The sequence below is a fragment of the Rhodococcus sp. NPDC056516 genome (assembly GCF_042794655.1).
GTDB lineage: Bacteria > Actinomycetota > Actinomycetes > Mycobacteriales > Mycobacteriaceae > Rhodococcus_F.
On sequence record NZ_JBHTTG010000009.1, the window covers coordinates 279,857 to 393,252 of the forward strand.

General features: G+C 61.4%; 107 protein-coding genes and 1 pseudogene (2 of these 108 running past the window's edge). 45 read left to right on the plus strand and 63 right to left on the minus strand.

The window, feature by feature from the left end:
* Together ACFQ6Y_RS26785 and ACFQ6Y_RS26790 are read left to right on the plus strand one after the other, a co-directional pair.
* Window positions 1-812, plus strand: partial view of an ABC transporter ATP-binding protein gene (locus ACFQ6Y_RS26785; RefSeq protein WP_378448240.1) — the 3' portion only. It extends 34 nt beyond the left edge of the window; only the last 812 of its 846 coding nucleotides appear in the window; its start codon lies beyond the left edge, outside the window; its stop codon occupies window positions 810-812.
* On the plus strand, window positions 809-2,116 hold the full coding sequence (locus tag ACFQ6Y_RS26790; RefSeq protein WP_378639277.1) for an FtsX-like permease family protein: 1,308 nt from the start codon (window positions 809-811) through the stop codon (window positions 2,114-2,116). The genes ACFQ6Y_RS26785 and ACFQ6Y_RS26790 overlap by 4 nt, the downstream gene beginning before the upstream one ends.
* An 18-nt stretch (window positions 2,117-2,134) precedes the next feature.
* Here ACFQ6Y_RS26790 and ACFQ6Y_RS26795 read toward each other — a convergent pair whose 3' ends face one another.
* From ACFQ6Y_RS26795 to kstD, 7 genes are all read right to left on the minus strand, one after another.
* Entirely contained in the window at window positions 2,135-2,983 is an 849-nt protein-coding gene (locus ACFQ6Y_RS26795; RefSeq protein WP_378639281.1) for a sterol desaturase family protein, read from the minus strand.
* 55 nt (window positions 2,984-3,038) lie between these two features.
* Window positions 3,039-3,827 (minus strand): PE-PPE domain-containing protein, encoded by a 789-nt coding sequence (locus ACFQ6Y_RS26800; RefSeq protein WP_378639286.1) that lies wholly within the window; start codon window positions 3,825-3,827, stop codon window positions 3,039-3,041.
* Between the two features lie 236 nt (window positions 3,828-4,063).
* A complete protein-coding gene (locus ACFQ6Y_RS26805; protein WP_378639290.1) occupies window positions 4,064-5,251 on the minus strand; it encodes a serine hydrolase domain-containing protein in 1,188 nt (395 codons plus the stop codon).
* A 133-nt stretch (window positions 5,252-5,384) separates the two neighbouring features.
* Entirely contained in the window at window positions 5,385-5,702 is a 318-nt protein-coding gene (locus tag ACFQ6Y_RS26810; RefSeq protein ID WP_378639294.1) for a MerR family transcriptional regulator, read from the minus strand.
* 825 nt (window positions 5,703-6,527) lie between these two features.
* The gene (locus ACFQ6Y_RS26815) at window positions 6,528-8,291 is read right to left on the minus strand and encodes a cholesterol oxidase substrate-binding domain-containing protein (RefSeq protein WP_378448248.1); all 1,764 of its coding nucleotides are present in this window, start codon (window positions 8,289-8,291) and stop codon (window positions 6,528-6,530) included.
* 69 nt (window positions 8,292-8,360) lie between these two features.
* Window positions 8,361-9,218, minus strand: a complete 858-nt coding sequence (locus ACFQ6Y_RS26820; RefSeq protein WP_378639305.1) for a MaoC/PaaZ C-terminal domain-containing protein — start codon at window positions 9,216-9,218, stop codon at window positions 8,361-8,363.
* Window positions 9,208-10,932, minus strand: a complete 1,725-nt coding sequence (gene kstD / locus ACFQ6Y_RS26825) for a 3-oxosteroid 1-dehydrogenase (RefSeq protein WP_378639310.1) — start codon at window positions 10,930-10,932, stop codon at window positions 9,208-9,210. Before kstD ends, ACFQ6Y_RS26820 begins: the two co-directional genes overlap by 11 nt.
* 115 nt (window positions 10,933-11,047) lie before the next feature.
* On the opposite strand from kstD, the gene ACFQ6Y_RS26830 reads away from it, so the two are divergent.
* The 6 genes from ACFQ6Y_RS26830 to ACFQ6Y_RS26855 are packed head-to-tail and all read left to right on the plus strand — an operon-like array spanning window position 11,048 to window position 16,626.
* A complete protein-coding gene (locus ACFQ6Y_RS26830) occupies window positions 11,048-12,646 on the plus strand; it encodes an FAD-binding protein (protein WP_378639315.1) in 1,599 nt (532 codons plus the stop codon).
* Between the two features lie 3 nt (window positions 12,647-12,649).
* Window positions 12,650-13,435: a 2-keto-4-pentenoate hydratase gene (locus ACFQ6Y_RS26835; RefSeq protein WP_378535056.1), complete on the plus strand. Its 786-nt coding sequence runs from the start codon at window positions 12,650-12,652 to the stop codon at window positions 13,433-13,435.
* Between the two features lie 8 nt (window positions 13,436-13,443).
* Entirely contained in the window at window positions 13,444-14,346 is a 903-nt protein-coding gene (locus ACFQ6Y_RS26840) for an acetaldehyde dehydrogenase (acetylating) (protein WP_007734082.1), read from the plus strand.
* Between the two features lie 5 nt (window positions 14,347-14,351).
* The gene (gene dmpG / locus ACFQ6Y_RS26845) at window positions 14,352-15,386 is read left to right on the plus strand and encodes a 4-hydroxy-2-oxovalerate aldolase (RefSeq protein WP_378639600.1); all 1,035 of its coding nucleotides are present in this window, start codon (window positions 14,352-14,354) and stop codon (window positions 15,384-15,386) included.
* Window positions 15,387-15,389: 3 nt separating this feature from the next.
* Window positions 15,390-16,142: an SDR family NAD(P)-dependent oxidoreductase gene (locus ACFQ6Y_RS26850; protein WP_378639319.1), complete on the plus strand. Its 753-nt coding sequence runs from the start codon at window positions 15,390-15,392 to the stop codon at window positions 16,140-16,142.
* A 4-nt stretch (window positions 16,143-16,146) separates the two neighbouring features.
* Window positions 16,147-16,626 (plus strand): VOC family protein, encoded by a 480-nt coding sequence (locus ACFQ6Y_RS26855; RefSeq protein ID WP_378639324.1) that lies wholly within the window; start codon window positions 16,147-16,149, stop codon window positions 16,624-16,626.
* Here ACFQ6Y_RS26855 and ACFQ6Y_RS26860 read toward each other — a convergent pair.
* Window positions 16,613-18,220: an FAD-dependent monooxygenase gene (locus ACFQ6Y_RS26860; protein ID WP_378639603.1), complete on the minus strand. Its 1,608-nt coding sequence runs from the start codon at window positions 18,218-18,220 to the stop codon at window positions 16,613-16,615. The genes ACFQ6Y_RS26855 and ACFQ6Y_RS26860 overlap by 14 nt on opposite strands.
* A 139-nt stretch (window positions 18,221-18,359) precedes the next feature.
* Window positions 18,360-18,812 (minus strand): HIT family protein, encoded by a 453-nt coding sequence (locus tag ACFQ6Y_RS26865; protein ID WP_214886866.1) that lies wholly within the window; start codon window positions 18,810-18,812, stop codon window positions 18,360-18,362.
* Between the two features lie 221 nt (window positions 18,813-19,033).
* On the opposite strand from ACFQ6Y_RS26865, the gene ACFQ6Y_RS26870 reads away from it, so the two are divergent.
* From ACFQ6Y_RS26870 to ACFQ6Y_RS26895, 6 genes are all read left to right on the plus strand, one after another.
* Window positions 19,034-20,209, plus strand: coding sequence for an alkane 1-monooxygenase (locus tag ACFQ6Y_RS26870; RefSeq protein WP_003945652.1), 1,176 nt, complete (start codon window positions 19,034-19,036; stop codon window positions 20,207-20,209).
* Window positions 20,206-20,376, plus strand: a complete 171-nt coding sequence (locus ACFQ6Y_RS26875) for a rubredoxin (protein ID WP_007734092.1) — start codon at window positions 20,206-20,208, stop codon at window positions 20,374-20,376. The genes ACFQ6Y_RS26870 and ACFQ6Y_RS26875 overlap by 4 nt, the downstream gene beginning before the upstream one ends.
* Window positions 20,377-20,406: 30 nt before the next feature.
* Window positions 20,407-20,598 (plus strand): rubredoxin, encoded by a 192-nt coding sequence (locus ACFQ6Y_RS26880; protein ID WP_050655879.1) that lies wholly within the window; start codon window positions 20,407-20,409, stop codon window positions 20,596-20,598.
* Complete coding sequence (locus ACFQ6Y_RS26885; protein WP_378639330.1) at window positions 20,598-21,854, plus strand: NAD(P)/FAD-dependent oxidoreductase; 1,257 nt, start codon at window positions 20,598-20,600, stop codon at window positions 21,852-21,854. Before ACFQ6Y_RS26880 ends, ACFQ6Y_RS26885 begins: the two co-directional genes overlap by 1 nt.
* A gap of 74 nt (window positions 21,855-21,928) precedes the next feature.
* Window positions 21,929-22,555 carry a TetR/AcrR family transcriptional regulator gene (locus tag ACFQ6Y_RS26890; RefSeq protein ID WP_095970934.1) on the plus strand — a complete coding sequence of 209 codons (627 nt, stop codon included), beginning with the start codon at window positions 21,929-21,931 and terminating at the stop codon, window positions 22,553-22,555.
* A gap of 196 nt (window positions 22,556-22,751) precedes the next feature.
* Window positions 22,752-23,585 carry a hypothetical protein gene (locus tag ACFQ6Y_RS26895; protein WP_378639336.1) on the plus strand — a complete coding sequence of 278 codons (834 nt, stop codon included), beginning with the start codon at window positions 22,752-22,754 and terminating at the stop codon, window positions 23,583-23,585.
* A 73-nt stretch (window positions 23,586-23,658) separates the two neighbouring features.
* Here the strand turns inward: ACFQ6Y_RS26895 and ACFQ6Y_RS26900 are convergent, their stop codons facing one another.
* Both ACFQ6Y_RS26900 and ACFQ6Y_RS26905 read right to left on the minus strand, forming a co-directional pair.
* Complete coding sequence (locus ACFQ6Y_RS26900) at window positions 23,659-24,030, minus strand: hypothetical protein (protein WP_007734099.1); 372 nt, start codon at window positions 24,028-24,030, stop codon at window positions 23,659-23,661.
* Between the two features lie 2 nt (window positions 24,031-24,032).
* Entirely contained in the window at window positions 24,033-25,193 is a 1,161-nt protein-coding gene (locus ACFQ6Y_RS26905; RefSeq protein ID WP_003945847.1) for a Rieske 2Fe-2S domain-containing protein, read from the minus strand.
* A 195-nt stretch (window positions 25,194-25,388) separates the two neighbouring features.
* On the opposite strand from ACFQ6Y_RS26905, the gene hsaA reads away from it, so the two are divergent.
* From hsaA to hsaB, 4 genes are read left to right on the plus strand one after another with little or no spacing between them, the layout of a single operon-like run.
* Window positions 25,389-26,564 (plus strand): 3-hydroxy-9,10-secoandrosta-1,3,5(10)-triene-9,17-dione monooxygenase oxygenase subunit, encoded by a 1,176-nt coding sequence (gene hsaA / locus ACFQ6Y_RS26910; protein ID WP_039973406.1) that lies wholly within the window; start codon window positions 25,389-25,391, stop codon window positions 26,562-26,564.
* Window positions 26,565-26,574: 10 nt separating this feature from the next.
* A complete protein-coding gene (gene hsaD / locus ACFQ6Y_RS26915) occupies window positions 26,575-27,453 on the plus strand; it encodes a 4,5:9,10-diseco-3-hydroxy-5,9,17-trioxoandrosta-1(10),2-diene-4-oate hydrolase (protein ID WP_378448260.1) in 879 nt (292 codons plus the stop codon).
* A complete protein-coding gene (gene hsaC, locus ACFQ6Y_RS26920; RefSeq protein ID WP_003945585.1) occupies window positions 27,453-28,355 on the plus strand; it encodes an iron-dependent extradiol dioxygenase HsaC in 903 nt (300 codons plus the stop codon). The genes hsaD and hsaC overlap by 1 nt, the downstream gene beginning before the upstream one ends.
* Window positions 28,352-28,936: a 3-hydroxy-9,10-secoandrosta-1,3,5(10)-triene-9,17-dione monooxygenase reductase subunit gene (gene hsaB / locus ACFQ6Y_RS26925; protein WP_003945677.1), complete on the plus strand. Its 585-nt coding sequence runs from the start codon at window positions 28,352-28,354 to the stop codon at window positions 28,934-28,936. The genes hsaC and hsaB overlap by 4 nt, the downstream gene beginning before the upstream one ends.
* A gap of 66 nt (window positions 28,937-29,002) precedes the next feature.
* On the opposite strand, the gene ACFQ6Y_RS26930 is transcribed toward hsaB, so the two are convergent.
* Both ACFQ6Y_RS26930 and ACFQ6Y_RS26935 read right to left on the minus strand, forming a co-directional pair.
* Complete coding sequence (locus tag ACFQ6Y_RS26930; RefSeq protein ID WP_378535071.1) at window positions 29,003-29,827, minus strand: Abi-alpha family protein; 825 nt, start codon at window positions 29,825-29,827, stop codon at window positions 29,003-29,005.
* A gap of 2 nt (window positions 29,828-29,829) precedes the next feature.
* The gene (locus tag ACFQ6Y_RS26935) at window positions 29,830-31,104 is read right to left on the minus strand and encodes a DUF445 domain-containing protein (protein WP_007734105.1); all 1,275 of its coding nucleotides are present in this window, start codon (window positions 31,102-31,104) and stop codon (window positions 29,830-29,832) included.
* A 330-nt stretch (window positions 31,105-31,434) separates the two neighbouring features.
* On the opposite strand from ACFQ6Y_RS26935, the gene thrS reads away from it, so the two are divergent.
* On the plus strand, window positions 31,435-32,652 hold the full coding sequence (gene thrS / locus ACFQ6Y_RS26940) for a threonine--tRNA ligase (protein ID WP_378639339.1): 1,218 nt from the start codon (window positions 31,435-31,437) through the stop codon (window positions 32,650-32,652).
* On the opposite strand, the gene ACFQ6Y_RS26945 is transcribed toward thrS, so the two are convergent.
* Window positions 32,649-33,095 (minus strand): MarR family winged helix-turn-helix transcriptional regulator, encoded by a 447-nt coding sequence (locus ACFQ6Y_RS26945; protein ID WP_003945852.1) that lies wholly within the window; start codon window positions 33,093-33,095, stop codon window positions 32,649-32,651. The genes thrS and ACFQ6Y_RS26945 overlap by 4 nt on opposite strands.
* A gap of 143 nt (window positions 33,096-33,238) precedes the next feature.
* Here ACFQ6Y_RS26945 and ACFQ6Y_RS26950 point away from each other — a divergent pair, with 143 nt between their 5' ends.
* The gene (locus tag ACFQ6Y_RS26950) at window positions 33,239-34,435 is read left to right on the plus strand and encodes an MFS transporter (RefSeq protein WP_378546489.1); all 1,197 of its coding nucleotides are present in this window, start codon (window positions 33,239-33,241) and stop codon (window positions 34,433-34,435) included.
* 81 nt (window positions 34,436-34,516) lie between these two features.
* Here ACFQ6Y_RS26950 and ACFQ6Y_RS26955 read toward each other — a convergent pair whose 3' ends face one another.
* From ACFQ6Y_RS26955 to ACFQ6Y_RS26965, 3 genes are all read right to left on the minus strand, one after another.
* The gene (locus tag ACFQ6Y_RS26955; RefSeq protein ID WP_378639342.1) at window positions 34,517-36,574 is read right to left on the minus strand and encodes a neutral/alkaline ceramidase; all 2,058 of its coding nucleotides are present in this window, start codon (window positions 36,572-36,574) and stop codon (window positions 34,517-34,519) included.
* A gap of 95 nt (window positions 36,575-36,669) precedes the next feature.
* Window positions 36,670-37,398: an acetoacetate decarboxylase family protein gene (locus ACFQ6Y_RS26960; RefSeq protein ID WP_378535077.1), complete on the minus strand. Its 729-nt coding sequence runs from the start codon at window positions 37,396-37,398 to the stop codon at window positions 36,670-36,672.
* A complete protein-coding gene (locus ACFQ6Y_RS26965; RefSeq protein WP_378535079.1) occupies window positions 37,395-38,255 on the minus strand; it encodes an SDR family oxidoreductase in 861 nt (286 codons plus the stop codon). The genes ACFQ6Y_RS26960 and ACFQ6Y_RS26965 overlap by 4 nt, the downstream gene beginning before the upstream one ends.
* A 139-nt stretch (window positions 38,256-38,394) precedes the next feature.
* On the opposite strand from ACFQ6Y_RS26965, the gene ACFQ6Y_RS26970 reads away from it, so the two are divergent.
* Complete coding sequence (locus ACFQ6Y_RS26970; protein ID WP_378639345.1) at window positions 38,395-39,600, plus strand: cytochrome P450; 1,206 nt, start codon at window positions 38,395-38,397, stop codon at window positions 39,598-39,600.
* Here ACFQ6Y_RS26970 and ACFQ6Y_RS26975 read toward each other — a convergent pair.
* Complete coding sequence (locus tag ACFQ6Y_RS26975; protein WP_230814803.1) at window positions 39,589-40,023, minus strand: cupin; 435 nt, start codon at window positions 40,021-40,023, stop codon at window positions 39,589-39,591. The genes ACFQ6Y_RS26970 and ACFQ6Y_RS26975 overlap by 12 nt on opposite strands.
* Window positions 40,024-40,148: 125 nt before the next feature.
* On the opposite strand from ACFQ6Y_RS26975, the gene ACFQ6Y_RS26980 reads away from it, so the two are divergent.
* Window positions 40,149-40,505 (plus strand): hypothetical protein, encoded by a 357-nt coding sequence (locus ACFQ6Y_RS26980; protein WP_378639348.1) that lies wholly within the window; start codon window positions 40,149-40,151, stop codon window positions 40,503-40,505.
* Between the two features lie 16 nt (window positions 40,506-40,521).
* On the opposite strand, the gene ACFQ6Y_RS26985 is transcribed toward ACFQ6Y_RS26980, so the two are convergent.
* A complete protein-coding gene (locus ACFQ6Y_RS26985; RefSeq protein WP_378639351.1) occupies window positions 40,522-41,466 on the minus strand; it encodes an alpha/beta hydrolase family protein in 945 nt (314 codons plus the stop codon).
* A 118-nt stretch (window positions 41,467-41,584) separates the two neighbouring features.
* Between ACFQ6Y_RS26985 and ACFQ6Y_RS26990 the strand changes: the two genes are divergently transcribed.
* Entirely contained in the window at window positions 41,585-42,184 is a 600-nt protein-coding gene (locus ACFQ6Y_RS26990; protein WP_378639354.1) for a TetR/AcrR family transcriptional regulator, read from the plus strand.
* A gap of 12 nt (window positions 42,185-42,196) precedes the next feature.
* On the opposite strand, the gene ACFQ6Y_RS26995 is transcribed toward ACFQ6Y_RS26990, so the two are convergent.
* The 4 genes from ACFQ6Y_RS26995 to ACFQ6Y_RS27010 form a co-directional block, all read right to left on the minus strand.
* A complete protein-coding gene (locus ACFQ6Y_RS26995) occupies window positions 42,197-43,279 on the minus strand; it encodes an ABC transporter substrate-binding protein (protein ID WP_378639357.1) in 1,083 nt (360 codons plus the stop codon).
* 78 nt (window positions 43,280-43,357) lie between these two features.
* Window positions 43,358-44,155 carry an ABC transporter permease gene (locus tag ACFQ6Y_RS27000; RefSeq protein ID WP_378639360.1) on the minus strand — a complete coding sequence of 266 codons (798 nt, stop codon included), beginning with the start codon at window positions 44,153-44,155 and terminating at the stop codon, window positions 43,358-43,360.
* Window positions 44,152-44,982 carry an ABC transporter permease gene (locus ACFQ6Y_RS27005; RefSeq protein WP_378448887.1) on the minus strand — a complete coding sequence of 277 codons (831 nt, stop codon included), beginning with the start codon at window positions 44,980-44,982 and terminating at the stop codon, window positions 44,152-44,154. Before ACFQ6Y_RS27005 ends, ACFQ6Y_RS27000 begins: the two co-directional genes overlap by 4 nt.
* Window positions 44,979-45,812 carry an ABC transporter ATP-binding protein gene (locus ACFQ6Y_RS27010; protein WP_378639363.1) on the minus strand — a complete coding sequence of 278 codons (834 nt, stop codon included), beginning with the start codon at window positions 45,810-45,812 and terminating at the stop codon, window positions 44,979-44,981. The genes ACFQ6Y_RS27005 and ACFQ6Y_RS27010 overlap by 4 nt, the downstream gene beginning before the upstream one ends.
* Window positions 45,813-45,909: 97 nt before the next feature.
* Here ACFQ6Y_RS27010 and recC point away from each other — a divergent pair, with 97 nt between their 5' ends.
* From recC to recD, 3 genes are read left to right on the plus strand one after another with little or no spacing between them, the layout of a single operon-like run.
* Window positions 45,910-49,191 carry an exodeoxyribonuclease V subunit gamma gene (recC, locus tag ACFQ6Y_RS27015; protein WP_378639366.1) on the plus strand — a complete coding sequence of 1,094 codons (3,282 nt, stop codon included), beginning with the start codon at window positions 45,910-45,912 and terminating at the stop codon, window positions 49,189-49,191.
* Window positions 49,192-49,194: 3 nt separating this feature from the next.
* The gene (locus ACFQ6Y_RS27020) at window positions 49,195-52,512 is read left to right on the plus strand and encodes a UvrD-helicase domain-containing protein (protein WP_378639370.1); all 3,318 of its coding nucleotides are present in this window, start codon (window positions 49,195-49,197) and stop codon (window positions 52,510-52,512) included.
* Window positions 52,509-54,377, plus strand: a complete 1,869-nt coding sequence (gene recD, locus ACFQ6Y_RS27025) for an exodeoxyribonuclease V subunit alpha (RefSeq protein ID WP_378639376.1) — start codon at window positions 52,509-52,511, stop codon at window positions 54,375-54,377. The genes ACFQ6Y_RS27020 and recD overlap by 4 nt, the downstream gene beginning before the upstream one ends.
* A 26-nt stretch (window positions 54,378-54,403) precedes the next feature.
* Here recD and ACFQ6Y_RS27030 read toward each other — a convergent pair whose 3' ends face one another.
* The gene (locus tag ACFQ6Y_RS27030) at window positions 54,404-54,772 is read right to left on the minus strand and encodes a cupin domain-containing protein (RefSeq protein ID WP_378535098.1); all 369 of its coding nucleotides are present in this window, start codon (window positions 54,770-54,772) and stop codon (window positions 54,404-54,406) included.
* Between the two features lie 250 nt (window positions 54,773-55,022).
* Window positions 55,023-55,586, minus strand: a complete 564-nt coding sequence (locus tag ACFQ6Y_RS27035) for a TetR/AcrR family transcriptional regulator (RefSeq protein WP_378448893.1) — start codon at window positions 55,584-55,586, stop codon at window positions 55,023-55,025.
* A 98-nt stretch (window positions 55,587-55,684) separates the two neighbouring features.
* On the opposite strand from ACFQ6Y_RS27035, the gene ACFQ6Y_RS27040 reads away from it, so the two are divergent.
* Window positions 55,685-56,911, plus strand: coding sequence for an amidohydrolase family protein (locus ACFQ6Y_RS27040; RefSeq protein ID WP_378639381.1), 1,227 nt, complete (start codon window positions 55,685-55,687; stop codon window positions 56,909-56,911).
* Window positions 56,908-57,780: an alpha/beta hydrolase gene (locus tag ACFQ6Y_RS27045; protein ID WP_378639385.1), complete on the plus strand. Its 873-nt coding sequence runs from the start codon at window positions 56,908-56,910 to the stop codon at window positions 57,778-57,780. The genes ACFQ6Y_RS27040 and ACFQ6Y_RS27045 overlap by 4 nt, the downstream gene beginning before the upstream one ends.
* Window positions 57,781-57,944: 164 nt before the next feature.
* Here ACFQ6Y_RS27045 and ACFQ6Y_RS27050 read toward each other — a convergent pair whose 3' ends face one another.
* Window positions 57,945-59,255, minus strand: a complete 1,311-nt coding sequence (locus tag ACFQ6Y_RS27050; protein ID WP_378639389.1) for an NAD(P)/FAD-dependent oxidoreductase — start codon at window positions 59,253-59,255, stop codon at window positions 57,945-57,947.
* Window positions 59,256-59,507: 252 nt separating this feature from the next.
* Window positions 59,508-60,848, minus strand: coding sequence for an MFS transporter (locus ACFQ6Y_RS27055; protein ID WP_378639394.1), 1,341 nt, complete (start codon window positions 60,846-60,848; stop codon window positions 59,508-59,510).
* 418 nt (window positions 60,849-61,266) lie between these two features.
* Between ACFQ6Y_RS27055 and ACFQ6Y_RS27060 the strand changes: the two genes are divergently transcribed.
* Complete coding sequence (locus ACFQ6Y_RS27060) at window positions 61,267-62,484, plus strand: PucR family transcriptional regulator (protein ID WP_378639399.1); 1,218 nt, start codon at window positions 61,267-61,269, stop codon at window positions 62,482-62,484.
* Window positions 62,485-62,550: 66 nt separating this feature from the next.
* Here the strand turns inward: ACFQ6Y_RS27060 and ACFQ6Y_RS27065 are convergent, their stop codons facing one another.
* The 4 genes from ACFQ6Y_RS27065 to ACFQ6Y_RS27080 form a co-directional block, all read right to left on the minus strand.
* The gene (locus ACFQ6Y_RS27065; RefSeq protein WP_378639402.1) at window positions 62,551-62,868 is read right to left on the minus strand and encodes a hypothetical protein; all 318 of its coding nucleotides are present in this window, start codon (window positions 62,866-62,868) and stop codon (window positions 62,551-62,553) included.
* 258 nt (window positions 62,869-63,126) lie between these two features.
* The gene (locus ACFQ6Y_RS27070) at window positions 63,127-64,551 is read right to left on the minus strand and encodes a PQQ-binding-like beta-propeller repeat protein (RefSeq protein ID WP_378639406.1); all 1,425 of its coding nucleotides are present in this window, start codon (window positions 64,549-64,551) and stop codon (window positions 63,127-63,129) included.
* Between the two features lie 142 nt (window positions 64,552-64,693).
* Complete coding sequence (locus tag ACFQ6Y_RS27075; protein WP_003945451.1) at window positions 64,694-65,995, minus strand: TrpB-like pyridoxal phosphate-dependent enzyme; 1,302 nt, start codon at window positions 65,993-65,995, stop codon at window positions 64,694-64,696.
* A gap of 227 nt (window positions 65,996-66,222) precedes the next feature.
* On the minus strand, window positions 66,223-66,681 hold the full coding sequence (locus tag ACFQ6Y_RS27080) for a PaaI family thioesterase (protein WP_378448905.1): 459 nt from the start codon (window positions 66,679-66,681) through the stop codon (window positions 66,223-66,225).
* A gap of 85 nt (window positions 66,682-66,766) precedes the next feature.
* Here ACFQ6Y_RS27080 and ACFQ6Y_RS27085 point away from each other — a divergent pair, with 85 nt between their 5' ends.
* The 3 genes from ACFQ6Y_RS27085 to ACFQ6Y_RS27095 all read left to right on the plus strand — a co-directional run bounded on the left by ACFQ6Y_RS27085 (window position 66,767) and on the right by ACFQ6Y_RS27095 (window position 69,200).
* Complete coding sequence (locus ACFQ6Y_RS27085) at window positions 66,767-67,336, plus strand: TetR/AcrR family transcriptional regulator (protein ID WP_378639410.1); 570 nt, start codon at window positions 66,767-66,769, stop codon at window positions 67,334-67,336.
* A 78-nt stretch (window positions 67,337-67,414) separates the two neighbouring features.
* The gene (locus ACFQ6Y_RS27090; RefSeq protein ID WP_378639413.1) at window positions 67,415-67,918 is read left to right on the plus strand and encodes an SRPBCC family protein; all 504 of its coding nucleotides are present in this window, start codon (window positions 67,415-67,417) and stop codon (window positions 67,916-67,918) included.
* Window positions 67,919-67,949: 31 nt separating this feature from the next.
* Entirely contained in the window at window positions 67,950-69,200 is a 1,251-nt protein-coding gene (locus ACFQ6Y_RS27095; RefSeq protein WP_378639417.1) for an NADH:flavin oxidoreductase/NADH oxidase family protein, read from the plus strand.
* Here the strand turns inward: ACFQ6Y_RS27095 and ACFQ6Y_RS27100 are convergent, their stop codons facing one another.
* Entirely contained in the window at window positions 69,201-70,076 is an 876-nt protein-coding gene (locus tag ACFQ6Y_RS27100; protein WP_378639421.1) for an aldo/keto reductase, read from the minus strand. It lies immediately after the preceding gene.
* A 38-nt stretch (window positions 70,077-70,114) separates the two neighbouring features.
* On the minus strand, window positions 70,115-71,215 hold the full coding sequence (gene ald, locus ACFQ6Y_RS27105; protein ID WP_378639425.1) for an alanine dehydrogenase: 1,101 nt from the start codon (window positions 71,213-71,215) through the stop codon (window positions 70,115-70,117).
* Window positions 71,216-71,324: 109 nt separating this feature from the next.
* Between ald and ACFQ6Y_RS27110 the strand changes: the two genes are divergently transcribed.
* The gene (locus ACFQ6Y_RS27110; RefSeq protein ID WP_378448911.1) at window positions 71,325-71,846 is read left to right on the plus strand and encodes an Lrp/AsnC family transcriptional regulator; all 522 of its coding nucleotides are present in this window, start codon (window positions 71,325-71,327) and stop codon (window positions 71,844-71,846) included.
* Between the two features lie 19 nt (window positions 71,847-71,865).
* Here the strand turns inward: ACFQ6Y_RS27110 and ACFQ6Y_RS27115 are convergent, their stop codons facing one another.
* Genes ACFQ6Y_RS27115 through ACFQ6Y_RS27125 form a run of 3 tightly spaced genes read right to left on the minus strand, consistent with a single transcriptional unit; the run spans window position 71,866 to window position 74,273 of the window.
* A complete protein-coding gene (locus ACFQ6Y_RS27115; RefSeq protein WP_378639455.1) occupies window positions 71,866-72,930 on the minus strand; it encodes a maleylacetate reductase in 1,065 nt (354 codons plus the stop codon).
* 1 nt (window position 72,931) lies between these two features.
* Window positions 72,932-73,720, minus strand: coding sequence for a pirin family protein (locus ACFQ6Y_RS27120; RefSeq protein ID WP_378639460.1), 789 nt, complete (start codon window positions 73,718-73,720; stop codon window positions 72,932-72,934).
* Window positions 73,721-73,757: 37 nt separating this feature from the next.
* Window positions 73,758-74,273 carry a VOC family protein gene (locus ACFQ6Y_RS27125; protein ID WP_378639465.1) on the minus strand — a complete coding sequence of 172 codons (516 nt, stop codon included), beginning with the start codon at window positions 74,271-74,273 and terminating at the stop codon, window positions 73,758-73,760.
* Between the two features lie 111 nt (window positions 74,274-74,384).
* Here ACFQ6Y_RS27125 and ACFQ6Y_RS27130 point away from each other — a divergent pair, with 111 nt between their 5' ends.
* Window positions 74,385-74,855, plus strand: coding sequence for a MarR family winged helix-turn-helix transcriptional regulator (locus ACFQ6Y_RS27130; protein WP_378639468.1), 471 nt, complete (start codon window positions 74,385-74,387; stop codon window positions 74,853-74,855).
* A 62-nt stretch (window positions 74,856-74,917) separates the two neighbouring features.
* A complete protein-coding gene (locus tag ACFQ6Y_RS27135) occupies window positions 74,918-75,736 on the plus strand; it encodes an HAD family hydrolase (protein WP_378639472.1) in 819 nt (272 codons plus the stop codon).
* 1 nt (window position 75,737) lies between these two features.
* Here ACFQ6Y_RS27135 and ACFQ6Y_RS27140 read toward each other — a convergent pair whose 3' ends face one another.
* The 10 genes from ACFQ6Y_RS27140 to ACFQ6Y_RS27185 all read right to left on the minus strand — a co-directional run bounded on the left by ACFQ6Y_RS27140 (window position 75,738) and on the right by ACFQ6Y_RS27185 (window position 86,567).
* On the minus strand, window positions 75,738-76,625 hold the full coding sequence (locus tag ACFQ6Y_RS27140; RefSeq protein ID WP_378639476.1) for an alpha/beta fold hydrolase: 888 nt from the start codon (window positions 76,623-76,625) through the stop codon (window positions 75,738-75,740).
* Between the two features lie 225 nt (window positions 76,626-76,850).
* Entirely contained in the window at window positions 76,851-77,516 is a 666-nt protein-coding gene (locus ACFQ6Y_RS27145) for a hypothetical protein (protein ID WP_378639480.1), read from the minus strand.
* 121 nt (window positions 77,517-77,637) lie between these two features.
* Window positions 77,638-78,402, minus strand: a complete 765-nt coding sequence (locus tag ACFQ6Y_RS27150) for an SDR family NAD(P)-dependent oxidoreductase (RefSeq protein WP_003945543.1) — start codon at window positions 78,400-78,402, stop codon at window positions 77,638-77,640.
* Window positions 78,403-78,714: 312 nt separating this feature from the next.
* Window positions 78,715-79,692 (minus strand): hypothetical protein, encoded by a 978-nt coding sequence (locus tag ACFQ6Y_RS27155; RefSeq protein WP_378639484.1) that lies wholly within the window; start codon window positions 79,690-79,692, stop codon window positions 78,715-78,717.
* A gap of 4 nt (window positions 79,693-79,696) precedes the next feature.
* Complete coding sequence (locus ACFQ6Y_RS27160) at window positions 79,697-80,722, minus strand: DUF262 domain-containing protein (protein WP_378639488.1); 1,026 nt, start codon at window positions 80,720-80,722, stop codon at window positions 79,697-79,699.
* A gap of 263 nt (window positions 80,723-80,985) precedes the next feature.
* Window positions 80,986-82,038 (minus strand): acyl-CoA dehydrogenase family protein, encoded by a 1,053-nt coding sequence (locus ACFQ6Y_RS27165; RefSeq protein ID WP_378639493.1) that lies wholly within the window; start codon window positions 82,036-82,038, stop codon window positions 80,986-80,988.
* Window positions 82,035-83,000, minus strand: coding sequence for an acyl-CoA dehydrogenase family protein (locus ACFQ6Y_RS27170; RefSeq protein ID WP_378639496.1), 966 nt, complete (start codon window positions 82,998-83,000; stop codon window positions 82,035-82,037). Before ACFQ6Y_RS27170 ends, ACFQ6Y_RS27165 begins: the two co-directional genes overlap by 4 nt.
* Complete coding sequence (locus ACFQ6Y_RS27175) at window positions 82,997-84,157, minus strand: acyl-CoA dehydrogenase family protein (RefSeq protein ID WP_378639499.1); 1,161 nt, start codon at window positions 84,155-84,157, stop codon at window positions 82,997-82,999. The genes ACFQ6Y_RS27170 and ACFQ6Y_RS27175 overlap by 4 nt, the downstream gene beginning before the upstream one ends.
* Complete coding sequence (locus tag ACFQ6Y_RS27180) at window positions 84,157-85,029, minus strand: enoyl-CoA hydratase (RefSeq protein ID WP_230814834.1); 873 nt, start codon at window positions 85,027-85,029, stop codon at window positions 84,157-84,159. Before ACFQ6Y_RS27180 ends, ACFQ6Y_RS27175 begins: the two co-directional genes overlap by 1 nt.
* A complete protein-coding gene (locus ACFQ6Y_RS27185) occupies window positions 85,026-86,567 on the minus strand; it encodes a FadD3 family acyl-CoA ligase (protein ID WP_378639501.1) in 1,542 nt (513 codons plus the stop codon). The genes ACFQ6Y_RS27180 and ACFQ6Y_RS27185 overlap by 4 nt, the downstream gene beginning before the upstream one ends.
* A gap of 55 nt (window positions 86,568-86,622) precedes the next feature.
* On the opposite strand from ACFQ6Y_RS27185, the gene ACFQ6Y_RS27190 reads away from it, so the two are divergent.
* The 4 genes from ACFQ6Y_RS27190 (at window position 86,623) to ACFQ6Y_RS27205 (ending at window position 90,572) form a co-directional block, all read left to right on the plus strand.
* Window positions 86,623-87,852 carry an acyl-CoA dehydrogenase family protein gene (locus tag ACFQ6Y_RS27190; RefSeq protein ID WP_378639504.1) on the plus strand — a complete coding sequence of 410 codons (1,230 nt, stop codon included), beginning with the start codon at window positions 86,623-86,625 and terminating at the stop codon, window positions 87,850-87,852.
* Window positions 87,852-88,664 carry an SDR family oxidoreductase gene (locus ACFQ6Y_RS27195; RefSeq protein WP_003945582.1) on the plus strand — a complete coding sequence of 271 codons (813 nt, stop codon included), beginning with the start codon at window positions 87,852-87,854 and terminating at the stop codon, window positions 88,662-88,664. Before ACFQ6Y_RS27190 ends, ACFQ6Y_RS27195 begins: the two co-directional genes overlap by 1 nt.
* 76 nt (window positions 88,665-88,740) lie before the next feature.
* Complete coding sequence (locus ACFQ6Y_RS27200; protein WP_378639507.1) at window positions 88,741-89,412, plus strand: TetR/AcrR family transcriptional regulator; 672 nt, start codon at window positions 88,741-88,743, stop codon at window positions 89,410-89,412.
* An 11-nt stretch (window positions 89,413-89,423) separates the two neighbouring features.
* Window positions 89,424-90,572: an acetyl-CoA C-acetyltransferase gene (locus ACFQ6Y_RS27205; protein ID WP_378535149.1), complete on the plus strand. Its 1,149-nt coding sequence runs from the start codon at window positions 89,424-89,426 to the stop codon at window positions 90,570-90,572.
* 53 nt (window positions 90,573-90,625) lie between these two features.
* Here ACFQ6Y_RS27205 and ACFQ6Y_RS27210 read toward each other — a convergent pair whose 3' ends face one another.
* Both ACFQ6Y_RS27210 and ACFQ6Y_RS27215 read right to left on the minus strand, forming a co-directional pair.
* Window positions 90,626-90,943: a DUF4333 domain-containing protein gene (locus ACFQ6Y_RS27210; RefSeq protein ID WP_283307079.1), complete on the minus strand. Its 318-nt coding sequence runs from the start codon at window positions 90,941-90,943 to the stop codon at window positions 90,626-90,628.
* A gap of 96 nt (window positions 90,944-91,039) precedes the next feature.
* On the minus strand, window positions 91,040-92,440 hold the full coding sequence (locus ACFQ6Y_RS27215) for a cytochrome P450 (RefSeq protein ID WP_378639510.1): 1,401 nt from the start codon (window positions 92,438-92,440) through the stop codon (window positions 91,040-91,042).
* Between the two features lie 95 nt (window positions 92,441-92,535).
* Here ACFQ6Y_RS27215 and ACFQ6Y_RS27220 point away from each other — a divergent pair, with 95 nt between their 5' ends.
* On the plus strand, window positions 92,536-93,123 hold the full coding sequence (locus tag ACFQ6Y_RS27220; RefSeq protein WP_378546605.1) for a TetR/AcrR family transcriptional regulator: 588 nt from the start codon (window positions 92,536-92,538) through the stop codon (window positions 93,121-93,123).
* Between the two features lie 48 nt (window positions 93,124-93,171).
* Here ACFQ6Y_RS27220 and ACFQ6Y_RS27225 read toward each other — a convergent pair whose 3' ends face one another.
* Window positions 93,172-94,161, minus strand: coding sequence for an ABC transporter substrate-binding protein (locus ACFQ6Y_RS27225; protein WP_378546608.1), 990 nt, complete (start codon window positions 94,159-94,161; stop codon window positions 93,172-93,174).
* A gap of 103 nt (window positions 94,162-94,264) precedes the next feature.
* Window positions 94,265-95,143 (minus strand): bile acid:sodium symporter family protein, encoded by an 879-nt coding sequence (locus ACFQ6Y_RS27230; protein WP_378448928.1) that lies wholly within the window; start codon window positions 95,141-95,143, stop codon window positions 94,265-94,267.
* A gap of 132 nt (window positions 95,144-95,275) precedes the next feature.
* On the opposite strand from ACFQ6Y_RS27230, the gene ACFQ6Y_RS27235 reads away from it, so the two are divergent.
* The 3 genes from ACFQ6Y_RS27235 to ACFQ6Y_RS27245 are packed head-to-tail and all read left to right on the plus strand — an operon-like array spanning window position 95,276 to window position 97,490.
* A complete protein-coding gene (locus ACFQ6Y_RS27235) occupies window positions 95,276-95,548 on the plus strand; it encodes a DUF2277 domain-containing protein (RefSeq protein WP_378546610.1) in 273 nt (90 codons plus the stop codon).
* Window positions 95,549-95,553: 5 nt separating this feature from the next.
* The gene (locus tag ACFQ6Y_RS27240; protein ID WP_378546613.1) at window positions 95,554-96,975 is read left to right on the plus strand and encodes an alpha/beta hydrolase; all 1,422 of its coding nucleotides are present in this window, start codon (window positions 95,554-95,556) and stop codon (window positions 96,973-96,975) included.
* A 23-nt stretch (window positions 96,976-96,998) separates the two neighbouring features.
* Window positions 96,999-97,490, plus strand: a complete 492-nt coding sequence (locus tag ACFQ6Y_RS27245) for an NUDIX domain-containing protein (protein ID WP_378546616.1) — start codon at window positions 96,999-97,001, stop codon at window positions 97,488-97,490.
* A gap of 366 nt (window positions 97,491-97,856) precedes the next feature.
* On the opposite strand, the pseudogene ACFQ6Y_RS27250 reads toward ACFQ6Y_RS27245, so the two are convergent.
* The 11 genes and pseudogenes from ACFQ6Y_RS27250 to ACFQ6Y_RS27300 all read right to left on the minus strand — a co-directional run.
* Window positions 97,857-98,183 (minus strand): annotated as a pseudogene (locus tag ACFQ6Y_RS27250) (transglycosylase family protein); the annotation flags it as partial.
* Window positions 98,184-98,672: 489 nt separating this feature from the next.
* Window positions 98,673-99,578 carry an oxygenase MpaB family protein gene (locus ACFQ6Y_RS27255; protein WP_378546619.1) on the minus strand — a complete coding sequence of 302 codons (906 nt, stop codon included), beginning with the start codon at window positions 99,576-99,578 and terminating at the stop codon, window positions 98,673-98,675.
* 24 nt (window positions 99,579-99,602) lie between these two features.
* The gene (locus tag ACFQ6Y_RS27260; RefSeq protein ID WP_378535162.1) at window positions 99,603-100,160 is read right to left on the minus strand and encodes a mce associated protein mas1a; all 558 of its coding nucleotides are present in this window, start codon (window positions 100,158-100,160) and stop codon (window positions 99,603-99,605) included.
* A complete protein-coding gene (locus ACFQ6Y_RS27265; RefSeq protein ID WP_378546622.1) occupies window positions 100,147-101,367 on the minus strand; it encodes an MlaD family protein in 1,221 nt (406 codons plus the stop codon). The genes ACFQ6Y_RS27260 and ACFQ6Y_RS27265 overlap by 14 nt, the downstream gene beginning before the upstream one ends.
* Window positions 101,364-102,428, minus strand: coding sequence for an MCE family protein (locus ACFQ6Y_RS27270; RefSeq protein WP_378546625.1), 1,065 nt, complete (start codon window positions 102,426-102,428; stop codon window positions 101,364-101,366). The genes ACFQ6Y_RS27265 and ACFQ6Y_RS27270 overlap by 4 nt, the downstream gene beginning before the upstream one ends.
* A complete protein-coding gene (locus ACFQ6Y_RS27275; RefSeq protein ID WP_378639513.1) occupies window positions 102,425-103,522 on the minus strand; it encodes an MCE family protein in 1,098 nt (365 codons plus the stop codon). Before ACFQ6Y_RS27275 ends, ACFQ6Y_RS27270 begins: the two co-directional genes overlap by 4 nt.
* On the minus strand, window positions 103,519-104,574 hold the full coding sequence (locus tag ACFQ6Y_RS27280) for an MCE family protein (protein WP_378639606.1): 1,056 nt from the start codon (window positions 104,572-104,574) through the stop codon (window positions 103,519-103,521). The genes ACFQ6Y_RS27275 and ACFQ6Y_RS27280 overlap by 4 nt, the downstream gene beginning before the upstream one ends.
* Complete coding sequence (locus tag ACFQ6Y_RS27285) at window positions 104,574-105,605, minus strand: MCE family protein (protein ID WP_378639516.1); 1,032 nt, start codon at window positions 105,603-105,605, stop codon at window positions 104,574-104,576. Before ACFQ6Y_RS27285 ends, ACFQ6Y_RS27280 begins: the two co-directional genes overlap by 1 nt.
* Entirely contained in the window at window positions 105,602-106,825 is a 1,224-nt protein-coding gene (locus tag ACFQ6Y_RS27290) for an MCE family protein (protein ID WP_378639519.1), read from the minus strand. The genes ACFQ6Y_RS27285 and ACFQ6Y_RS27290 overlap by 4 nt, the downstream gene beginning before the upstream one ends.
* Before the next feature lie 3 nt (window positions 106,826-106,828).
* Entirely contained in the window at window positions 106,829-107,686 is an 858-nt protein-coding gene (locus ACFQ6Y_RS27295; protein WP_378639521.1) for an ABC transporter permease, read from the minus strand.
* Window positions 107,686-108,495, minus strand: coding sequence for an ABC transporter permease (locus ACFQ6Y_RS27300; RefSeq protein ID WP_230814857.1), 810 nt, complete (start codon window positions 108,493-108,495; stop codon window positions 107,686-107,688). Before ACFQ6Y_RS27300 ends, ACFQ6Y_RS27295 begins: the two co-directional genes overlap by 1 nt.
* Window positions 108,496-109,031: 536 nt before the next feature.
* Here ACFQ6Y_RS27300 and ACFQ6Y_RS27305 point away from each other — a divergent pair.
* Window positions 109,032-110,294, plus strand: coding sequence for a TetR/AcrR family transcriptional regulator (locus ACFQ6Y_RS27305; protein WP_378639524.1), 1,263 nt, complete (start codon window positions 109,032-109,034; stop codon window positions 110,292-110,294).
* Window positions 110,295-110,328: 34 nt separating this feature from the next.
* Window positions 110,329-111,534 (plus strand): winged helix-turn-helix domain-containing protein, encoded by a 1,206-nt coding sequence (locus tag ACFQ6Y_RS27310; protein ID WP_378639527.1) that lies wholly within the window; start codon window positions 110,329-110,331, stop codon window positions 111,532-111,534.
* Between the two features lie 246 nt (window positions 111,535-111,780).
* On the opposite strand, the gene ACFQ6Y_RS27315 is transcribed toward ACFQ6Y_RS27310, so the two are convergent.
* Complete coding sequence (locus ACFQ6Y_RS27315) at window positions 111,781-112,935, minus strand: Rieske 2Fe-2S domain-containing protein (RefSeq protein WP_378535182.1); 1,155 nt, start codon at window positions 112,933-112,935, stop codon at window positions 111,781-111,783.
* 83 nt (window positions 112,936-113,018) lie between these two features.
* On the minus strand, window positions 113,019-113,396 hold the final stretch of the coding sequence (locus tag ACFQ6Y_RS27320; protein ID WP_378546648.1) for an SDR family NAD(P)-dependent oxidoreductase. The gene runs 387 nt beyond the window's last position; the window shows 378 of its 765 coding nt (coding positions 388-765); its start codon lies beyond the right edge, outside the window; the stop codon is at window positions 113,019-113,021.

A 113,396-nucleotide genomic window follows, 5' to 3' on the forward strand; every position in this document is an offset into this window, starting at 1 on the left:
TGATAGTGACGACCCTGACAGAGCTCGGGGTCCGGTCATCCTCCGGTAGGACCGAGGTGAGTTCGAAGATCGTGCGCTGGGCCGATGTGTATGCGAGGGGTACGCGAGAGGCTGTACTCATGAACAACGCACAATCACCCGCAGTCCTGTCGGTCCACTCGCTGGGCAAGTCGTACGGCGACGTTCCAGTGCTCCGCGGTGTGTCGCTGGAAGTCCGTGCGGGCACGGCCACGGCGATCATGGGTCCGTCAGGATCGGGGAAGTCGACTCTGCTGCACTGCATGTCGGGAATCGTGAAGCCTGATTCGGGCGCGATCCTGTTGAGCGGTAGGCATATCGAGAACCTCGGGGAGAACGATCGGAGTCGACTTCGGCGAGAATCCTACGGTTTCGTCTTTCAATCGGGTCAGCTGCTGCCCGAGCTTCCGGCGATCGAGAACGTCGCTTTGCCCTTGGTGCTCAACGGGTTGTCCATCGCGGAAGCCAAGCGGACGGCGCACGGTTTCTTCGCGCCTTTGGGCCTGGACGGACTGCAGGACCGTCGCCCGGGTCAGATGTCGGGTGGGCAATCCCAACGTGTCGCGATTGCCCGAGCGTTGGTGACCAAACCCGCAGTCCTGTTTGCAGACGAGCCGACCGGTGCGCTCGACGCACAGACAAGCTGGGAAGTGATGAGGGTGTTGCGTGATTCGGCTCAACAGATCGGTTCGGCGTTGGTCGTCGTCACTCACGACGCCGAAGTTGCTCGCTGGTGTGATCGTACGATGATGATGCAGGCCGGCTCGCTCGTCGGGACACAGGTGGCGGCATGAAAGCCACCGCGCGTGTCGCCCTGCTGACGGTGCGAGGTGAAGGCAGAAAGGCGTTGAGTACCTTCGCGCTCCCGGTATCGGCCTTCGCTGCGTCAACCACCCTGTTGCTCACGGTTCTCGGTGGCTACGGTGCCTTTGCGGGCCGATCGAGCGAACCCGAGTCAGAGGCATATCTCGCGCTCGCCGGGGTTGCCTCCGTGTTGATGATCGTCCCGGCAATCACGCTCGGTCTGGCGGCGGCCCGCTTGGGCGCCCGTCGTCGAGACGAACGCCTGGCGGCGCTGCGACTCATCGGATCCACGCCCCGTCAGATTGTCGCGCTGTGCGCTGCGGAATCGGGTATCCAGGGTTTTGCCGGCGCGTTGATCGGCGTGTTGGGGTATTTCCTCGCGCTGCCACTCGTAGCCCTCTTGCGATTTCAAGGCCGGACCTTCGAGTGGAGTGAGCTTTGGGTAGGCGCACTTCCGCTGGTGGGCATCGTATTCGGAATGACCATCCTGGCTGCTTTGACGTCGATGCTCGGGATGCGCCAGGTGTTCGTGAGCCCGTTGGGCGTCACGGCGGGCAATCCCAGCGCCGCACCGAAGATGATCTTTGCTCTTGCGGGCGTCGGGGTTCTGTTGGGATGGAGTGCATTCGGGGGCTCCGCGGCAAGCATCGCGGCAATCCTGGTGGGCCTTGGTGTCTGTTTCGGCGTTGTTGCGTTGGTCGGTCCGTTCGTCATTTCGCTGCTTGGGCGGATCATGCTCAAATGTGCCAAAGACGGTGCTTCGCTGATTGCAGCGCGTCGGGTCTTGGATAATCCGAAGGCTGTGTGGCGCACGGTCAGCGGTGTGACGATGGCCAGCTTCGTTGCCGCCGGAACCTCTTTGCTCGCCGCGATAGGCAACGGGGAGGGACAGGATTTGCAGCCAGGGCAGGAGTTCCTGTTCGCGGACATGAGAACCGGGGTGTTGTTCACTCTCGGAGCAACATTCACGTTGGCGGCCATCTCGTCTGCTCTCACCCAGGTATCCGGGATCCTCGACAACCGTGAGCTGTATCGGAGTCTGACTTTGGCCGGCACACCTGTCGAGGTGATGGACAGCGCCCGCATGAGGCACGTTCGCACTCCCGTGGTGGTGATGGCACTGGCCGGTGCCGGCGCTGCACTGCTGTTCCTCTTCCCACTGGCAGGGGCAGCCGTATTGACCACTCCGATGGCGCTGGTTCAGTTGGGCGTCACCCTGGCGGTGGGGATCGCGTTGGTGTTGGCCAGTGCATTCGCAGCCAAGCCCGTCATGCGACGGGTGCTAGCCGGCTGAATCCCCACCGGTCGGCCGTCAGTTCTGTCTCCGGAACGGTTCGGCCAACTGGCCGAGATAGTCGTCCGGGTAGTCGGGCTTGGCCGCCATTCCGAGATCGTCACTGCTGAATCGCTTTTCCGGATCGAAAGAGTAGGTACGGAACAGGTGATCCCAGATGAAAGTGAACAAACCGAAGTTGACGTCGCCGATTCCAGCCCACTTCAGGTGATGGAATCGGTGGCCGGCGTTGAGGGCGAGTATCGGACGCAGGGGGCCGATGCGGTAGTCGGCATTCGAATGCTGAAGCAGGAGTTGGACAGCGACACACACCGCGAGTGCCGACGCAACCGGGACGGGCATCCCGAGAAGGATCAGCGGCAGGACGCCACCGGCGGTTTCGAAAGTCTGATGCACGGGATGTTTCATGAGTCCGTTCATGCCGTAGAACCGTTCGAGGCTGTGATGGACCGCGTGAAAACGCCACAACCATCCAACCTTGTGGCTGATCAGATGTGCGACGGTGATACCGAAATCAGCAACCAGTACTGCGAACACAACCTGAACGACAAACGGAAGACCGTTCGGCCACAACCCGTCGAACGGAATCACCGCGGCCATCAACGGGATAACCGCGACGCTGACCAAGATGAGAGATTCGTTGACAAACGCATGGACCGTGTCGCGAAACCTGTCCGGTCCCGGGGCATTCCACGAAGATTCGTAGGGAAGCGCCCGTTCGGCCGCGAAAGAGCAGACCACGGCGAAGAGAATCAACGCCACCAGCGACCATTTCGGCGCACCGGATGCCGCGAGCGCAATTGCCGCTCCGTTGATTCCCAAGAGCATGAACGGGACGTACCCGTATCTGACGATGAACGTGAGCATGTTTTCGATCGTGCACGGCTCGGGTGGCCCCCGACTTGTACGAATCGGTCGACTTTCAGTCAGTCGAACAAGCTGTATCTCGTGACATCGTCAGCACGGTGGCGAGTGCAGCGCTCAGATACGGAGTGATGTTCTCGACGACTCGCGTCACGATCGCAGTGGCAACGTCAGCGGGTTGCAGGGGTACCGAAGGCGTCTGCGGCAATGCCGGGGGAGCCGGCGGAGCGGACTCGGACATCATCGGCGTATAAGTGTTGTGCTTCGTGAAATATCCGAATACCGAGTCGACGAACACCTCGGGGGCATCACGGGGCTTGGGCATGTTGCAGATGCCGTCACCCTCGATGCAGACTTCCTGCACTGCGATGTCACCGAATCCGCCGCGTGCTCCGGACATCGTCGCTCCTGGAACGACATTGGGCACTACGGTTTCGATGCCGCCGGCCGAGTTGCGGGGGTCGGCGTAGAGCACACCTTCGACTTGCGACTGCGGAATGGATCCGTCGCGCGCGATGTCACCGAGCACGTCGCCGGCAATCCGAGCACCCTGTGAGTACCCGGTGACGACGATCTCGCTGCCGGGGCACTGAGCGTGAAAAGCGTTGACCTCGCTGCGCAGCGTCTGGGCGCCCGCGGCAACACTCTGGTCATACGTCTGATCGCCGAGCGGCCAGAAGCTCGCCGGGTAGGTCACCGGTTTGGAGGCGTACCCCTGGGCTACGTAACGGTCGGTGACGGGTTGCGTAGTTTGTCCCGTCGGGTCCCACGTCCCGCCAACTGCGAATACCGCACCGGCCGGGCACGACCCGCCGTCATTCGGAGCCGCTCCGGCAGGTACCGACATCACTAGAGTCACCCCCGCTGTGACTGCAACCGTGCATGCCACTGACATCGCGTATTTCCTCATCGGGCCTGTCCCCATCTATCTACGTTCTCGTTCACTGGCGAGACAACCCGCGGTCCGACGCGATTCGTTCGGTACTGAAGAGAATGGTGATGGGGCGATAAGTCCTGGAGGTAATCCGTGCGTAAACAGGAAGTTGCAGGCCGACGCTGTTTCCTACCAGCGTGTGGGGCGCATCACGGCGTCGGGACCTGCGGCGGGTGATCCGGCTCGAGGAGGGTTCCGATCGCCTTGCCCATCGGCACGGCGTTGTTGAGATCCGCGTTGGTTGTCGGCCCGAGAGTCGCGTAGACGACAATCGTGGTCTTCGAGTCGGGGTAGTAGAGCGCAAGGCCGTTGTAACCGCCGTACGACGGGTTCATCACCAGCCAACCGTCGAGGTGCCCGGTCCCGAAGGAAAAGAACTTGTCCGTCGTCATACTTCCCAGGCCCGCAGTCGTCGGCGCCATCTGTTGATCGAAAGCCTTGTCGGAGAGTAACTCTCCCGTTCCTAGCGCGCGCACCCACTTTCCGATGTCGGAGACGGGCGCGTTCATGTTTCCGCTGTGCAGGAAAGCCGTCGGATTCCAGAAGGTGGAGTCTTCGAATACTCCGCGTTCATTGGTGTAGCCGTGCAGGATCGGCTCGTCCATCTGCGACGTGAGCACGACGCTGCTGTCATCCATCCCGAGCGGATCGAAGACGCGTTGCTGAAGTAGTTCGCCCAGCGGCTTTCCGGTCGCCTTCTCCATGACGTCGCCGAGCAGCGTCAGGTCGCTGTGCGCGTACGCCCAACTGGTGCCGGGTTCGAACAGCGGTGGGCGGGAGTTGGCAAGATCCAGGATGTCCTGAGCAGTCCAGCCCTTCATCGGGTTGTCCGTGAAGAGTTTGAGGAACTGTGGATCGGTCACATAGTCGGAGATTCCCGACGTGCTGTTGGCCAGCATTCGCGGAGTGATCGTGTCTGCGCGCGGAAAGTTCGGTTCCCACTTCGCGATCGGTTGATCGAGTGGCAGCGTTCCCTCTTCGTCGAGTTGCAGGAGGACGGTCGAGAGCATCGGTTCCATCGGTTGGCCGACGCGCAACTGCATCTCGGTTGTCGCCGGAACTCCGAGAGGGGACTCTCCGACGGCGCCCAGAGCAACTTCGTCGTCGCCCCGCCACACACCGAACACAGCGGCACTGAGGCCCAAGTCGGCCACCTGACGGCGGACGATATCCGTGATCTGGGTGGATTCCTGACTGCTCGAGGTGCTGGGAGAGGCGCTGCCCGTGCTTGTTGCGGAGCCCTCGTCGGAACTGCACGCAGCGGTTGCAACGGCAATGGTCAAGGCGATCGAGAGAGCAGCTAGCCGCACCCGAGGGCGGTGGTGGGAGGAAGTCATGCCTGCGATCCCTTCGATGCGGAAATCGAGCAACCGACGCCGAGCAATGTCCCAATTGACCGAATTTACCGCAGTTGAAAGGAGGGGGGATCAGATCGGCCGTATAGGGGAAACTGCTATTTCCAGTGCGTCCTCATTCGGGTGCCGCGTCCGGTTCCTCTCGCAGGTCCTGCGCTTGCTGAAGCTCTGCGTTGATGCGACGGGCTTCGGTGAGTTGGTCTTCGAGGATGATGATGCGGCAAGCCGCGTCGAGAGCCGTGCCGTTGGCTACAAGGTCGTGCGCGCGGGCTGCGATGCGAAGCTGGTAGCGGGAGTAGCGGCGGTGCCCGCCCTCGGAGCGTTGCGGGGTGAGCAGTTTCGCGGCGTCGAGGCTGCGAAGGAAAGCTTGTCTGACGCCGAGGATCTCGGCGGCGTGTCCCATGCTGTATGCCGGGTAGTTTTCGTCGTCCAATCTGCCGGACGGGTCACCCGGGGGTGTATCTGCCGAAATGGCTCGCTTCTTTCGCTTAACGGACGGGGCCCCCGGCGCGAGGTGCGCCGGGGGCCGGATGGGGTTTGAACTTACTTACATAACTGCATTCTTTCGAACTTCCGGACTCGCACAAGACATCCGGTAGCCGCTTTGAAGGGGGGTGCCGGGTCCGACTACACACTCACACACGAATTCGGCCCCGGCACGTCCCTGCCCTGCGGTACTGCTTGCGGGTAGTTCATCTCTCCCGCATCTCTCGATTCGTTCCTTGCTACGAGAAAAAAGATACAACACCCTCGTGAGAATGTCTACCCTGGCGACTGTAGATATTTTATTGCGAACTTTCCAGGTATTGCTGTTCGGAAACGACCTGGTTATTGGGGGTGAGAGCGCGCGGTGTGAGTCGTACGAGGTGGATCTGGGACAATGTTCCGATGCGAAATACCCCGAAGTCGGAGTCGTTGTTGCGTGCCCGCGCGGAGAGGGAAGAGCAAAGCAGCACCTCCGAGCACCCCGCAGGTGTTACCTCGAACCACGGGGAGGACTCGGCGTCGTCCGAGCCGGGGGCACGCAGCAGTAGTGGCTCGATTCGGTCCGCTCGGTCAGAGCTCTCGACCCACGCGCGGGCGGTGGAAAGCATGCACGAGGCGATGCATCCAGATCGCGATTGAGTCGGATGCTCAGTCGGGATGCGGGGTACTCCTTCATCCCGCTCGCCGCAACGCACGACGGCCGCCGCACTCCCGAAACAGAGGAGTGGCGACGACCGTCGAATTGTCAGAGTGTGCGCTCAGTACGTGAACCTCAAGGCAGCAACTGGTCCAGGAAGGTGTTGCTGAAGACCTTGTGTGGATCCAACGCGTTGTAGGCGGCGTTGGCGGTGTCCCAGTTGTCGCTCGAGGGAACGCCCTCGCGGTAGGTCTGGGGGAGGCCCTGGGTGATGATCGGGGTGTCGGTGTACGGCTTGTCGGGGCCGAACGCCCAGCCCTTGGACCACTCGGGGCGGAAGGTGGCGTCGTTGTTGTTGTAGTGATTGCGCATCCACTGTTCCATTTCGCGGTAGAACGCGAACATGCCGGGGGTTCCGGGGACGCCGAGGACGTTGAGCCAGATGGCGGTGTCCCATTCCGGATGGTCGGGGCGGGGGCGCATGGCCGAGATGGTGGGGGCGCCTGCCGAGTCGACCTCGACCTCGGATGGTTGATCGAGCCCGCAGCAGCGGATTTCGACGGGGCCGTTGAGGGGGAACTGTCCGATGGAGCGGTAGTACTCCATGCGGCCGTTGAACCACTGGGTAAAGTCGTGGATGACCTGGCCGATGTTGGCGCGAGAGGTGATGACGGCTCCGCCGCCCTCGGTCAGGCGCAGGGTAGTGGCCCGGATGTAGAACTGGACGTCCTTGGACCATCCCCACAGGTCGTTGGAGAAGGTCGCGGCGAGTCCGGCAACGGTGGTGGCGTACATGATCTGCCCGAATGCCGGTGCAATGCCCGGGTTTCCGGCGTTGATCTGGCCGATCATGTCGGTGACAGGTTCGGGAAGGTTGTCGGAGAAGATGTAGTTGTACGGCCCGGTCACCTCACGCGCGAACGGCGGTTTGGTGGGGGCAAGTGACCACACCTTCATCCAGGGACGTTCCGTGAAGGGGTACCAGATTGCTTCTGCGCGACCGTTTTCGCGGACGAACTTCTCGAAGGTACGTCCGGAAGCGCCGCGGGCACCGAAGAGTTCCTGCCAACCGATGTCGGTGTGGCTGACACAGCGCATGCGGTAGTTGGGGGCGGCCTGCAAGGTGACGGAGGTGAGGAAGGTGCGTCCGAGGTGAGTCAGCAGCGGCTTGATCGCCGCGTCGCTACGTGCATACGTCTTCAGCGCGTACTCGCTGCCGTTCCAGACCACTGCGGTCAGGGACGTGACGAGGTTGGAGAGTGAGCCGAAAGTCTGTCCGGGAACATGGGCTTCGCCTTCGGCGGGAAGTGCTGCGCCGTGAGCGTCGACGGCGAGGCAACCGGCGATGGTCAACACACCAGGTGCCGGCAGGTTCGCGAACCCGAGTCCCTGCGCCTGCAGCGCCGTGGTGATGGCGTCGAGGGTCGCGCCGGGTCCTGCGGTGACGGTAGCCGGGCTACCGCCCGCGTTGACGGAGACGCCGGTGAGATGGACCGTGGTGTCGGCGAGAATGACCTTGTCGATCGGCGCACCGTTGACGATGGTCAGCGGCGTCCAACCGTGCATGGCACCGCGGGGGCGGATGGTGTAGCCGTTGGCATGGCCCCAGTTGGCGAGGCGGACTACGTCTTCGGGCGTCTTGGGCGAACAGGTCCAGATCGCGTCGAGCATGATCTCTTTGGACCAGTTCTGATACGCCTGCTGGTAGAGGGCGATGCCCTCGGGGAAGGCAGGCGGCGGGGTGAGGGTGGAGACGGGGCCACCCGCGGAGCCGGAAGAGCCGGCGGGGACGGCATAGGCCGGCGTCCAGCCGGCGAATGCGGTCGCTGCCACGGCACCGGCTCCTGCGGCCATGAAACCTCGTCGGGACAGTCGGAACTTTTCGTCTTGTGCCGTCATCTTCGGGCTACTCCATCGGGTTCGAGAACTACGGTGAGTTCTAACAGGTGGGTATCAGACAGGGTGGTATCAGACAAGAGTGAGAACTACGTCAGCCAGGGCAGGAGCTTCACGCTCCAGTACAGAAGCTGAGATCAGGAGTCGCCCATTGTCTTTCCAGATCTGGATACTCAAGTTCTCGCCGGGAAACACGACCCCGGCAAAGCGGGCCCGAAATCCGGCTACCCGACTGCTGTCGCCGTCGAGCATGGTATCCACTGCGGTCTTGCAGACCATTCCGTAAGTACACAGTCCATGCAGGATAGGCGCTGGAAAGCCTGCCGCGGAGGCGAATTGCGGATCCGAGTGCAACGGATTCCGATCACCGCACATCCGATACAGCAATGCCTGCTGTGGAAGCACAGGCGTCACCACTGTCTCATCTGCTTCCCGATCCGGAAGCGAAATCGACTCCGACGGACCACGTTCACCCCCGAAACCACCCTCTCCGCGGGCGAAAATCGACGAGCGGGCAGTCCAGAGCGGGTTACCGTCGGCGTCGACCGTGACGGATTCCTGCACGATCACCGCGGCCTTGCCCTTGTCCCAGATCTCGGCGATCCGCGTGGTGGTGCGCCCACTACCGCTTGCCGGGATCGGCTGATGGACAGTGACTTCCTGGCTTCCGTGTACTACCTTCGCCAGATCGATTTCGACGCCGGGGAACGAGACCTTCGGCGCTTCGGTGGCGTGAAAATTGGCGGCGACGGTGGCGAAGGTGGGTAGTACCTGAGGCTTTTCGTCGTCGAGGTAGCGCAGTTCGTTCGGATCGAGCGGACGCGCACCTGCTCCCAGTGCCAAATGGTAGTGCTGCACGTCCGACGGGGTCCACGAGAACTCTTGTGGCGCAAGCTCGGCGCCGAGTGCGATCTTCGGATCAATTGGCATGGTCGACCGCCGTCTTTTCAGCTGCAGGTGCTTCGGTTGTCTCGGCATTCTTCGCACGCTCGACGATGTCGAGTACGGCCAGGTAGCCGAAAGTCATTGCGGGACCGATGGTCGCGCCTGGTCCGGCGTAGGTGTGGCCCATGACCGGAGCGCTCGCGTTGCCCGCGGCGTAGAGGCCGTCGATGACGCTTCCGTCTTCGCGTAGTGCTCGGCCGTTGACGTCGGTGCAGATTCCACCCTTGGTGCCGAGGTCGCCCGGAACCATCTTAATGGCGTAGAACGGGGCCTTGCTGATCTCGGCGAGGCTGGGGTTCTTCAGTCGGGGATCGCCGTAGTACGCGTCGTATCCACTGTCGCCGCGTCCGAAGTCCTCGTCCTTGCCGTTGCGCGCGAAGCCGTTGAACCGCTCCACGGTTTCGGTCAGCGATGCGACGGGAAGCCCTGTCTTCTCGGCCAATTCGGCAATGGTTCCCGCCTTGACCACGATGCCGGCCTTGAGCCAGCGGCCGGGGAACGGGGAGCGGGGAGTGATACCGGCAAACGTGTAGCGGTTGCGGTAGCGCTGATCGAGAATCATCCACGTCGGGATGTTCTCGCCGGGGCCCTCGCCCTGACCGTACTCACCGCCGTACATCGCATGGGTTGCCTCGACGTACGGAGCCGCCTCGTTGCCGAAGCGCTTGCCCGACATGTTGACCATCATGCAGCCCGGGAGGGTGCGCTCGGAGAGAGCGAACCACGGTCCGCCGGTCAGCGGAATGGACGGGCCCCACCAGGCGTCGTCCATGAAATCGACTGCAGCGCCCACTTCTTGGCCTGCGCGGATACCGTCACCGGTGTTTGCCTTCGCGCCGACGGTCCATTCGGTGCCGATAGGTGCGCGCTGGTACTTCTCACGCATTTCCTTGTTGTGCTCGAATCCGCCGGATCCCAACACGACTCCGTGGCGAGCGCGGATGACCTGCTCCTCGCCGTCGACGATGACGTTGACGCCGCGAACTGCGCCGTCTTCGGTGTACAGGGAGGTCAGCGGGGTGTTCAGCAGGATGGGTACTCCGGCGGACTGAAGTCCGAGTCGAATACCGGCGACCAGTGCCTGGCCGCGAACCAGCAGATCCTTCTTGGTGGCCTTCGCTGCGAGGAATCGCATGCCGACCTTCATGGCGCGCAGGGGTCCGCGAGGATTGCGCATCAGCAGGTTGAGCCACTTGTAGTCGGCCTGGGTGATGACGAAGTTCTTGGGGGCCTTGACGTAGTCGGGCTCGAGGTTCTTGCGGTCGGCGCCCAACTTGTTGCCGTCGAACGGGGTGGGCTCGACACTGCGGCCACCGAGGCGTCCGCCGGGTGCTTCCGGGTAGTAGTCGGAGTAGCCGGGAACCCACTGCAGCTCGAGCGGGCTGTTCTTCAACACGAACGAGAGCATCTCGGGACCGCGCTCGAGATAGGTGTCGATGCGTTCGGGAGCGACAACGTCGCCGATGATGCTGTGCAGGTAGGAACGTGCGGCCTCCGGTGTATCGGTGACACCGTCCGCTTGAAGTGCCTCGTTGTTGGGGATCCAGACCCCACCACCGGAACGGGCGGTCGATCCGCCGTAGTGGGCGGCTTTCTCCACGATGACCACACTCAAGCCCTGGTGGGCTGCGGTCAAGGCCGCTGTCATACCTGCGGCACCACTGCCGACGACGACGATGTCGTATTCCTGCTTGCTCATGTAGAACACGTTATAGAATGATGGGGGTGTCAGTCCATGCTTTCTGCCAGGAAGTATTTCCGGACGTTGTCATTGATAACGAAACACGTTGCAGTGAGATTGAGGATGGTGCGGTGTGACCTGGGATACTTCGGTTGACGTCCTTGTGGTCGGGTTCGGTGTGGCGGGCGCCAGTGCGGCGCTCGAAGCTGTAGCGGCCGGTTCGTCGGTTTTGGCAATCGACCGAGCACTCGGTGGTGGTGCCAGCACGATTTCCGGAGGAATCTACTACGCCGGCGGCGGCACCGTGATTCAAAAGGAAGCCGGTGTCGAGGACAGTCCCGAAGCCATGCTCGCCTACCTGAACCGCGAGGTCGGTGACGCGGTGACGCCGCAGACGCTGCGCCGGTTCGTCGACGAGAGTCCGGCGTCGATCGACTGGCTGCGCAGTCACGGAGTACCGTTCGAGGCCTCACTCTGTCCGTACAAGACGTCGTATCCGAGCAACAAGCACTACCTCTACTTCTCAGGTAGCGAATCGGCCGGCGGGTTCCGTGACATAGCAAAACCTGCTCCGCGCGGTCATCGCGCCAAGGGGCGTGGCACGTCGGGGAAGATGCTGTACAGCCCGCTCGCGAAGTCCGCGGCGGCCAAGGGTGTCCAACTTCTCGGCCAGACGCGAGCGGATCGGCTGATCATCGAGGACGGCCGGGTGATCGGCGTCGAAGCACTGACGCTTCGTGACGCACCTGCCGGAGTTCGTCGCCGTCACGCGACGCTCGGATCCCTGTCCTCCAAGCCCGGCGTCTACGCGCCGCAGTTGCGCACGATTCTCGACGCACTCATCGCGAAGATCGAGAAGAAGCACGCCAAGCGGATTCGCATCCAGGCACGCGGCGGCGTGATCCTCAGCGCCGGCGGCTTCGTGTCCAATCGCGAGATGATGCGCACCCATGCCCCGGCCTACAAGGGCGGTATCCCGCTCGGCACGTCGGGTGACGACGGCAAAGGCATCAACCTCGGTATCGAAGCCGGGGGCGCAACCGACAAGCTCGGCAATGTTTCCGCCTGGCGATTCATCGTCCCGCCGAGTGCTTTTCTCGGTTCCGTTCTGGTGGGGGAATCCGGTGCGCGAATCGTCGACGAGTCCCGGTACGGTGCCGCTCTCGGTCAGGCGATGGCGGAGAAGAGCAGCGGAATCGGTTGGCTGCTGGCAGATTCCGAGCTTGTTCGCGAAGCGAAGTCGCAGATCAGTGACCAGTCGATGTGGTTCCAGCGGGTGCAGACCACCGGCATGATGCGTACCGCGGTGCGTGGCAACACGATTGCCGAGGTCGCTCGCAAGGCGGGGATAGACGTCGCCGGCCTTCAGGCCACAGTCGACGCGCACAACTCCGCTGCCGCTGCCGGACAACCTGATCCGATGGGTAAACCGTCGGACTTCGTCAGGCCGATACTGTCTGCGCCGTTCACGATGTACGACGTCTCGATCAAGCCCAACATGATGAATCCGTGCCCGATGCTCACGCTCGGTGGATTGGTGGTCGACGAATCGTCCGGCATGGTGAAAAACGAGGCCGGGGAGGGTATCCCTGGTCTGTATGCCGCCGGCCGTACCGCGGTCGGTATCTGTTCCAACTCGTATGTGAGCGGCTTGTCGCTCGCCGACTGCGTATTCTCCGGCCGCCGTGCCGGTCAGCACGCAGCCGCATTCTCCACAGTCGGAAAGGCCTGAACGATGCTCTCGACGCAGATCCGCGGCGAACTTGCCGACCACCTCGATTCGGCGGAACGGGATCGCGCTCCGATCAGCCCGCTGATCGCCGACTATCCGGAAATAGACGTCGTCGACGCCTACGAGATCCAGCTCATCAACATTCGGCGTCGTGTTGCCGGTGGCGCAAAGGTGGTCGGACACAAGGTCGGACTCTCGTCACTGGCGATGCAGCAGATGATGGGCGTCGACGAGCCCGATTACGGTCACCTGCTCGCCGAGATGGAAGAGTTCGAGAACCGTCCGGTCGACACGTCGCGCTTCTGCTTCCCGCGCGTCGAGGTGGAGGTCGCCTTCATTCTGGGAGCAGATCTGCCGGGCGCCGGGTGCACCGCACAAGACGTCATCGACGCCACTGTCGCCTATGCGCCGTCCATCGAGTTGATCGACAGCCGGATCAAGGACTGGAAGATCGGCCTCTCGGACACCATCGCGGACAATGCGTCCTCCGCTGGGTTCATTCTCGGCAAGGAACGAGTTCGCCCGTCGGACATCGACATCAAGGCGATCGACGCGGTGCTGACCTGCAACGGCGAGCGGATTGCGGAGGGGCGCAGCGATGCGGTTCTCGGTAACCCGGTCACCGCTGTCGCGTGGTTGGCGCAGAAGGTCGACACGTTCGGAGTTCGGCTCAAGGCCGGCGACATCGTTCTGCCGGGTTCGTGCACGCGAGCGATCGACGCTCATCCAGGCGACAACTTCCGAGCCGAGTTCAGCGGCCTCGGTTCCGTCTCTCTTCAGTTCACGTAGGAGTAGTCATGACCAAGGCAAGTGTGGCGATCGTCGGATCGGGAAACATCAGTACCGATCTGTTGTACAAACTGCAGCGTTCCGAGTGGCTCGAACCGCGATGGATGATCGGAATCGATCCCGAGAGTGAAGGATTGGCGCGCGCCCGCAAGATGGGACTCGAGACCTCCGCCGAGGGCGTCGACTGGTTGCTGAACCAGGCGGAGAAACCGGACCTGGTCTTCGAGGCGACGTCGGCATACGTGCACCGCGAGGCAGCACCACGCTACGAGGCCGCCGGTATCCGTGCCGTCGACCTGACTCCGGCCGCGGTCGGCCCGGCTGTGGTTCCGCCCGCGAACCTGCGTGAGCACCTGGACGCACCCAACGTCAACATGATCACCTGCGGTGGGCAGGCAACCATTCCGATCGTCTATGCGGTGTCGCGTGTCGTCGACGTGGCGTACGCCGAGATCGTCGCCTCCGTTGCATCGTTGTCCGCCGGCCCGGGAACTCGCGCGAACATCGACGAGTTCACCAAGACAACCAGCCGCGGTATCGAGACCATCGGCGGCGCACAGCGTGGTAAGGCGATCATCATCCTCAACCCCGCGGACCCGCCGATGATCATGCGCGACACCATCTTCTGCGCTATCCCCGAGGACGCCGATCAGGCCGCGATCACCGACTCCATTCACCGCGTCGTCAAGGACATCCAGCAGTACGTGCCGGGATACCGGTTGCTCAACGAACCTCAGTTCGACGAACCGAGCGTTGTTTCCGGTGGCTATGCCACGGTCACCACGTTCGTCGAGGTCGAAGGTGCAGGCGATTTCCTGCCGCCGTACGCGGGCAACCTCGACATCATGACGGCAGCAGCCACCAAGGTGGGCGAGGAAATCGCCCAGAAGCTTCTGAGTGTGAAGGCGTGAGCGACATGATTCATTTCGATTCGAGCTGGGACATCCGCGTCACCGACACGTCGCTGCGCGACGGCTCCCACCACAAGCGTCATCAGTTCACCGTCGACGAAGTACGAGCCATCGTCGGTGCCCTCGACGGAGCCGGAGTGCCGGTCATCGAGGTCACTCACGGCGACGGTCTCGGCGGATCCTCCTTCAATTACGGCTTCTCGAAGACTCCCGAGCAGGAACTCATCAAAGCTGCCGTCGAGACCGCGACAAACGCGAAGATCGCCTTCCTGATGCTGCCCGGGTTGGGCATCAAGGACGACATCGTCATCGCGCAGGAGAACGGTGCGTCCATCTGCCGTATCGCAACTCACTGCACCGAGGCCGACGTATCCATCCAGCACTTCGGCCTCGCGCGTGAGCGTGGACTCGAAACAGTCGGATTCCTCATGATGGCTCACTCGATTCCGCCGGAGAAGCTGGCCAAGCAGGCTCGCATCATGGCCGACGCGGGTTGCCAGTGTGTGTACGTGGTCGACTCGGCCGGCGCGCTGGTACTCGAGCAGGTATCCGATCGCGTCGAGGCGCTGGTTCAGGAACTCGGCAACGACGCTCAGGTCGGCTTCCACGGCCATGAGAACCTGGGCCTGGGCGTCGCCAATTCCATTGCGGCAGTTCGTGCGGGAGCCAAGCAGATCGACGGTAGTACCCGTCGGTTCGGTGCCGGCGCCGGCAACGCCCCGGTCGAGGCCTTCGTCGGTGTTTGCGACAAGATCGGCGTCAAGACCGGTATCGACTTCTTCGCCATCGCCGATGCAGCCGAAGACGTTGTGCGCCCGGCAATGCCGCAGGAATGCTTGCTCGATCGTCAAGCACTGATGATGGGCTACGCCGGCGTGTACTCGAGCTTCCTCAAGCATGCCGAGCGTCAGGCCGAGCGGTACGGAGTGTCGTCCGCGGAGCTGTTGGTGCGCGCAGGTAAGCGCAAGTTGGTCGGCGGACAGGAAGATCAGTTGATCGACATCGCGCTGGAACTGCAGCGCGAAGCAGCGGCTTCCTAGGTCATGGCAGACGTACTGGCCGGAAAAGTGGCCTTGGTGACCGGCGCGTCCTCAGGGTTGGGGCGCGCCGTCACCGAGATACTCCACCGCAGGGGCGCAAAGGTTTTCGGTATCGCCCGCGACAAGGAAAAGCTGCGGCAGTCGATGGTCGAGGTGGTCGGCGCGGATGGAGAGCGTCGTTTCGCGGCGACGGACGTCTCGGATTCCGCTCAGTGTGATGCGGCCGTGCAGGCGTGCGTCGACGAACTCGGTGGTATCGACATCCTCGTCAACGTGGCGGGATCGCACTCGCTTCGTCATACGGCGGATATTGCGGATTCCGAATGGGCACATGACCTTGCGGTCAATCTGAACGGACCGTTCTTCCTGTCCCGCGCAGCACTGCCGCACTTGCTGGAACGGGGCGGCAACATCGTCAACGTCTCCTCGATCGCGGGACTGGAAGGGCAGGCGTACTCGGCTGGATACTGCGCTGCCAAGCACGGACTCATCGGACTGACCCGAGCGATGGCGATGGAGTTCACCGGAAAGTCTCTGCGTGTCAACGCAATCTGCCCCGGCGGCATGATGACTCCTCAAGTCACCGGATTCACCTTCCCCGACGGAGTCGACTTCGACCTCGTCATGAAGGTTGCCTCGCCGCGTGGCTTGATGGAAGCCGAGGACGTTGCGAAGATGGTGGCTTTCGTCGCCTCCGACGACGCCTCGGCGATACACGGGGCCGTCTACTCGGTGGACAACGGAAAAATGGCATGACCCGTTGGTCTCGGGACCGATCTTCCAGATCTGCTGGGTGGTCGAGGAGATCGAGGCCGCCGAACAGGAGTTCACTCGGCAGTGGGGAGTGGAGCGATGGCTACGTATGCCAGACATCGCCTTTGGTCCCGAGACCACAACGTATCGAGGTGAGCCCGCGGACTATGTCGTTCACGTGTCGATCGGATATGCGGGCAGCCAACAGCTCGAGTTGATCCAACCAGTGTCCGGACGCAACCTGTACACGGAGTTCCTGGAGACTCACGGCGTCGGAGTTCATCACATGGCTTGGGTTCCAGGCGATTACGAGGCGACGTTGCTCGAGGCCGAGCGTCGCGGAATGTCGGTGGTGCAACAAGGTCGGGTAGAGGGCGCCGGCATGGAGTTCTCCTACCTCGATGCCGGGCCGTTGGGTAGATACGTCGAGTTGATGAAGCTCTCGCCCGAGATTCGGTTGATGTTCGCTTCGCTCATTCCTGATTGACGGCAAACACTTTCGTGAAGTAATCGGAAACGTTCTCCGGGTGACCACGGAATCCGAGGTAGCCGTCGGGGCGAATGACCAGCGCCGCCGTACCTTCGACCTCATACGCGGCGCACAGTTGCGAGGCGTTGTCCTCGATGATCGGCACCAGCGAGTCGACGGTCACGGTTCCCGGTGGCACTATCGCGTAGACGTCCAGCAAGCCGTGCGCTGATCGAATTGCGGCGTCGGCGACCTTCTCCAAGCTGTTGATGCTCTCCGCGGATCCGTCCGAAGTCAGCAGTAACGTGTGGTCGACTCCGGACAGCAAGTCGAACAACCGAATTGGATACTGCACACCGTCTCGGCGCATTCCGCGTGCATCGGGTGCACGCTCGCCCGGTTGAACGTGTGGACTCGAAGAATTACGCCCGGTGTTCAGCGGACTCTCCGAGTAGTCGATCAACAATTGAGCCTGGCGCCGCATTGCCGTGTCGATGGAGGACTCTCCCGAACCGATTCCTTCTCGAGCATTTCGGACCGTCATCCCGACGACTTCTTCACCGACCGGCCGCCTTTCGGCGTCGTAGGTCTCGAGAAGATCCGCTTTCGCAACACCTTTGACGGCGAGCGCTATCTTCCACGCAAGATTGTGGGCGTCCTGGATCCCGGTGTTCATGCCCTGCGCGCCAGTCGGGGGATGGATGTGCGCGGCGTCGCCGGCGACAAAAACCCGTCCGCGGCTGTAAGCGTCGACGATGCGGTGGCTGATGCGGAAGACCGAGGACCATCGCAGCATCGAGGCGGTTGTCGGTTCTGGGGACAGTCTGTCGAGCACAGCCTGGATGTGATGGAGTTCAGGTGTCTTGCCGGTTGAAAAACCGTGTTGTACAGCGGCTTTGTTCGACGATTCGTCCGGCATCAACTCGTCCGGAACGAGCATCGACATGCGGTACCGCTTGTGTCCGGGAAGTGGGATGCAGACGAGTAGGTCGTCGGTGGTTCCGTCGTCGGCGGTGTGGTTGGCGCGGACGGAGTAGCCGCTGGGTATCGACCAGTCGACTTCGACGTCGCCGAGCATGTAGCTCTCGGCAAACGCGCCGCCCACGAAGCTCAGGCCCAGCCCTTTGCGGACCACGCTGTGCGCGCCGTCGGAACCCACCAGGTACCGGGCTGTCACAGTGCTGCCGTCGCTGAGGGTGCAGGTGACGGCGTCGTCGGACTGTTCGAATGCAGTGAGGCCGACTCCGCGTTCGACGGTTGTTCCCAACTCGGTGAGGCGCTCGGTGAGGATGCGCTCCGTCGAGTACTGAGGCAGGCAGAGAAACCAGTAAGGAACGTCGTCGGGGAGGGTGAGGTCGACGCGGCCGACCTCGACGCCGTTCGTGTACATGATCTGACCGCGCATCAATGTCGAGGCGTCGAGTGCCTGGCGGAGCACCCCCATGTTCTCGAAGAGTTCGAGAGTGCGTGGCTGAATCCCGACGGCTTTCGCGTATTGCCGCGGTTCGTCGAGCGGGTCGACTATTCGGCATGAGATACCGCGTCTGCGCAGCTCGATTGCGGTGGTCAAACCGATCGGGCCGGCGCCCGCTACCAATACGTCGGTATCCATGAGGACCCACTCACGTCGGGGACAGTCGGTCATTTCAGTATGGGTAAGCGAACTTTTGTTTTGGGGAAATTCGCGCAAATCGGACATCGAGAGGTTGTATCTTGCGCCGACTGTCCGTCCGCGCACCGACTGTTTTGCGCTATTGCTCGGCTTCGAAGCCGAGCGCGATTCTCCTGCACAGAAGCGTGAGCTCGACCTCGTCGACGCGTGGCGCGTCGTCCCATGAATCGACGTCGTTCCAACTCACTGAACTCGGAGCGCCGAAGGGCCTGACGAAAACGTGCTGATGAAAGTGGGGGACGCTTCGCCCGGCGATCGCGGAGAACACGAATTCTGGAGTCAATTCCGAGTCGAGGGCACGTGAGACGCACCAGACCGCGTGTGCGATGGCGAGTGCTTCAGGTTCGGATAGTGAAGGCAATCCGGACACGTGTCGACGGGTCTCGACGAACACATATCCAGGAACCGAACGGCCGTCTGGCTGAGGAGGCCGATGGGAGACAACGACGAAGTCGTCCTCGAATATTCGGGGGCTGACGAGCGGGCCTGTTCCTTGGTGTTTGGCGCATATTGCGCATGCTGACGTCCCCATTCCACTTTTGTACCGAGTGTGGCGTGGTGGCGGAAGATTTGCGATCAGCCCGAACGGAGGGTTCATCTAGATGTACAAATCAGCATGTTTGTAAAAGTTTTACCTTGAAAATCGTTGACAAAATACCCTTGTTTGTCCACTATCTATACATAGATGTTGTTCGTGTCGCGGATTACCGCACAGGACGCACTCACTGATCCGAACGAGAACTGGAGAATTCGATGGCGGCGTTGGTGTACACCGAGCCAGATGGTCGGCTCGCAACTTGGAGAGACCGGAAACGCTACTTGTGGCTGTTGGCGCTGATTCCGTCATCGGCAACTTTCATCGCCGTGGGGCTTGTTACCGCCACCGGATGGAATGTCTTCTGGTGGACCGGCCCACTGATCGCGTTTGCTCTCATTCCCGTCATCGACATCCTGGCGGGTGAGGACGGGAAGAATCCGCCCGACGAGGTGATCGACGAACTCGAGAACGACCGCTTCTACCGGTGGTGCACCTACGCCTATCTGCCGCTGCAGTACACGGCCTTCTTCCTGTCCTGCTACATCTGGGCGCGTTGGGATTTGAGCGTTCTCTCCAATATCGGACTCGCAGTGACGATCGGTGTGACGGCCGGAATCGGCATCAACACAGCCCACGAACTCGGGCACAAGAAGGAGAGCGTCGAGCGCTGGTTGTCCAAAATCGTTCTCGCGCAGAGCGCTTACGGTCACTTCTACCTCGAGCACAACCGTGGCCACCATGTGCGAGTGTCGACTCCGGAAGATCCGGCGACCTCGCGCTTCGGTGAGACCCTCTACGGTTTCTGGCCGCGCAGCGTCGGCGGGGGATTGAAGTCGGCGTGGCATCTCGAGAAGACCCGCTTCGAGCGTTTGGGCACCACGCACTGGAGCATCAAGAACGACGTGCTCAACGCCTGGCTCATGTCGGTTGTTCTGTTCGGTGTCGCGCTTGCAGTATTCGGGATCGGCATCGCGCCGTACCTCGTGATCCAGGCGTTCATCGGGTTTTCGCTGCTCGAAGCGATCAACTACCTCGAGCACTACGGACTCCTGCGTCAGAAAACCGCAAGCGGACGGTACGAGCGATGCACGCCGGCGCATAGCTGGAACAGTGATCGCATCTGCACCAACGTCTTCCTTTATCACTTGCAGCGGCACAGCGATCATCATGCGAATCCGACACGGCGCTACCAGGCGCTTCGCAGTATGGAAGAGGCCCCTCAGCTCCCGAGCGGCTACGCCAGCATGATCATGCTCGCCACAGTTCCGCCCCTGTGGCGCAAGGTGATGGACCACCGAGTTCTCGAGCACTACCGAGGCGACATCACCCAGGTCAACATCGCGCCGAAGAAGCGGGCCAAGATCCTCGCGGCCTACGGGGTGAACGCATGAACGCCTACATCTGCCCGATCTGCGACTACACGTACACCGAATCGACAGGTGCTGCGCGAGAAGGCTTTCCGCCCGGCACACCGTGGTCGAGCATTCCGGACGACTGGTGCTGCCCCGACTGCGGTGTCCGCGAGAAGGTCGACTTCACCCTCGTCACGCAATCCTGATCGAAATACCCACCGGTGAAAGGAAAACCGATGTCCGAGACTGCCACTGCTTACAAATTGTTCCGCTGCCTCCAGTGCGGGTTCGAATACGACGAAGCGATCGGCTGGCCCGACGACGGTATCGAGCCGGGTACTCGCTGGGACGAGATTCCCGAAGACTGGTCCTGCCCTGATTGTGGTGCCGCCAAAGTCGATTTCGAAATGGTGGAGGTGAACCGCTGATGACAGCGGTCAGCGAGCCCGACACACGCACCGTCGTGATCGTGGGCACGGGCATCGCCGGTTCCGGTGCCGCGCAGGCCCTGCGCAAGGAAGGGTTCGGCGGCAGCATCATCCTGATCGGCAGCGAACCTGAGGAGCCGTACCGCCGCCCGGCGCTGTCGAAGGAGCTACTGTCCGGGAAAGCGTCGTTCGATCGGGTTCGGTTGCGGCCGTCGACTTTCTGGAACGAGCAGGGTATCGATCTTCGGATCGGCGCAACTGTCACGAGTATCGACACAGATTCCCGCACAGTACTTTTAGCCGACGGTGACAGCATCGACTACGACGTTCTGATTCTTGCCACGGGTGGACGGTCCCGACGGTTGGCCGCGGAAGATTCCGAGCGCGTTCACTATCTTCGAGATATCGCAGACATGCGACGCTTGCAATCCCAGCTGATCGAAGGATCCTCGCTTTTGGTGGTCGGCGGTGGCTTGATCGGATCGGAGGTGGCGTCAACGGCACGCGACTTGGGTTGCAGTGTGCAGGTTCTCGAAGCGCAACCGCTGCCCCTGTCCAGGCTGCTTCCACCGTCGATAGCGGAGAAGATCGCCGCGCTGCACGCCTTGGCAGGCGTCGAATTGCAGACGGGAGTCGACCTCGAGACGCTGACGACAGGTGCCGACGGTGTCACCGCACGCGCGCGTGACGGACGCGAGTGGACAGCGGACTTGGCCGTCGTCGCAATCGGATCCTTGCCCGATACCGATGTGGCTGCTGCTGCGGGTATTGCGGTGGACAACGGGATTTCGGTAGACCGATACCTCCGGACCTCCGTCGTTGATTTGTACGCGATCGGCGATGTGGCCAACGTGCCCAACGGTTTTCTCGGCGGCATGCACCGTGGTGAGCACTGGAACACCGCGCAGGACCACGCAGTTGCAGTTGCCAAGACCATCGTCGGGAAGGAAGAACCCTTCGAATCCGTCCCTTGGAGTTGGTCGAACCAATTCGGCCGCAACATTCAAGTAGCGGGTTGGCCAGGCGCGGAAGACACCGTGATTGTTCGAGGAGACTTGGACTCCTATGACTTCACTGCGATCTGCATGCGCGACGGAAATATCGTCGGTGCTGTGAGCGTGGGCCGGCCGAAGGACATTCGTGCCGTCCGAACCCTTATCGAACGCTCCCCGGACATCAGCGCCGACGTACTCGCCGATACAAACAGGGATCTGACCGAACTTGCGGCGGGTCTTGTCGCCTCACCGGTGCTCTGAGTGCACTCGTGACTTCTGTGGCATGCGTGTCCACCGTTTTGACACCGAGCACGGGCGATGGAAATCTTCCCGATATGTCCACCGCTCGTGCCCGTGTCCCGTACCACGAGGCAGCTCGTCAACTCCTCCGTGCGTCAGCGCTCGACGCCACACGCGAACTCTTGACCGAGAAATCGTGGAACGACATCACCATGGCGCATATCGCGGAAGCTGCGGGTATGAGCCGGCAGACGTTGTACAAGGAGTTCACGTCCCGGCAGGGGTTGGCGTCCGGATACCTCATCCGGTTTGTCGACGAGTTTCTCGAAGAAGTGGAACGTGAAGTAACGCTGCATCATTCGGATCCGCGGGGCGCGGTCTCGGCAGCCTTCCGTGCCTTTTTCGACGCCGGTGCCCGGGATCCGATGGTGGTCAGCATTGTCGGTCCTCGTCCGCAACATGACCTGCTGAGCCTGGTCACCACCGACGGGACTCCGCTGCTCGAACATGCGAGCGCGAGGTTGGCCGAGATCTTCATGACCAGTTGGGCGAACGTCGACCGCGTCCATGCCGAGATGTTCGGCAGCACGATAGTGCGTCTCGCGATCAGTCACGTGACGTTGTCCTTCGGTACTCCCGATCAGATCGCCGAGAACCTGGGGGAGATGTTCGGGCCGTTCCTCGATCAGGTCATCGGTTCGGGAGCAGTCGAACCGAACTGAGCCAACGGGATCGATACGGTTTCCGAGCTAGGACGGAAGTTCGATCGAGCGTGATCGCCGTAGTTCTTTGGTGGGAAATATCGCCGTTATGTGTGAATCCGCGTCTCACTTCTCGGTAGCGTGCCGGGCGTAGATCGAGGTGCGATCCGCAGGGGTGGCTCTCGTGAAGTTCCGTCGACGATGGAGGAATTCGAAGATGAAGAGCCGCAATAAATCTCGAGTGTTGTCGACCGTTGTGGTAGTTGCATGGTTTGTCATGGCCGGGGCAGGTGTGGCAGTCGCCGACGAATCCTCGTCAGGGTCCTCCGGGGGAGGATCACTCGGTTCCTCCAGTGCGCCGGAGATTGATCCGTTGACCTTCGACGGTTGGGGCACGTGCCCGATCGAGGATCTCGAGGTGACGACGTGCGCCACCGTCGTGGTGCGGGGAGGGACCATGAAATTGGGTGCACTTTCGGTGCCGATCCCGGACGGCAGTCTCAAGGTTGCGGGCGGGGTGAAATACGCGATCCAGCCCGACAACAGTTTCGTCGAGACCTTCGTCGCCAAGCAGGACGGGTCCAACGGGGTCTATTCCAACGCGATTTCGGTGCCAGGGGGTGCGCTCGGGATCGATACTCCGCTCGGATTGACTCAGATCAGCGCGACAGTCGAATCGGTGGGAGTCCCGGATCTGAAGGTCCTCGAGCAGGAACTCACGATGCCGGTCCGCTTGAAACTGTCGAATCCGTTGCTGGGCGACGATTGCTACATCGGTTCGATCTCGAATCCGATCAACCTTCACCTGACGACAACAGGCAACCCGCCATCGGAACCCATCGGTGATTTCCCGGGTGCAGTGTTTCCGGCAGTCCCACATTCGGATGCTGCGTTTGCGGCGCCGGGGGCTAGCGGATGCGGACCACTGGGTGCGCTCAACTGGGCGGTGAATCTCCGTGGGGGAGTGCCGGCAGTCAGCGGAAAGAACTCGCTCACCACGTCGAGCGACGTCTATGCGGTGGCTGCACGGAAAGTGCGACCGCCTGCCTGACAGACGCACAGTTGCCGGAACGCACAACGAGGGCCGACCCGTGGTGGGTCGGCCCTCGTTCTGCACAATCAGGTCAGCTGACCTCGGGATCACGCACCGTGATGGTGCCGTCCCTTACTGCGTCGGCGATGCTGTCGTGCAGTTTCGGGCAACCGTCTTTCAACGCCGTCGACTGTCCGGAAGCAATGGCCTCTTTGAAGGTGTGGCAACGCAGCGCCGGGTCGGAAGTCCACTGCACGCTGGTGTGTTTGTACGTGTTCTTGCGAACCAGTACGCACGCGCCGCATGCCTTGCAGTCGACTTCCTGCAGACCCGAGTCGAGGTATTCGTGCTTGTCCTCGATCGTCTGGGCCGCGATCGCCTCGAGCCGTTCCGTTTGCCCGGCAAAGTCCGGTGCCTTGGCCCAACGAGCCCACCGTGCGTCGGTTCCGATCGAGGCGCTCACGACTAGACCTCTGCTTCCTTCTTTGCCGCTTCTGCTGCAGCTTCCTTCTCGGCCTTCTGGCGTGCGAGGTTTTCCTCGACCTCGGCGTGCCAGGCTTCGTTTGCCTTGGTGGTGTCCACCTCGAACTCGAAGCGCTGCGTCATCTTCTCGGTGACGTCGGCCTTGTCCACGTAGAACTGCTCGTACCAGCGTCGTAGCTGGTAGACGGGGCCGTCTTCTTCGCAGAGAAGGGGATTCTCGATCTTGGTCTTGTTCTTCCAGATCGCGACGTCCTGCAGGAATCCCTCGCTGATGCCCTCGGTGAACTTGCCGGCCAACTTGTCGGCCATCTCGTCGGAGACACCCGTCGGCTTCTTCACCGTCACGCCCCACTGCAGCACGAACGAGTCCGGGCTGATCGGGTAGTGGCAGTTGATCAGAACACTCTCGACCTCGTATCCGCTGTAGCTGTTCCACAGGGGATTGACCATGTACGACGGTCCGTAATACGCAGCTTCGGAGCGAAGCAGCGTGTCGCCGCCGTACTGGGAGGCCATTCCGATGTCGGGACGGCCCGTGGTGTTGAGGTACTGAGTGGCGATCTCACCTTCGAAGACGTTCTTGAAGTACGTCGGGAAGGCGTAGTGGATGTAGTAGAAGTGCGCCATGTCGACCACGTTGTCGATGATCTCGCGGCAGTTGGACCCCTCGATGACCATGGAGTTCCAGGTCCAGTCGGTCCATTCGTCGCTGTACGCACCCTCGATACGAGGAATCACGATCTCTTCGGGCGGCGGATTGCCCTCGGGGTCGTTCCAGACGAAGAGCTGACCGTTCTGCTCGAGGGTCGTCCACGCGCGGGTGCGTGCGAGCGGAGGCACGCGGCGGGCATAAGGAATGCCGGTGCACTTGCCGTTGCCGCCCCAGCGCCAGTCGTGGAAGGGGCAGGCGATGGAATCGCCCTTGACCTCGCCTTGTGTGAGGTCACCACCCATATGACGGCAGTATCCGTCGAGAACTTTGATGTCGCCCTTGCTGTCGGCGAACACCACGAGCTTCGTACCGAAAGCCTCGATCGCGTGCGGTTTGCCGTCCTTGAAGGTCTTCAGTAGACCCAGGCAGTGCCAACCGCGGGCGAAACGAGTTTGCACCGTTCCGACGTCGATCTCGCGAATCTGCGCCATTGTGACCTCACATCCCTTCTAGCTGTTAGTAGAACACGTTATAGAACTCGATCCGGTTCCGCCAGATTTTGGGGGCACTTGTTACAGCATTGCGGCCACAAACGGGACCTTTGTCAGCGTCTCGACAGAAAAGAGAACGTGTTCTAGTCTCAAGTGTAAGTGAACCAACCGATCGAGGAAGACGGGAGCGTCGAAGTGGGTAACCATGACAGCCACGAGGTGATGCAGAGGCTCGACGCACTACTGCCGGCACTGCGCGAGCGCGCACAGGAGACCGAGGATCTGCGTCGTATCCCCGACGAGTCCATCAAGGCTCTTCAGGAAACAGGCTTCTTCCGCTTGCTGCAGCCGAAGCAGTGGGGCGGATACGAAGCCGATCCGGTGCTGTTCTACTCCGCGGTCAAGAAGATCGCCAGCGCGTGTGGTTCCACAGGGTGGGTCTCCTCGATCATCGGGGTACACAACTGGCACCTCGCCCTCTTCTCTCAGCAGGCGCAGGAAGACGTGTGGGGCAACGACACTGACGTTCGCATCTCGTCCTCTTACGCCCCGATGGGTATGGGTGAAGTAGTCGAGGGCGGATACAAGGTCAACGGTGCGTGGGCGTGGTCCTCGGGTTGTGACCATGCCAGCTGGGCCGTTCTCGGTGGTCCGGTGTTCAAAGACGGCCGCGCAGTCGATTTCGTGAGCTACCTGATTCCTCGCGAGGACTACCAGATCGACGACGTGTGGAATGTGGTCGGTCTGCGTGGAACCGGCTCCAATACCGTTGTGGTCAAGGATGTTTTTGTTCCCAAGCATCGCGTTCTGAGCTTCCGGGCGATGAGCGAACTGACCGCCCCGGGCCTCGAGAACAACACCGCGCCGGTCTACAAGATGCCGTGGGGAACCATTCACCCCACGACGATCTCGGCACCGATCGTCGGAATGGCTTACGGAGCTTACGAAGCGCACGTCGAGCACCAGGGCAAGCGTGTGCGCGCTGCGTTCGCCGGCGAGAAGTCGAAGGACGATCCGTTTGCCAAGGTGCGCATCGCCGAGGCGTCCAGCGACATCGACGCCGCGTGGCGTCAGCTCTCCGGCAACGTCGCCGACGAGTACGCGTTGATCCTTGCGGGCGAAGAGGTTCCGATGGAACTGCGGCTGCGCGCTCGACGTGACCAGGTGCGCGCCACGGGCCGCGCGATCGCCTCGATCGACAAGCTCTTCGAGAACTCCGGCGCCACGGCGCTGCAGAACGGCACTCCTATCCAGCGTTTCTGGCGCGATGCTCACGCTGGTCGCGTCCACGCCGCCAACGATCCCGAACGCGCATACGTCATGTTCGGAACCGGCGAATTCGGTCTGCCGATCACCGACACGATGGTCTAGAGGAGGCTCCGTGACAACCACCGAAGAAGCCCTCACCTACGAGTCCACTTCGCGGTTCGCGCAAGTGCGCCCCGATCTGAAACTGCATTTCCACGAGGCGGGCGTCGGCAACGACAAGACCATCGTGCTGCTGCACGGCGGTGGCCCAGGTGCGTCGTCGTGGTCGAACTTCGCCCGCAACATTCCGGTGTTGGCGAAGAACTTTCACGTCATCGCGGTCGATCAGCCGGGCTACGGGCAGTCCGACAAGCCGACGGACCACCCGCAGTACTTCGTGCACAGTGCGTCGGCGCTCAACGATCTCCTGGACACGCTCGAGATCACCGGTCGCGTTGATCTGCTGGGCAATTCGCTCGGCGGTGGAGCTGCCGTTCGCTTTGCGCTCGACTACCCGGATCGCGCCGGTCGCCTCGTTCTGATGGGCCCCGGCGGTCTGAGTGTCAACCTGTTTGCGCCGGACCCCACCGAGGGCGTCAAGAACCTCGGGAAGTTCAGCTACCAGCCCACACGTGAGAACCTCGAAGCATTCCTGCGGATCATGGTCTTCGATCAGAAGCTGATCACGCCGGAACTCGTCGACGAACGTTTTGCTGCCGCCAGCACTCCCGAGTCGCTGGCTGCGGCCAAGGCGATGGGTAAGTCCTTCTCCAGCGGTGACTTCGAGCTCGGCATGCTCTGGCGCGAGGCGTACAAGCTTCGGCAGCGTGTGTTGCTGATCTGGGGCCGTGAGGACCGGGTCAACCCCCTCGACGGCGCGCTGGTTGCGCTCAAGATGATCCCGCGCGCGCAGCTCCACGTCTTCGGCGGTTGCGGTCACTGGGCGCAGCTCGAGAAGTTCGACGAATTCAACCGGCTAGCAACCGACTTCCTGCTCGACGGAGGTAAATGATGGGTATTCGATCTCTGGCGTACATGCGCATCGGGGCCACCGACATGGCTGCGTGGCGCGAATACGGACTCAAGATCCTCGGAATGATCGAGGGCAAGGGCGTCGACGCGGAATCGCTGTATCTGCGTATGGACGACTTCCCGGCGCGTCTTGTCATCGTTCCGAACGACACCGACCGTCTGCTCGTCTCCGGGTGGGAAACCGCGAATGCGGCTGAGCTGCAGGATATCCGTGACAGGTTGTCGGCGGCCGGTGTTCCGTTCAAGGAAGGCACGGCGGAGCAGCTCAAGGACCGTCGCGTCGTCGAGATGATCGCGTTCGAGGACACCTCGGGTAACTCCCTCGAGGTGTTCCACGGTGCTGCTCTCGAACACCGCCGGATCGTGAGCCCGTACGGGCACAGGTTCGTGACGGGGGAGCAGGGGCTCGGCCACGTTGTGCTCACCACCGACGACGACGATGCTTCGCTCCGGTTCTACCGCGACGTACTCGGATTCAAGCTTCGCGACTCGATGCGTCTGCCTCCGCAGATGGTCGGGCGGCCCGCGGACGGCGACCCGGCGTGGCTGAGGTTCCTCGGCTGCAACCCGCGTCACCACAGCTTGGCGTTCCTGCCGTTGCCCAACCCGACGGGCATCGTGCATTTGATGCTCGAGGTGGAGAACTCCGACGACGTCGGACTGTGCCTCGACCGGGCATTGCGCAAGAAGGTCAAGATGTCGGCGACTCTCGGTCGCCACGTCAACGACGAGATGCTCTCGTTCTACATGAAGACTCCGGGCGGGTTCGACATCGAATTCGGTTGTGAGGGGCTAGAGGTCGAGGACGAAAACTGGATCGCGAGGGAAAGCACGGCCGTGAGCCTGTGGGGTCACGACTTCACGGTGGGAATGAAGCCGTGAGTTCGCCCGACGCGTCGGTGAGCGCGGAGCAGGCGATCGATCCACGCCAGTTCCGCACGGTTCTCGGGCAGTTCTGTACGGGTATCACCATCATCACGACAGTCGACGACGGTGAACCAGTCGGGTTCGCGTGTCAGTCTTTCGCCGCCCTGTCACTCGACCCGCCTTTGGTGTTGTTCTGCCCCACCAAGGGGTCTCGGTCGTGGGCGGCAATCGAGCGGACCGGGAAGTTCGCCGTCAACGTGTTGGCGGAGGAACAGCAGGCGGTGTGTGCTCGTTTCGGGTCGCGTGAGCCGGACAAGTTCGCCGGCATCGATTGGACGCCATCACCTCTGGGCTCACCGATCATCGACAAGTCGCTTGCCCACATCGACTGCACAGTCGAAACCGTCCACGACGGCGGCGATCACTACGTCGTCTTCGGTCGGGTGTCGTCGATGAGTGAGATCAAGACCGAACGCCCGCTGCTCTTCTACCGCGGGCAGTACACGGGCATCGAGCCGGACAAGACTGTTCCGGCTACCTGGCGTGACGATCTGGAAGCGTTCCTGACGACCACGACGGAAGATACCTGGCTGTAGGGGGCAAGCCCCCGTGAGTGGTTAAGGAGTCCAGGGGCTCCTTGACCACTCACGGGGCCGGAGGCCCTACAGCGAAAAACAGGTATGACAGAAGTCGTCACCGAACGGCGTCAACAGGATGCTACGACGCACAATTCTGTTGGATCGTCCTGCACGTTTGACCGCCTCGATCACCGACGGCTGCACCTCGACCACCTGGTACCGGTCGGCCTCGACGGGCTCTCGTGAGAACGCCACCAAACCGAGCCGATGCAGGTTGTTCAGGTAGGCGCTGATGCGGTCCAGATGTCGACATCCCGCCAGTTCTCCGATCATCGACAGACCCTCGTCGATCATCTCCGAGCCGACTCCGAACGGCCGCGCCGTGCGCACGTCGACGCTCGGTTGTGCGCCGGAGGTGGCCAACAGCCGAAGAATTCGAGCTTCGTCTGGTGCGATCTCGTCGAGGATCCGGTCGTAAGCCGGGTGCAGATCGTCGCGATCGGTCACGTCCGCGGAACGATCCAGCAACCTGTCACCACGTGCCCGCAGCGCCGCGAGTGTGGCCTCGACGCTCTGTTTGCGATTGGTGCGAGTTGCCATTGCTGCCCGTAGGTTCTCGGTCCGCGAGCCGTCTCCGTTGGTGTTCTCAGCCCGACGTTCGGATTGCACGTTGGCGGATTCTGCAGCCTCTGCCGCGGCTTCGGCGGCGGCCTGAACGATCTGCCGCGTCGCCTCCTTCGCCGTTCCGAAAGCCCAACCCGTCAGCTTGATCGACGTGAGCGTCGTCGTGGCGGTAAGCCCGACAAGGCTACGGATCAGACGCTTTTCGACGGATTCGACCGGCGCGATGTCCGCAGCCCAGTCGTACGATTCCGCTTCGACGATCATGCGATGGTCGTGCTCACTCATGCTCATACTCCGAATATTGCGAGGTGTAGGAAACCGGCAAACGAGCCCAGCACGGCCCCGTGTACGAACAACAGCCACTCGTCCTGTTTGACGGCTGAGCGTAGTAGTTCGCTGAAATCTTCCGGTGAAAGGATGCTCATGCGTTCGGTGACGAAGACACGAATCTTCTCCGACTGGTTCTCGGCGAACTCCGCGTCCTCGAAGACCCTTGGGTACAAGTCGAGCACTTCGGTGGTGGCCAGTCCGGGCAGACGCTTGTAGCTCTGCGAACCGACGGTCATCTTGACCACCGACTTTGCCCAGCCGGCTGCGTCGTCGACGGATTCGCGCAGTACCTGATCGAGCATCCGCCGCGTTCGGTCCGAGCGGGGACCTTCGAGGAGTTCGGTGCCGATGTTCTCGAGCGTCACGACGTGATCGGCGAGGGTTTTTGCGTACCCGGCGATGATCTCGGTGCGGCGTTTCAGGAAGAGTCCCTGTCTCCACGGCACCCAACGGCTGGGGGTGATCGGTTCGAAGATCATCGTGATGCCGAGGTAGTTCACGATGTATCCGATGATCACACCGCCGATGGGAAGCACCCACCACTGCGGAACCAGGTGGAGGATCCCGACGAGTACGAAGCCCATCGGGAAGCCGAAGTAGAAGCCGAAGTTCTGCATGAACCTGAGCTCTTTGTTGCCCATCGTGCGGAAGATGTCGTTGAGCAGTTTGGGGTGCGAAGAGAGGTAGCGGATCACCATCAGCTTCGCGTCGATGAACTCGTCGATGTCCTCTTCGATGCGGTCGGTGATCATGCGCACGCTGGCCGGCAGATCGTCCTCCACTTTGCGGAAGACGGCTTCCTTCACCGACGTCGGAAGGTTGTGCCAGAGCTGAGGATTCTCGGCCGTCATGATTCTGGTGACCACGCCGCGCACTTCACTGCGGGAGATGTTCACCAAGTGCTCGGCGATGCTGTCCGGGTCCAGAACGCGGTAGAAGTCGGCGATGCTGCCGACTTTCGCGAGGGATTTGTCGACGGCGATCGACGCCATCTTCTCCGCCCGCGAGGGGACGATGCCTTGCCAGCCGAATCGGCCGTCGCTCGTGATCGCCGGGATCACCTGGACGCGCCGGGGGAGGAACGGGAAGAGCAGTTTGAGGCCGGGCACTTTGATCCCGTGGAAGTTGATCGGCGCAAAAAGCATCAGGACGCCCGACCAATTGGTGATGTACCCGATGATTCCCGTGAACAAAGGAATGGTGATCAACTGTTCGAGCAAGTGGTCCGGCACCGTCGCACATCCTCCTCATATCCGAGAACCTCACGTTCGGACATGATTGCCGAAACTTCGCTCTTCGTGGGTGTTTCGTTGGCTACTGCTGCGCCTTCCCAGTTGCGTCAGCATAGAGGCCCGACAATTCGGGCTGTAGGTGGGTAGGAAGTTGATGTAACCTCGCGTACATGGTCAGTATTGCGCACAGCACGACGACGCCGGTTCTCTTCCGGCGCATCGTTTAGCAACTGCTGACCGAACCCTTTCAGCCCCGGGAGTTATCGCCCCGGGGTTTTCTTGTTTCTTCGCTCCGTGTGCGTCTCCCCTTGAACGATTTGGAGAGCTCTCATGAGCGTTGACCACCGCGAACTCGGGCGCGAGCTGGAGTTTTTCGCCACCACCCCCATAGTCGGAGCAGGCCTCCCACTCTGGTTACCGGACGGCGCGATCATCAGGAACGAACTCGAAAAGTTCGCCGCCGAACAAGCAGCGCGATCCGGATGCCGGGGTGTCTATACCCCCGTTATGGCGAAGAAAGAGTTGTACGAGAGATCTGGGCATTGGTCCAAGTTCTCGGACGACATGTTCCCTGAAATGAAGATAGGCGGAGAGTCATTTCTCCTTCGTCCGGCTAACTGTCCTCATCACGCCCAGATATTCGCCGCTCGCGGTCGTAGTTATCGCGAGTTACCTTTCCGCGTTCGTGAACTCGGCTCGATGTTCCGTAGTGAACTCTCGGGAGTTCTCAGTGGACTGAACCGCGTCAGACAGATCAATCTCGACGACGCACACGTCTTCTGCAGTCGCGAGCAGATTCGATCGGAAGTGATCGTCGTGCTCGACGCGATCGAGGACTGCTACTCGACTCTGGGGATTGCCGAACGGGGGTACCGACTCTCGATCAGAGGGACCGGGCAGTACCTCGGCACCGACGAGCAGTGGGCCGACGCCGAGGATCAACTTCGCGGAGCACTGAAGGCGCGCTCGATCGAGTATGTGGAAGCGAAGGGGGAGGCGGCGTTCTACGGTCCCAAGATCGACGTCCAAGTGCGAGACGCGCACGGCCGTGAGGAAACACTCTCGACCGTCCAACTCGACTTCAATCAGCCGGAACGGTTCGACCTCGAGTACACCGCGGAAGACGGATCCAAGGCTCGCCCCGTCATGATCCATCGGGGCTTGCTTGGGTCGATGGAACGCATGACTGCGCTCTTGATCGAAAGGTTCGAAGGGCGGATGCCGCCATGGCTGGCACCCAACCAAGTCTCGATCCTGCCTGTCGGCGACCGGCACCAGGTTGAGGCCGAGTGTTTGCGGGCCGATCTCGAGGCTCGCGATGTTCGAGTGGCGATCGCGCCTGACGGATCGTTGGGACGTCGCATCCGCGAGGCACGCACTCACCGTGACCCGTACATCGCGGTGATCGGGGACAACGAGGTGCACGGCGGTGCCGTCGACGTTCTGGTCCCCGCGCGTGGTGGGCGGGCGGTCGTCGACGCGGGTGTGTTTGTCGCTCAGGTGGTCTCGGACATCAAAGCGCGTGCCCTGCTTCCGGCAGCTTTCTAGCCGACGGGAAGCTCGTGGAGGGCGCGCACCAATGGCGCGAGTTCGGGTGTCTTGCATGCCTCGTCGAGTGCGGCTTCGAGGGTGGCGTCGTGTGTCGGCCGTGCGCTTTCGAGAAGCTCGCGGCCGGCCGGCGTCAACTCCGTGTAGATGCCTCGACGGTCGTCGGCGCACAGGATGCGCGTCAGTAGTCCTCGATCTTCGAGTCGATTGACCAAGCGCGTCGTGGCGCTGCTGCTCAGTGCGGCAGCGCGAGCCAGTTGGGCCATGCGCATGTGCCAGCCGTCCTGGCGGCTCAACGCGTCGAGGACGGTGTATTCGACGACGGACAGTTTGTGCTCACGCTGGAGCGCGCGTTCCAGTTCGGTGTCGAGTGCGCCGTGCAGTGCTGCGAGCGTGCGCCACCCTTGCGAACGGATTTCGACGGCGTCGTCGGCGATCCCCATGTGATTCTCCTTGTCCGTTTCCTGCGGCTCCAGGTTACCAGCTTGCGCATGTAGCGCGCGCGTGCAACTATTTATAGCGCGCCTGCAACTAATGCACACGCCCGCTAACGGCTTACGCGTAAATCTGTGAAAGGAACATCGAGATGCCATTGGGTCTCATTGCCCTCGCTATGGGCGGGTTCGGGATCGGCCTCACCGAATTTGTCATCATGGGCCTCCTGCCCGAGGTCTCGGCCGACTTCGAGGTCACCGAGTCCGTCGCTGGCTACCTGATCTCGGGCTACGCACTGTCGGTGGCGATCGGCGCGATCCTCCTGACCGCTGCCGTCACCCGCTTCGAGCGCAAGAAGGTCCTTCTCTCGCTCATGGTGCTGTTCATCATCGGCAACCTGATGTCCGCGCTCGCTCCCTCCTACGAGGTCATGATGGGCGGACGCATCGTCGCGGCACTGTGCCACGGTGCGTTCTTCGGAATCGGTTCGGTGGTTGCCGCCGACATGGTCGCTCCCAACAAGCGCGCCGGCGCCATCGCGATGATGTTCGCGGGCCTGACCATCGCCAATGTTCTCGGCGTTCCGTTCGGCACGCTGCTGGGCCAGCAACTCGGATGGCGCTCGACGTTCTGGGCCATCACCGTCATCGGCGTCATCGCCCTGATCGGAATTGCAGCACTTGTCCCGACGACGCCCGCCAGCACGACCGGCGGCGGATTGCGCGGAGAGTTGGGGGCGTTCCGCAACAAGCAGGTTTGGCTCTCGATCGCCATCACCATCCTCGGCTACGGTGGAATGTTCGGAGCCTTCACCTACATCGCCTTCACCCTCACCGAGGTAACGGGATTCGCGACGTCCAGCGTTCCGTGGCTGCTCATCCTCTTCGGCTCGGGCCTGTTCGTCGGTAACTTCCTCGGCGCCAAGGCTGCCGACCGCTCGCTGACGAAGGCACTGGTCTGGATTCTCGCGATCCTGACCGTCGTTCTGATCGTGTTCGCCGCCACCGCTGAGAGCAAGGTCATGACCGTGATCTCGCTGTTCTTCATGGGCGCCTTTGGTTTTGCGACGGTTCCCGGTTTGCAGATGCGGATCATGAACTACGCGTCGGCAGCACCGACCATGGCCTCAGGTGCAAACATTGCCGCCTTCAATGTCGGCAACGCGCTCGGTGCGTGGCTGGGCGGAATCACCATCGCCGCGGGACTCGGGTTCACCTCCCCGATCTGGATGGGAGCGGCAGTCACCGTCGCCGGTCTGCTGGTCTTGATCGTCGCGGCGAAGATCGACCGCCCGGCAGCGTCAGAGCAGCAGGCTCCGAGCACCTCGCTGCACCCGAGCGCCGCCTGAACCTGGCCACCGCGCTCTGACCCCATCGCGTGAACGTATCGCTCCCCTTGTCCAACAAGGGGAGCGATACGTTCACGCGGGTCAGGTGAGGCGGAATTCGGCCGTCACCCCGGAGAAGGGCGTGATCGCGCCGCTGCCCCGAGCCTTCGATGCGCCGAAGTGTTGGACTCGATACGTACCCGCCGGAGTTTCGGCCGGAACATCCCACGTGATGCGCACGACGGAGCCGTTGCTCCCGACCCGGCGCCAGTGCAGTTTGGTGGACCAGTCGTTGTCGTCGGCCACGCGCGTCCAGGATCCGCCGGTATTGCGCTGGATCTCGTAGAAGGTCCCGTTTCGGTGAGTGTCGTTCTTGGGGTGGCCGGTGACGAACTCGACGGCAACTTGCCCACCCGGTGAGGTGTCGCCGGGCTGGACGGTTGCATCGCCGAATTGTGTTCCCGGCAAAGGCTCGTCGAAGTCGACGCCGGGTCCGAAGCTGGGTTGGAACCCGGACAGGTCGGCGGGCGCGGGGCCGCGAGGAGGTTCGGTGCCGTCGCGCATCGCGGCTGCGAGAGCGGAGTACCCCTGCTGATAGGCCGGCAGCGTGTAACGGCCGAACATCGTCGAACCGCCCTCGTACTGCTGCGAATCGTATTCCTGTGGTGTGGTGCAGTAGCTCGAGTAAGAGTTCGCGTACCCCTGGAAGATGACGTTCTCGAGGGGAACCCCAAGCTCCTCGGCGACGGTTCGACGCACTCGTAAACCGGAGACGATGGTGAATTCCGCAGGGCCACCGACGATGTAGAACTGGCCGATCCGCAGGATCTGGATCTTGAGTACGTTCGGCACCCATCCGCCCGGTGGCAGCAGGCCGACCGGAACGACTACGAGTTTGGGGGCCTGTGCATCCTGAAGCCATTGAGGCACAGGAGCGTCCATACCGCCCAAGGCGTCGATCATGGGGTTTCGGGTGCCCTCGGGGAAGATCGGGATTGCCGGTCCGTCCTCGACGCTTCCGGCGCTCATTGCCGCGCCGATCGCGGCCGGAGCGGTGCGGTGCTCGCGCCCGTCCGGAGTGAATCTTCCGCTCACCACCTGATTTGCCATGTCCAGGTACATGATCCGACTGTCGACGCCACCGGTGACGGTGTCGGAGGCCGTATCGAAGGCAGTTTGAGCTGCCGCTACCTGGCGGAGTCCGATGATGCGCGCATTCTCGAATTCGTCTTCGGTCGGTCCGCGTCCAGGCTCGAGGAAGAGGTTGGGTGACATGTCGCCGCTGTTGGTCTGCGGAAACGCAGCAATGAAGCTGGTGTCGCCGTCGAGGTAGCGCACGCCCTGGTCGTCGTGCTCCCAGAAGTACGCCGCGGCGCCCTTGTTGTCCCCGGAGATGAGATGGTTCTCGTTCGTGAGCGAGGCGCAGTGGGTGGCGAACCAGTTGATCGCTCCGATGTCCTTGCTGCCCCGGCTGATCCGCATGACACGCATATGGTGATCGTTGCCGCCGGGGTAGTAGGCCTTGTCCTCTTCAGGATTGAGGTCGAACGCCACTCGCGAGCGGTTGACGCTGGCATCGGTGAGATCGGAACGGCCGAAGCGAACCGTGCCAGGCGCCAGGTTCTCGTGCGCAGCGCTGATCGCCTCGACCATGCCGTTGACCTCGGCTTCGAACACTTGCAGTTCGAATCCGAGAACCGCGAGGTTGTACGCGTAGTTGTGCGAGGCCCCACCACACGCCGCGTGTGAATGAATGGCCGTCAACATGACGTTGCGCTCGGTGTAGATGTCACCGAACCTCCCGGCCAGTCGGCGCAGGACCTCGTCGTGAACGGACTGGAAGATCATGCAGTTGTCGACGCAGACATAGACGACCCGCGACGCGCCGGACTCGAAGATGAAGGCGCGTGCGCGCATTCGCTGGTGCAGGCCTTCGGCGCGTTGATCGAAGCTCGAGTAGCCCATCATGCCGACTTCGGCGACGGGTCCGGTCACATCGGAAATTCCGACGCCCACCTGCAGTGACGCCGACGACTTGTCGGTGCGTGCGGGTGAAACGGAGCGTGCCGGCGAAGCTGCGACGGCCTGGTTCGTCGACAGAGCGGCGAGCGCAGGTGCGGCGGCAGCGCCTGCCAGTACGGTGCGTCGGGTGATCTGCACGAGTGTCCTTTCGGGCGGTCTGACGCGAGTTGGTCAACCGTCCAGGAGTGTAGCCCGAGTCACACGTGACCGAAAGGGGTGCCGTCGGCTGACACTCAGATCGTTGTCGCCTCCCCGAACGTCATCGCCAGGTTTTTGATGGTCGTGGTCATCAGGGCCCGGCGGGGGAGTCCCAGTTTCCGAAGCTCCGCCGCCATCGGGTGACTACCCAGCTGAACCTCTGCTCCACCAGGGCGCGATTTGACGCCGGTCGGCGCCATGTCCCACGACGTGCACCTGGTGGCGCCGTCGAGATGCGAGTACGCGGCCAACGACATGTTGGCTCCACCGCCCGGCACGCTGACGCCCGACTTCACACTCAACTGCGTGATGAGTTTGCCGTCGCGCGAGACGGATCCGCGCTTGACCGAGCCGACGTGCTCGGTGTCGAACTCGGCGAGCACCTTCGGGAATCCCCAAATCTCCCGGCCGGCGGCCTTGGTGAACTCGCCGTCCACCGGCAATTCGTGGATGAGCGCCCCCGCAGTCCCGGCAGCGAGCGAACGTAGATCTCCCAGCACCGAAGTGTCCGGGGGCGCAGTGTGGCTGCGCACCATGTATGTCACTCCGAATTCGTTGTACGGACCCAGGTCCCCGTCGATGTAGTCGACAAAAACCAGCCCGCAGAGCGCCCGGCCGGGGCGGTACTGGAGCACGGTCAAGCCGGTGTAGTCGATGATCGACTGCGCGGTTGCGCTGGGTACCGAGTACAGCGCCATGAAGGCCGATGCGGTGCGAACTTCGACGGGCATCTCGACCTTCTTGCCCAGAATCGTGTAGCTCATGGCGCGACCACCCCGCGGAGTCCGTCGGAGCCGTAGACGGGTTCGAGCATCGAGCGGAAATCCGGTCCGCGGCGCAGCATTTGGCCTCCGTCGACGTTGATGATCTGCCCGGTGATCCAGGTGGACTGCGGTCCCAGGAGAAAGGAAGCGAGTCCGGCGACGTCTTCGACCTCGCCGACGCGTTCGAGCGGAGTGTTTGCCAGGTAGTCGTCCAGGATGGGGCCACCGTCGGTGATGAGCGCGACCAGATCCGTTCGGGTCAGCCCTGGCCGGATAGCATTGACACGAATGTTGCTGGCGCCCAGTTCGTCTGCCGCCAACTGCACCAGGTGGTCCACGCCGGATTTCGAGACGCCGTACGCGCCGAACCAGCGATGTGTGTTGCTGCTGGCGATCGACGAGATCGCGACGATGGATCCGCCGCCTCCGGCCACCAGCGCCCGAGCACCGTGCTTGATCGTCAGCATGGTCCCCGTGACGTTGAGGTCGACGGTGCGCCGCCACGCGTCGACGTCGAGTTGCGTGACCGGGGCGATGGTTTCGTTCCCACCGGCGCAGGCCACGACTCCGTCGAGCTTTCCGGTGACGGACACCGCCGCGGCGACAGTGGCGACGACGTCTGCCTCGACAGTGACGTCGGCAGGGGAGACGCTGACCGATCCCGCCGGATTCGACTGCCGGATCGATTCGGCGGCAGCATCAAGTTTGTCCTTGTTGCGTCCGCAGATCGTGACGTGAGCGCCGGACGCAACCAGCGAACGCGCGATGCCCAGACCGATGCCACTACCGCCGCCGGTCACCAGTATCGATCTGCCGGTGAAAGTGGGTATGCCCGCTGAGGCGGTGTCGTCGTCCATGCGTGTCTCCTGGTCGTTGCTCCGGCGGGCTCGCGTGCTGCTTCTGGAGGTTTTCCGGTTCGGCTTCGGTGAAAACGCCCCACGCTATATAGGAACAGGTTCTACTTATTGAGGCAAGGGTTGTGCGAGAGGTGGAGTGATGGCTACCAGACCGACCTTCGATTTGATCGACGGGCGCTTCTACAGCGGAGACCTCGGAAATGTGCGCGACGCGTACGCGTGGATGCGCGATCACGAGCCCGTGTACCGAGACGACGCCAACGGAATCACCGGGGCCGCAAGCTACGATGCCGTCGTTGCAGCCGAGCGGGATCCCGAACTGTTCTCCAACGCCGGTGGCATCCGCCCCGAAACCGGTCCGTTGCCGCAGATGATCGACATGGACGACCCGCAGCACCTCACGCGTCGACGCTTGGTCAACGCGGGTTTCACACGTAAGAAGGTCGAAGCCAAGGCCGGCCGTATCCGGGAGATCTGCGATCAACTGATCGACGCCGTCTGTGAAAAGGGAGAAGCCGACTTTGTCGCAGACCTGGCAGCACCGCTGCCGATGGCCGTCATCGGTGACATGTTGGGTGTTCGTCCGGACGAACGCGCGATGTTTCTGCGGTGGTCGGACGATCTGGTGAAGGCATTGGGAAGCAACGCTTCCCAGGAGCAACTGCAAGCCATGATGACTGCGTATGTCGATTTCACCGCGTACATGATGCGAACCATCGCCGAGCGGAGGAGCGACCCGGCCGACGATTTGGTGAGCACGTTGATTCACAGTGAGGTCGACGGCGAGGCCCTCTCCGATCAGGAAATCGTCAACGAATCCCTGCTGATCCTGATCGGCGGTGACGAGACCACGCGGCACGTGCTCAGCGGCGGCATGGAACAGTTGCTGCGCAATCCGGACCAGCATCGAGCACTGGTCGACGATCCCGATGCCATTCCGTTGGCGATGGAGGAGATGCTGCGGTGGTCCTCGCCCATCAAGAACATGGCTCGAACCCTGACCCGTGATACCGAATTCTTCGGTGCGCAGCTGAAGGCCGGAGAGAAGATGCTGCTGCTCTTCGAATCGGCAAATTTCGACGAGTCCGTGTTCCTGAACGCCGAACAGTTCGATGTCGGCCGCACGCCGAACCCGCACGTGGCCTTCGGCTTCGGAACTCACTTCTGTCTGGGGAATCAGCTGGCCAGGTTGGAGGGACGGATCATGTTCGAGCAACTGTTCGCCAGGCTGGCGGACATGGCACTTGCCACCGACGCACCGTTGCAGCGGCGTGCGGCGAACTTCGTGTCCGGACTCGAATCGATGCCGGTGCGGTTTACGGCTTCGGCGCCGTCAGCCGGGTAGTTGGCAGTTGGGAGGCGCAGCGTCTTCGGAGAGGGGGCTCCCCGCCGGATTGACGTAAATGACCTCGAGGACCAGTGGTGTTGTCTGAGAGTTGTTTCCGATGTGCACATGATCAGAACCGCTGGGTTCGATCAATGTGTTTCCGGCGCTGTAGATCCCGTCGACGGAGCAATCGGATCGGTAGTGGCTCAGCGTGCCCTGCGCGATCAGTGCGTAGAGCGTCCCGTCGTGGAAGTGCCAACCGGTGGAACCGCCTGGGTCGATGGTGATCTGGCGCAGGATGTAATCCTTGCCGTCGAAAGTCACCTGCCCGAGGATTTCACCGTGCACCCCCGTGCTCGGTGTTGCCGACGCATTGATCGGCGTCAGAGACAGCCCGATCGCTGCGGACACTGCAAGCAGAACCTGATGACGTTTACGCATGAGCGGCCCTCCCAGACGGATGTGCTCCTGAGTGTCCTCCGACAGTGTCCGATTTATCCCGGTTTTCGTGGATCTTGCAGGGTGAAGGTAGAGGTATGGCCCTAAGGGGCGGTTACGCTCGTGCCATGCAGCAAGTCGCGACGAGGCGCCGGAGCCAGCCGCCGCCTGCGCGCTTCATGTTCGAGGCATTGATCGATCCGTACCGCCAGCCCGCCCGGCACTGGCTGGAACTGCTCGAGAGCGAGATCGCACCGGAGATCGTCAGGGCTGAAGAACCGGAGTTGGTGATCTGGTCGTCGATCTGGCCGGACCGACCCGACGCCGTCATCCGGTTCGACATCGAGGCGGTCGGAAACAGCACGATGCTGCGTTGGACGCTCTTCCTCGCAGATCCGATACCGCCCGAGGCAGAGGTTGTCAGCATGCGAAAGCGGCTCAATACCTTGATAAATGCGAATCTCAGGTTCACTTTCGGACAGTGAGTTGATCACTGCCGCATTACTTGGTGTCGACTCGGCCGATCGGGTCGGCGTTGTCGCTGAATGCGGCCCGGGCCGCTGGCCAGCTGGTCTCATCGACGCGCAACGCGGTCCGAAGGTAGGCAGTACTCATCCGTTGGATGGCGGCGACCCGCTCGGGGTTTTCGTCAGTGGTCTCGGCGACTTCGTATCCGACGATTCCGCCGAGTGCGTGCTCGGCACCGTAGAAGGTCAGGAGGTCGGTGGCTCCGGGGCTGTGCGTGTAGGCGTCGGTGAACCAGTCAGGTCCGCGGCTGGACATCTTGGACTGGTCGTGGTCGCCCGCGACGACGAGTGTCGGCGTCGTCAGTTCCTGGAACGAGGGGCGCATGAACGGGAAGTTCGCCTGCGCGAACGGATGCAGGTTCTCGCCGCCGAGACCGGTTGCTGCGAACAGGATTCCCGCGGTGACGCGGCTGTCGGACATGTCCTGGCCGACCTGGCCGGCCTCGTCGAAGATCCTTGCTCCGAGGAGCGACTGAGCGGTTTGCCCACCCCAGGAGTGACCCGTGGCGGCAACTCGACTGCAGTCGATGCGGCCGGCAAGTCCGGGCACCGCAAATTCGATGGCGTCGAGCTGATCAAGGATGCGTGTGAGATCCGCGATCCTCTCGGTCCAGATCGTCGGGAACACCGGGTGATCGAATTCGAAACCGTTCCGGCGCGAGTCCAGATGTGTCGGCTGGATCACCACGAATCCGTGGGAGGCCCAGAATGCCGTGAGTGGCGAGTATCCATCGAGGTTCCAGCCGTTGCCGTGGGAGAACACCACAACGGGGAGGTTCGTGCCTGCTGCCGGAGCAGACACACGTACTTCCAGCGGGACAGGTCGATCGGGGGCGAACAACTCGACGGGGGCAACGGAGACGACCGGGGTGCCGGCGCCGATGATGCCGTTCAGAGTGTCGATCATTGATGAGGTCATGGCAAGTTCCTTGCTGAGGCTGCACCCTGCGATACTGTTTATCGGAGCGTCGCTCCGCAACATTACGGAGCGTTGTTCCGTAATGCAAACATATGTCGTGAGTCAGCGAGGAGTGCACATGGCTGATGCCCAGGACGAGCGGTCGCGCGTCGCGTCTCCCAAGCAAGTCGGTCGCCCACGTCGGAGCGAGCAGGCGCTGCTCGACGCGGCGGCAGCAGTGTTCGTAGAGTCCGGGGTCGACGCTCCGGTGCGGGAGATTGCGGCGAAGGCCGGCGTCGGCATGGGGACGATCTACCGACACTTCCCGACGCGTCCCGAGTTGGTGGTCGCCGTATACCGACACCAAGTCGAGGCGTGTGCGGACGCAGGCCCACAGATGCTCGCGGAGAGTGCAACGCCCGAGGCGGCTTTGCGGGCATGGGTGGCTTTGTTCGTGGAGTTCCTGGTCACCAAGCATGGGCTCGCCGGCGCACTGCAAGGAGACAGCGCCGGGTCCGACGCTCTGCACACCTACTTCGTCGACCGCCTCGTCCCGGTATGTGACGCCCTCCTCGAGGCGGCGCTCGAGTCCGTTGGCACTGCTTCGCGGGTCGATGCGTACAACGTGCTCAAAGGCATCGGGAACCTTTGTATTGGTGCTGGGTCCGATGACCGGTACAAGGCCGAGGTCCTTGTACAACTATTCATCTCGGGCGTACTCGCGCGAGAGGTTCGCTGACGCTCGGCTCAGTCAGATCAGCTCCGGATTCTCGGCGTACACCTCTTCGAGGATCGACATGTCGAACAGTTGGTCCGCTGTAATCTCCAGCCCAGCTTTCGACAGTGCCGCGACGTTCTGTTCGATCAGTTGTGGTGTCATCGTGAACAACCCGTTGGCTTTGGTATCGGCCGACACCACCAGATCGTTCTGTGCGGTGGCTTCCTTGATCTGCTCTTCGAGTTCGAGGTTCTGGTCCTTGCCGTAGACCTCGACGGCAAGCCGTGCCGACTCTGCCGGATCGGCGACCGCATCCTTCCATCCTTGGATCTCGGCCTTCAGGAATGCCTTGAGTTTGTCCCTCTCGTTGTCGATGGTGGACTGGAGAACCGTGAACGATTCGGCGACCAACGGCAGGTTGTAGTCCGCGAAGAGGAAGTGGGCGTTGGGGAAACCTTTGGCGGCCAGTGTGATCGGCTCGTTGGTCACGTAGGAGACCCAGCCGTCCACCTCGCCGTTCGCCAAGGGGCTCGGATCGAACTGCGCGGGCACGATCGTCATCTGGCTTTCGGTCAGGCCGTTTGCTGCCAGGAGAGCTCCGAAGACGAGCTGATTGGAATCCTGGACGCCGATCTTCTTGCCGATCATGTCCTGGGGTGAGTTGATCGGTGCCGCAGCGGAACTGACTATCGCAAACGGATTCTTCTGGAATGTCGCCCCGACGATCTTTGCCTCCAGTCCGTCGAGCACGGCGGGAGCCGTGAGCTGCGGTGCGGACATTCCGATCCACACCTTGCCGGTGTCCAAGCCGGCTTCGACGCCCGTGCCGGCTGCGCCGCCTGCCACCAGGTCGACATTCCCGAAGCCTGCATCCTTGTAGTAGCCCTTGTCGAGAGCGAAGTACTCGCCCGCGAACTCGATGTTCTTGATCCAGGACAACTGCACTGCAACTGTTCCGAATTCGGAACCGTCGTCCGTGGTTCCGCCACTCGAACTGCTGGAGTCATTGCTGCACGCGAGCAATGACGCACTACCGGCGACTGCGATGCCGGTCAGCGCGGAGTAGCGGAAGAAGGCCCTGCGGTCCAACTGGCGGACGGGCTTGAATGGCGTCATGAATCGGAACACTAGGGCCAGTCGGTTTCGTTCAGTTTGCTTGGGAGACAGAGTTTGTTGAGGTCGTGTTAACAGATGTCACGACTTGCCCGCCGAGGGGCCGAAACGAGACAGAGCGATGCTTTCGAAGATTCCGACCACGGCGTAGAGGATGATCGACACCACGGTGATCACCACGATCGATGCCCACAGTTCGTTGTACTGATAGCGCGGAATGGCTTTGATCATGCTCGAGCCCAAACCTTGTCCGCTACCGAGCCATTCGCCGATCAGTGCTCCGATCAAGGCGCCAGGTACGGACACCCTAGCGGCGGCGAACACCGCCGGAAGTGCGGACGGTACGGACACCATTCGCAGTGCCGTCCAACGACTCCCGCCGTACGCGGCAATGAGGTCTTGTGCCTGAGCCGGAGCAGCGCGTAGACCGACCATGATCATGACGAGGGCTGGAAAGAACACCACAATCGCAACCATGACCGTCACACCCACGATTCCGCGCCCGAATATCAGGACGATGATCGGGGTCATCGCAACGAGAGGAACAGATCGTAGAAGCATTGCAACGGGCATGAAAGTCTGTTCGACAGTGCGCGAAACGACAAAAATGGATGCGACCACGAGCGCGGCAGTCATTCCGACGGCAAAGCCGACACCGGCGTCGCGCAGTGTGATGAACAGGTTGTCGATGATGCCCGAACGCGCATCGGCAGATTTCGGCCCGGAGAACAGATACTCCCAGACGTCGGCCGGCGTCTTTCCTACACGCGGCCCCACCTGGGGGAAGGCGTTGAGAAAGACCACCCAGATGACAAGCAACAGCGCCGAGGCAATGGCAATGGGAGCGAGGAATCTCAATGTTCCTCGTACCGCGGTCATTTCTGTGCTCCCGGAGCGCTGGTCCACGGCGTGACGAGTCGGGCGATCGCTGCGACGACGGCGTATCCCAGGCCGGCGAGCAGGGCGGCGGCGATAGCCATTCCCCAGGTTCGCGGGACGTTGTACGACGTCTGAGCGGCCGTGAGTGCGACGCCGATTCCGCTGTCCACCCCGCCGAGATACTCACCGAGAATTGCACCCAGTACGGCCGAGGGTGCAGCAATCTTGAGGGCGGCAAAGGTGCTCGGAAGTGCGCTCACAAGTTGAACTTTAGTGAACTTCTGCCAACGCCCACCGCCGTAGGCGGCGACGAGATCGAGGCTCGTCTTGTCTGCCGATCTCAGGCCCGCGAGCGTGCCGACCATCGTGGTGAAGAAGCAGTACATCGCGGCGAGAAAGATCGTGGGGGTCCGGCCGCCGAAGACCACCAGGATGATCGGGCCGAGCGCCAACAACGGTGTGCAGTAGCTCAGGATTGCCAATTGCGTGGCCAACCCCTCGATGGGTGGAATGAGAACGACAAGCACGGCAAGCGTGATCGCCAGCAGGTTTCCCCAGAGAAAGCCCTGTAGCGCACCGGACGCCGTGACGGTGAAATTGGGTCCGTACAGCGACCAGCCGTCGTCGAACATTGTCGAGACAACCACCCACGGCGTCGGAATCGTGCCTCCCGCAACACCGGCGGCGGCGAGAATCCACCAGAGAGCGATCAGTCCGCAGATGCCGACTGCACCGCCGAACCATGTCGGACGCTTCAATCGGATCCGGCGCGGTGCTGATGGCTGCGCCGCTGCGGCCGCGACGTTCTCGATATCGGTGATGGTCATGCGACGCCTGCTTTTCCGAAGAGCAGTCCGGAGAGGTAGTCGTGGATCTCGTGGAACTCGGGTGTCCGCATCATTTCGGGCGTCCGCGGGCGCGGCAGGTCGATTGGCACGACTTCGAGGACGCGTCCGGGCCGCGGCGTCATGACAGCGACGACGTCCGAGAGGAACACTGTCTCGGCGATACCGTGCGTCACCATCAACGTGGTGGCCGGCTTCTCGGTCCAGATTCTGAGCAATTCGATGTTGAGCCGTTGTCTGGTCATGTCGTCGAGCGCGCCGAACGGCTCGTCGAGTAGTAGGACGCTCGGCTTGACGACGAGTGATCGTGCGATCGACACACGCTGACGCATACCGCCGGACAATTGAGCGGGCTTGGCCTTCTCGAATCCTTCGAGGCCGACGAGAGCGATCAGGTCGGCGATCTGGTCGGGGTCGGGATCGATGCCGGCAACCTGAAGCGGCAGTTTGATGTTGGAGGTCACTGTCCGCCACGGCAGCAAAGCCGAATCCTGGAACGCGATTCCGAGTTCGCGACGCTTGCGCAACTCGGCGGGGGACTGCCCGTTGACAAGGGCCGTTCCCGACGTCGGAGTATCGAGGCCCGCGAGAATGCGGAGAACGGTGGACTTCCCGCAACCGGACGGCCCGAGCAGAGACAGAAAAGAGCCTTCGCTGGTTTGAAGGGACACGTCGGTCAGCGCGGTCACCGACCGACGACCCATCTCGAAGGTCTTGCCGAGGCCGGAGATGTCGAGACCGGTTCCAGCGGGGCGAGGTGTGGCGGTGGGACTGGTCATTCCCGCACAGTACGAACGTCCGGTTGCGGTCATGTTGCCTGCGCGTCACCGCTGCGTGAGGCTGGTTCGGCATGTCCTGTCACAGCGTCGTGGTGAGATGGACCTCTGGACGGAGTGAGGGGAGCGAAGATTGCTGAAGTTGTACCGGGCCGAACGTTCGGACACGTTGGTCTCGGCGCTGGCCACGCTCCTCCGGACACCGTTGTCGGATCCATTCGCCCGCGAAACTGTCGCAGTGCCGGCCAAGGGCGTCGAGCGTTGGCTCAATCAGCGGCTGTCCTCCCAGCTAGGCACGTCCGGACCGTCAGCGGTGGACGGAATTTCTGCGAATATCGTGTTTCCTTCACCCGCGCGCCTGGTCGCAGAGTCCGTGGCCGCGGTCAGTGGAATCACGGCTGACGACGACCCGTGGTCGCCGACACGATTGGTGTGGACGGTTCTCGAAGTGATCGACGAGTCCCTCGGCGAGCCCTGGTGCGGCGTCCTGGCGAAGCATCTCGAAGGCCATCGTGAAGGTCGACGGTTCGCCTCCGCTACGCGCGTCACCGAACTCTTCCGTAGCTATGCCGCGCAACGCCCGCAGATGCTGATCGACTGGGCAGCCGGGCAGTTGACGGACGGACACGGATTGGCGCTGTCGGAGGATTTCGAGTGGCAGGCACGTCTGTGGTCCATCGTCGCGGACAGGATCGACCTCCCGGGACCCGCAGAGCGATTGGGGCAGGTAAGCCGCGCTCTTGTCGAGGATCCGGCCTTGGTCGACCTACCGGAACGCCTGTCGGTCTTCGGGCCGACACGTCTGCCGGTCGATCAGCGAATGATCTTGAGCGCCCTGAGCGCGCATCGGGACGTGCACGTCTGGCTCCCGCATCCGAGCCCCGCCTTGTGGAACAAGATGAGCTCGCGCATGCAGCCTCGAAGTGAGAGTGCGATCCGACGTTCGGAAGACGGGTCGGCCCTGATATCCGCCAATCCGTTGCTGTCGAGTCTTGCTCGAGACGTTCGGGAGCTTCAGATCAGCCTCGGCGCCGCCGACTTCGAGTCGGTGCATCTTCCCGAACCAGCCGGCCCGAAATCCCTCCTGGCGACGGTCAAAGCCGACGTCATCGCAGATCGTGCTCCCAGCGCTTCAGCGGAACCCGATGGGACAGTTCAGGTCCACGCTTGCCACGGGCCGGCACGGCAGGTCGAGGTGCTCCGCGAATGTCTGCTCCGATTGTTCGAGGACGACCCGACATTGCAGCCGCGCGACGTACTCGTGATGTGCCCGGACGTCGAAACTTACTCACCTTTGGTTCGTGCGGCATTCGGGCAGGGTGTCCATGGCCACCCCGGGCATCTTCTGCGAGTTCGTCTGGCAGACCGCGGATTACGTCAGACCAATCCGGTCCTGGCAGTTCTCGGGTCTCTGCTCGAATTGGCCGACGGCAGGGCCACAGCCAGTGAGGTTCTCGATCTTGCTGCGACTCAGCCTGTCCGCACGCGCTTTTCGTGGGGTGACGACGAGTTGGAAAGATTGCGGGAGTGGACGACGGAAGCGGGTGCTCGCTGGGGAATCGGTAGTCGGCAGCGTGCCACGTTCGGTCTCGACGCGTTTCCGCAGAACACCTTCAACACCGCCATGGACCGAATCTTGTTGGGGGTCAGCGCGGACGAGTCGGAAAACGCCTGGTTGGATCTCGCGCTGCCACTCGATGACGTGGACGGCACCGACATCGATCTGAGTGGACGTTTCGCAGAATTCGTCGATCGCCTGGCCGTCTCGCTTCGCGACCTTGCCGGCCCGCATTCGCCGGCCGAATGGCTTCGCGTGCTGATGCGGGCTCTGGATTTGCTGACCGACACAGTGCCCGCCGATTCCTGGCAGAGCGCGGGGGCTCACCGCGAGTTGGTAGCTGCTGTCGAATTCGGCGGAGAGACGGTGTTACGTCTGGCCGATGTTCGCGCGATGCTCTCGCGCAGCCTCGCAGGCAGACCTACGCGTGCCAATTTCCGAACCGGCGAACTGACGGTGTGCACGATGGTTCCGATGCGTTCGGTGCCGCATCGCGTCGTCGTGCTGATCGGGCTCGACGACGAGGTCTTCCCCCGAACCGGTGGAGTCGACGGTGACGACATCTTGTCCCGTGATCCCGTTGTGGGGGAGCGTGATCTGCGCAGTGAAGACAGGCAACTGCTTCTCGATGCCGTGATGTCTGCGGGTGAGCACCTGTTGCTGTTGTATACCGGTGCCGATCCGGTCACCGGTGTCGTCAGACCGCCGGCGATCCCCCTCAGCGGTCTCCTCGACGTTCTCAGCGCGACGGTGGGCCCCGAGGCGATGAACGGAGTGCTGACACGGCATCCGTTGCAGTCGTTCGACAATCGAAACTTCTCACCGGACAAGCCGTTCAGCTTTGACACGGCAGCCCTGGCCGGTGCGAGGGCTGCCGCCGGAACACCCGTCGAATTGCCGACAGTCTTGTCGGCCGATCTACCCGAGGTGCATCCGAAGGAAGTGAACCTCGCCGACCTGGTGAACTTCCTCGTACACCCCGCCCGTGGTTTTCTGCGCCAACGCCTCGGCGTCCGGGTACCGGAACTCGACGACGACATCGCGGATTCGCTGGCAACCGAGCTCGATCCGCTGTCCACCTGGGCTCTGGGTGATCGAATGCTTCTCTCGCGCTTGGCTGGTCGCAGCTCCGCAGATTTCCGTGCAGCCGAGTGGCGCCGCGGTACTTTGCCTCCGTACAACCTGGGCGCCACGGTTCTGGGCAACGTCGAGTGGGTAGTAGACCAACTTGCCGGTCTTGCATTGCCGCACCTCGACGGCGACGCCGAGGCCGTCGACGTCGACATCGACCTCGGGGACGGGCGCCGACTCACCGGAACGGTGACCGGGGTGCACGGTAATTCCGTGGTTCGGGCGTCGTATTCCTCACTGGCGCCCAAACATCGGATGACGGCCTGGATCAACCTGCTCGCCCTGAAGGCTCACGGACGACCCGGTGTGCTTGATGCAGTGTCCATCGGAAGGGGTCGGGGAAAGATAGCAGCGGCGCGATCAGTGCTCGATGCGCCGGGCAATGCGGTCGAGATCCTGCAGCAACTGGTGGACCTACGCGAGCGGGGGCTGCAGCGTCCGTTGCCGATGTGGGCCGCTACTTCAGCCGAATATGCGCGCCGACGCTTTGGTGGCGAGTCGGTCGACGATGCGACAAACGGTGCGGACACCCAGTGGACCGGACAGTACGGCGAGATGATCGATCCAAGCAACACTTACGTTTTCGGAGAGGCTCGAACACTGGCGGAGTTGGCTGCGGATCCGCCGTCGGACGACGAATTCGTCTGGGCCGAGGAACCGACTCGATTCGGAGTTCTCGCCCGACGACTGTGGGATCCGTTGCTGACCAACGAAAGAGCGGAGTAACCCGTGGACTTCGACCTTTTGGGGCCACTACCGACCGGCACCACGGTGTTGGAAGCGAGCGCCGGAACTGGCAAGACCTACGCGATCGTCGGACTCGCGACCCGTTGTGTAGCCGAAGGTCTCGCTGACATTTCGCAAGTTCTGCTGGTGACATTCAGCCGGGCCGCCACTCAGGAACTTCGTGAGCGTGCCAGGGAGAGGTTCGCCGGAGTGTCCGCAGCACTGGCTGACCCAGTGGCGGCGAGGCGGTCGGATGATGATCTGGTGGCGTACCTCGCCACAGCTGACGACGAGGAGATCGGCGTGCGGCGTCGCCGACTCCTGCGCGCTCTCGCGGAGTTCGACGCCGGCACCATCACGACCACCCACAGTTTCTGTCAGAGGATGCTCGACGGGTTGGGCATCGCCGGGGAACGCGAACCGGACACAACTTTTGTGGAGTCGGTTGACGACCTGATCAGTGAGGTCGTCTCGGATTTGTACCTCAGCCGCTACAGCCGGACGGACTCGTCTCCACCGTTCTCCACGAAGGACGCGCTGGCTATTGCCCGAAGCGCAGTCGGCGATGGTCAGGCAATTCTCGAACCCGACGGCGAGGAGGAGACCGCACCCGGTCAGCGAGTCCTGTTCGCGGCGGCAGCTCGCCTCGAGGTCGAACGACGTAAGCGGACCAAAGGAATTCGCGACTTCAACGATCTGCTGACGCTGTTGCACGGCGTATTGACCGATCCGGAATACGGCCCCGTCGCGTGCCGTCGGGTGCGCGAGAAGTTCAAGGTCGTGCTGATCGACGAGTTCCAGGACACCGATCCGTTGCAGTGGGACATTCTGCGGTTGGCCTTCCACGGTCACACCACCCTGGTCCTGGTCGGTGATCCCAAACAAGCCATCTATGCGTTCCGCGGGGCAGAAGTCCTGAGTTATCTCGATGCGGTCGATCAGGCGGATGCGCACCAGGAGTTGACCACCAATTGGCGTAGCGACCCAGGGTTGTTGGCGGCACTCGAACACCTCTACGGTGGTGCCGCACTCGGCAACGAAGGCATCGTCGCGCATCCAGTGGAGGCTTCGCACAAGAAGTCTCGGTTGTTCGGCCCGGTGCCGATGCGTGTACGCCATCTGCCCCGGACCGGAGCCGGACCGCTCAATCGTTCGGGATTTCCGGCAGTCGGCAGACTTCGCAGTCGTGTCACAGACGACGTCGCAGCAGACGTGGTCGGTCTGCTGGGCAGCGATGCCCGATTGGCCGTCGACGGTGATCCACGCCCGGTCGAACCAGGAGACGTCGCGGTGTTGGTACGCACCCACAAGCACGTGGCGATGATTCGCGATGCGCTCGATGCCGTAGGTGTACCGTCCGTGCTGACCGGTGGGTCCAGTGTTTTCGCGACACCCAGTGCGACGCAGTGGCTGTGGCTGCTGCAGGCGATCGAGCAGCCCCATCGCTCCGATCGTGTCCGGTTGACGGCCCTCTCCCCGATTTTCGGGCGCACCTCCGAAGAACTGGACGCGGACGGCGACAACGTCGTCGCGGAACTCGCGGGTCAACTGCGCTCCTACTCCGGGTTGTTTGCGCGCGTCGGGTTCGCGGCTGTGTTCGAAAGGATCTCTGCCGAAACAAATCTGGAGAAGCGTGTACTCGCGGCCCCTTCCGGCGAACGAGATTTCACCGATCTGCGGCATGTCGCACAACTTCTCGGTCGCGTCGCCACCGAGGAAGCGTTCGGGTTGAGCGCACTGGTTCGCTGGCTTTCCGACCGGATCAAAGACCCGACGTCCGGGAGTGCCACCGACCGAAGCCGTCGCCTCGACAGTGACGCTGCCGCAGTGCAAATCGCGACGGTGCACGCCACCAAAGGGCTCGAGTTCCCGATCGTCTACGTCCCGTTCAGTTGGGAGAGCGTGGGCGGCTTCAACTCGCCGACGCAACTGTTGCACGACCCGGAGGGACGCCGCATCCTCGACGTCGGTGGGCAGGAAGGACCGGGGTACAACGCCAGAAAGACTGTTGCGGAGGCCGAAGAAGCGGGCGAAGAACTGCGACTGCTGTACGTGGCGCTGACCCGGGCGCAGTGCCAACTAGTGCTCTGGTGGGCGCCAAGCTACGGGACCTCGCGCTCGCCACTGCACCGGTTGATGCTCGGACGTACACCCGGCATCGCCGAACCTGCTCGGGTAGTGAAGGTGCTCGACGACGGTACAACCGCAGCACGTCTCGCAACCTGGCCGGCAGCAGAGTCCGACGTGATCTCGGTGGAACCAGTTGGTCCACATCCGCCCTCGCCCGTCCAGTGGTCCAGAGCAGCCGCGGATGTGTCCGAACTGGCCGCGGCGCGTTTCGGTCGAGACCTGGACACTCTGTGGCGTCGTACGTCGTACTCGGCACTCACCGCCGGAGCTCACCACGCGGTCACGACCACCGACAGTGAAGTCGAGGATCCCGAAAAGGACGACGAGCCGGACGATTCCGTAGACATCGGGACTGTCGCCCCCTCCCCACTGGAGGCGTTGCCTTCACCGATGAACGGACTTCCTGCGGGCGCCGCATTCGGCACACTGGTGCATGAAGTGCTCGAGGTGGTGGACACGGCTGCGGCAGATCTGAGAGCGGAACTCGGGATGCGCTGCGCCGAGGCGGTCTCGATTCGGGCGGCCGACGTGGACTCGGAAGCACTCGCAGATGCGCTGTATCTGGTGATGCAGACTCCCTTGGGATTCGGAACCTTGGCCACGATCGCGCCGAAAGATCGACTTCCCGAACTCGATTTCGAACTCCCACTGGCCGGCGGCGATGATCCGGTGTCGATGAACGTCACACTTCGCGGAGTGTCGGAACTGTTGAGGCGCCACCTTCCTACGGACGACATTCTGGCGTCGTACGCCGACTATCTGGACCGTGTCGAGACGTCCCCGATGCGCGGATTCCTGACGGGCAGTATCGACGCCGTATTGCGGATCCCGGGCCCGTCGTTCGTGATCGTCGATTACAAGACCAACCGGCTCGGCCGCGGTGATCTGACGGCTGCCAACTACACGCGCGAACTCATGGCGACAGAGATGATGCGCTCTCACTATCCGCTGCAAGCACTGCTGTATTCGGTTGCACTGCATCGGTATCTGCGCTGGCGACTGCCCGACTACGATCCGCACCGTCATCTCGGCGGCGCTCAGTATCAATTCGTGCGTGGGATGCTTGGCCCGGAGAGCCCGCCGGAATGCGGTGTCTTCGAATGGAAGCCGCCTGCTCAGTTGACAGTCGAACTGTCGGATCTGTTGGCCGGTCTTGATGCGTCCCACACACCAGGGGAGAGGGCTCGATGACCGAGGCGCAATTGGCGCAGCGCGCCAAAGGAATCGTGCGGATCTTCAACGAAGCTGGGGTGCTGGTTGCCGCCGATGTCCATGTCGCGACGCGAGTGTGCAGCCTGGGCGGTGAAACGTCGGACGAGGTGATGCTGGCCGCAGCGTTGGCGGTGCGGGCCGTGCGATCAGGTTCGGTGTGCCTCGATCTGCAACGGATGCGTGATGTGAGCGTCGACAATGCGACGGAGGAGGAACTTACGTCGTTGCCGTGGCCCGAACCGTCGGAGATCGTTGCTGCCCTTCGCCTGAGCCCGCTGGTGATCGGCGGCAACGCCGGCCCGCTCAGGCCGCTCCGGTTGGTCGACACGGACGACGGTGAGCTTCTCTACCTCGATCGATACTTTCTGCAGGAGCAGACGATTCGGCGAGTTCTCGGTGAGCGTGCGTCCACCTGGCCACCCGCCGACGTGAAAGCCGTCCGAGCGCGACTGGATTCGTTGTTCGCCGACGAGAACGGTCCGACCACCGCCCCTGATCGTCAACGGATAGCCGCTGCTCTCGCCGCGACACAGTGGACCACGGTCATCGCCGGTGGGCCCGGAACCGGCAAAACCCATACGGTCGCACGTATTCTCGCTCTCCTGTCGGAGGAACTGGGTTCGAATGCTCGCATCGGACTGGCCGCACCGACGGGTAAAGCCGCAGCACGGCTGCAGGAGTCCGTTCGTGAGCAGACGGCGAGCCTTGGCCTTCCTAAAGAACTCGCGGCCATGACGTTGCATCGGTTGCTCGGTTGGCAGCGGGGGAGTTCGAGTCGCTTCAAATACAATGCCACCAACAGGCTTCCCTACGACGTGGTCGTCGTCGACGAGACGTCGATGGTCTCGCTCACGTTGATGGCGCGCCTGCTCGAGGCCGTTCGCCCCGATGCCCGGCTACTGCTCGTCGGCGATCCCGATCAGTTGACCTCCGTCGATGCAGGCGCTGTTCTTGCTGATCTTGTCGCCCGCCCGGTAGAAGTCAGTGGAAATCCGGCGCTGACACAGTTGGTGGGTGACGATCTCACGGCCACTGGTTCCGAAGAGGTGCTGAGTACGGATGAACAGGATCGTCTGCGGGGCGGGATCATTCAACTCTCCCGTGGACGCCGCTTCGACGGAACTATCGCCCTGTTGGCCCGGGCAGTTCGAGCGGGAGATTCCGCTGAGGTTCTGCGGATCCTGCGTAGTGGCGATCCCGCCGTCTCCTTCCATTCACCCGAGGACGTTGACGCACTGCGCGCCGACATCGTCGCGAGTTCAGAGGTGGTGACGGCGTCGGCCGAGGTGGGTGATGCGATCGGCGCCCTGAAAGGCCTGGAATCGCACCGCCTTCTGTGCGCCCATCGTGACGGGCCGTACGGTGTCGGGCGGTGGGCGCAACAGGCAATGGAGTGGGTCGGCACGGCATCAGGACAATTCCTGGACCCGACGCGGTGGTATCCGGGCCAGCCGCTGCTCGTGACGGCCAACGACTACGAGGCCAAGATCTACAACGGGGACGCCGGGGTGATCGTGCAGCGTGAGGATGGCGTTCCCATTGCCGCCTTCCAGCGCGGGAGTGATGCGTTTCTGCTTCACCCGAGCCAACTCTCGTCGGTGCAGACCGTCTACGCGATGACGATTCACCGGAGCCAGGGCAGCCAGTACGACACGGTATCGGTGATGTTGCCGGCCGAAGCGTCGTCACTGCTGACCCGGGAGTTGCTGTACACGGCGATCACTCGTGCCAGAAACCATGTGAGAGTGATCGGCACCGAGGATTCCGTGAGGGCGGGAGTTCAGCGACAGGTGCTCAGGGCAAGTGGGCTGCGTCGTGAGATCCGTCCGTACGACGGGCCGTGAAAGTCGGATCTTGCTGATTCTCTTGGTCATACGTTGTATACGACGAACACCTTGCGCACGGTCTCGGTGACCATCCACGTACCCTTCCATCCGATTGGGAAGATTGCACTCGTACCGGCAATGAGATGTACGGGATCGCCGTCGTCCTCCTCGACGGTCATGGCGCCGGAGACGATGGTGATGATCTCGCCGCGGGTGAGGAACTCCCACCGCGACTTTCCCGGTTCGCTCTCCCAGACTCCGGATTGAATGCGCCCGTCATCGCTGGTGAACTCGACGTCTGCACGGGTGATGATGTCTCCGCCGAGTGGCTCTGCACTGGGTTGGCCGAGCAGTGCTTGCTGAAAGATCCCGCTTGCGCTGTTCAGTTCTGCGGCTCGGAAGGTAACGGTCACAATTCAATCCTGACTTTCGAAACTCATGTGAATCATCGGACTTGTCGATGATGTCGTGTGTCTGCTGAGCCGGGATACATTCACTTGTCGCATCTTTCGGCAGTTCGCTCGTACAGATGTCGAAAGTGCGATCGACCACCATTCAACCGAGGTTCAAGGAACCATCTCGCGCCGAAACAGGCCCGAGCGCATGGTGAAACGCCCCCGCGTTGGTGATCTCGAACGGGGTGATCGATTGTGTGTGAGGGGCTTACGTGGTGGACGCTGTCAACGAGGTGATGAAGCGCTCGGCTGCCGCGTCGACCTCGGCGTCGGGGGTGAGCAACCTCTGCAGCAGCAGTCCTCGCAGACATGCGGTTGCGATGATGCTCTGCTGCTGTGCATCCACCACTGTGAATCCTTCGCGAAGGGCTGCCGCTTCGAGGAGGTGCGCCAAATCGTCGAGGTCGGCGGCGAAATCTTGAAATGCTTTGTGCTCGTATACCGCAAGTCCGGCCAGGTGAAAAAAGGTGCGGCTTCGATCTTCGTGCTCGGCGTTCGAGTAGAAGCTCCAGATCGCCTTGCACAGGGCTGCGAACCCGAGATCTTTGCCCATCGCGGCGATGACGAGGTTGTCACGGCGGCGAGCTTCCGACAGCACGGCGCTGAGGAGACCCGGTCGTGATCCGAAGTGATAGGTCAGCAGCGTGTGGTGCACTCCGAGGCGCTCCGCTACTTGGCGCATCGACAGCTTCGGACTTGGGCCGGTTTCACCGAACTCGTCGAATAGTGCCTGCAACAGTCGCTCGCGACCCTCCCCAACCGGCGATCTCACGCTACCTCCATTGACGGGTTCACCACTGTTGAGTACGGTACCGCATATCGAATTCACCAGTGTTTAGGAGAGTGGTTTCCAATGCTCGGGAGGTCCCTTTGACTGACGTATGGTTTGCCGGCGGCATGGTCGCGGATGGATCGGGTACCGACCCGGTCGAAGTCGACGTGTGCGTGAGCGACGGCATTGTCACCGCGATCGGACAGGCGCCGTCGGGTTCGACCACGGTTGACTTGGACGGCATGCTTCTGACTCCGGGGCTCATCGATGCCCATGTCCACCTGGGCATTTCGAGTCCGATCCGAAGGCAATTCGGGTTCGAGCTCTCGGCAGCCGAACTGGCGGCTGGCATCTTCGCCACCGCAGGCGATGCCCTTGACGCGGGTTTCACCACGGTGCGAGACGTCGGTGGCATCGACGGCGGAGTCGTCGACGTTATTGCGAGCGGCAAGGTGCGTGGTCCGCGTGTCCTCTCGTGTGGTCCTGTGCAGTGCCAGACCGGTGGGCACGGCTACTACGGGGCCGCGTGGGAGCCGACCGAGCTGTGGAACATGCACCACATTCCAGGGCTCTGCGCCCTGTCCTTGATGTCGGGTAATGCCGACGAGCTACGACGCAACGTGCGCGAGTCGTTCCGCCGAGGCGCAACCTTCCTGAAACTGTGCGTCACCGGCGGTGTCGTCGGAGGCCATGACCACCTCACCGACACACAGTTCACCGTCGAGGAAATCTCCGTGGCAGTGGAAGAAGCAGCGTCGCGCGGCACCTACGTCACGGTGCACGCGCACAACAATGCGGGCATTCGCAATGCCGTGCGGGCCGGTGTCCGGTGCGTGGAACACGGCACCGACATCGACGCGGAGACTGCCCAGTTGATGCGCGAGCACGACGTGGCTCTGGTCCCCACCTTCGCTGTGGTGGAGCAGTTGACGGACACCGAGAGCATGGACCTGGACCCGGCAATACGAGAGCGTGCAGCCGGAGTGCGTCAACGTATGGCCAGAGCGCTCGAGGCCTCTCGCGCAGCAGGCCTGAGGATCGGACTGGGCTCGGACCTCATCGGGCCGCACCAAAAGCGCCGAGGTGAGGAGTTGCGCTTGCGCGCGGAGTTGGAGTCGCCGATGCATGCACTCGTTTCGGCCACCAGCGTCAATGCCGACATTCTCGGTATCGGGGAAACTGTCGGGAGGATCCGCGTCGGTATGCAGGCGGACATGGTTGCCTGGCAGCAAGACCCCCTCCGAGACGCAAAGGTGTTCGCCGATCCGGACATGGCTGTTCTCGTCGTGAAGTCCGGCAATATCGTCAAGGGAGACGTTCGATGAGCGCAATGTTGCACGGATGTTTTGCAGACACGGAGTACTTCGAAATAACGGCGAAGTCGGGGCACAGCTACGGCGTCTGGGTGACCACACCCCCCGGCTACGCGGACTCCACGGATCCCTTACCGCTGATCTACGTGATGGACGGCAACTGGGCTGTAGGTCTTACCGCCCCGCTCATCGTCACGCAGGCAGACCCGTACCTGACGGTCGCCCCGTACATCCAGGTCAGTGTCGGATATGCCGGTGAGGAAGCCGCCAACTGGGCACGGCTACGCAACCGCGATCTCGTGCCGCCCGGGGAACCGGTAGGCGACGAAATGACGGCTACTCTTGCCGCTGCTCGCGACTCGGGTGCAATGACCCAGGAGTACGTGGACGCCTACCTCGAGGAGCTGGCAGACACCCACGCGGACGTCTTTCTCGACTTCCTGACCAACGAACTCCACCCTCGCCTGTACTCGTCGGAGCTACGTGTCAGCGAGTCCGGGCACGGACTCTTCGGGTACTCGTACGGAGGACTTTTCGCCCTCTATGCATGGCTGAGCGACGCGGCCCCCTTCGCGACCTTCGGTGCGGGTAGTCCCGGAGTTGTGAACGCCGACAGCCAGATCCACACAATGGTCGAGGCCCGGCCGGAGCGCGGCGTGGGCTCAGTTGTGCCGCAGTTGCACGTCACGCTGAACGAAGCCGAACTGACAGGGCCCATTCCGATCTATCGCGGACTGGCACGTAACGTTCTCGCTGTCGTGGAGCAGTTGCACGGCACGGGGTGGTCGCAGGATGTTTCGACCGCGTTGTTGCACGAGACGCATGTCACCGGGCTGCAGGCATCGTTCCTGAGCTACTTGAAAAAATGCCATGCACGGTAGCTGTTCGTCCCGGAGTCGATGCACACGCTGACACGTTCGACGAGGAGCTTCGCGTCGCCGCTGTGCACGAGAAGTCGGCTGTGGGTGTCCACCACGTGGTGGACACCCACAGCCATGGTTATTCAGTGGTCGCGGCTATCGATTCTCCAAGCCGGACAACATTTTTAACCCATGACGGTCCCGGTCGACTCGGCATTGGGTGCCCGAAGGCGGGAGAATGCGCCGAGGTCGATTTCGAGCCCGGTGTGCATCCCGACATAGGTCAGGGGATCAGCGTCGTGATCGTGTCCAGCTTCCACCTGGTCGATGATCCTGGACATGAGGCGCCCGGCGATGGGCGCATTCTTGAATTGGTTTCCGCTGGTGCCCATGGCGACGTAGAAACCTCGTTTATCTGTCTTGTCGTAGATCGGGGTCCAATCAGATGCTGCGTCGTACACGCCGGCAATACCTTTCGGTTGTGACGGGACTTCCAAGCTGGGGAAACGTCTGGCGGCGCGGAAAACTTGCGCTTCGAATCGGGCAACAGTGCGATTCGGGTTCGCGGTATCAGGATCGTCGATCCACTCGAGCGGATCGCAATCCGGTTCGGTCCCGCCGACAAGGAAACCGTTCCCAGGTTCGGCTCGCATGTAGGTTCCGAGATCCAAATCGGCGATCATCGGGCCGAGGATCTCGTCGTCGTTGTACCCAGTGGGTGCGGTGACGTGATGGACCTCCTGACGCAAGGGCCGAACCGAAACCTTGAAGTCGGCCCCGACATTCGACAGCTTGTTGAACTCTCCCGACCAGGGGCCGGCAGCGTTGACGACAATCTTGGATTTCACACTTACCCCGTCGTGGAGCCCTAACTGCCAGATGCCGTCAGGCAACTGCTCGACTGCCACCACACGCGTGTTGTACGCGAAAACCGCACCGTGCGAACGTGCTGCCGCAGCAAGATTCGCGGCGGCAAGTTGCGGGTCGTCGACGAACCCCGCCTGAGGTGTGTACAGCGCTCCGAGCGTGGTTTCCGCATCTGCGAAGAAGGACTCCGAGTCGACTGGCTTGGGTGGATAGTATTTACCTGCGTCGATACCGGGAATCTTCTCGACGAGTGTCGTTGCGTCCCAGAGTTGGTAGTCGATTCCGATCTTCTCGAATAATCCAATCGTGCGCGCGTGGGGTGCGACGTCGACGTCGAGCAGTGCCATTCCGCATTGCCGAAACTTCGCAAGCGCGCCGTCGACCGTCGCGTTGAGATGCTCGTTCCAGTTTTGCCAGCAATGCAGCGACTCCCAAGCTGCAGCCATACCGTCGAATGTGGAGTAGTTGAACCGGATAACCGCACTGGATGCACTGGTCGAGCCGTAGCCCGGACCGCCAGACTTGTCGATGACCAGGACTTCGTAACCTCGAGCGGCCAGTTCATAGGCGATGGAGCTACCGATTACTCCAGCTCCGACGACAACTGCGTCGGTCTTGTTGTTAGGCACTTTCGGCCCCTCCTTCTTGTGGCTTCGCCAGATCGAAAGCGCATCTCTTCGACTGGCGAGCTTGGGTTCTTGGTAAGCCTGACGGCTTCGACCTCCTCTGGAGAGCCGCACCCCGACTTCTCGGAATGGGCTCTGCCTTGCCTGATTTCGCACCTGAAGGCCCAGAAGATCGTCATCCTCAACTCTCGCTCGGCGGCACGCGGAACGCTATCGACAGCTGCGCAAAAAATCGCAACCATGGCGCGCCCATTGTCAGAACTGTTTCGTCGAACTGCTCTGCGTGGCTGACCGGTCTTTCGTTTCCGGAATCCCTCGCCACAAAATGGGAAGCGCGATCAAAGCGATGGCGGTTGCGTAGAAGGCCGGGGATAGATTGCTTCCTGTGGCGTTGACCAACGATGCGCACACCAGAGGCGCAGTTCCCGCAAAGAGCGCATACGCGACGTTGTAAGGGATTGCAGTGCCGGTGAATCGCGCATGCGTCGGCATCATTTCGAGAATTACGAGCAAAGCGGAAGCAAGTAAGGAGAGCGCGACGACCAGAGCGGCCAGGGCAACGGCAATCGCGAAAGCATTCCCGGTGCCGATGAGCATGTAGCTGGGCACCGATACGAAAACTGACATCACCATCCCGATTCTGACGAGTGGCCTCCGGCCGATTCGGTCGACTGTGGCGCCGAAGAAGATGAACAGCGGGACTGCGAGAACCAAAGCGCCGGTTGTCATCAGCAGTGCAACCGTGCTCGGAACATCGGCTGAGAGAACCAGAAATGTCGGCATGTAGCCGAGCAGCATATGAGTAACGACACCGAGCGAGGCGAAGTACACGAAGGACGTGAGCAGAGTCCGCCAGTGATTGCGGAACAGATCTGCCAGTGGGCGGGTTGGAAGGGAATCGTTTTCTTGCATTTCCTTGAACGCCGGAGTCTCCTCGACGGCAAGCCTCATGAACAGACCCACCATGGCGACAACGCCTCCGATGATGAACGGCCAACGCCATCCTCCGTCGGCGAAGTGCTCAGCGCCGACCGAGCTGAATGACAAGACTGTGACCGTGGCCAAGATGCTGCCGACGAACGACGAAGAACTGATTATCCCTGCGTACAAGCCTCGGCGGTGGGACGGCGCATGCTCGACGACGAAGGTGGCAGCTCCGGTGTATTCGCCCCCGGCCGAGAATCCTTGAACCAATCGGCACAGCAGCAGCAACAGCGGTGCGGCAACACCGATCGAAGCGTACGTCGGTAGGAGACCGATAGCCGCCGTCGAGCAGCCCATGAGCGTAATTGCCAGGGACAATGATCTCCGTCGGCCGAGACGGTCACCCAGCCTTCCGAAGAAGATGCCGCCGGCAGGTCTGGCCAAGAATGCGACTCCGTAAAGAGCGAAGGTGGCAAGCAGTGCGCCACTGCCGAACTCCGGAGGGAAGAACACTGTCGCGAGAACTGCGGCAGTGAATCCGTAGATCGTGAAATCGAACCATTCGACGATGTTGCCTGTCGCGCCGGCAATCAGGGCCCTACGGCGCGCCGATCGACGTTCCGGTGAAGTCGCGGTCTCCTGCTCTACAGGAGCATTTGCTGTGCCGGTCATACTGATTCCTCTCGGGATATGCTGAATGGCAACGTTTTTGTGACGTCACAGTCGTCATTCGAGGTATTCGAAATTGAAAGAGGTCGGTGGGATCCGACATTGAACTGGTGAACGTAGGTCGTTGTCGATTTCGGGTCGGAGGCGACTTTGCCTGAGGGAGTTCGTGCCGGCGGGCCTCGGGCTCAACTTTGCAAATCTCACGGCTGCAACAGATCTCGTCGCTGCTGAACGTCCGACCTCTCGATGCCACGTCTGCCGGGTCGCAGACCGAGTGAAGACGTTCCGGGTCTCGAGTGCTTCGGCATGAAGCGAGCTTATGGTGCGAAAGTTAGTTGCATCACTGGCATTTGTGCAAAATGCCGACGATAAATTTGGTCATTTGTTGCAAAAAGGAGAGCGCAACTCGTACAGTTCGACCATGGCCGGAGAACTACAGCATTTGGTGGACACCACCGGACGCCGACTCGACCGTTCCGTTGCGATCGATGATGCACAGATCCGTCTACTCGCCTACAACTCGCATGACAGTGCCGTTGATTCAGTCAGAATGAATTCCGTTCTACAGCGGAATGTTTCACGTGAGATCGTAGACTTCATTTTCGCGAGTGGAGGCCGTGAAGCCCTCGATCTCTTCACTGTTCCCGTGAACGAAGAACTAGGGCTGACCCTTGGCCGGGTCGGAATGCCGATCCGGTACCGCAATGCGCTGCTGGGCTTCGTCTGGCTGTTGACTTCGGAGGGCGACGTTGACGAGGATCAAGCCGAGGTTTTGAGGGGCACAGCTGACGCGGCAGCAACGATCCTTCACCGAGAACAGTTACTGGACGAGTTGTCTCGAAGTCGGGAGCGGGAACTTACTCGAGACGTACTTTCCGGCGAGCGGTCGCTGCGCGAGGACGCGGCAAACAGGTTGGCCGAGGAGGGCTTGTTGGCTGCGGGTCCAGCAATCGTGGTCACTATGTTGCTCCGTCCTGTCGACCGGTCGACATTGACCGAAAGAGATCGTCTGAGTGTTGCCGTCGGCGTCGATCAGCTTCGGCGGAGGCTCCCGCGGAACAGTGCAATCCAACTCGACCGCCCCGACCACAGTCTGCTGATCGTGTCGGTGGCCGAACGCTCGACGCATGCCCATCTGGACTCGCTGATCGTTGCAGCCCAAAAGCGAATCTTGTCTGAAAGTGGGCGCCAGACCCTGGAATGTTGGGTTGGTATCGGCGAATCGCGAACCTCGGTTGCAGACGTGCGCGAATCTTACGAAGAGTCCAGGCGTTCCGCAGATGTGGCCCAGGTCGTCAAGGTGCTCGGAAATGTTGTGCGGTATCGGGATCTCGGTGTCTACGGCCTTCTGGCCGAACTGTCGGAGGATCGGCTCGAGAACAGTATTCATTCTGGGCTGCAGTCTTTGCTCAGCCATGAGGACACCAAGAGTGAGGCCCTACTCGCGACGCTGGAGAGCTTTTTGGACAATGCCGGTGACGTAAAGCGAACGTCCGAGGCGCTCTGTGTGCATCGAGGGAGCTTGTACTATCGTTTGCGGCGAATTCAGGAGATAACACGCGCAGACCTGGCAAACGGCGACGACCGATTGGCCTTGCATTTGAGCCTGAAAGTCGCGCGGCTGTTAGATCTCCGATGATCCCGATCCGAGAAGAGGGACAGCGAAAGAATCGAGCGGCTCAACGTAGTTGGCTGCTTCCGATCGTCAAGCGGGATGGTTCCGGGGTGGGAAAGGCAGCGCGTCGTTCATCGGCCGGGATGGGTCGGCTTGACCTGCTGAGATGTTCATACGTTTGATCGGGCATCTTCTATTTTCTTGTCGGCAGATGCGGCGGAGTGCAACTTTTTCGGGCATTGAAAGTGCAGAATCGTCGAGATGGGTGTCGAGCTGTGTGAAGAACGCGCGTTTTTGCAAACCGAAATGACGACGAATTTGGTCTGAGTCCGGTCCCTCGGTACGCAGATGTTTGCGCGCAAACTGGATTATTTGTTGCCGACTGCGAACAGGGGATTTCGCATCCATTCCCGTTGGCTCCCTTTATGGTTGGAGTGGATCAGGCACCTGAGTCGGTGCTATGTGTACGCACCCCTTCACTGCAGGTCTGGTCTGATCTTTCCGAAGTTGGAGTCGCGGAGATATATGCAGTTGTCCGAGATCGTTCCCCCGATATTGAACAAATGCGCAAGATTGGATTGTGGACTTTGATTGCTGCACGTCTATCCACTTGCTTGTTGGTGAGCAGGCTGGTCAGCACGACACGGTATCGGTGATGTTGCCGGCCTATCGCCAAACGGTGAAATGGTTTTGCCAGGAGAACGACACGTTTTTGCCGGCATTCGAGACGACAACTCCGCGCGGATCGACCTCTGGCGGAAGGGGAACCGACCACATCATCTTTCCGTCGCGAGCCCGGATTGCGTGCATGCCGGTGTAGTCGCTGAAGACGAAATGGTCGCCATCGGTCGCTCCGTTTCGAACCCAGTACGCGTCTTGCCAGGGTGTCTGCCACAGCTGTCGACCACTCTCGACGTCGAGACCCGAGATTGTGCGGGTCTCCGGTGAGGTGACCAGGATTGTCTTTCCTACCACTGCGGCAATGGCGCTTCCCGTCCCGGCCATCTCGGTACTGACGATTTGTGAACTGCGCCAAAGTTCGTCACCGGACTCCGGGTCGTAGGCGCCGTCGCCGAGAAACATCGGCACCGCTGTCGAGGGCTTACTCGGGTAGGACGACGATGAGGAAGAGGGAATCGGTATCGCACGAATCGTGGATCCGTCGGAAGCCAAAAGGTTTTGGGTTCCTACATAGCCTGATCTGCCACCGACACTGGTGAGGAACAATCCGTTCCCGGCAGGGACGAGCGAATCACCCTCGAATCTGAATCGTTCTGCGCCGGAATCCAGATCGTAGATTCGATAGCGGTACTGTGGGTCCCCGCCATCGCCCTGTTCCATCGCAATGACCTTGTTGGTGCTCGGGATCGTGTAGACCGATCCGAACCTTTCACTTGGTTCGAAGGTGCGAACGAAGTTGGCCGTCACATTGGTGGTGTTGCCACTGGCAAGAATTAGTGTGCGAACGGTTCCGTCCACTCTCTCGCCGGACGTGTACACAGTGTCTCCGGTGATGGCGGCACCACTGAGATCGAAGTCGGTTCCGAGGTCGGACAACAGAGTTCCGGTCGCGGTATCGACAAAGATCATTCGTCGATCGCCCCAGCACGCGATGATCGTGGACTCGTTCTGTTGGCTGCACTGGCCGATGACTCCGCCGATTCGTGTTTTCCACAGCGGACTTCCGTCGTCGGGATTCACCCCGACCAGTGAGACGTCACCGACTCCCTGGCCCGACGAAGACTCGTCGGTCTTGGGCAGGGGATAAGCCGTCGCGGCCACCAGCACGTCACCGACCTGGTATGTGTTTCCGTAGCCGTAGTAGCGATCGAGGCCGGAAGGCATCGACAACAACACGTCGCCGGAGTTGTCCGTGAGCGTACGGACATCGAGTTCCCAGGCTTGTTGCGGAGGATCGGAGAGGTTCGCGTCGACAACGCCTTGCTCGACGATCGGACCGCCTACCTTCTGCTTCGGCGAGGCCGCCTCACTGGAGTCGGAGAGTGCCGATACGACGATGAACGCGATCGCCACGACCAACGCCAGCCCGAGGGCGACCAGTTTCCAGTGTTCCTTCAACCGAAGCTGCATCGAAAGACCGTAACCGATCGAGCAAACTGATCGGTTCGTTTCGCGGACGGCCGGCACGGTGTCGATCGCGAGATCGAGCCCACGTGCTCGGTGTGACGAAGTGTGGTGGCTTCGTACGCACGAGACCACCACACCGACCGTGTCAGACGTAAGGCGAGTACGCCGGCAGATCCAACTGACCGTTGCCGGACAGCCCGATCACGATCACCTCGGGTTCGGTGACGGCACGGGCGTGAGCGATAGCGCCGGCAACCGCGTGGGTTGATTCCGGAGCCGGGATGATTCCTTCGGCGCGGGCGAAGATCAGACCGGCCTGGAGTGCGTCGTCCTGATCGACGGCAATCGCATCCATGAGTCCGAGGTTGACTGCATGCGAGACCATCGGCGACATGCCGTGGTAGCGGAGGCCGCCGGCATGGATCGCAGGGGGAACGAAGTCCTTGCCGAGAGTGTGCATCTTGAGCAGCGGCGTCAGACCGGCGACGTCACCGAAGTCGTAGCGGTACTCGCCCTGGGTGAGGGACGGGCATGCCGACGGCTCGCAGGCGACCAGACGAGTCTTGGTGCCTTCGCGAAGGTTTCGTCCCAGGAACGGGAAGGTGAGTCCGGCGAGGTTGGAACCGCCACCGGCGCAACCGAACACGGTGTCGGGGACGGCGTCGCCGGCTTCTTCGAGCTGGACCATTGCTTCCTGACCGATCACGGTCTGGTGCAGCATGACGTGGTTCAGCACGCTACCGAGTGAGTAGTGCGTGTTCGGATCCTGCGCGGCGACCTCGACGGCCTCACTGATGGCCATACCAAGTGAGCCAGTGGTGTCGGGATGCGACTTCAGCAGTGCGCGTCCGGCTTCCGTCAAGTCGGAAGGCGACGGGTGACAGATTCCGCCGTACGCCTCCATCTGGATGCGTCGGTACGGCTTCGAATCGAAGGAGGAGCGAACCTGCCACACCTCGACGTCGAGTCCGAGCAGTGCGCCCGCGAACGACAGCGACGCACCCCACTGGCCTGCACCGGTTTCGGTGGTGAGCTTGGTGGTTCCCTCGATTGCGTTGTAGTAAGCCTGCGCGACAGCAGTATTCGGCTTGTGTGAACCGACCGGGCTCACGCCTTCGTACTTGTAGTAGATGCGGGCGGGTGTGCCCAGAGCGCGCTCGAGTCGGTGCGCGCGGAACAGGGGAGAGGGCCTCCACATGCCGTAGATCTCGCGAACCGTCTCCGGGATCTCGATGTAGCGCTCGGTTGCGACTTCCTGCGCAATGAGATTCATCGGAAACAGCGGCGCCAAGTCCTCGGGGCCGAGCGGCTCACGAGTGCCCGGATGCAGGTGCGGGGGAACAGGCTCGGGGAGGTCAGCCGCCAGGTTGTACCAGTGCGTCGGCACTTTCGACGGGATGGAGACGCCCAAAGGCTCGAGCGAACGGTTGAGTGGGGTGGTGGTCAACTAACTCTCCTTCGTGGATTCGGTACCTGATCTTGGCGGTCGTAGCGACGACGCGTACGGCATTTGCCGGATCGGGGATCCTGAGAGGAGCCTGCTGGACCACCCGATATCGGTCCGGGCAGCACGCAGTTGCGGCTGACCGTCAGCGGTCGGGCCACCAGAGGTGCGCAGTGAGCAGGGTCACGAGCCGATCGTACATCGGCGCTCGCGCCCTGCTCACGTCGGGCTTAGCGAAAGATCATGCACGTCGTGGTTCCATGCGCCACCAACTTGCCGTCCTTGTCGAGTACCTTGCCCTCTGCGGTCGCGGTACGCCCACCCACGTGAATGACACTGCCGTGTGCGGTCAGTTCATCGCCGTCGAGAGGCACGGTGCGGATGTAGTTGAGCTTGAGTTCGAGGGTCGTATATCCGACGCCGGCCGGAAGCATGGTGTGTACCGCGCAGCCCATGACCGAGTCGAGCAGCGTTGCGCAGATGCCGCCGTGGACCGTGCCGAGGGGATTGCTGAAATCAGCGCGCGGCGTCAGAGCGAAGCTCACGGATCCTTCGTTGACCTCGCGCATCTCCATCCCGAGGAGGCGCCCGATGCTCGGGCGATCGTTGACCTGTGTCCCCATCCAGCGGAGAAGTTCGAGGCCTGTCATCTGCGCCGGATCGACGGTCGCTGTTGTCTCGTCACTCATTGTTTCATCCCATCACTATGTAGGTCGTCATACATAACGTAGCGTATGAGTCGACAGGTGTACCGACGGCCGAAGGATCTGTGACATGGCAGAGCTGAGCTCACGTGATCGCATGATTCGCAGTGCGGTTGAACTGATCAGCCGCAACGGTGTCGACGCGACGTCCTTCAGCGACGTCATCAAGCACAGCGGCGCACCCCGTGGGTCGATCTACCACCACTTTCCTGGCGGTAAGACCGAGTTGATGGTCGAAGCCGTGCGCGCGGCCGGTGCGATCATCACCAGACGGATCAGCTCGGCTGCGGCTAACGGTTCCACTGCCGACGTGATCGAAGCGGTCGGCGACATCTGGCGACTCAATCTCACGCGCTCGGACTTCGCGATCGGCTGTCCGGTGATTGCCGGCGGATTGGCTCGTGCCAGTGAACCGGAGGTCGCGGAAGTGGCAGCTGAAGTCTTGCTGGGATGGCAGAAGTTGATCGAATCACAACTCGAAACCGCGGGTTATCCTGCAGTGCAAGCAAAATCGATGGCAAATTTGACGATCACGTCGGTCGAAGGTGCCGTGGCTGTATGCCAGACGACTCGAAGTATCGAACCGCTCGAACAGGTCATCGCTTCGCTGCAGGGGCTTTCGCGTTCGCAAGCGTGGTAGAGCTGAGCGCTCGGGGGTTGACTTCGGTCGTCGAGTATCCGTAACTTCATGTAACGGCTAATTGGGCAGGAGCGGGCGATGACACATTGGTTCGACCTCGAACCGGTCGGTGTCGATTTCTTCGACACGGCACCGCATATCTTCACGTACTCGATCGATCTCGCCGCAGAACCGGATGACGTCTGGGCCGGTCTGACTGCGGATGAACCGTTGTCGTGGTGCCGGCTGCTCACGAAAGTTCACTACACCTCGCCTCGCCCGTACGGTGTCGGCACACGGCGAATCGCGGAGGTGGGCGGTGGTGCGATGCAGATGCGCGAAAAGTTCATCACCTGGGACGACGAAACACGTCGGCACTCGTTCTACGTCGAGCAGTCGAATGTTCCAATGTTCCAATCCTTTGCCGAGGACTACCGCGTCGACGAACTTGCAGTGGGCTCGAGACTGCAGTGGACCTTTGCATTCTCACCGCGTCCGAAGCTGTCGCTCGCGGTACGCGGCGGTCTGCCGGTCAACTCACTGATCTTCTCGAGCTTCGTGCGCGATACCAAGCGGCACTTCGGTTCTGCGCCCCGCCATTGACCTTCTTCCCCCATTCACGCGAGAGGCATTCATGACCACGCTCGGAGAATCGCTGACTTTGCCCTGTGGGCAGATACTGCGAAATCGGACCATGAAAGCTGCGCTCAGCGAGGCTCTGGGGGACCGGACACATGGACCGTCCGCCCGACTGGAAACTCTGTACGGGCGTTGGGGCAGCGGCGGGTTCGGGTTGCTGATCACCGGCAATGTCATGGTCGATCGATCTCAGATCGCCGAACCGGGCAACGTCGTGGTCGACGACGATCGAGATGCCGAAGCGCTGACGGCTTGGGCCAAGACTGCCAAGAACGGCGGCGCCGAGATCTGGATGCAGCTGAACCACCCAGGGCGACAATCCAACCCGATCGCCAGCAGGGGCCGCCCGGTCGGCCCGAGTCCGATCGCGCTGAAGATCCCGGGAATGGCTGCGCCGCGAGAACTCTCGACCGCCGAGATCGAAGACATCATCAACAGGTTCGCGGAAACCGCTCGCGTCGCCGAGTCCTCGGGATTCGGAGGCGTACAGATACACGCAGCGCACGGTTATCTTGTTGCGCAGTTCCTTTCGCCGTTGTCCAATCAGCGCACGGACGAGTGGGGTGGAGATCCCGAGCGTCGCCGGCGCTTTCTGATCGAGATCGTTCGGCGCATACGCTCTACCGTTGCTCCCGGATTCGCGGTCTCGGTCAAACTCAACTCGGCTGATTTTCAGCGCGGTGGATTCTCGGAAGACGAGTCGCGAGAAGTAGTGCGCGCGTTGACCGAAGAGTCGGTGGATCTCATCGAGATCAGCGGTGGCAGCTACGAGTCGCCGGCCATGATGGGTAAAGCGCAGAAGCAGAGCACTCGTGACCGAGAAGCATATTTTCTCGAATATGCCGAGACTGTCCGGGCGATCGCCGGCGACATTCCGTTGGCAGTCACGGGCGGCTTCCGCTCGCGATCGGCGATGGTCGAGGCACTCGCTTCCGGCGCGTGCGACGTGATCGGCCTCGGCCGGCCGACGATCACCATTCCCGACGCGGCAACCGTTCTTCTGGAATCGAATCGGGAACGATTGAACGTCCCGACTGTCGAGTTCGGAGCGCGAAAATTGTTGGGGAAGGTTGCCGACATCTCGATGCTCGACGGTGCACTCGACTTGCAGTGGCACACCGATCAGTTGCACAGAATGGGCGACGGCAACGAGCCGGATCCAGCTCGTCCGTGGTGGAAGACCCTCGGAACCATGGTGAGGCGAAACGGAATCGATGCGCTTCGCCCCACCAAACGAGCGGCTTGATCAGCTCGGCGCACCGATATTGAGTTCATCGGGATGCGCGCCGACGCGCGTGCCGTCGTCGAGAGTGTCGATTTCGCTCAGATCGAGATCAGTGAGTTCGAAGTCGAATACGTCGATGTTCTGAGCGATCCGAGCGTCGTGCACTGATTTCGGGATGACGATCAGGCCGTTCTGAAGGTGCCAGCGGATGAGGACCTGTGCGGCAGTCTTGCTGTGGCGGTCACCGATTCGAGTGATGATCGGATCGGTGACCAGCGTGTTGGGCTTCGAAGCCTTACCCCAACCTGCGTTGCTGGTGCCGCCGAGTGGGCTCCACGATTCGACCTTGATCCCGTGCTCGGCGGCCTTGTCCCGGATCGCGTGTTGCGTGAGGTGCGGATGCAGTTCCACCTGATCGACGGCGGGCAGCATTCCGCCGCGATCGACAAGAAGCTGCAGATGGTGCGGCTCGAAGTTGCACACCCCGATTGCCTTGGCACGGCCCGATTCCGCGATCTTTTCGAGTGCTTCCCAAGTGCGGAGAAGGCGGTCGTTGTCCTGCAGCGGCCAGTGGATCAGGTAGAGATCGACGTAGTCGACGCCAAGCTTGTCGATACTGGTGTCGAAAGCCTTCAACGCCAGCTCGTAGCCCTGGTCCGCGTTCCACAGCTTCGTGGTGAGGAAGATGTCCTCTCGCGCGACGGACGAGTTGGTGATACCTCGTCCGACGCCCTCTTCGTTTCCGTACGCGGCTGCAGTGTCGATGTGCCGGTAGCCGGCCTCGTCGAGTGCGAACCGCACTGCATGCTCGGTTTCGTCGTTGGTGGCCTGCCAGACTCCGAGGCCGAGTTGCGGGATCGTGGTTCCGGAATTCAGCGTGATGTCAGGATTGCTCATGGATCAAGGCTAGCGATCTCCAGCCTTCCTCGCCGGGGTCAGAGCGTGGCAGCCGAGTACCCATGTGCTGCTGCAACACTGTCCGACAAGAGCAGACCGTCGTGTGTACTCAGTCCCGATTCCAGGCCGGGAACAGTCGCGACGGCGTCCTTCCACCCCTTGTCGGCCAATGCGACGACGTACGGGAGTGTCGCGTTGGTGAGCGCGTACGTCGATGTGCGGGGAACGGCGCCGGGCATGTTCGCAACGCAGTAGAAGACCGAACCGTGAACCTGGTACGTCGGATCGGCGTGGGTGGTCGCGTGCGAGTCCTCGAAGCAGCCGCCCTGGTCGATGGCGATGTCGACCAGTACCGAACCCGGCTTCATGCGCGCGACCAGGCTGTTGGACACGAGAGTGGGAGCCTTCGCCCCGGGTACCAGCACTGCGCCGATGACGAGATCGGCGTCGAGAACTGCCTGTTCCAGTTCGAGGCTGTTGGACGTGATGGTCTTGACCTGGCCGTGGTACAGCTCGTCGATTTCCCGCAGACGCGCGATCGACAGATCGAGAACGGTGACGTCGGCCTGCATGCCGTAGGCCACGGCGATGGCGTTCTTGCCGGAGACTCCCGCACCGATCACCACGACCTTGGCAGGACGTACTCCCGGCACGCCGCCCATCAGCACTCCGCGTCCGCCGCCGTGACGCATCAAGTGGTAGGCGCCGGCCTGCGGTGCAAGGCGTCCGGCTACTTCGCGCATCGGGGCGAGGAGGGGCAGTGAACCGTCGGAACCGACAACGGTTTCGTAGGCGATGGAGGTGGTCTTCGACGCCAGGAGTGCGTCGGTGCATTCCTTCGACGCCGCCAGGTGAAGGTAGGTGAAGAGCACCTGATCCTTACGGAGCCGCGAATACTCTTCTGCAATAGGTTCTTTGACCTTGAGGAGCAGATCTGCGTCCGCCCAGACCTGATCCGCAGACCCGAGGATCTGTGCGCCCGCAGCCTTGAAATCCTCGTCGCTGAAGGAGGAACCGACGCCTGCACCCGTTTCGATGACGACCTCGTGCCCTCGGCCGACCAGTTCGTGCACGCCTGCTGGGCTGATGGCCACGCGGTACTCGTGGTTTTTGATTTCGCGGGGGATTCCGACCTTCATGACACGGCTCCGAACTGAGTCTGTTGTTTCTTCGAATGGCAGGTGCCAAGCATGAAGTTTCGTCACCAGATAGTGAAGAGAAGTGAAGATAATTCTCTATGCTGTATTCATGGTGCGCGAAAGTTCAAAAATCGGTATCCAGACGGCTGCCTCACCGAAGCATGTTCGGGCAGCTATGAAGTTGGACGAGGTCGACCGGGTTCTGCTCGAAGAGCTGGCGAAAGACGCGAGGATTCCGAACAATGCGCTGGCCGCGATCGCAGGAATTGCGCCGTCGACGTGCCTCGGACGTGTGCGTGCCTTGGTGGACAACGGCGTGATCAGGGGATTCCACGCGGACATCGACCCCGCTGCTCTCGGAATGGATCTGCAGGCGATGATCGCAGTTCGACTGCAGGCCAACGCGAGGTCACACCTCAACCGACTCGGTGACGACTTCGCCAAGCTGGACTCCGTGCTCAACGTGTATTTCGTGGCCGGTGTCGACGACTACATGTTGCACGTCGCAACGACGGATTCGGCGCAGTTGCGGGACTTCGTCGTCAACAACCTCTCGGCCCATCCGGCGGTGGCCGCGACCGAGACGATTCTGATCTTCGAGCACGTCAGGCCTCGTGGCGGCACTGCCTGATTCGTTCTCACCCGCGTTCTCACAAAATGACGGGGCGACGCCCGGACCAGGCGTTCTCGAGGAGTTCGCTCAGGCCCGGCGCGGTGATCTCACGCGGATTCGGATAGGCGGCGGAGGTCGCGAGTTCGACTGCACGGCCGATCTGATCGTGACTCATTCCCACCTCTCGCAGAGACGTCGGTCCGCCGCTCGCGGTGACGAGGTCGAATACGCCGCTAGCGGCATCGGATACACCCAGAGCGGTTGCTATTCGCGACATCACTTCCGGGACGGCAGCCGCGTTGAACGCCATTGCATGGGGGAGGACAACGGTGTGGGTGGGGGCGTGCGGCAAACCGAAGCTGCCGCCGAGGGTGTGGCACAACTTGTGATGAAGTCCCATGCCGACTGTGCCCAAGCAGGTTCCGGCCAACCAGGCAGATTGCAGCAGGTCGGCCCGGCCTTCTACATTTCTCCGATCATCGACGACGATCGGCAAAGCACGGGCGATCCCGGAGAGTGCCTCGATTGCCATCGAGTCGGTGATCGGATTGGATTCGGCGGAATACAACGCTTCAACCGCGTGAGCCATCGCGTTGACGGCGCTGGTGACGGTGGTGTCCAGCGGCAGATCGAGAGTGAGGTCGACGTCGTAGATGACGATTTCGGGTCTGATGCGGGGTGACGAGCGAGTTGTCTTGCGTCCGTTCTCGGTTTCACCCAACACCGGAGTGACTTCTGATCCCGCATACGTCGTCGGAACGATGATCTGATCGAACCCCGCTCGCAGTGCGAGTGCTTTGGACAACCCGGTTGCCGAGCCGCCGCCGATCGCGACGACGGTGTCGACGTGATGGTGCTGGACAAGTTTCAGCGCGGCTGTCGTGACTTCGATCGGAGTGTGCATCACGGCGCCGTCGAAGCGCACGACGGCCATGTCGCCGAGAGATTCGGTGACGTCGGCGGCAAGCGCGTCCAGTCGACGGCTTGCCAGCACCATCACTCGGTTACGGCCGAGCCGTCTCACTTCTTCGGTGATCGAGCCGATCGTCCCTTGGCCGAAGACAATTCGAGCCGGTGAAGCGTCGTACGAGAAGGACTTCATGTCATCCCTGCGAAACGGTGGCGTGCATTTCCCAGACGATGACCTCGGCGCCGGTATCGGAACTGACCTGCTGGCCTCCGCCGCCGGACACTCGTACCGCGTCACCTTGTTCGAGCACACCGACGCCTTCCATGGCCGCCTGACCGTCGGCGATAAAAACATGCAGGAACGGTGCGTCCGGCAGGGTCACGGGCTGTCCGGGTTGCAGACGCGCGACGTGCATCGCGGCGTACTTGTTCTTGATCCGGATTGCCGAGTGATCGGCGTACGCGTCCATTCCCGAGGCGACGGGAACCAGTCCACCGGCAAGCAATTCGGCGTCGATCTCCAACTGCTCGTAGCCGGGGGTGATTCCAGCTTCGTCGGGGATGACCCACATCTGGATGAAGTGAACCGGGTCGCTGTGCTTGTCGGAATGGCTGCCGGCCACGTCACCGAGTCGCCACGAGTCGTTCTTCTCGGAATGCAGGATGCCAGTTCCGGCGCTCATCCGCTGGGCGAGTCCGGGGTAGATGACCCCCGAATGACCCATCGAATCCTGATGCACGAGAGAGCCTCTCAGAACCCAGGTGACGATCTCCATGTCCTGGTGCGGGTGGGTGTCGAATCCCATTCCCGGCGTGACGATGTCGTCGTTGTTGACCAGGAGAAGACCGTGGTGAGTGTTCTTCGGGTCGTAGTGATTGCTGAACGAGAAGGAGTGCTTCGAGTCCAGCCAGCCCGCATTGGACTTGAAGCGATCGCCCGATCGGCGGACGTCGAAGTTCGGTAGCGACAAGGTGGAGGTCATGGGGTGCCTTCCGAATGGTGTGGGGGAGAGCAAGTTTTCAGAGGACGTGATTGCCGTACATCTCGCCGAGGGGATCTGCGATCAGTTCGAGTCGAGCGCCGTCGGGATCGCGGAAGTACAACGAAACCTCGCTGTGCTCGATCAATTCGACGCCCGCCTCGGTGAGTCTGGTGCGCAACGTCGCCCACTTGGCCGGCTCGACGCTGATCGCGATGTGGTGGAGGCCGCCGAGTACCTCTTGGTACGGGCCCACGTCGAGGCTCGGGAAGTCGAAGAAGGCCAGGAGGTTGCCGTTGCCGATGTCGAAGAAGAAGTGCGAAGACCCGGGATAGTCACGGTTCTCGATCAGTTCGGTGAGAGGGAAGCCGAGGAGATCCTGATAGAACTTCACGGTTCGCTCGACGTCACTGCTGATCAGGGCCGTATGGTGCAGACCGCGTGCGGTCGATGTGGGTCGTTTGTCGGCAGGGATCAGATGCCGCTCCCTTATCTCGGCACGGCGTTCCTCGAACTGCACTGCGTTGTCGACCTGCACTGCGTTGTCGTCGCTCATGGCGCCCGCCTCTCGGTTGAATCTTCTCTTCGAACAACTAGTTGACTGATCAACTACATTGAGAATAGCTCATTTGATTTCGTTGTCAACTACTTCGGATATGCTGGCGTGATGGAATCAACGCGATGGTTGACCGACTCGGAGCAAACTGCCTGGCGGGCGTACCTGGATTCGACCCGCCTGCTTCAGCGTGTCCTCGATCAACAGTTGGTGCACGACTCCGATATTTCCTTCACGGATTTCGAGCTGCTGGTCGCGCTGGCCGAGGCGCCCGGGCGACAATTGCGCATGAGTGAGCTCGCTGACGCCGTGATGGCAACCCGTAGTGGCGTGACCAGGGCGGTCAATCGACTGGTCGGCGTCGGTTGGGTGCGCAGGGTTGAGTGTGTCGACGACAAGCGTGGCGCCAATGCGGAGCTGACCGACCAGGGCGCCGAGAAACTGGCGTCGGCAAGCCCGGCCCACGTCGCCGCCGTGCGAAAGAACATGTTCGATCTGCTGAGTCCGCGGGATGTCGAGCGTCTCGGTGTGGTGTTCGGTGAGATGCGCCGCCACCTTCTCGAGGGCCAGTCAGGTAATTGACAGAGCAACGGCCAATGTCATGTAGTTGGTGAGGACTGCGAACGGACTGCCATCATGGTCTGGTGACCCGCATTCGTATGTTCGCGACCGACCTCGACGGCACCCTGCTGCGCTCCGACCGAACGATTTCGACGCGCACCGCGCAAGCCATGGAGAACGCGCGGCTGGCGGGTATCGAAGTTGTGTGGGCGACGGCCCGCGCTCGACATTCGGTACACACGTTGGCGAGCTCGTGCGGATTTCGCGGTAAAGCTGTGTGTGCCAACGGAGCTGTCATTCTCGACCTCGCCGATGGTGCTCCGGAGATCGTCGACACCGTTTCGATCGAAATGTCCTTGGCGGCAACGGCTATGGAGCAAGTTCGCGCACTGGTCCCAGGCGTCGTGTTCGCGAACGTCGGACCCACTCAGTTCTTTGCCGAGCCGGAGTATGCCGCTCTGTGTGAGTTCGCGGACCATCACCGGCACCTGCACGAGATGGTGCTGGCCGACACCTTGCCGCTCGACGTCGAGCCGATGGTCAAGATCGTGGCTCGGCATGCGGAAGTTCCCAGCGCCGACCTGTACCGAACTGCGGTCGCTGCGGGCATCGAGGGTGTGGAGTTGACCCACTCCGGCGCTCCATACATGGAAATGGCTGCGGCGGGCGTCTCGAAGGCCAGCGCTCTCGCGCAGTTGTGCGCGATCGACGGCATCGACGCGTCGGAAGTTGCGGCAGCAGGTGACGCGTTCAACGACGTTGCCATGCTGACCTGGGCCGGAACGGCTCTGGCGCCGGCCAACGCCCGAGCTGAGGTCATCGAACTTGCCGACCGAATTCTGCCCACGAACGACGAGGATGGAGTGGCAAGCTACCTCGAAGAGTTGGTTGCGGGGAGCTAGTTCAGCTGCTGACGGCCTTGGGCCCGGTGCCGATACCGACGCCGCAGTCCGTCATGAATTCGGAGAAGACACGGTCGAAGCGATCCGGATAGTCCAGGTGGGGGAAGTGTCCGGCGCGCTTGAAGATCTCGACCCGCCCGAGCGGTAGCTCGGCGCGAGCGTTCTCGGTGTGGGCGTTGGGGATGATGGTGTCTTCCTCGCCCCACACCAATAGTGCCTGCAAGTTCTTGAAGTTGGCGAAATGCGGGGTGGCATTGACGGTTTGGCCGTTGTAGTTGATGACCGATCGTGCAGTCGCCAGAAATGCCTGACGTGTCGACGCGTCCGATACCGAAGCAAAGCTCTTACGAGCCTCACTCGCGCTGGCGCCGAGCTTGAACAGGCCGATCTTGTTGAAAAGTCCGAGCGCTTTGTCGGTCACATCGGTCAGCGTCCGGGACGCGAGGACGGGAAGCACCAGTTCGCTGCCGGGCAGAGTCGCTGCGCGCAGGAGTGGGCTGACCTCGGGGCCGAGTCCGCCGCTGGCCACGAGGCACAGCCGTTCCACGCGGTCGGGGAACAGATAGAGCGTCTGCATCGCGATTCCGCCGCCGAGTGAGTGACCGACCAGGGTGGCCGACGGAACGTCGAGGGCTTCGAGAAGATCGCGCACAGTGGCTGCGTGAGCGCTGAGCGAGTAGTCGCCGGCAGGCTTGTCCGACGCACCATGTCCGAAGAGATCAGGAGCTATGACGCGGTAGTGGCGTGAGAGCGTCTCGATCTGCGGCTCCCAGTTGGAGTGCGCGCCCAGCAGGCCGTGAATGAGCACCACTACGGGGCCACTGCCTTGGTCGACGTATTTGAGCTGGTCGCCGTGCAATACAACCGTCTGTAATTGGTCGGTTGCCATGATTGAACCTTTCGGAGCCGCCAGTGTCTGTGGCTGCTCGCGTGTTGTCGGACCGCACCTGCCCCGACGCGGATCCACGGGTATTTGTGACCGGGAGTAACCCCAGTTCCCTCAGTATGCCCACCGAGGGGCCCGATGTCGTCGCCATTGGGCGTGTTGTGACGAACCGTGAGCCGTCGGTTGAGGGGAGACGTACAACTCACCGCCGCTTGTCGGGGCGGTTGATCAGGCGAAATCAACCAGTTTGCCGAAGGTGAGGTTGATGTCCCACGGTGTGACGCCCCAGGTCTCGATAGCTGATACTGCGAAGATTCCGGCGGCCTCGATGGTGTCTTGCGAGGCTGGCGCCGAGACCGAAACACCGGTTTGGCCGTTCGGAACCTCCGGCCAGACGCCTGTGCCCACGGGTGCGGGGGTGGCCTCCATGACTGCATTGGCCAGGCCCGATTCGTCGACGGTCGTGAAGAGGCAATTCGGCTCGTGGGGAGAATCCCACCCGCCGAGTTCCGCGAGCCAGAATTCGCCGCGTCCAGCAGCGGAGATCGCGATCGAGGCGAGTGTCGACTCGAGATCTTCCCAAGCGTCGGTGGTCGGGGCCGACGCATCGGTGAGCTTGAACGGTGCGGCGAGGGCAGTGCTGTCCGGGGAAGCGAAGCGCGGCTGCACAGTAAGGGTCTGCATCTGGTCGTCGAAAAATGCAACTTCTCGGAACTTGTTGTCCGGCAGGGTCGTACGGGCTACGAGGCCGCGTCCAAGCAGTGCGCCGAGCGCCGCGGGATCGTCGACGCTCCACAAGCGGGTCTCGTCCTCGGACCAGGTGCGGATCTTTCCGCCGACGACGGGACTGATCAGCACGGGCTCGAGGTTCGTACTGCCTGTTGACTCGCTCACCGCTGGCTCCCACCGCACGTCGTACCGCCGGACCGGTTCCGGGCGACGAGATAAGTATGCCGCCTCGCTGCTGTGCGCCTTTGTTAACCGCGGGCGGTTAATAAAGGCGCACAGCAGGTGGTCACATATGCGTGCCGCCGTCGATGCGGATTTCCGTTCCGGTGACAAAGGAGCCGTCCTCGGAAGCGAGCATCGCGATCACGCCGGCGACCGCAGACGGGGGAGCGAAACCCTCCCCGATCGCCGGGGCCAACTTGCCGAGCAGCGTGAAGTCGATGTCGGCCGGGAATCCGGGATCGGACGTCATGCCCGAAGCGATGCTGCCGGGTGCGACGGCCACGGCGCGGAGGCCCTGCTTGCTGTACTCGAGAGCGAGTGCGTGCGTGAAGGATTGGATTCCACCCTTCGACGCTGCGTACGCCGTCATGTAGGGGTGGGCGAATGTCGCCGATGTGGAACTGAAGTTGACCACGACGCCTGCTCCACTTTCGAGCAGCGCCGGCAGGGACTCCCTCGTCATGAGGAACGTTCCGGTGAGGTTGACCCCGATGACGGTGTTCCAGAAATCGAGTGTCATCTCGTGGGTGTGCGCGGAGCGCAGAATGCCCGCCGCGTTGACCAACACGTCGAGACCGCCCAGAGCCTTGATCGCAGCGCCGACCTGTTCGCGAACGGACTCTTCGCTGGAGATGTCAACCTTCACCGTGGTGAGGCGATCGGAATGGCCTGCGTCCTTCGCTGCGTTCAGCGTTTGTTCGAGGCCGGTCTCGGAAATGTCGGCGGCGACGACGGTGCCACCTTCTGCCAGGATGCGGGCAACGGTGGCCTGGCCGATTCCGGATCCTGCGCCGCTGATGAGGACGCGCTTGTCGTCGAATCGATTCACGAGAAAACTCCGGTCTGTGGGATGGACAGCTGTCTGGTTTCGATTCTGCGCTACCGAGCCAGATGGGTCAGTGGTCTGTTCCACTCAATGGGCGCACGAGAAATTCGAAGGACTAGTGAACTCCGATTGGTACTAGGACTCGTCTGTCGGTAACCCCTGGTTCGGGCGTACGGCGGGTCGACGGCTTGGCCAATCTCACGATCTCTGATTGCTTGCCGCGATGCACAACCGTTTAAGCAAGAATTAATCGATCTTTTCAATGTGATGGTTGGAAACGGCTCATCGGGTCTACCTAGACCTCGTAGTTCGAATTTAGAGCTCGACTCGCCGGGACTCCGGAATTTGATTCAACCTAGGGAGAAATTCTAATGCTTCTGAGCTAACGCAGAAAAGTCGAGGGTAGTGCTCTAGCAGTTCGTCCAAGTTGTTCTCGGATAAGCAGTCGAGAATCTGGTCGGCAACTGAAACCGAGTGTCGGTCCTTCTTTGAAAAGAGGTATATTTCAAGCATTTGGTCGAACTCTTCATGATTCCGGCAGATGGCCTTTAGCCAGCCGGAAACTATGTCAATTAGACGCCGTAAGTCGGCCGGAAGATTTTCGGTTTGAAAGTGCTTTTTAATGACAGTTAGAAGTTCCTTTTCGGTATGGTAGCCGCTACTGTTGCTGACAATTCCGTTTATTGGTGATGAACCCTTTTGCATATCATCGATCATTGTATCTGCCAGCTCAAGGGTCGCGCGAAGCTGTGCTACAACTCTAAACTTTGCCCACTCATAATCTGTTCCTTTGTAGTCGAAGTCGTGTGTGGCGGCATCGAGAGCGTGTTGCAACGCTGTAGTGAACTGAATTTCGACTGAGATATCTGCAAGCTCCGGGTGCCGATCAAGATAATTCTTAGCGGGTTTCGCGCTGATTTTCGGCTCGCGATATTTGAAATCGGAAGGTTCGACATTGGCGCGACCTTGAGAATTGTAGGATTGAATTTCGGAAGATTCGATTTGTTTGCACGCTGAATCTAATTCAGAGCGCGTTCGTAGGACGATCGTAAATCCAATCAGATCATCAATCTCAAGAATGCTTTGGTATTTTCCTGTTTGCAGCTTCTGGTAGATGCTCGCAGGAAGTTTCTTCCTTTGAATAACCGCGATTGGCTTCGCTTCTTGCAGAGTGTTTGAAATTAGGCTCTTAAAGTAATCCACCAGTGTGTCGAGGTGTGGCGAGAGTTGTCCGTAGGCTTGTAGGACTGCTGCGGGCGCGTCGTTGGTTTGACCCTGGATTTTGTTTCCCATCACGTCACACTGTTAGTGCATGCCGCGAGATAATATCTGCGCGCAGTTGTCGGTTAGGCTTCTTATTTGAACCTTGTATTGCGGCAGCAAGGTATTTGGAGCCATCGCCGCCGTCATCCTTCGTAACTTTTTGGACAAAATTGAGGAGTTTTTCGGAGGTGGATTCGGGAGTTGGAAGAGTGGATTCGGTAGAAATTTTTTGAGAAACGGCCGCCCATAGTGAGTAGAAATCGGCGATATTCGAATATCTGGTACTGCGCAGTGGAGATACTTCATCGACCTTTTTTATGAAGTCTAGGGTTTTTGCGTAAATGACATCCACTTTCGATTCATCGGGAATCTCTGTATCGAAATCGGAGTATGCCCGATCGAGGTAGTCTTTTCCGTCTTGTATTCCACTAACGCAGACCAGGTAGAACTCGGACACATATTCAACGTCTTGCATCCGGCGTACTCGACTGTCGGTGGAAATTCCGAGATTTCGCCATTCTGGTGATGCCGCTAGTTCTTCCATCTTAGTGATAAACCGTCCATTGTATTGCGCGTGTCGCAACTCCTGCTTGTTCAGTTGCTTAACGTTACGATTTAGGCGGTCAAAAGCGTCATTCAATTCCAAATTTGATGTCTCGGAGACTATCTCTACCGTGAATAGGTAGTTCAAAATCGCCATCTTCGAGTCGCGATCGAATTCCGAATAATATTTTCCGTCGAGACCGATATCCGAAAGCGTCTCGGGAGCGGCGAAGTTATCGCTGACAAATTCAATTAGAGTTGTGAGGCGTTGCTTTCCATCGAGAACCTTGTATATCGAAGGTGAATCGGGATCGATTGTTAGGTCGAGAAAAATTGCTTGGGTAGGAAAATTCCTAACCACCGAATCGATAAAGAATTGTTTATATGGCGTGTTCCAGACACTCTTTCTTTGATATGGGGGATTCAGATCGAGCTTTCCCGCATCATGAAGATCCAGTATCCAACTTGCTGATTGCGTTGTGGGGTTACGACGAAACGACGTTCCTCGTGGGCTCATCGGTAATCCTCTTCTTTGTACGTGATCACAGTTTCGCAACCCTGTCTACTACTACATCAGATGGAATTGGTCTGCCGACCATACCGTAAGCCCGATAACCGTGCGGCTGGCGAGGTAAGTTCTCGGCAATGTGTTTGGGCCGGAACGACTAGAAACCTGCTTCGCAGTCGAGAGAATGTCCACTTGTTAGAACATGCGCAGCACGGCGAAAGGACGCATCGGTGCTTCGCTCGCAATCCCGAGCGAACAAGCACCGACGTCTCCTAGAGGCCCGCTGCCTGCGCGAGGCTCGGCAGGTAGGTGCTCGGCTGGCCGAAGAGTTGAGCGCTGCCGTGTGCACGCTTGAAGTACAGCTGAGCGTCGTGCTCCCAGGTGATCGCGATTCCGCCGTGCAACTGAACCGCTTCGGAGGTGATCTGCTGCAACGCTTCCGAGCAGTAGACCTTCGCCACCGCCGCGTCGTCGGCCGACTGCGTCGCCACTGCGGCGTAGGTCATCGACCTCGCCGTCTCGACCAACGTGTACATGTCAGCCATCCGGTGCTTGAGGGCCTGGAAAGAACCGATCGCGCGACCGAACTGCTTGCGCGACTTGGTGTATTCGACGGTCTGTTCGACGATCGCTGCGGCTGCGCCGACCTGCTCTGCAGACAACGCGATCAGGACGACGGTTCGGATTCGATCGACCAGATCTTCTGACCACTGCAGTGGTCGACCGCGAACACCGGAGAACGTGACCTCCGCCAGCGGTCGTGTCGGATCCATGGTGGGGACGCGTCGGCGGGAGACGCCCTCGGCCGCTGGATCCACTTCGTAGAATCCGTCGGCAGTCAGAACGAGCAGGGTGTCTGCGACGTGCCCGTCGAGGACGTACGACGCCGTGCCGGTCAACGCATCCTCGGTTGCCTCGACGCCGAAGGCGCTCCAACCAGCGGCACCCGCCCAGCACAGGGCGAGCGTGCTCTCGCCGGACGCGACACCGGGCAGCAGTCGCGAGCATGCGTCGTTGTCACCGGAAAGCAGCAGTGCCTGTGCGGCAAGAATTGCGGAACCCAACATCGGTGAGGGTGTCAGCGTGCGGCCCAGTTCCTCCTGGACCACGTGTACCTCGCCCAAACCTGCTCCGACGCCGTCGAACTCCTCGGGAATCGCCAGCGCGGCGACGCCGATCTGCTCGCACAGCTTGCTCCACAACGCGGCGTCGTAGCCGATCTCGGTGGTGATGGCGGCGCGGACGGCAGCGGAGTCGGAATGCTTGCTCAGGAGATCGCGTACCGACGCACGCAATGCTGCCTGGTCTTCGGTGTCGATGCTCATGATGCAACCAGTGCTTCGACGACGCGCGCACGATGCTCGGACGGTGTGCCCCAAGCGGTGAGTAGCGCCCGCACCTTGGTGAGCCACAGGGAGAGATCATGTTCCATCGTGTAGCCGATGGCGCCGTGAACCTGGAGTCCGACGCGGGCGGCCTTGTAGGCGGCATCGCCACACGCGACCTTGGCGGCTGAAATGTCACGCGAGGCGTCGGCCGACTGATCGCGAACCGACAGTGCGGCACCGTGCAGCAGGGGGCGAGCCATCTCGAGGGAGACGGCAACCTCGGCCAGGTGGTGCTTCATGGCCTGGAACTGTCCGATGACCTTGCCGAACTGCTTGCGTTGCTTAGCGTATTCGGTGGTGACCTCGAGTAGTGTCTGGCCGAGACCCTGCAACTGCGCAGCAGTGGCAAGAGCGCCCATGTCGAAGGCTGCCGAGAAGTCGGCAGAGCCCAGCGATTCGCCGGCGGAAACCTCGTAGAGCTTGCGGGAGAGATCCACCGACGCCTTGGCCTCGCCGGGGATGCCCACGGAGACCGCGCCGTCCTGTGCAAGTAGCACCAGGTCCACTGCATCGGCGTCGAGCGCAAACGGTGTGTGCGGGGGAGCGGCGACGGTTGCGAGCGCACCCTCAGCGAGAGCAGAGAGACGTTCCGGTGCAACGGAAGCCAAGAGTGTCGGCGCCACGGCGATCGTTTCGACGACCGGTCCGGGTACTGCGTGGCGACCGAGCTGTTCGAGCGCAACGACCAGATCGACAGCGTCGGCGCCGAGCCCGTCGTGCTCTTCGGAGATGACGAGGCCGTTGACGCCGGTCTCGGCAAGGCGCTGCCAGAGCTTCTTGCCCGGTTCGGTGTCACCGTCGTTCCACGAACGGATGACGGCGGGCATGTCGGACTTGGTCAGCAGCGCATCGATGCTTGCAGCGAAGTCCTGGTGGGAGGAGTCGAGCGCGAATCTCATCGGTCCGCCTTCGGTAGGCCGAGCAGACGCTCAGCGATGACGTTTTTCTGAATCTCGTTGGTGCCTGCGTAGATCGGGCCGGACAGGGAGAACAGGTATCCGTCCATCCAGTTGTCGGCCAGCTCGGCTTCAGGGCCCTGAAGTTCGAGAGCAGTCTCGTGGGTGGCGATGTCCCACTCGGACCAGAAGACCTTGTTGATCGAGGACTCGGCGCCGAGCTGTCCACCGTCGGCTAGACGGGTGACGGTGCCGAATGTGTTGAGTTGGTAGGCGCGAGCGCCGATCCAGGCGTCGGCGACCTGGTTGCGCAGAGCGCTGTCGTCGGTGCGTCCGCTCGACTTGTACAGCTCGAGCAGGCGGTCGACTGTCGCGAGGAAGCGGCCGGGGCTGCGCAGCGAGAGACCACGCTCGTTGCTTGCGGTGCTCATCGCGACGCGCCAACCTTCGTTGACGTTTCCGATCACACCGGACTCGCCGGGGTTGGACCGGTCGTCCGGAACGAAGACGTCCTCGAGGAAGATCTCGGCGAAGCCGGGCTCACCGTCGAGCTGATCGATCGGGCGAACGGTGACACCCTTCGAGCGGAGGTCGAACATGAAATACGTGATGCCCTTGTGGCGCTGCGCATCCGGATCGGAGCGGAACAAGCCGAAGCCCCAGTCTGCGTAGCTGGCGCGCGAACTCCACGTCTTCTGGCCGTTGAGCAGCCAACCGCCGTCGACCTTCTTGGCGCTCGAACGCAGGCTCGCGAGGTCGGAACCGGACTCGGGCTCGGACCAAGCCTGTGCCCAGATGTCGTCGGCACGAGCCATACGCGGCATGATGCGAGCCAACTGCTCGGCATTTGCATGCTCGAACAGTGTGGGAGCCAACAGGAAGATGCCGTTCTGGCTCACGCGACCGGGCGCACCCGAGCGGTAGTATTCCTCCTCGAAGACGACCCATTCGAGCAGGGACGCGTCGCGGCCACCGAGTTCCTTGGGCCAGGACACGACGGCGTAACCGGCGTCGGCGAGGGTGTGTTCCCACTGCCGATGTTCTTCGAAGCCTTCGGCCGTGTCCATGGACTTGAGCGGAGTGGCGGGGACGTTCGCCTCCAGGAACGAGCGGACCTCGTCACGGAATGCGGTTGTGGCGTCGTCGAATACGAGATCCACTAGTTTGTTCCTTCCTGCGGTGTGCGAGCACTGGCAGCCATAGCTTTGGCGTCGAGACCACCAAGCGAGTCTTTGCCTACCTCGGCGTTGTGAGCGTGAGCGAAGTGATGCAGACCGAAGACGGAATCGATGCCGTTACGCATCCCCATCTGGTCCTCGCACTGATTGACGGCTTTCTTGGTCAAAGCCAGTCCGAAGCGCGGCATCTCGGCGATACGTCCGGCGAGCTCGAACGTCTCCTTCTCGAGGTGCTTGCGGGCGACGACGCGGTTCACCATGCCGATTTCGTAGGCACGTTGCGCAGTGAACCGATCGCCGGTGAAGAGCATTTCCTTGGCGAATCGTGAACCGACCATCCACGGGTGCGCGAAGTATTCGACGCCGGGGATACCCATGCGGACAACGGGATCGGAGAAGAAGGCGTCGTCGGACGCGACGATCATGTCGCAGACCCAGGCGAGCATCAGTCCGCCGGCTATGCAGGCGCCTTGCACCATCGCGATGGTGGGCTTGGGGATCTCCCGCCAGCGACGGCACATGCCCAGGTAGACCTCCATCTCGCGGGCGAAACGCTGGTCACCGCCTGGCTTGTCGACGTGATCCCACCACATGGTGGCCTTGTTCTCGTATTCGACGTGATGGTCGCGTCCCGGGGTCCCCAGGTCGTGACCGGCACTGAAGTGCGGTCCGTTGCCTGCCAGGACGATCACCTTCACGTCGTCGTCTTCGACGGCGCGCTGGAATGCCGCGTCGAGGGCGTACGTCACGACCGAGTTCTGGGCGTTGCGGTAATCGGGACGATTTAAGGTCACGACGGCGACCGAGTCACGAACCTCGTAGGTCACGACGTCGGCTTCGAAAGGAACAGTCATGACTGTTCCTCACGCAGAACCGTTTTGAGGACCTTGCCCGAGGGATTTCGGGGCAGGTGATCGACGAAGCGCACCTCGCGGGGCACCTTGAAGCCGGCGATCTTCTCCTTGAGGAAGGCGATCACCGACTCTTCGGTGAGGCCGGCGCCGTCGAGTTGGGCGATGTAGACGCGGCCCACCTCTCCCATCCGGTGATCGGGGATGCCGATGGCAGCCGATTCGTGGACACCGGGCAGGCGAGCCAACATCCCCTCGATCTCGGCGGGGTAGACGTTGAATCCGCCGCTGACGTACATGTCCTTGAGACGGTCGGTGATGTCGAGATATCCACGCTCGTCGAGGGTTCCGATGTCTCCGGTGTGCAGCCAGCCGTCGGCGTCGATTGCCTTGGCGGTGGATTCCGGGTCGTCGAGGTACCCGAGCATGACGTTCGGTCCACGAAGCAGGATCTCGCCCTGGTCGCCGATCTTGACCTCGAAATCGGCTGTTGCGCGGCCGGAACTGGTGGAGACGGTGACCGGATCGTCGTCGGTGCGGCACATCGTCGCAACGACCGCCTCGGTCAGGCCGTATGCCGTGAGGACGGCGTCGAAAAGCTCTGCCTGCATGCGCTCGACGAGAGCAACCGGTACGGGTGCGGCGCCGGTGATCGCGATGCGCAGCGAGGACAGGTCGTACTCGCTGCGGCGGGGGTGGTCGAGGATGGTCTGGTAGATCGTCGGGGCGCCGGGCAGGATGCTGATCTTCTCGCTGTTGACCAGTGCGAGGGTGTCGTCGATGTTGAAGACGGACACCGGCACGATCGTCGCACCGTTCAACAGACAGACCAGGATTCCGGCCTTGTACCCGAAGGTGTGGAAGAACGGGCTGATGATGAGGAAGTTGTCGTCAGCGGTGACCTCGGCGCATTCGCCCCACGACCTGGCAACGGCGATGGACTGACGATGCGCGGTGATCGCGCCCTTGCTGCGTCCTGTGGTGCCGGAGGTGAAGAGGATGTCGCTGACGTCGTCGGGCTGTACCTTCGCAGCACGCGCATCGGCTTCGGTGCGGGCGGCGTCGGTGGCGAGCGCGAGGAAGTCCTCGAACTCGATGACGCCGTCACGGTCGTCGTTTCCGTCGATCGGTACCTGGATGACAGTGGGGATCGACAGGCTCGGGTTGGCGTCGAGCAACTGCTGGTACCGATCGGCCTTGAGGAACGTGCCGACGATGACCAGAGCCGCGGCGTCGACGCGCTCGATGATGTCGAGAGCTTCGGTGCCGGTGTATCGAGTGTTGATCGGAATGATGGCTGCGCCGGCGTACTGAGCGCCGAGCAGGGCGATCACCCAGTGGTATGTGTTGGGCGCCCAGATGACGACGCGGTCGCCTGCCTTCACCCCACGGTTGATCAGTGCGCCGGCGAAATCGCGGACACGCTGGTGTAGCTGTGCGAAGGTCAGTCGGGTGTCGCCATCGGCGATAGCCGTGCGCTCACCGAACTCCTCGGCGGCCCGGATGAGGGCTGATGGGATGGTTCTCGGTTGTTCGGTCACTGGACTCCTACCTGACACGCTACCTAGCAAGTGCTTGGTAGGTTATCTTACATATGTGGACCAGAGCGAGAGCCCGGACGGGCAGATGACGGACGACGAGTTTGCGACCACGGTCGCGCAGTGGTTGGCCGAGAACTTGACGGGCAAATTCGCCCAGCTCAAGGGTAAGGGCGGCCCCGGCAGCGAGCACGAGTTCTTCGAGCAACGACTCGAGTGGGACAAGCACCTCGCAGCCGCAGGATGGACGTGCCTCGGGTGGCCGAAGGAATTCGGCGGACGGGGAGCAAGCATCGCTCAGCAGGTCATCTTCCATCAGGAGTACGCAAAGGCCGGCGCGCCCGCTCGCGTCAGCCACATCGGTGAAGAGCTGCTCGGCCCGACGCTGATCGCGTACGGCACCGAGGAGCAGAAGCGTCGATTCCTTCCGGGCATCAACACGGTCAGTGAACTGTGGTCGCAGGGCTATTCCGAGCCCGGCGCCGGTTCCGACCTCGCGAACGTCTCCACCACCGCACGCCTCGAAAACGGCAAGTGGATCATCAACGGCCAGAAGGTGTGGACCTCGCTGGCCCACGTCGCGCAATGGTGCTTCGTGGTCTGCCGCACCGAAGTGGGCTCCAAGCGTCATCAGGGCTTGAGCTTCCTGCTGGTCCCGTTGGATCAGCCCGGTGTGACAGTTCGGCCCATCCAGCAGCTCACCGGTACGTCGGAGTTCAACGAGGTCTTCTTCGACGACGCCGTGACCGACGCCGATCTGGTGGTCGGCGAACCTGGCGAGGGCTGGAAGATCGCGATGGGGCTGCTCACCTTCGAGCGCGGTGTATCCACGCTCGGACAGCAGATCGGATTTGCCCGCGAGCTCCAAGGCGTCGTCGACCTGGCGAAAGCCAATGGCAGTGACCAGGATCCGCACATCCGCGAAAAGATCGCGCGCGCCTGGGTCGGTCTGCGCGTGATGCGCGCCCACGCGATGCGTACTCTCGACGCGGTCGACGCCGGAACCGGTGGCGGAGAAGCGTCCGTCGCAAAACTGTTGTGGGCCAACTGGCATCGTGATCTGGGACAGCTGGCGATGGACGTGCAAGGTGCGTCGTCGTTGGTTGCGCCTTGGGCGGATTCCGAGGGCAATGCCTCGGACATCACCGACCCCGAACATCTCGAGCTCGACGAGTGGCAACGCCTCTTCCTCTTCACCCGCGCCGACACGATTTACGGCGGCTCCAACGAAATTCAGCGCAACATCATTTCCGAGCGCGTGCTCGGTCTTCCCCGAGAGGCTCGTTAATGTCTGACACCAAAGCCGCGTCCCCGCTTTCCGTTGCGCCCGAGGAAACGCCGGGTCACGGACTGCTCGCGGGCAAGAAGGCAATCATCACTGCCGCGGCCGGAACCGGCATCGGTTTCTCAACTGCGCGCAGGGTGCTTCTCGAAGGCGGCGACGTTCTCGTCTCCGACTTCCACGAGCGTCGTCTTGGTGAGACGGTGGAGAAGCTGAAGGCCGAATTCCCCGGTCAGCAGGTCGAATCGATCATCTGCGACGTGTCGAGCACCGAGCAGGTCGACGCGCTGTTCGTCGGCGCCGCCGAGAAGTTGGGGCGCATCGACATCGTCGTCAACAACGCCGGCCTGGGCGGCGAGACTCCCGTCGTCGACATGACGGACGATCAGTGGGATCGCGTTCTCGACATCACCCTCAACAGCACTTTCCGTTCGACGCGCGCCGCGCTGCGGTACTTCAAGAGCGTTCCCCACGGCGGTGTTCTGGTGAACAACGCGTCCGTTCTCGGTTGGCGGGCGCAGCATTCCCAGGCGCACTACGCCGCAGCCAAGGCCGGTGTCATGGCGCTGACTCGGTGCAGCGCAATCGAAGCAGCGGAGTACGGAGTCCGTATCAACGCGGTCTCGCCCTCCATTGCGCGTCACGCGTTCCTGGCGAAGGTCACCAGTGAGGAACTGCTCGACCAGTTGGCTTCCGGCGAGGCCTACGGCCGCGCCGCGGAGGTCTGGGAGATCGCAACGGTCATCGCGATGCTCGCCAGCGACTACTCCACCTACATGACCGGCGAGATCGTCTCCGTTTCTTCGCAGAGGGCCTAGCGTCCCCGTGCGCGGTTAAGGAGTCCCTGGACTCGCTGACCGCGCACAGGGGAGGGCCCTGGATAGGATTGAATACATGACGCCACCTCGAAATTCCGACGAATCCAACGGCAAGTCCGGGCGCCGCGACGAGCTGCTCGAGATCGCGGCCGGGCTGTTCGCCGATCGCGGAGTGCGCGCGACGACCGTCCGCGACATCGCCGACGCCGCCGGGATCCTCTCCGGGAGTCTGTATCACCATTTCGATTCCAAGGAGTCGATGGTCGACGAGATCCTCCACCAGTTCCTCGACGAACTCTTCGGGAAATACCGCGAGATCGTTGCGGCGGGGTTGGACAGTCGCGCGACGCTCGAAGCGCTGGTAGTGACGTCGTACGAGGCCATCGACGCCTCGCACTCGGCCGTTGCGATCTACCAGGACGAGGTCAAGCACCTCGTCGGGAACGAGCGCTTCGCTTACCTGGCCGAGCGCAACACCGAGTTCCGGGACCTGTGGGTCGGCGTCCTCGAAGCCGGCGTCGCGGACGGGACCTTCCGTTCCGACATCGACGTCGAATTGGTCTTCCGATTCATGCGCGACACAGTGTGGGTCGCGGTTCGCTGGTACCGCCCGGGTGGATCCCTCTCGGCTCACGCCGTCGCGGCTCAATATCTCGCGATCGTGCTCGACGGGCTCTCCGATCCGGCAACAACTTCAGAAGCTAGTGCTGAATCAACTTCAAGAACTATTGCTGCACAACGAAACTAGGAGCTAACGCTATGTCCGAGGTTTACATCGTCGACGCCATTCGCACACCAATCGGCAAGAGGGGCGGCGCGCTGTCCGGCGTGCACCCCATCGATCTCGGTGCGCACGTCGTCAAGGCACTGGTCGAGCGCACCGGTATCGACCCCAGTGACGTCGACGACGTGATCTTCGGTTGCGTCGACGCCATCGGCGGTCAGGCCGGCAACATCGCCCGTATGTCCTGGCTCGCAGCGGGATTCCCGGAGCACGTTCCCGGTGTGACCGTCGACCGTCAGTGCGGTTCGAGTCAGCAGGCAGTGCACTTCGGCGCTCAGGCCATCCTGTCGGGCACCGCGGATCTGATCGTCGCCGGCGGCGTTCAGAACATGAGCCAGATTCCGATCTCGGCAGCGATGATCGTCGGCCAGCAGTACGGATTCGACACGCCGACTTCGGGTTCGGTCGGTTGGACCGAGCGTTACGGTGACCAGGAAGTCTCCCAGTTCAAGGGCGCCGAGATGATCGCCGAGAAGTGGGACATCAGCCGCGAAGAGCTCGAGAAGTGGGCCCTGCAGAGCCATGAGCGCGCCAAGGCTGCGATCGCCGCGGGTCGTTTCGACAACGAGATCGTCGCCATGGGTGACGCGACCGTCGACGAAGGACCCCGCGAGACCAGCCTCGAAAAGATGGCGACGCTCAAGGTTCTCGTCGAAGACGGCCGCATGACCGCAGCAGTGGCAAGCCAGATCTCCGACGGCGCGAGTGCGCTGCTGCTGGCGTCGGCGGAAGCGGTGGAGAAGTACAACCTCAAGCCCCGCGCCCGGATTCATCACCTCAGCGCACGCGGCGACGACCCGATCTTCATGCTCAGCGCGCCGATCCCGGCCACGAAGCATGCTCTCGCGAAGGCCGGTCTGAGCATCGAGGACATCGACATCGTCGAGATCAACGAAGCTTTCGCCCCGGTGGTCCTGGCCTGGATCAAGGAAATCGGTGCAGATCCGGCCAAGGTCAACGTCAACGGCGGCGCGATCGCACTCGGCCACCCGCTCGGCGCCACCGGCACCAAGTTGATGGCAACCCTGCTGAACGAACTCGAGCGCACCGGCGGCCGTTACGGTCTGCTGACCATCTGTGAAGGTGGCGGCACCGCAAACGCGACGATTATCGAGCGTATCTGATCCCTGCTGTGCGCCTTTATTAACCGCCGGCGGTTAATAAAGGCGCACAGCAGTTAGTTGTTCGGCACATCCGCAACCTTGATGTCGAAGTTGGCGCTTTCACCGTCAACGCTGGTCACGGTAGCTGTGACGTCGTATTCGGTGCCCTCTTCGGTCAGGATGCAAGTGATCGTCGCGCCGACTTCGGCGTCCAGGTTCTCCGGACACGTCACGTCGTCGGGTGGCTCGCCGATCTTCTCCGCGAGTTGAGTGGAGATCTGACTCGCGACTTCGGACTTGTCCACTTGCGGCGTCCCGACGCTTGCCGAGCACGCTCCCGTGGCCAATGCCACCGAGAGTAAGACGATTCCCACTGCAGGCCTCTTTGTCATGTGAACTCCCAGGGTGCGCCGCTGCTCGCTGCTGCCAGCTCTGGGATTACCGCATTTGGGACTGTTCAACCGACTTACTTGACGAGTTTTTCGAGGTCACCGTCGACGGACCGTCAAGTTGAAGCCTTCGGGCATGAGGGTGAGCCGTTCGGCCACCTTCAGTTCGTAATCCGGATCGGCTTCGATCGTGTATTTCTGCAAGATGGTGCCCAACACGAGAACCGCTTCGTGAATGGCGAATTGTCGTCCGATGCAGGCACGTTCACCCGTTCCGAACGGCTTGTACACGTGCGCCGGCCTGGCCTTGATGTTGGCAGGCAGGAAACGATCCGGATCGAAAGTCTCGGGATCGTTGCCCCACACCGGATCACGATGAAGTGACGGGATGAGCACGAGCATCCAGTCGCCCTTCTTCATCGGATACTTCCCAACGAGCGTGGTGTCTTCGAGTGCCGCGCGGCCGTATGCCGGTGCTGTCGGCCACAGACGCAATGATTCGTCGAGGACGCGTCGTACGTATCGAAGTTTCGCGATCTTCTCGAATGCGGGCTCCTCGCCCTCCCAGACCTTGTCGACCTCAGCTTGCGCCTTGGCCAGTACGTCAGGGTTTTGCGAGAGGTAATACAGTGCGAACGACAAAGCGCCGGAGGTTGTTTCGTGCCCGGCGACGAGGAACGTCACGACCTGATGGCGGATGTTCAGTTCGTCGATACGGTTGGGATCGTTTTCGCGAGCTGCCCGCAGCATCAGTTCGAGGAGATCTTCGGGCCCCGGTTCGGTACTTGTGCGCCGGGCACGGATCACCTCGTCCACAACCTCGGCCATGTACGCCTTGCGGACCTCGTCACGTTGATCGTCGCGACGTGCGAGCACTCGCCCGAGGGCGGTCGACTTCAGGAATGTCGTGCGCTGTGAATGGGAGAGCGCTCCGACCATTGCCTTGACGAACGGATGCTGCTCTTCGCGTTCGAAAGAGTCGAACGAGTAGCTGAATCCCGTGCGTCCGATGGTCTCCAGCGTCAGCTTGGTCATGTCTGCGGAGACGTCGATGCGGGAGTCGCTGCCACGACTGTCCCAATGGTCGACCAACTCGCCGGCCACGTCGAGCATGGTGCGGTGGTACGAGCGCATAGCTGTCTGGCTGAACGCCGGTGCCAGGAGATTGTGTGCCTTGCCCCAGTTGGGCTCGTGGTTGTAGGCAGTGAACAATCCGTCGCCGCCGATTCCGCGTAGCGCCTTCACTCCTGGTGCAAGGTGTTTTGCGAACCGGGACTCGTCGGACAGTTCTGCCACCATGTCTGCGCCCGAGGCGAAGACAAAGCGATTTCCCAGGACGTTTCTTTCGAAGATCGGGCCGAGTTCGCGGCCGATGCTCACGGAGTTCTGCAGTGGCGTCCGAATGTTGATCCCGAGGACGTCGCCTAGGACTGGCAGGCGCCATGCCGGATGCGGGATCCGAGCATCGGTCGTCGCCTCTGGAGTGGTGTCGACGCTCATGATGTGTCCCCCGGGTGAGATCGCTTACTGAATTGGTGTCTAGTACGCAAAGTACGCCTTACTGAATTGGTGTCAAGTAGTAATCTGACTTGCCTATGGTTGCACCACGAAAACGCCTGGACCGAGAGCAGCGGCGCACGCAGTTGCTCGACATCGGCGCGCAACTTTTTGCCGATCGCTCGTACGAGGACGTCTGGATCGAAGAGGTTGCCGAGATCGCAGGCGTCTCGCGCGGGTTGATGTACCACTATTTCCCGACCAAACGAGACTTCTTCGCGGCAATCGTCGAGCGCGAATCGCAGCACTTACTCGAGGTGACCGCACCGGACGCGACGCTACCGGTGCGCGAACAGGTGGCAGCCGGGTTGGATGCCTACTTCGCGTACGTGAGGTCACACAGTAGGGGAGTGCGCGCCATCAACGTCGGGACGCTCTCGGCTGAGGCAGGTATCCGAGCGATCGTCGAACGGGAACTCGAACAACAACAGATTCGGATCCTCGACGCACTCGGATTCGAGGGCGAACAAAGACAGATCGCTGCAGTCGCGGTGCGGGGATGGATCGCATTCGTCCGGGCCGTGTGTCTCGACTGGCTCGACCAACCTTCCATACCGCACGAGGAGTTGAGGGTGATCTGTCTGCGAACCCTCTCCGGAGCGTTGGGCATCGACCTCGAAACGTGAAAATGCCGACCGCGTGGGAGAGGTCGGCATTTCCATGGACAAGTCCGACTAGTCGAGCGTCGAATAAAGTTCGTCCCAGCCCTTGGCGACGTACATGTTGGTGTAGATGGACCCGTAGTACGTACTTCCTTGCAGAACGGTGACGTTCCCGGCCTGCACAGCCGGAAGTCGTTGCCACAACTTGTTGTCCGAGAGTTGATCGAAGGTGGTGTCGCTGCTGTCGGTGACGGAAACCATGAACGCTTCGCAGTCTTGCAGACGATCCATCTCCTCGATGCTCAGTCGCCCCTGATTATCGAAACCGGTTGTGTTCAATGTTCTTCCGCCGATATCGGCGAGCGTCATGTCGGTGGGTTGACGATTCTTCTTTCCCGTTTCCTCCGACACGGGCAGGCTGTCGATGTAGATCGTGGCTTTGTCCGGACTGTAGGACAAGCTTGCGACGGTTTTGCCCGCGATCGCGGAAGCGTGTCGAGTGCGAATGTCGGTGATCAGAGCGTCGTAATCGGTGATCAGGCGATCCATGGTGGGTGTTCGTCCCAGCCAATCGGAGAGCCGGGTCAGGTTCTCCCGCCACGTCTGCTTCGATTCGGTCGTCAGGACAGGAGCGATGGCTTGGAGCTTTGCAGCGGGCCAGTACTCGTTGTCGGCGTTGACGCAGATGATGAGATCGGGTGCGAGTCCGAGTATCTGCTCCAGATTGGGCTTGTCGCTGAGGTATTCGGCCGAGCCGTCGACAGGCACCCACTCGGTGGCGGGTGAGATGTTGTATCCGAAGACCGGTAGTTCCAAGGCAATGGCGAGCTCGAGGTCGGTTCGGGCGTCGACGGCCAAGACCCGCTTGGGGTTGGTAGGGATGTCATAGGTCCCCAACGGCGTGGTGACGGTGCGCATTTGAGCGTCATCAGCGGTGCCTGAACCGTCGCTGGAACTGCAGGACGACAGAATAGTTGCTACTGCTGCCATCCCGGCTCCGATGCCGAATTGGCGACGGGTAAGTGCGTCGACTAGCTCTTGCCAGACGCGTTCGTCTGGCACGGTAGGTGTATTGGTCAGCATTTTTTCGATACCCTTCGGTCTGAGTCCGTATCGATCGTAGGGTTGGCGATACCAGATCACCTATATCGAAAACCGCCTGATATTAGTCGATTTCGGCCATCGTCCGTGACTTGCGGGTGATGGTGGCGCCGAAGGCGGCGGCGAGCGGGAACATGAGAACGCCGTACACCGCGGCCGGTACTGCCAATTGCACGTTGTCGAGAAGACTGACGGCGATGGTGATCGCCAACGTGCTGTTGTGGATGCCGATTTCCATGGAACTGGCGATGGCCTGACGGTCCTCGATGCCGAAGATTCGGGGAACGATGTAGCCGATCGAGAGGCTCAGCAGGCAGAACAATGCAGCGACGACGCCGATGTCGACGAGATAGTCCGCGATGTTATCGCGCTCGGATACAACCGTTCCGACGATCACCAGCGCGAGAACAATCGCGGATCCGATGCGGACGGGCTTGTCCATGCGCTCGGCAAAGGCGCTCGAGCGCAACCGAACCCACATTCCGAGGGCGACCGGAATCAGGACGACGGCAAAGACCTGGAGGACCTTCGTGAACTGAAGTCCGAGAGTGCCGTCCGCGTCCTCGGGTTCGAAGTAACCCAACGCGAAGTTGGTGATCAACGGAAGGGTGACCACCGCGATCACCGAATTGACCGCAGTCAGTGTCACATTGAGGGCAACGTCGCCGCGGAACAGGTGACTGAACAGGTTTGCCGTGGTGCCACCCGGTGACGCGGCGAGGAGCATCATGCCGACGGCGAGTAGTGGGTCGAGGTCGAACAAGGTGACCAAGCCGAAGGCTGCGGCCGGCAGCAACAACAATTGACAGATCAGAGCGATCGAGACGGCCTTGGGCGCTTTTGCCACGCGGGCAAAATCTCCGACTGTCAGGGACAGCCCGAGGCCGAACATGATGATGGCGAGTGCGGCGGGGAGACCGACCGAGGTGAGTGCTGAGTCCATGAGTTAGTGGCTACTTCCAGTCACTGGGGGAATTTCACTGAAACTACCGTGATGCCCGGATCTGCGTGGCAGTTTGGATACATTGATGTATCGAACCGTGACGGCGTCGGTGAGCAGGGTTATCGTCGAATTATGTGCCGAAACATCACTGAACTTCGTGGACTCGAGCCCGCAGCTACGCCGGAGGAAATCGAGGCAGCCTCTCGCCAATACGTACGTAAGGTGAGCGGAATAGCCAAGGTGTCCGACGCCAACCGAGATGCCTTCGAACAGGCAGTGCATGAGGTAACCGAAACGACGACGCGCCTGCTCAGCGCCCTGCCGCCTCGTAGGCAGCCACCTCAGACGGTCCCGCCGTTGCGTCGTCCGGAAGTACAGGCTCGGATCGCAGCTCGCTCGTCCTGACTCGAGTGGATCTCACAGATATCGACGTATGGGACGTCGAAGCTTTGGATCAGCTGTCCGCTGGGCTCGAAGGCGTTCTGGTCGCTCATCGCGTCCGCGACATCCGTCGACGGCTGAATACGCTGCGCAAAGAAGCCGTCGCCGACGACTTGCATATTCGCCAGGACGGAACCGTCTCTGCGGTTGCGCCCATCGCGGACGGACACCCGCTCCACGTGCACGCCCAACTGCTCGAGGTTGCCGTTCGCGAACTGATCGGTGAGGCACTGCTGGTCAGCGCGGATCTTCATCATGCGTTGTCGCTTCGGTCCCAGGTTGGCACCGACCTCCGTGACAAGGCTGTGCGTGTGGGAGAGGAGTGGCGAGCATTCAGCCTTGATCGGCAGCGTCAGATGTTGCGCCATGCACCCAGTCTGATTGCCAACCTCGACGGCATTCCCGCAGCGGTGCGAAGTCCCGCCAATCTCGATCGGATTCAATCAGAACGAGCACGGCTGCAAGATGATTCGGTGCGAATCTCGCAAGAACTTCACCGGGAGTTCTTCGGTGGCAGGCTGAGTAACACCGGGGCGGGCCAGTGGTACGCCGAACGTAAACTCGAGGATTTGGACGCGCTCGACGAGTTGTTTCACGCCGAACCTTGTCGACGGTTACTGCTCATGGACATGCGCTCGGGTGAACGAGGATTTGCCGCGATTGCGATCGGTGATCCGGACACAGCGGATCACATCTCCGTGACGATTCCCGGATTGAACACCAACGTCAAGGACTCGATGCGCGGAATGGTCGGCGAGGCGACACGATTGCGAGCCGAGGCGATGCGCCAACTCGAACTGGCCGGTCGAAAGGAAAGCGTGGCAACGATCGCCTGGATCGGATACGACGCGCCACAGGTCATCGGGCCGGGAAAGTTCGACATCGGTCGCGCCAGCTTCGACGTCAGTCGATCTTCGAAGGCCGGCATAGCCGCCGACGCATTGGGCAGCTTTTTTCACGGTCTTCGTTCTGCGTCGGTCAACGAACGCGTCCATATCACCGCGTTGGGCCACTCTTACGGATCGCTCGCGACTTCTCTTGCGTTGCAACGTGGTGCCAGCGCCGCAGTCGACGACGTGGTCTTCTACGGTTCACCCGGAGTGCGGGCCAAGGTGGAGTCAGATCTCGGTATCGCCGACCGTCATGTCTACGTCATGAAAGCGGAAGGCGACAGTATCGCGGGGTTCGGCCGTTTCGGCGGCGATCCGACGCGCACCGAGTTCCATCGGTTGTCCACGGCCGAAGGGATCACCCCGGACGGAGTGAAGCACGAGCGGGCGTTCGGGCATGCGGAGTACGCGAGGACCGGAGACAACGGAGAACTGCGGATGTCGGGTTACAACCTCGCGGTTGTGGTTGCCGGACTTCCGGAGCTGGCCGTCATCGCCTGACCTGCTGACTTACAGTGGCACTCATGCGTCTGAGGCACTCGGCCAGGGGGTTGGTCGTTGACGGCCAGTCCCGTCTTCTGCTCTACCGATTCATCGCGCCCGTGCATGGGCTGACGGTCTGGTGTCCTCCAGGCGGCGGCTTGGAAGGAGACGAAACCCCGCCCGAGGCGCTCGCGCGCGAATTGGACGAGGAGATCGGATTGCGCGACTACGGCGCCGCCACACACGTGTGGCATGAGGAGATCCGTGATCCGACGATATTGCCGGGTTGGGACGGGGCGGTCAATGACTATTTCCTCGTGCCGGTACCGGTCGCATTCGATCCTTGTGGATCTTTGGGGCGCGAAGCGCTAGCCGCGGAGTTGGTCGAGCACTTCGAGTGGTGGAGCGTTGACCGCCTTCTGTCACACTGCGGTCGAGAAGTGTTCGGGCCACGCGATTTACCCGACCGATTCGCATGCCTGGTCAAGGATGGACCGCCGAGTTCGCCGGATCGATTTGTTCGGACACTGTGAGGGCTGCGAGGCATTCCCTTAATCGAGCATTTCAGCGCCGAAAGGCGGCTACGCTGGGCTTATGGAGCACTACGTGCGCAAGGAACCCATCCCGTACGCGTCTACGGCAGCACCGGTCAGTTCTCGCACCCGGTTCAGAAGGATGCTCCAAAGGTTGTCGATGATTCTTCGCGGGATGATGGGGGATCGGAAGGCGAGTCGATATACCTCGCTCGCTCCGCGTCATCCCGACGGATCACGCACCGCCGTAACATCTTTCAACAGTAGTGGTGGTGGGAAGTAGGTATCGGTGTGCACACTGCCCGGTAGCCGTCGAATCTCCGACGAGCACCGGGCAGTGACGCACTAATCGAGCTGAGATCAGCGGAGGTACTGTCCGCAAACCGGCCACGCGCCGACGCCCTGACCTGCAAGGACGTTCTCCGCGACGCGGACCTGTTCTGCCTGGCTGGCGTTGGCTGCAGTGCCCGCTCCGCCGTAGGCCGCCCACGTGCTCTGGCTGAACTGGAGGCCGCCGTAGTAGCCGTTTCCGGTGTTCGCAGCCCAGTTGCCCGAGGATTCGCACTCAGCGACACCCGACCAGTCGTGGGTGGCTGCGGATGCGGTGCCGGCGCTCAGTCCAATGGCTCCGGCTGCGAGGGCTCCGGCTGCGGCGACAGAAGCAAGGGCGCGGGTAACGGTGGTCTTGGTCATTTGGGTAAATCCTCTCGAGTCACGCCGGCGGAGGACGGTGACCGTCTCAGCTCCGCTCCCACCACTAGGAAAGTTGTCGAATCCGAACCGCGGGGTGGGACTGGCGGTGGCGATTCGGTAATGCCCGGTTGATCGGGCTGTCACCAACCATAGGAGATGATTACGGATTGGTCACGGGTCGGCGTGTCGACACAGGTTCGTGCAACAGAAATGCATCAAAGAGTGTCTTCCCAGGTCGCGCGGCGATATGCCAACGCTCTCGGCGTTACATAATCGAGATAAAGTGTGATGCAAGTCACCAATAAGGCGCCGTAAAGGCGTCGATATGAAGCGAATGTGTCGCCCGATTGGCTCGTTTTGCCGACTTTTCGACCCCGGTTTTTGTCGCGCTGGAGCTCAAATCGAGGCTTGATGTGTTGTCGACCGACCGCCCCGATTTACCTGTGGGGCAGCAGAATTGATACGAGTATCGAGTTGTCGGCTCTGCGATCAGACGAGATTCTTGCTCGCCTTGATCCGGCGACGGATGTCGCGCATCTGAATGGTGTTTCCGGCCTGACGGATGGAGCGTGGGATGAACCTGTTGACGAACGACACGAAGATGAAGAGGTGCTCGAATCGACGGCGGTCGTCTTCGGTCCACTCGAGGTCGAGTTGGTCGCGGTAGATCGGCGGAAGGAATCCGACCGTCAGGAACCGCAACAGGTTTCGAAACACCAGGCGTATCGGCCAGGCGATCATCCGTAGATTGACCAGGTCGATCAGGTACTGCTTGGTGCGTTCGTCGATGACTACGCGTTCGCAACCGAGGTTCCAGTAGCGCTCGAAGTCTGCGCGGGTTGCCGGCCACATCTCTTCGGTGACCTGCAGTGTCGTTCCCAAAGTTGACGCGGACTGATAAAACGATTCCGCCTGTTCTTCGGACATCTTGCCGTGCAACAACTGATGGCTGTCTTCGAAACCGATGAAAAGGCAAGCGGCAACCCATAATTGGAGTTCGCGATTGAAGGCGTTGTACTTGACCGGGCTGTTCGCATCGGACTTCACGTGCCGGTGCACCGAGTTCACGGCCTCGCGGTAGGCCTTTCGCTCTTCCTCGTTGCCCAGGATTGCGACCGTCAGGTACTGCGTTGTGGTCCGTGCGCGCTTCCATGGATGCGCGGTCAGGGCACCCGATTCGACTTTGCTTTCCATGACGCCGTACGCCACCTCGGGCCAACCGAGTTGCAGGATGACATTGGCGGCGGCCCCTGCGAATGACCAGAAATCGAGTGCGTCGGTGATGTGTGCGGGTTTACGGGCCCACCGCTTACGCTCGGCCGTGATGGTGATGCGTGTCTGATCGGTTCGAAGAGACGACTCGGACTTTCCCGAATCCAGGTAGTGAGTGGGCATCGATCCTCCTCCGTGCGCGGTGAATTACTTGGTCTCGACGTTGCTCACGAGCCAGCGGTCGTCCGAACGAACCAGGGACACGACCATCCGGTACTTCTGTGTATTGCCCTCTGGTGCAGCAATGTTCTTGGCCTGCTGGTCGACGAAGACAAGCACCTTTGCCGACGAATCTTCCAGTGACGTGATGCCGACGTCTGTTGCCGTCGCACTCGCCTGACCTTGGCCTCCAGCGACAACCTCGCGCAGTGAATCCACCATCGTTCGGTAGGTGCCGGCAAACTCGTCGGTCGACATCGACGCGATGGTGTCCTTGTTGGCGTCCAAGTTCTGATAGTCGAAGGAGGACATGATGATCGAGTAATCCCGCGCGGTGTCCAGCGCTTCCTGTCGCAACGTGTCCTCCTCATTCACCGAATACAGGTGAAATCCGAGCACCACCAATGCTGCGACCAGTGCTACCGCCAACAGCGAGATCAGTGCGTTGCGAGGCTCTTTCAGCCGACGAAAGAACGACGGGGGAGTCGGATGTTCGGTCACCTCGGTTTCTGCTTCGTCGAGGAGTGTGCTCTCACCGTGTGCCATTTCCCAGTCCTTCCAACATCAATCTCCAATAGTTCAAGGCGTCGACTCCGGTCGGAATCAGAATCGGATCCGCGACGACCTGCGGTCCGATCGGAGTGCCGGGGACAGTCGAGTTCTGCAATCCGAGGTCGTTCGGCCTCGGAGCATTCTGTGCTCCGCGTTGGACCAGGTCGTCGGCGGGTGGGCAGTACATCGCCAGACTCGGACTGGTGGGGGAGAGATCGCCTACCTCTCGTCTGGGGGTATCGTAGTTGCACACCGGCCCCTGCGTGGCCACCAAGGCGAAATCAGCTCGATCGCCTTTGACGATGGATGCCAGCTTGGCGAGACCGTCGGGGATCGTGACGAGTCCGGTTTCCAGGGCATCCGTGCGGTCGGAGATGATCGGAGCGACCGTGACGAGATTGGCCAGCACCGCTCCGAAAGTGTTGTGGTACTTGTCGAACAACTGCTGGGCGCTATTGAGAGCGGCGGGTGAATGGTCGGTGAGATAAATCAGTACGGGGGCGTTGGACTCGAGTTGTTCGGTGAAGTTCTTTGCTGCCGCCATTCCTCGGACGAACGAATCCGATTGTGTCGCCATGGAGTCCATCAGCGTGGAGGTCCGCGACAGCAGCGCGGCGAGTTCGGCCGACTGGTCGTTCAACTGCGCCGACATTGTCCCGCCGTTGTCGATCATGGTCGCCAAGCTCGGACCGAGCCCGTTGAACGAATTCCCCAGTTCGGTCCCGATGTCGCTGATCGCCTGCGGATCAATCCCTTCCAGGACGCCGGACGCCTGAAGCATCAACTGGCTCATCTGAACTGGCTGCTGATCTGCGGGCATGGCGATCTCGTCGCCGTCCCGAAGATACGGGCCGTGATCGGTGTTGGGGTAGATGTCGACATTCTGGATTCCCGCGGCAGTTCCCATCGTCACCTTGGCGACGCTGTCGGTGGGTATTTCGGTTTTGTCGTTGAGTGAGAGTTCCACGCGAGCGGATCGGGTGCTCGAATCGAGGACAACATCACCGACTTTGCCGACCTGCACTCCGCGGTACGTGACGACCGTGCCCTTGGTCAATCCGAAGGCGTCGGACATGTTGGCGTGCAATCTGATCTGACCACCGAAACCTTGAGGGCCCACCACGTACACGATTCCGAAAGGGATGACGACAGCGGCGATCAGAGCGAACAGGCCAAGTTGAACAAGCGCAAGGCGACTCAACGTGGACCTCCCTGAAGTAGATCGGTGAGAGTTCCCGCCGGCGCGATCGATTGTCCGGCCATGCCACCGGTCCAGAGTTTGTCGATCGTTCCCGGAATATCGAGGGCGCCGTCAAAAACGAGGTAGTCACCTTGGACTGCGCCGGTGAAGTTTTCGAGCAGCCCGTTCATGTTCGCGAGTGTCTGACCGATCTCCGAGTTGAACGAATCCAGAGTCCCCACAATGGTCGACGCATCGTGCAGCATCGTGTCGAGCCCGTTGGGTGAGGAGTCGAGAATGGTGTTTGCGTTGGTGGCGAGCTGAACGGTCGAGTTCAAGAGGCTCGCGATCTGATCCTTCTGCCCCACGAGAATCGCCACCACCTGTGGAACGGAATCGAGGTAGTTGTCGACGACTTCTTGTTGCCCGGCCAACTGCGAGGAGACCCGGGCAGCGAGGTCGACGGCCTCGTCGAACTCGCTTCGGTGACTGCTTGCCTCTGCCATGAGCGAGGTCAGGGTGTCGGTCAGAGAACGAACTTCACCTGAGCGCCCGGAAAACGCGGTGTTCAGTTCGCGTACGACGGTATCGAGTTGATCGATGCCGCTGCCGGTCAGGACCGTACCGAGGGTGGCAAGTGCACTTTCGACCTGCGGACCGATCTCGGTGCGAGACTCCGGAATTGTATCGCCGTCGCTCAGCGTGGAACCGGACGGAACCTCCGGCAGCAGCAGTCGAATGAACGGGTTTCCCAGTGCGGACGGGAGTTCGACGGAGGCCTCGACGTTGTCCGGCAACTGCGTCGCAGCGTCCAGACTCAGTGTCACGTCGGCTCCGACGACGTCGGCTGACAGTGCGGATACTCGACCGATGACTTTCTGGCCACTGCGGACGTCTGCTCCCAACACCAGGCCGTCAGCGCCGGCCAGTTGTAGCGACACGGTGTACGCGTCACCGTCGGCCGAACGACCCAGCGGAAGGTCCTGAATGCCTGCACTGCAGCCGCCGAAGGCGAACACAGCCGCACAACCCATACCGATGATCGCGACGCCGGCGACTATCCGAACCGATTGCCTCGTCAATTGCCACCTCCGGGGACGGCGCCGCCGGAAATCGCGGAGGCGATGCCGAGCGGATCAGAAGTGCTGAGGGGGAAGGAAATCGGATTCGTGAATCCGGCACCGGTGCAGATCGGCAACTTGTACGCGTCGCACAGCGGCTTGGCGACGGCGAACTGAGTCAATGCAGTCGAGACATTGAGCCGAATGCGTCCGCGCTGATCAGGGCCGATAGTTTGGGAGAGGTTCTGCATCATCAACGGCACCAGGTCCATGAACTCGGCGAGGCCAGGTTGTTTGGCAGCCAGAGTGTCACCGAGAACTCTCACGTTGTCGGCTATGGCACCGACATCGTCGCCGTGAGTTGTCATGAAGCTGTTCAGTTGATCGAAGACGACCTGCAGATCCTGCAGCGGTTGGGAGATGTCCATGTTCTGGCTCGCCCACTGATCGCCCAATTCGCCGAGGTCACCGACAAGTTCGTCCAAGCTGACCTGCCGAGTGTCCAACGCATTCATCAAGGTATTGAGATTGTCGACGAGTGCACCGATGTCTTCCGACCGAGCGCCGACAACTCCGGTGGCCGTGCTGAGGTTGCGAATGGCGGTGTTGAATTGATCGCCCTGACCCTGCCACCCGGCGGCGCCGCGGCTCACGAGATCGCCGAGATTGCCACCGTCCCCGGCAAATGCGTCGGCCAAGGTGCTGACGCTTCCCATCAACCCGTCGAAATCTATGGGGGAGTAAGCACGTTCGATCGGAATCTCGTCGCCGTCTTCGAGCGTCTCTCCACCGGTGTACGCCGGACCGAGTTCGATGTGGCGATCGCTGATCACCGACGGATTGAGAACATAGGCCGAAGCGTCGGCGGGCAGATCGACGGAGTTGGGCATCGACATCGCTACTCGAACAGAAGTTCCGCGAGGTTCCACCGACGTGACCGTCCCGACGCCGACCCCGAGGACGGTGACCTTACTTCCCTCGTAAATCCCACCGACGTAACTGAAATCGGCGTACACAGTCTTGGACTGATCGGTTCGTCCGAAGATGTACCAACCGGGCAGGGCGATCGCCAGGGTCACGACCAGCATGGCGGTGACGGCTTTTCGTGTATTCACTTGCAGCCCTCCATGATGCCGAGCGCGCAGAGCAGATTGTCCGGGATCACGGCTGCCGGGGCGTTGACATCGGTCCAATTGCCGGTGCCGGTGGAGTCGGTGACCGAACGCAGAGCGGACGGAAGACGAGTCAACAGCAGGTCGATCTGATCGGCGTTGTACTTCAGCGTGGCGGTGACTGCGACGAGGTTGTCGGTCATTGCCCCGAACTCGTCCTGACGGTCTGTGAACGTCGTCGAGAGCTTCGAGATGATGATTGTCAGGTTGTCGACCAACTGAGTCAGCGCGTCCTTGCGGACGGCCAGAGTACGCACGATCGTCTGAGCGTTTGCGGCGGTGCCGACAATCGAATCGGTTTGTGCCACCGCCATGTCGGACAGCTCGCGGGACATCGTGAGGATCTGGTCGATCTGTTCACCATTCTGCGCGAAAGCCGCCGAGGCTCCACTGATTCCGGCCAGAGCCCGCCCGACTTGATCGGAATCCGTCGGAATCACCTGCGAAAGGGTGTTCATCATGGACTCCATCGCCTGTAGGTCGACGCCGGTGGCCGCGTTGGTGGCATCACTGCTGACTTCATCGAGGCTGTACGGCACCGTAGTGCGGGAAAGCGGAATAACCCGCCCATCGGAGTCGTCGACCACTCCGGCCGGCACGATCTCGAGGTAGCGCTTGCCCAAGACTGTCTTGAGCCTGACCGTCGCCGTGCTCTGGTTTCCCAAGGGCTGATCCTTGTCGAGGCGGAAGTTGACGACCACGTGGTCGCCGGCAAGGTCGATCGAATCCACGCGGCCCGCGGGAACTCCGGCCACGTAGACGGGATCGGTATCGGAAAGCCCGCTGGCATTGGCGAACTCGGCTGTGTACGCCGACGTGCGGGCGTTGTACCAGAGTTTCGGAATACCCAGTGCTGCGGCGAGTCCCACCACCAGAACGAAGATTCCGAGACTACCCAGAGCGAGAGCAGTGCCGCTACCGCTGCGTCGGCGATCCCCTTTGAACAGGAAGAGCATGATGCCGACGAACACGTCGATCAGCTTGACCAGAAACATCATGAGCACACCGGCGAATGCGTCGGACCGAAGATGTTGGCTTCCATGTCGCCTGCCTTCAGAGTGAAATTACACAGATACAGGCTGATGAAACTTCCGTAACTTCCGATACGGTTGGCGGCGTCGGCGAACTGGGGAAGGTTGGCGAGAAGTCTGTTGAACTCGTCGGTGCTCGCAATCCAACTACCGGTGACACTTTCGAGTTGTTGCACGGTCTGACCGAATGCGCCGTTCGACCCGGCCATGATCTGAGCCAGCGACGAGACAGTGCGGTTTCCCTGATCCAACAGCGAGACCAGTTGATCGTTCTGCCCGACGACGGAGGTGCTCAGGCTGTTCAAACCGTCCAGCAGACCTACCAATTCGGGTTGACGCTCGTCGACGGCAGTGAGAAGAGTGTTCATGTTCGTGATTAGTTGCGCGAAGACGTCCTGACGGTCGACCAGGCCGGAGCTCATGGTCGCGATCTGGTCGAGCAGGGTGGTCATTGCCTGGCCCTGGCCGTTGAAGGTTTCGACAAAACTTCGTGTCAGAGTGTTCACCTGCTCGGGTTGCAGTGCGGCGAACAACGGTTTGAAGCCGTTCATCAGTGCGGTCAAGTTGATCGGCGGTGTTGTCTGCGCCAGCGGTATCGTGCTACCAGGTTCGAGCCGTTGTACGGATACTGTTGCCTCGCTGTCGTCCTGGGTCAGAGCCAGATATCGAGCACCGAGCATGTCGCCGTAGCGCACGGCAGCACGGACGTCCGACTCGAGCGAATATTGCGACTCGATGTCGACGTCGACGATCGCCTTGCTCGTCCCGCCGCCGTTGTCGGCAAACGCAACCGAGTCCACGCGGCCGATACGCACACCCGACATCGTTACCGGATTACCAGGGTTGAGTCCTTCGACGTCGGTGAACTCGAACGAGTACGAATCAGTGCTTCCGCGCACCGGGACCGACAGCGTGTTCGCCACGAACGACGCACAGGCGACGCCGGTGATGCAGAAGAGTGATAACCGAATGACCTGGCCAGGACGAACCTTCACGGGACGGTCACCTCGTTACCTCTGACCATCGGCCCCAACATCAGTGTTGTTGCCGGGTTGGGGGCGTCCGACTGCTCCGGCGAGCCGCCGAGTAGTTGATCTTCGAGGAAACGCAGTGTGGCGGCTTCGGCTTCGCCACCAACGACTGGGGCAGTGACGGGTTGTGCAGGCGTCAGGTTGGAGCCGGAACACTGTGCCCCGCGCGAATTCCCGTACTGCGGGCAATCATCGCCTGTGTACGGGAGCGGTTCGGCGAACGTGGCAACTGCTGTGATGTCGAACTTCCCGGTGGCGAAGACTCGCGCACCGGAGGAGCCGAACGTACTGGCATTGGCAAGAGTGGAACGCAGTCCTTCGGGATTTGCCGCAGTGGTTGCGAGTATCTTTCCGGCGGAATCGATCACGGTGATGATATTGCTGTTGTTCTCTGCGACAAAATCGTCGACGGTAGCGGCGAAGACTGCGGCCGCGCCGATCGAGGTCTCGAGATTTGCTCTGTTTGCGACCATGCTGTTCGAGACGGATGTAGCGGCCGCCAAGGTATCGAGAATGTCGGGGGTTGCGCGGTCCAACGCGTCGACGACCGACTTGAATTGGGGTGTCGATTCGAGGAATTGGTGTGCCGCGGGTGTCAATATGCCGGACGCTGCACTGAGATTGTCTATCGTGGTACCGATCTCGGCTCCGTTTCCGTCGAGTGCCTGGCCCAGCGCAGTCAGGGCTGTCTGCAACTTCTCGGGCTGCATCGCGGTGAGGACTCCCACCAATTTGGTGTACACGTCGTAGAGCGCAACGGCTTCGGGTCCGTCGTCCATGCGGATCTCGTCTCCGTCCGCGAGAGTTGTTCGGCCGTGCGGCGCCGGGTTGTCCACGAGCTGCATGTAGATGTCACCGAAGAACGTGCGTGGAACAACGCGAGCCATCACGTCGGCGGGAATCTTCAATGCGTCCTCAGTCTGTATCTGTAGTTGCACCACGGATTCTGTGGTACCTGATTCGATTTCGCCGATTCGGCCGATGTTGACCCCGTGGTACCGGACCGGTGCCTCGCCGCTGATCAGGCCCGCCGTGGCTGGAACAGCCACGAACACGTCGGTGCTCTGCTCGAGGTTTCCGGATCCACGCAGCACCATCGTTACTGCTGCTACGACGGCCACCACGACGGCGATCGCGCCACGTAAGGCGTAAACGATCTTCGTGCGTGTAGTGAGTCTGTCCACGGCTCAGATCCCCATTCCCGGGATCTGGGGGACGAGGCCCCACAGGCCGAAAGTCATCAGCACGTCCAGGATTCCGATCGCAAGGATGGCGGTCCGTAGCGCGCGGCCCGCAGCCTGCCCGACGCCCGCCGGTCCGCCCGAGGCGTAATAGCCGTACGCGCAGTGCACGAGCGCGACGACGGCGGCGAAGACCACTGCCTTCAGGCCCGAGTACAGGAGGTCCTGCGGCGAGATCGCCAGATGGAAGAAGTAGTCGTAGGTACCTGCCGATGCACCGTTGAAGAACACGACGACCAGTCGGGTCGAGAGGTAGCTGGCCAGCAGTCCGATCATGTAGATCGGGATGACGCAGATCATGGCAGCGATGACCCGCGTACCCGCGAGGAAGGGAATCGATCTGATTGCCATCGAGTCCAGTGCGTCGATCTCGTCGGAGATACGCATTGCGCCGATCTGGGCGGTGAAACCCGTCCCGACCTTGGCGGCCAACGCGATAGCGACGACAACAGGGGCAAGTTCGCGTGTGTTGGCAACTGCGGAAAGCATGCCGGAGAGTGAGGTCATCCCGACAAGTTCGAGTCCGCGATGCGTCTCCACGCCCAGCATCATCGCGGCTGCAAGAGACATCGCGAACACGATGCCGATAGTGCCGCCGCCGGACAACAGCGAGTTCGTTCCGAAGCTGACTTCGCTGATCTGGCCGAGTACATGTTTGCGGTACTTGGTGAGAGCAAAGGGGATTGAGGCGATAGTGCGGATGTAAAAGGTGACATGCTGACCGAGCGACACCAAGCCGTCGCCTGCGGTCCGCAACGGTCTGCCGGCCTGCCGCGCTCGGATCCGGAAATCGACGAGCGACATCAGAATTCACCGACTGCCGGCACGATCACGGTATACAACGCGGACAACACAGTGTTCACGATGAAGACGAGCGCGAAAGCGATGACGACGGCTTCGTTGACTGCGTCGGCAACGCCGCGTGGGCCGCCTTTTGCATGGAGACCTTTGAAGGTGGCGACCAAAGTCGAAGCGAGGCCGAAGATCGCGGCTTTCACCAAAGCCATGACGAAGTCGGAAGATCGCCCGTACTGACTGAACGTTGCCATGAACGTTCCGGCCGGAAGGTGCTGGACGTAGATGTGGTACAGGTAGCACGCGATCACGCCGCCGAAGGTGACCATCGAACAGAGTGCAAGGGAGACGATCACTGCTGCAACCAATCTCGGTGCGACCAGGCGCTCGATCACGTCGATGCCCATCACTTCCATCGCGTCGATCTCTTCCCGGATCTTTCGCGAACCCAGATCCGTGCAGATCGCCGACCCTGCGACACCGGCCATCATCAACGCGCACACCAGCGCCGCAGCCTGACCGACGATGATGAAAGCCACGACAGCTCCGGAGTATCCGCCGGCACCGATCCGGCCGGCCAGTTCACCGACTGACACGGCGATGAAAACACCGATCGGAATCATGAGAAGCAACGACGGGCCGGTGCTGACACGACCGATGAACAGGGTCTGAGTAATAGTCTCGTGCAACGAGAGTCGCCTGCGGAGGATTGCCGTGAACAGGCCGAAGAGTGCCTGAACCGAGAATCCGATCAGATAGCCCCCCTGTAACGCTACGTCTCGCACCGGGCCCTTCGCGGCTGGTAGCTCGTAGGTCATCTAATTGAATTCCTTTGCAGATCAACAGTGTTCGGCACGGAGTTCGAACTGTTCGAGCGCTGGCGGTCGAGCGAACTGCCTGTGAAGCATCTCACACATATGTGTCCAAGCAAGCATTATGTGAACCGAGATTCTCGCTGCGTGTCTAGCGGTGTTGGTTGAGTTCGCGCAATTGACGTGCCAGTATTGGAACTGTTCGAATCCATACCCGGTGTATGTTTACGAATATTCTGAATCTGTCAGCCTGGTTGAGTCGCGGTTGTGTAGCGGATGCTCCGAGCGGTGACCCTACCCATCATCAGCGCCCTCAGGCAACGTTTTGTTAACGCAAATTCTGGTCGGGGATCATGACGATCAACGCCGAGGGGCGGTTTCTTCTTGCGATCGATAGGCTCTTGAACTGCCACGATTGTGCTGCAGGCGGGCGAAGTGATGAAAAAAGTGTATGAATTCCCGGGATCATGCTTATGCTGATTCTCGTTTGATGGACAGGCGGATAGAGGTGCGTTGAGCGTGTGGGCTGGAGAGTGGGGTACATGGTGAGCCTGGGCGATCAGTTCGTCGACGCGCAGACGTCGAATGGGATTGTTCGGCAGGTGAGGTCCGACTCCGTCAAGAGGCGCCCGAAGGATCGCAAGGCTCAGATCGCGGCAGCTGCGGCAATCGCGTTCAGTGAGCGCGGATATCCTGCTGTCAGTGTCGATGACATCGCGTCGGCGGTGGGTATTTCGGGTTCGGCGCTGTATCGGCACTTTCCGAACAAGTACGCGATGTTCCGTCACGCGGCACTGGAGTTGACCGAAGCGCTCGGTAGTGCGCTCGACGACGTCTCCGTTGCCCCAGCAGTGACCGATGCGGGGCGATTGCGCGAAGATCTGATTGCAGTGATACGAACGACAATTCGCAATCGGCGCACGGCCGGAATCTATCGTTGGGAGAGCCGGTTTCTCGATGCTGCCGATCGGAAATCCGTTCGAGCACAGGCCGACGCGGTCAATCGTCGAGTGGCCCGAAATCTTTCGCGCTCCGATCCGGTGATGACGGCGCGGGACGAGACCCTTGTCGTGGTAGCGATGTTCAGCGTGATCGGCAGCATCACCGTCCATAATCTGTTGCTACCTCAGCGGGCGATGGAACAGGTTCTGCTCGACGCGTGCCTGGCGATAGATCAAGGTGAGGGTGCAACCACCGCAAGCCGCTTGGAGCAGTCCTCGCTGCCTAGGACCGTGACCACGAACAAACGTGAACGTCTCTTACAGGAAGCGGTGCGGCTCTTCGACTCTCGCGGATATCACGACGTCAGCATCGAAGAGATCGCCGCGGCCGCCGGCTTGAATGCTTCCGGTATGTACCGCTACTTTCCCAGCAAGGCCGAGCTTCTCGGCGCCGTGTTCTATCGAGCTGCAGATCGCTTGGACTTGGCGACGGCAGCGGTCTTCGATTCCGCGACGTCGCACGAAGAAATACTCCGGGCACTGGCGGCGATGTACGTGGAGTTGTCGTTTGCACAGCACGAATTGATGTCGGTCTACTTTTCCGAGATGAACAACCTTCTGCCGAGTCATCGAAGCGATCTGAAGAATCGCCAGAAGCTTTACGTGGTCGAATGGGCGCGAGTTCTCCGCGAAATCCGTCCGGAGCTTTCGGCGGTAGAGGCGAAGTTCGTTGTTCATGCTGCGCTCAACCTGGTTCCGGATGTCGGACGCATGGTGAAGTTCGACGGGGCCGCAGAAAATGCGACCAGACTGCAGATGTTCATGTCGGCAGTTCTGTTCGGCTGTCACACTTCGCCCTCCTGAAACGTGTCGGAGGGTGTGCGTACTCTGACCCGCTATGAGCGAAGTCGTGTCTCCGGCAGCTGCCCGTCGCATAGCGCTTGCCGCTCAAGGATTCGGCAGATCGCACCCCACAACGGTGACGCGTCGCAATCTGGTCAGCGTGATGGACCGGCTGCAGGTGCTGCAGATCGACTCGGTCAATGTCTTCGAACGCAGCCACTACCTGCCGGTTTACGCTCGGCTGGGCGCGTACGACAAATCCAGGCTCGATCAGCTCGCCTTCGCCCCCGGCTCGGGGTACCTCGAATACTGGGGCCACGAGGCTACGTTCCTACCGGTGGACATGTGGCCGCTGTTCCGCTGGCGGATGGACCAGTTTCGCGCCAAGGCGTTGAGCGACAAGGGAGGATGGGCTTCCGATCGAAGTGTCTTCCTCGATTGGTTGCGGCAGGAGTTGCGCGACAACGGTCCGATGGCGGCGAGCGAGATCGAACACGGAGCGAACACACGACGGGGTCCGTGGTGGGGGTGGTCCGACGTGAAAGTCGGCCTCGAGACGCTGTTCCGTTGGGGCGAGGTGGTGTCGGCAGGTCGAGCCGGCTTCGAGCGTCGTTACGGCCTGGCCGAGCAGATGCTTGCACCCGAGATACTCGACGCACGGGTCGAGCGGTCGGAGGCGATACGCGAGCTGGTGGTGCGGGGAGTGCGGGCGCATGGTCTTGGCACACTCGACGACATCGCCGACTACTTTCGTCTGCCCAGCGCAGAAGCACGAACGGCATTGCAGGAACTCGAAGATGCCGGCAGTGTGCGCCGGGTGTCCGTCGACGGCTGGGAGCGTCGAGGCAAGGCAAGGGAGGTGTGGATCGATCCGCGAGCGAAGCGTCCCAGGTCCATTCGTGCGGAAGCGCTGTTGTCACCCTTCGACCCGGTAGTGTGGGCACGCGATCGAGCGTTGCGGCTCTTCGACTTTCACTACCGGATCGAGATCTACACTCCGGCGCACAAGCGAGTTCACGGATACTACGTGCTCCCGGTCTTGATCGACGACAAAATCTGTGCCCGAGTCGATCTCAAGAACGACCGTCAGAACGCTCGACTGCTTGTCCGCGCGGCATGGGCCGAACCCACCGCGGACGCAGAGACTGCGCCGCGGTTAGCGGAACTCCTTCGCAGAACTGCGCATTGGCAGGGCTGCGACACCGTTGAGGTGGAGAACAAAGGTACGTTGTCTCAGGAGTTGGCCGCCGCTATGACGTGAGCCTTCAGGGTCGCGAGGACGATTGTCATTCGGGAACTGTTATGCGTCCGTCTGTCGCTGCCTGATTGATGGAATTTCTCAATGCGGAACAACTTCCGGATCGAATTCTCGGCGGTGCAGCATCGTCGCGGTACTCCAAACATGCGGTGCGCGAATCTGATCGCCACTGGGTCGAAGTGTGATGCCAGCTGTTCTTCTCCACGAGGACGTATGTTCCGCACCGCTCGCAGTCCAGCGGCTCCATGGTCATTGCGGCGCTCCTGCTGCGGCTTTGCGTGCAAGGTTGTCCGCAACTTCTTGGTGCCACACTTCGGTGGGCTTGCTTGTGTCGAACTCGAATTCGAAGCGGTCGACCATGTCCGGGGTGATGGCGGCGACGTCCACGTAGAACTGTTCGTACCAACGGCGCAGTTGGTAGACCGGGCCGTCCTCGCTGCACAGCAGAGGATTGTCGATGCGAGTCTTGTTCTTCCACACTTCGATGTCCTGCTCGAATCCGACGCCGATATATCCGATCATTGCGTCGACAAGTTGAACCGCGAACTCGGCGGGCATCTCCTCGGACTTCTGGACGGTAATGCCGTACATGAGTACGAATTTGTTCGGGCTCACCGGGTAGTGGCAGTTGATCAGCACAGAATCGGTCGTGAAGTTCTCGTAGATGTAGCGCAAGTCGTCGATCATGAACGACGGTCCGTGGTAGGCCGCTGTCGAAAGATTCGACACCAACTTCGGTACGTCGGGGTCGGTCCAGGTCACGATGTCGTCGCGGTTGATGCCGCTCTGCTCCTGGATGGCGACGTGTCCTTCGAAGACGTTCTTGAAATAGGTGGGGAACGAGAAGTGCACGTAGAAGAAATGCGCCATGTCGACGACGTTGTCGACGATTTCTCGGCAGTTCGTATCGATGACTATCGACTTCCACACCCAATCGGTCCACTCGTGCTCCGCAGACTTGATGATCGGTATGGCGACTTCGGCAGGAGGCGGATTGCCTTCGGGGTCGTGCCAGACGAAGAGCAGTCCGTCTTGTTCGAGCGCAGTCCAAGCGCGGGTCTTGGCAAGCGGGGGGACACGTCGGGCATAAGGAATCGCGGTGCACTTACCGTTGCCTCCCCACCTCCAGTCGTGGAAGGGACACGCGATCGAATCGCCCTTGACCGTGCCCTGACTCAGGTCGCCGCCCATGTGACGGCAGTACGCGTCGAGGATCTTCAGTTCGCCATGCGAGTCGGAGAAGACGACCAGTTTGGTACCGAAAGCTTCGACGGAATGGGGGTTCCCGTCGCTGTAGTCCTTGGCGAGGCCGAGGCAGTGCCATCCGCGGGCAAATCGAGTGGGAGGTTCTCCCTGGTCGATGATGCGAACCTCTTCCGATTCATTGACATCCGCAATTGTCATGTTCTTCCTTTCGTGAGTGCACCCGGTGGGCTGGACCGAGCGACGTTGTACGACAGTCGAAGGGGTGTAAATCTTTGGGCAAGTCACATACGTTGCGACGAGATGTTGCCGCCGTCGACAACCAATTCCGTTGCGGTGATGTAACTTGCTTCGTCGGACAGCAGGAAGCGGACAGCGTGTGCGATTTCCTCCGGGCGACCGAGCCTGCCGAGGAGGATGCGTCGTTCGAATGCCCCGTCGCCCAATGCGTCTACGGTCGGCTGAAGCATAGGGGTCAGAATCTGTCCGGGCGAGACGCAGTTGATCCGAATGCCGTCCGGGCCCAGTCGGTCCGCAAGCGATCGGACCATCGACAACATCCCACCCTTTGCAGCGGAGTAGACAGGGTTGATTGCATTGCCCAAAGTTGCGTTGATCGAAGCGATTCCGACTATTGCCGAACCGGGATTGGCCGTGAAATC

What these genes read in the sequence shown, in the direction of transcription:
- recD (WP_378639376.1), top strand. Translation starts at nt 52,509, where the DNA reads ATGACCGAGGCGCAATTGGCGCAGCGCGCCAAAGGAATCGTGCGGATC.
- ACFQ6Y_RS26795 (WP_378639281.1), bottom strand. Translation starts at nt 2,983, where the DNA reads ATGCTCACGTTCATCGTCAGATACGGGTACGTCCCGTTCATGCTCTTG.
- ACFQ6Y_RS27165 (WP_378639493.1), bottom strand. Translation starts at nt 82,038, where the DNA reads ATGAGCATCGACACCGAAGACCAGGCAGCATTGCGTGCGTCGGTACGC.
- ACFQ6Y_RS27070 (WP_378639406.1), bottom strand. Translation starts at nt 64,551, where the DNA reads ATGCAGCTTCGGTTGAAGGAACACTGGAAACTGGTCGCCCTCGGGCTG.
- dmpG (WP_378639600.1), top strand. Translation starts at nt 14,352, where the DNA reads ATGATTCATTTCGATTCGAGCTGGGACATCCGCGTCACCGACACGTCG.
- ACFQ6Y_RS27300 (WP_230814857.1), bottom strand. Translation starts at nt 108,495, where the DNA reads ATGACCTACGAGCTACCAGCCGCGAAGGGCCCGGTGCGAGACGTAGCG.
- ACFQ6Y_RS27110 (WP_378448911.1), top strand. Translation starts at nt 71,325, where the DNA reads ATGGTGCGCGAAAGTTCAAAAATCGGTATCCAGACGGCTGCCTCACCG.
- ACFQ6Y_RS27310 (WP_378639527.1), top strand. Translation starts at nt 110,329, where the DNA reads ATGAGCGAAGTCGTGTCTCCGGCAGCTGCCCGTCGCATAGCGCTTGCC.
- ACFQ6Y_RS27000 (WP_378639360.1), bottom strand. Translation starts at nt 44,155, where the DNA reads ATGACCGCGGTACGAGGAACATTGAGATTCCTCGCTCCCATTGCCATT.
- ACFQ6Y_RS27210 (WP_283307079.1), bottom strand. Translation starts at nt 90,943, where the DNA reads ATGACAAAGAGGCCTGCAGTGGGAATCGTCTTACTCTCGGTGGCATTG.
- hsaC (WP_003945585.1), top strand. Translation starts at nt 27,453, where the DNA reads ATGGGTATTCGATCTCTGGCGTACATGCGCATCGGGGCCACCGACATG.
- ACFQ6Y_RS26835 (WP_378535056.1), top strand. Translation starts at nt 12,650, where the DNA reads ATGCTCTCGACGCAGATCCGCGGCGAACTTGCCGACCACCTCGATTCG.
- ACFQ6Y_RS27195 (WP_003945582.1), top strand. Translation starts at nt 87,852, where the DNA reads ATGTCTGACACCAAAGCCGCGTCCCCGCTTTCCGTTGCGCCCGAGGAA.
- ACFQ6Y_RS27065 (WP_378639402.1), bottom strand. Translation starts at nt 62,868, where the DNA reads ATGGATGCGAAATCCCCTGTTCGCAGTCGGCAACAAATAATCCAGTTT.
- ACFQ6Y_RS27155 (WP_378639484.1), bottom strand. Translation starts at nt 79,692, where the DNA reads ATGGGAAACAAAATCCAGGGTCAAACCAACGACGCGCCCGCAGCAGTC.
- ACFQ6Y_RS26870 (WP_003945652.1), top strand. Translation starts at nt 19,034, where the DNA reads ATGGCGGCGTTGGTGTACACCGAGCCAGATGGTCGGCTCGCAACTTGG.
- ACFQ6Y_RS27260 (WP_378535162.1), bottom strand. Translation starts at nt 100,160, where the DNA reads ATGGCACACGGTGAGAGCACACTCCTCGACGAAGCAGAAACCGAGGTG.
- ACFQ6Y_RS26880 (WP_050655879.1), top strand. Translation starts at nt 20,407, where the DNA reads ATGTCCGAGACTGCCACTGCTTACAAATTGTTCCGCTGCCTCCAGTGC.
- ACFQ6Y_RS26960 (WP_378535077.1), bottom strand. Translation starts at nt 37,398, where the DNA reads ATGAGCTACACGATTCTGGGCAAGAAGGTCGAGATGCCCGTCGAAGTT.
- ACFQ6Y_RS27080 (WP_378448905.1), bottom strand. Translation starts at nt 66,681, where the DNA reads ATGAGTGACGAGACAACAGCGACCGTCGATCCGGCGCAGATGACAGGC.
- ACFQ6Y_RS27005 (WP_378448887.1), bottom strand. Translation starts at nt 44,982, where the DNA reads ATGACCATCACCGATATCGAGAACGTCGCGGCCGCAGCGGCGCAGCCA.
- ACFQ6Y_RS26865 (WP_214886866.1), bottom strand. Translation starts at nt 18,812, where the DNA reads ATGGGGACGTCAGCATGCGCAATATGCGCCAAACACCAAGGAACAGGC.
- ACFQ6Y_RS27245 (WP_378546616.1), top strand. Translation starts at nt 96,999, where the DNA reads ATGCGTCTGAGGCACTCGGCCAGGGGGTTGGTCGTTGACGGCCAGTCC.
- ACFQ6Y_RS26895 (WP_378639336.1), top strand. Translation starts at nt 22,752, where the DNA reads ATGAAGAGCCGCAATAAATCTCGAGTGTTGTCGACCGTTGTGGTAGTT.
- ACFQ6Y_RS27090 (WP_378639413.1), top strand. Translation starts at nt 67,415, where the DNA reads ATGACACATTGGTTCGACCTCGAACCGGTCGGTGTCGATTTCTTCGAC.
- ACFQ6Y_RS27125 (WP_378639465.1), bottom strand. Translation starts at nt 74,273, where the DNA reads ATGAGCGACGACAACGCAGTGCAGGTCGACAACGCAGTGCAGTTCGAG.
- ACFQ6Y_RS26800 (WP_378639286.1), bottom strand. Translation starts at nt 3,827, where the DNA reads ATGTCGGTACCTGCCGGAGCGGCTCCGAATGACGGCGGGTCGTGCCCG.
- kstD (WP_378639310.1), bottom strand. Translation starts at nt 10,932, where the DNA reads ATGAGCAAGCAGGAATACGACATCGTCGTCGTCGGCAGTGGTGCCGCA.
- ACFQ6Y_RS26945 (WP_003945852.1), bottom strand. Translation starts at nt 33,095, where the DNA reads ATGGGGATCGCCGACGACGCCGTCGAAATCCGTTCGCAAGGGTGGCGC.
- ACFQ6Y_RS27215 (WP_378639510.1), bottom strand. Translation starts at nt 92,440, where the DNA reads ATGAGCGTCGACACCACTCCAGAGGCGACGACCGATGCTCGGATCCCG.
- ACFQ6Y_RS26850 (WP_378639319.1), top strand. Translation starts at nt 15,390, where the DNA reads ATGGCAGACGTACTGGCCGGAAAAGTGGCCTTGGTGACCGGCGCGTCC.
- thrS (WP_378639339.1), top strand. Translation starts at nt 31,435, where the DNA reads ATGAGCGTTGACCACCGCGAACTCGGGCGCGAGCTGGAGTTTTTCGCC.
- ACFQ6Y_RS27235 (WP_378546610.1), top strand. Translation starts at nt 95,276, where the DNA reads ATGTGCCGAAACATCACTGAACTTCGTGGACTCGAGCCCGCAGCTACG.
- ACFQ6Y_RS26805 (WP_378639290.1), bottom strand. Translation starts at nt 5,251, where the DNA reads ATGACTTCCTCCCACCACCGCCCTCGGGTGCGGCTAGCTGCTCTCTCG.
- ACFQ6Y_RS27305 (WP_378639524.1), top strand. Translation starts at nt 109,032, where the DNA reads ATGGTGAGCCTGGGCGATCAGTTCGTCGACGCGCAGACGTCGAATGGG.
- ACFQ6Y_RS27220 (WP_378546605.1), top strand. Translation starts at nt 92,536, where the DNA reads ATGGTTGCACCACGAAAACGCCTGGACCGAGAGCAGCGGCGCACGCAG.
- ald (WP_378639425.1), bottom strand. Translation starts at nt 71,215, where the DNA reads ATGAAGGTCGGAATCCCCCGCGAAATCAAAAACCACGAGTACCGCGTG.
- ACFQ6Y_RS27315 (WP_378535182.1), bottom strand. Translation starts at nt 112,935, where the DNA reads ATGACAATTGCGGATGTCAATGAATCGGAAGAGGTTCGCATCATCGAC.
- ACFQ6Y_RS27115 (WP_378639455.1), bottom strand. Translation starts at nt 72,930, where the DNA reads ATGAAGTCCTTCTCGTACGACGCTTCACCGGCTCGAATTGTCTTCGGC.
- ACFQ6Y_RS26860 (WP_378639603.1), bottom strand. Translation starts at nt 18,220, where the DNA reads ATGGATACCGACGTATTGGTAGCGGGCGCCGGCCCGATCGGTTTGACC.
- ACFQ6Y_RS26990 (WP_378639354.1), top strand. Translation starts at nt 41,585, where the DNA reads ATGGCTGATGCCCAGGACGAGCGGTCGCGCGTCGCGTCTCCCAAGCAA.
- ACFQ6Y_RS26995 (WP_378639357.1), bottom strand. Translation starts at nt 43,279, where the DNA reads ATGACGCCATTCAAGCCCGTCCGCCAGTTGGACCGCAGGGCCTTCTTC.
- ACFQ6Y_RS26930 (WP_378535071.1), bottom strand. Translation starts at nt 29,827, where the DNA reads ATGAGTGAGCACGACCATCGCATGATCGTCGAAGCGGAATCGTACGAC.
- ACFQ6Y_RS27170 (WP_378639496.1), bottom strand. Translation starts at nt 83,000, where the DNA reads ATGAGATTCGCGCTCGACTCCTCCCACCAGGACTTCGCTGCAAGCATC.
- ACFQ6Y_RS26790 (WP_378639277.1), top strand. Translation starts at nt 809, where the DNA reads ATGAAAGCCACCGCGCGTGTCGCCCTGCTGACGGTGCGAGGTGAAGGC.
- ACFQ6Y_RS27045 (WP_378639385.1), top strand. Translation starts at nt 56,908, where the DNA reads ATGAGCGCAATGTTGCACGGATGTTTTGCAGACACGGAGTACTTCGAA.
- ACFQ6Y_RS26975 (WP_230814803.1), bottom strand. Translation starts at nt 40,023, where the DNA reads ATGCGTAAACGTCATCAGGTTCTGCTTGCAGTGTCCGCAGCGATCGGG.
- ACFQ6Y_RS26970 (WP_378639345.1), top strand. Translation starts at nt 38,395, where the DNA reads ATGGCTACCAGACCGACCTTCGATTTGATCGACGGGCGCTTCTACAGC.
- ACFQ6Y_RS26840 (WP_007734082.1), top strand. Translation starts at nt 13,444, where the DNA reads ATGACCAAGGCAAGTGTGGCGATCGTCGGATCGGGAAACATCAGTACC.
- ACFQ6Y_RS26815 (WP_378448248.1), bottom strand. Translation starts at nt 8,291, where the DNA reads ATGACGGCACAAGACGAAAAGTTCCGACTGTCCCGACGAGGTTTCATG.
- ACFQ6Y_RS27180 (WP_230814834.1), bottom strand. Translation starts at nt 85,029, where the DNA reads ATGACTGTTCCTTTCGAAGCCGACGTCGTGACCTACGAGGTTCGTGAC.
- ACFQ6Y_RS26950 (WP_378546489.1), top strand. Translation starts at nt 33,239, where the DNA reads ATGCCATTGGGTCTCATTGCCCTCGCTATGGGCGGGTTCGGGATCGGC.
- ACFQ6Y_RS26985 (WP_378639351.1), bottom strand. Translation starts at nt 41,466, where the DNA reads ATGACCTCATCAATGATCGACACTCTGAACGGCATCATCGGCGCCGGC.
- ACFQ6Y_RS26885 (WP_378639330.1), top strand. Translation starts at nt 20,598, where the DNA reads ATGACAGCGGTCAGCGAGCCCGACACACGCACCGTCGTGATCGTGGGC.
- ACFQ6Y_RS27160 (WP_378639488.1), bottom strand. Translation starts at nt 80,722, where the DNA reads ATGAGCCCACGAGGAACGTCGTTTCGTCGTAACCCCACAACGCAATCA.
- ACFQ6Y_RS27120 (WP_378639460.1), bottom strand. Translation starts at nt 73,720, where the DNA reads ATGACCTCCACCTTGTCGCTACCGAACTTCGACGTCCGCCGATCGGGC.
- ACFQ6Y_RS27205 (WP_378535149.1), top strand. Translation starts at nt 89,424, where the DNA reads ATGTCCGAGGTTTACATCGTCGACGCCATTCGCACACCAATCGGCAAG.
- ACFQ6Y_RS26965 (WP_378535079.1), bottom strand. Translation starts at nt 38,255, where the DNA reads ATGGACGACGACACCGCCTCAGCGGGCATACCCACTTTCACCGGCAGA.
- ACFQ6Y_RS27295 (WP_378639521.1), bottom strand. Translation starts at nt 107,686, where the DNA reads ATGTCGCTCGTCGATTTCCGGATCCGAGCGCGGCAGGCCGGCAGACCG.
- ACFQ6Y_RS27060 (WP_378639399.1), top strand. Translation starts at nt 61,267, where the DNA reads ATGGCCGGAGAACTACAGCATTTGGTGGACACCACCGGACGCCGACTC.
- ACFQ6Y_RS26875 (WP_007734092.1), top strand. Translation starts at nt 20,206, where the DNA reads ATGAACGCCTACATCTGCCCGATCTGCGACTACACGTACACCGAATCG.
- ACFQ6Y_RS27140 (WP_378639476.1), bottom strand. Translation starts at nt 76,625, where the DNA reads ATGGCAACCGACCAATTACAGACGGTTGTATTGCACGGCGACCAGCTC.
- ACFQ6Y_RS27280 (WP_378639606.1), bottom strand. Translation starts at nt 104,574, where the DNA reads ATGTTTCTGGTCAAGCTGATCGACGTGTTCGTCGGCATCATGCTCTTC.
- ACFQ6Y_RS26980 (WP_378639348.1), top strand. Translation starts at nt 40,149, where the DNA reads ATGCAGCAAGTCGCGACGAGGCGCCGGAGCCAGCCGCCGCCTGCGCGC.
- ACFQ6Y_RS27100 (WP_378639421.1), bottom strand. Translation starts at nt 70,076, where the DNA reads ATGAGCAATCCTGACATCACGCTGAATTCCGGAACCACGATCCCGCAA.
- ACFQ6Y_RS27010 (WP_378639363.1), bottom strand. Translation starts at nt 45,812, where the DNA reads ATGACCGCAACCGGACGTTCGTACTGTGCGGGAATGACCAGTCCCACC.
- ACFQ6Y_RS27200 (WP_378639507.1), top strand. Translation starts at nt 88,741, where the DNA reads ATGACGCCACCTCGAAATTCCGACGAATCCAACGGCAAGTCCGGGCGC.
- ACFQ6Y_RS27095 (WP_378639417.1), top strand. Translation starts at nt 67,950, where the DNA reads ATGACCACGCTCGGAGAATCGCTGACTTTGCCCTGTGGGCAGATACTG.
- ACFQ6Y_RS26820 (WP_378639305.1), bottom strand. Translation starts at nt 9,218, where the DNA reads ATGCCAATTGATCCGAAGATCGCACTCGGCGCCGAGCTTGCGCCACAA.
- ACFQ6Y_RS26905 (WP_003945847.1), bottom strand. Translation starts at nt 25,193, where the DNA reads ATGGCGCAGATTCGCGAGATCGACGTCGGAACGGTGCAAACTCGTTTC.
- ACFQ6Y_RS27230 (WP_378448928.1), bottom strand. Translation starts at nt 95,143, where the DNA reads ATGGACTCAGCACTCACCTCGGTCGGTCTCCCCGCCGCACTCGCCATC.
- ACFQ6Y_RS27130 (WP_378639468.1), top strand. Translation starts at nt 74,385, where the DNA reads ATGGAATCAACGCGATGGTTGACCGACTCGGAGCAAACTGCCTGGCGG.
- ACFQ6Y_RS27055 (WP_378639394.1), bottom strand. Translation starts at nt 60,848, where the DNA reads ATGACCGGCACAGCAAATGCTCCTGTAGAGCAGGAGACCGCGACTTCA.
- ACFQ6Y_RS27255 (WP_378546619.1), bottom strand. Translation starts at nt 99,578, where the DNA reads ATGCCCACTCACTACCTGGATTCGGGAAAGTCCGAGTCGTCTCTTCGA.
- ACFQ6Y_RS27085 (WP_378639410.1), top strand. Translation starts at nt 66,767, where the DNA reads ATGGCAGAGCTGAGCTCACGTGATCGCATGATTCGCAGTGCGGTTGAA.
- ACFQ6Y_RS26890 (WP_095970934.1), top strand. Translation starts at nt 21,929, where the DNA reads ATGTCCACCGCTCGTGCCCGTGTCCCGTACCACGAGGCAGCTCGTCAA.